The organism is Paraburkholderia sediminicola, assembly GCF_902859805.1.
Taxonomy (GTDB): domain Bacteria; phylum Pseudomonadota; class Gammaproteobacteria; order Burkholderiales; family Burkholderiaceae; genus Paraburkholderia; species Paraburkholderia sediminicola.
On the sequence record NZ_CADIKC010000011.1, the window covers coordinates 57,672 to 173,014 of the forward strand.

96 protein-coding genes and 1 tRNA gene (2 of these 97 cut by a window edge) are annotated in these 115,343 nt (G+C 58.6%); 38 read left to right on the top strand and 59 right to left on the bottom strand.

The window, feature by feature from the left end; all coding sequences use genetic code 11:
- The 7 genes from R8871_RS30390 to def all read right to left on the bottom strand — a co-directional run.
- On the bottom strand, positions 1-922 hold the 5' end (the start) of the coding sequence (locus R8871_RS30390) for a sensor histidine kinase (RefSeq protein ID WP_175053778.1). Its footprint begins 1,493 nt before the window's first position; the window shows 922 of its 2,415 coding nt (coding positions 1-922); its start codon is at positions 920-922; the stop codon falls past the left edge of the window.
- Positions 912-1,511 (bottom strand): DUF4390 domain-containing protein, encoded by a 600-nt coding sequence (locus tag R8871_RS30395; protein WP_054037187.1) that lies wholly within the window; start codon positions 1,509-1,511, stop codon positions 912-914. Before R8871_RS30395 ends, R8871_RS30390 begins: the two co-directional genes overlap by 11 nt.
- Entirely contained in the window at positions 1,508-2,947 is a 1,440-nt protein-coding gene (rsmB, locus tag R8871_RS30400) for a 16S rRNA (cytosine(967)-C(5))-methyltransferase RsmB (RefSeq protein ID WP_175053779.1), read from the bottom strand. Before rsmB ends, R8871_RS30395 begins: the two co-directional genes overlap by 4 nt.
- 166 nt (positions 2,948-3,113) lie before the next feature.
- On the bottom strand, positions 3,114-3,971 hold the full coding sequence (gene htpX / locus R8871_RS30405; protein ID WP_054037107.1) for a zinc metalloprotease HtpX: 858 nt from the start codon (positions 3,969-3,971) through the stop codon (positions 3,114-3,116).
- Positions 3,972-4,074: 103 nt separating this feature from the next.
- Positions 4,075-4,716 (bottom strand): LysE family translocator, encoded by a 642-nt coding sequence (locus tag R8871_RS30410; RefSeq protein WP_175053780.1) that lies wholly within the window; start codon positions 4,714-4,716, stop codon positions 4,075-4,077.
- Between the two features lie 113 nt (positions 4,717-4,829).
- Positions 4,830-5,816 carry a methionyl-tRNA formyltransferase gene (gene fmt, locus R8871_RS30415; RefSeq protein ID WP_175053781.1) on the bottom strand — a complete coding sequence of 329 codons (987 nt, stop codon included), beginning with the start codon at positions 5,814-5,816 and terminating at the stop codon, positions 4,830-4,832.
- 30 nt (positions 5,817-5,846) lie between these two features.
- Entirely contained in the window at positions 5,847-6,350 is a 504-nt protein-coding gene (gene def, locus R8871_RS30420) for a peptide deformylase (protein WP_054037103.1), read from the bottom strand.
- A 243-nt stretch (positions 6,351-6,593) separates the two neighbouring features.
- Here def and dprA point away from each other — a divergent pair, with 243 nt between their 5' ends.
- The 3 genes from dprA (at position 6,594) to R8871_RS30435 (ending at position 11,255) form a co-directional block, all read left to right on the top strand.
- Positions 6,594-7,862, top strand: coding sequence for a DNA-processing protein DprA (dprA, locus tag R8871_RS30425; protein WP_175053782.1), 1,269 nt, complete (start codon positions 6,594-6,596; stop codon positions 7,860-7,862).
- A 90-nt stretch (positions 7,863-7,952) separates the two neighbouring features.
- Entirely contained in the window at positions 7,953-8,330 is a 378-nt protein-coding gene (locus tag R8871_RS30430; protein WP_097390883.1) for a thioredoxin family protein, read from the top strand.
- Between the two features lie 249 nt (positions 8,331-8,579).
- A complete protein-coding gene (locus R8871_RS30435; protein ID WP_175053783.1) occupies positions 8,580-11,255 on the top strand; it encodes a DNA topoisomerase III in 2,676 nt (891 codons plus the stop codon).
- Positions 11,256-11,402: 147 nt separating this feature from the next.
- On the opposite strand, the gene R8871_RS30440 is transcribed toward R8871_RS30435, so the two are convergent.
- Positions 11,403-12,503, bottom strand: coding sequence for a LysR family transcriptional regulator (locus R8871_RS30440; RefSeq protein WP_097390881.1), 1,101 nt, complete (start codon positions 12,501-12,503; stop codon positions 11,403-11,405).
- Positions 12,504-12,541: 38 nt separating this feature from the next.
- On the opposite strand from R8871_RS30440, the gene R8871_RS30445 reads away from it, so the two are divergent.
- Positions 12,542-12,832 (top strand): hypothetical protein, encoded by a 291-nt coding sequence (locus R8871_RS30445; protein WP_175053784.1) that lies wholly within the window; start codon positions 12,542-12,544, stop codon positions 12,830-12,832.
- 12 nt (positions 12,833-12,844) lie between these two features.
- On the opposite strand, the gene R8871_RS30450 is transcribed toward R8871_RS30445, so the two are convergent.
- Positions 12,845-14,713, bottom strand: a complete 1,869-nt coding sequence (locus R8871_RS30450) for a phosphoenolpyruvate carboxykinase (GTP) (RefSeq protein ID WP_175053785.1) — start codon at positions 14,711-14,713, stop codon at positions 12,845-12,847.
- A gap of 376 nt (positions 14,714-15,089) precedes the next feature.
- On the opposite strand from R8871_RS30450, the gene R8871_RS30455 reads away from it, so the two are divergent.
- Positions 15,090-16,103 (top strand): D-2-hydroxyacid dehydrogenase family protein, encoded by a 1,014-nt coding sequence (locus R8871_RS30455; protein WP_175053786.1) that lies wholly within the window; start codon positions 15,090-15,092, stop codon positions 16,101-16,103.
- A gap of 32 nt (positions 16,104-16,135) precedes the next feature.
- Here the strand turns inward: R8871_RS30455 and R8871_RS30460 are convergent, their stop codons facing one another.
- Together R8871_RS30460 and R8871_RS30465 are read right to left on the bottom strand one after the other, a co-directional pair.
- Positions 16,136-17,011 carry a patatin-like phospholipase family protein gene (locus R8871_RS30460; protein ID WP_175053787.1) on the bottom strand — a complete coding sequence of 292 codons (876 nt, stop codon included), beginning with the start codon at positions 17,009-17,011 and terminating at the stop codon, positions 16,136-16,138.
- A 44-nt stretch (positions 17,012-17,055) separates the two neighbouring features.
- Entirely contained in the window at positions 17,056-17,460 is a 405-nt protein-coding gene (locus R8871_RS30465; protein ID WP_028197697.1) for a PaaI family thioesterase, read from the bottom strand.
- Between the two features lie 201 nt (positions 17,461-17,661).
- Between R8871_RS30465 and R8871_RS30470 the strand changes: the two genes are divergently transcribed.
- The 3 genes from R8871_RS30470 (at position 17,662) to R8871_RS30480 (ending at position 19,298) form a co-directional block, all read left to right on the top strand.
- Positions 17,662-17,737, top strand: a tRNA-Lys gene (locus tag R8871_RS30470).
- Positions 17,738-17,877: 140 nt separating this feature from the next.
- Complete coding sequence (locus R8871_RS30475) at positions 17,878-18,624, top strand: UPF0149 family protein (RefSeq protein WP_175053788.1); 747 nt, start codon at positions 17,878-17,880, stop codon at positions 18,622-18,624.
- Between the two features lie 86 nt (positions 18,625-18,710).
- On the top strand, positions 18,711-19,298 hold the full coding sequence (locus tag R8871_RS30480) for a LysE family translocator (protein ID WP_175053789.1): 588 nt from the start codon (positions 18,711-18,713) through the stop codon (positions 19,296-19,298).
- 21 nt (positions 19,299-19,319) lie between these two features.
- On the opposite strand, the gene R8871_RS30485 is transcribed toward R8871_RS30480, so the two are convergent.
- Complete coding sequence (locus R8871_RS30485) at positions 19,320-20,165, bottom strand: helix-turn-helix transcriptional regulator (RefSeq protein WP_175053790.1); 846 nt, start codon at positions 20,163-20,165, stop codon at positions 19,320-19,322.
- A 213-nt stretch (positions 20,166-20,378) separates the two neighbouring features.
- On the opposite strand from R8871_RS30485, the gene R8871_RS30490 reads away from it, so the two are divergent.
- Positions 20,379-21,038: a PadR family transcriptional regulator gene (locus tag R8871_RS30490; protein ID WP_175053791.1), complete on the top strand. Its 660-nt coding sequence runs from the start codon at positions 20,379-20,381 to the stop codon at positions 21,036-21,038.
- Positions 21,035-22,414 (top strand): FAD-dependent oxidoreductase, encoded by a 1,380-nt coding sequence (locus R8871_RS30495; protein ID WP_175053792.1) that lies wholly within the window; start codon positions 21,035-21,037, stop codon positions 22,412-22,414. The genes R8871_RS30490 and R8871_RS30495 overlap by 4 nt, the downstream gene beginning before the upstream one ends.
- Before the next feature lies 1 nt (position 22,415).
- Here the strand turns inward: R8871_RS30495 and R8871_RS30500 are convergent, their stop codons facing one another.
- From R8871_RS30500 to cadR, 5 genes are all read right to left on the bottom strand, one after another.
- Positions 22,416-23,210: an ABC transporter substrate-binding protein gene (locus R8871_RS30500; protein ID WP_175053793.1), complete on the bottom strand. Its 795-nt coding sequence runs from the start codon at positions 23,208-23,210 to the stop codon at positions 22,416-22,418.
- A gap of 149 nt (positions 23,211-23,359) precedes the next feature.
- On the bottom strand, positions 23,360-24,514 hold the full coding sequence (locus R8871_RS30505) for a pyridoxal phosphate-dependent aminotransferase (RefSeq protein WP_175053794.1): 1,155 nt from the start codon (positions 24,512-24,514) through the stop codon (positions 23,360-23,362).
- Positions 24,515-24,842: 328 nt separating this feature from the next.
- Positions 24,843-26,246 (bottom strand): ATP-dependent RNA helicase DbpA, encoded by a 1,404-nt coding sequence (gene dbpA / locus R8871_RS30510; RefSeq protein WP_093634610.1) that lies wholly within the window; start codon positions 26,244-26,246, stop codon positions 24,843-24,845.
- Positions 26,247-26,299: 53 nt separating this feature from the next.
- A complete protein-coding gene (locus R8871_RS30515; RefSeq protein WP_028197690.1) occupies positions 26,300-26,500 on the bottom strand; it encodes a hypothetical protein in 201 nt (66 codons plus the stop codon).
- A 111-nt stretch (positions 26,501-26,611) separates the two neighbouring features.
- Complete coding sequence (gene cadR / locus R8871_RS30520) at positions 26,612-27,043, bottom strand: Cd(II)/Pb(II)-responsive transcriptional regulator (protein ID WP_054037094.1); 432 nt, start codon at positions 27,041-27,043, stop codon at positions 26,612-26,614.
- An 80-nt stretch (positions 27,044-27,123) separates the two neighbouring features.
- On the opposite strand from cadR, the gene R8871_RS30525 reads away from it, so the two are divergent.
- Positions 27,124-29,565, top strand: coding sequence for a heavy metal translocating P-type ATPase (locus R8871_RS30525; RefSeq protein WP_246287864.1), 2,442 nt, complete (start codon positions 27,124-27,126; stop codon positions 29,563-29,565).
- Positions 29,566-29,655: 90 nt separating this feature from the next.
- Here R8871_RS30525 and R8871_RS30530 read toward each other — a convergent pair whose 3' ends face one another.
- The 5 genes from R8871_RS30530 to R8871_RS30550 all read right to left on the bottom strand — a co-directional run bounded on the left by R8871_RS30530 (position 29,656) and on the right by R8871_RS30550 (position 33,341).
- A complete protein-coding gene (locus R8871_RS30530) occupies positions 29,656-30,339 on the bottom strand; it encodes a DUF799 domain-containing protein (RefSeq protein WP_175053795.1) in 684 nt (227 codons plus the stop codon).
- Positions 30,336-30,707, bottom strand: a complete 372-nt coding sequence (locus R8871_RS30535) for a DUF4810 domain-containing protein (protein WP_175053796.1) — start codon at positions 30,705-30,707, stop codon at positions 30,336-30,338. Before R8871_RS30535 ends, R8871_RS30530 begins: the two co-directional genes overlap by 4 nt.
- Complete coding sequence (locus tag R8871_RS30540; RefSeq protein ID WP_175053797.1) at positions 30,704-31,063, bottom strand: hypothetical protein; 360 nt, start codon at positions 31,061-31,063, stop codon at positions 30,704-30,706. Before R8871_RS30540 ends, R8871_RS30535 begins: the two co-directional genes overlap by 4 nt.
- A 3-nt stretch (positions 31,064-31,066) precedes the next feature.
- Positions 31,067-32,020, bottom strand: coding sequence for a CsgG/HfaB family protein (locus R8871_RS30545; protein WP_175053798.1), 954 nt, complete (start codon positions 32,018-32,020; stop codon positions 31,067-31,069).
- A gap of 283 nt (positions 32,021-32,303) precedes the next feature.
- Positions 32,304-33,341 (bottom strand): helix-turn-helix domain-containing protein, encoded by a 1,038-nt coding sequence (locus R8871_RS30550; RefSeq protein ID WP_175053799.1) that lies wholly within the window; start codon positions 33,339-33,341, stop codon positions 32,304-32,306.
- A 324-nt stretch (positions 33,342-33,665) separates the two neighbouring features.
- Between R8871_RS30550 and adh the strand changes: the two genes are divergently transcribed.
- The gene (adh, locus tag R8871_RS30555; RefSeq protein ID WP_175053800.1) at positions 33,666-35,186 is read left to right on the top strand and encodes an aldehyde dehydrogenase; all 1,521 of its coding nucleotides are present in this window, start codon (positions 33,666-33,668) and stop codon (positions 35,184-35,186) included.
- Between the two features lie 64 nt (positions 35,187-35,250).
- Positions 35,251-35,646: a DUF779 domain-containing protein gene (locus R8871_RS30560; RefSeq protein ID WP_171925241.1), complete on the top strand. Its 396-nt coding sequence runs from the start codon at positions 35,251-35,253 to the stop codon at positions 35,644-35,646.
- Positions 35,647-35,662: 16 nt separating this feature from the next.
- Here R8871_RS30560 and eutC read toward each other — a convergent pair whose 3' ends face one another.
- Genes eutC through eat form a run of 3 tightly spaced genes read right to left on the bottom strand, consistent with a single transcriptional unit; the run spans position 35,663 to position 39,286 of the window.
- Positions 35,663-36,448, bottom strand: a complete 786-nt coding sequence (gene eutC, locus R8871_RS30565) for an ethanolamine ammonia-lyase subunit EutC (RefSeq protein ID WP_175053801.1) — start codon at positions 36,446-36,448, stop codon at positions 35,663-35,665.
- Complete coding sequence (locus tag R8871_RS30570) at positions 36,445-37,839, bottom strand: ethanolamine ammonia-lyase subunit EutB (RefSeq protein WP_175053802.1); 1,395 nt, start codon at positions 37,837-37,839, stop codon at positions 36,445-36,447. The genes eutC and R8871_RS30570 overlap by 4 nt, the downstream gene beginning before the upstream one ends.
- Positions 37,840-37,882: 43 nt before the next feature.
- Complete coding sequence (gene eat / locus R8871_RS30575; RefSeq protein WP_171925244.1) at positions 37,883-39,286, bottom strand: ethanolamine permease; 1,404 nt, start codon at positions 39,284-39,286, stop codon at positions 37,883-37,885.
- 255 nt (positions 39,287-39,541) lie between these two features.
- On the opposite strand from eat, the gene R8871_RS38945 reads away from it, so the two are divergent.
- The 4 genes from R8871_RS38945 to R8871_RS30595 all read left to right on the top strand — a co-directional run bounded on the left by R8871_RS38945 (position 39,542) and on the right by R8871_RS30595 (position 44,725).
- Positions 39,542-40,216, top strand: a complete 675-nt coding sequence (locus R8871_RS38945) for a helix-turn-helix domain-containing protein (RefSeq protein WP_456095319.1) — start codon at positions 39,542-39,544, stop codon at positions 40,214-40,216.
- A gap of 1,145 nt (positions 40,217-41,361) precedes the next feature.
- Entirely contained in the window at positions 41,362-42,927 is a 1,566-nt protein-coding gene (locus R8871_RS30585) for a recombinase family protein (RefSeq protein ID WP_246287868.1), read from the top strand.
- On the top strand, positions 42,924-43,826 hold the full coding sequence (locus tag R8871_RS30590) for a ParB/RepB/Spo0J family partition protein (protein WP_175053803.1): 903 nt from the start codon (positions 42,924-42,926) through the stop codon (positions 43,824-43,826). The genes R8871_RS30585 and R8871_RS30590 overlap by 4 nt, the downstream gene beginning before the upstream one ends.
- Positions 43,823-44,725, top strand: a complete 903-nt coding sequence (locus tag R8871_RS30595; protein ID WP_175053804.1) for a plasmid partitioning protein RepB C-terminal domain-containing protein — start codon at positions 43,823-43,825, stop codon at positions 44,723-44,725. Before R8871_RS30590 ends, R8871_RS30595 begins: the two co-directional genes overlap by 4 nt.
- 24 nt (positions 44,726-44,749) lie before the next feature.
- On the opposite strand, the gene R8871_RS30600 is transcribed toward R8871_RS30595, so the two are convergent.
- Together R8871_RS30600 and R8871_RS30605 are read right to left on the bottom strand one after the other, a co-directional pair.
- Positions 44,750-45,430: a hypothetical protein gene (locus R8871_RS30600; RefSeq protein ID WP_175053805.1), complete on the bottom strand. Its 681-nt coding sequence runs from the start codon at positions 45,428-45,430 to the stop codon at positions 44,750-44,752.
- Positions 45,431-45,526: 96 nt separating this feature from the next.
- Positions 45,527-46,021, bottom strand: a complete 495-nt coding sequence (locus tag R8871_RS30605; protein ID WP_175053806.1) for a hypothetical protein — start codon at positions 46,019-46,021, stop codon at positions 45,527-45,529.
- A gap of 264 nt (positions 46,022-46,285) precedes the next feature.
- Between R8871_RS30605 and R8871_RS30610 the strand changes: the two genes are divergently transcribed.
- Positions 46,286-47,203 carry a hypothetical protein gene (locus tag R8871_RS30610; RefSeq protein ID WP_175053807.1) on the top strand — a complete coding sequence of 306 codons (918 nt, stop codon included), beginning with the start codon at positions 46,286-46,288 and terminating at the stop codon, positions 47,201-47,203.
- Positions 47,204-47,285: 82 nt separating this feature from the next.
- On the opposite strand, the gene R8871_RS30615 is transcribed toward R8871_RS30610, so the two are convergent.
- From R8871_RS30615 to R8871_RS30635, 5 genes are all read right to left on the bottom strand, one after another.
- Positions 47,286-47,912: a glutathione S-transferase family protein gene (locus R8871_RS30615; protein ID WP_175053808.1), complete on the bottom strand. Its 627-nt coding sequence runs from the start codon at positions 47,910-47,912 to the stop codon at positions 47,286-47,288.
- A gap of 80 nt (positions 47,913-47,992) precedes the next feature.
- Positions 47,993-48,424: a hypothetical protein gene (locus tag R8871_RS30620; protein ID WP_246287870.1), complete on the bottom strand. Its 432-nt coding sequence runs from the start codon at positions 48,422-48,424 to the stop codon at positions 47,993-47,995.
- 107 nt (positions 48,425-48,531) lie between these two features.
- Positions 48,532-49,326 (bottom strand): hypothetical protein, encoded by a 795-nt coding sequence (locus R8871_RS30625; protein WP_175053810.1) that lies wholly within the window; start codon positions 49,324-49,326, stop codon positions 48,532-48,534.
- Between the two features lie 244 nt (positions 49,327-49,570).
- On the bottom strand, positions 49,571-50,311 hold the full coding sequence (locus R8871_RS30630) for an Imm52 family immunity protein (RefSeq protein ID WP_175053811.1): 741 nt from the start codon (positions 50,309-50,311) through the stop codon (positions 49,571-49,573).
- 15 nt (positions 50,312-50,326) lie between these two features.
- Entirely contained in the window at positions 50,327-51,406 is a 1,080-nt protein-coding gene (locus R8871_RS30635; protein ID WP_175053812.1) for a formylglycine-generating enzyme family protein, read from the bottom strand.
- 324 nt (positions 51,407-51,730) lie between these two features.
- On the opposite strand from R8871_RS30635, the gene R8871_RS30640 reads away from it, so the two are divergent.
- The 4 genes from R8871_RS30640 (at position 51,731) to R8871_RS30655 (ending at position 54,215) form a co-directional block, all read left to right on the top strand.
- Positions 51,731-52,360 (top strand): hypothetical protein, encoded by a 630-nt coding sequence (locus R8871_RS30640; protein WP_175053813.1) that lies wholly within the window; start codon positions 51,731-51,733, stop codon positions 52,358-52,360.
- Positions 52,350-52,967, top strand: a complete 618-nt coding sequence (locus tag R8871_RS30645) for a hypothetical protein (RefSeq protein WP_175053814.1) — start codon at positions 52,350-52,352, stop codon at positions 52,965-52,967. The genes R8871_RS30640 and R8871_RS30645 overlap by 11 nt, the downstream gene beginning before the upstream one ends.
- Positions 52,968-53,498: 531 nt before the next feature.
- The gene (locus R8871_RS30650) at positions 53,499-53,789 is read left to right on the top strand and encodes a DUF2471 family protein (RefSeq protein WP_175053815.1); all 291 of its coding nucleotides are present in this window, start codon (positions 53,499-53,501) and stop codon (positions 53,787-53,789) included.
- A gap of 6 nt (positions 53,790-53,795) precedes the next feature.
- Positions 53,796-54,215 (top strand): hypothetical protein, encoded by a 420-nt coding sequence (locus tag R8871_RS30655; protein ID WP_175053816.1) that lies wholly within the window; start codon positions 53,796-53,798, stop codon positions 54,213-54,215.
- 42 nt (positions 54,216-54,257) lie between these two features.
- Here R8871_RS30655 and R8871_RS30660 read toward each other — a convergent pair whose 3' ends face one another.
- The gene (locus tag R8871_RS30660) at positions 54,258-54,665 is read right to left on the bottom strand and encodes a hypothetical protein (RefSeq protein WP_246287873.1); all 408 of its coding nucleotides are present in this window, start codon (positions 54,663-54,665) and stop codon (positions 54,258-54,260) included.
- A 320-nt stretch (positions 54,666-54,985) separates the two neighbouring features.
- Between R8871_RS30660 and R8871_RS30665 the strand changes: the two genes are divergently transcribed.
- From R8871_RS30665 to R8871_RS30685, 5 genes are all read left to right on the top strand, one after another.
- A complete protein-coding gene (locus R8871_RS30665; protein WP_175053817.1) occupies positions 54,986-55,939 on the top strand; it encodes an SEL1-like repeat protein in 954 nt (317 codons plus the stop codon).
- Between the two features lie 652 nt (positions 55,940-56,591).
- On the top strand, positions 56,592-57,560 hold the full coding sequence (locus R8871_RS30670) for a hypothetical protein (protein ID WP_175053818.1): 969 nt from the start codon (positions 56,592-56,594) through the stop codon (positions 57,558-57,560).
- 21 nt (positions 57,561-57,581) lie between these two features.
- Entirely contained in the window at positions 57,582-59,756 is a 2,175-nt protein-coding gene (locus R8871_RS30675) for a hypothetical protein (protein WP_175053819.1), read from the top strand.
- Between the two features lie 7 nt (positions 59,757-59,763).
- Complete coding sequence (locus R8871_RS30680) at positions 59,764-60,471, top strand: DUF3142 domain-containing protein (protein WP_175053820.1); 708 nt, start codon at positions 59,764-59,766, stop codon at positions 60,469-60,471.
- A 137-nt stretch (positions 60,472-60,608) separates the two neighbouring features.
- Positions 60,609-61,325, top strand: coding sequence for a hypothetical protein (locus tag R8871_RS30685; protein ID WP_175053821.1), 717 nt, complete (start codon positions 60,609-60,611; stop codon positions 61,323-61,325).
- 46 nt (positions 61,326-61,371) lie between these two features.
- Here R8871_RS30685 and R8871_RS30690 read toward each other — a convergent pair whose 3' ends face one another.
- The 4 genes from R8871_RS30690 to R8871_RS30705 all read right to left on the bottom strand — a co-directional run bounded on the left by R8871_RS30690 (position 61,372) and on the right by R8871_RS30705 (position 65,340).
- Positions 61,372-62,211: a DUF3304 domain-containing protein gene (locus R8871_RS30690; RefSeq protein WP_246287875.1), complete on the bottom strand. Its 840-nt coding sequence runs from the start codon at positions 62,209-62,211 to the stop codon at positions 61,372-61,374.
- A gap of 158 nt (positions 62,212-62,369) precedes the next feature.
- The gene (locus R8871_RS30695; protein ID WP_246287877.1) at positions 62,370-63,332 is read right to left on the bottom strand and encodes a hypothetical protein; all 963 of its coding nucleotides are present in this window, start codon (positions 63,330-63,332) and stop codon (positions 62,370-62,372) included.
- Between the two features lie 33 nt (positions 63,333-63,365).
- Positions 63,366-64,295 carry a T6SS immunity protein Tli4 family protein gene (locus R8871_RS30700; RefSeq protein WP_175053822.1) on the bottom strand — a complete coding sequence of 310 codons (930 nt, stop codon included), beginning with the start codon at positions 64,293-64,295 and terminating at the stop codon, positions 63,366-63,368.
- 283 nt (positions 64,296-64,578) lie between these two features.
- Positions 64,579-65,340 carry a hypothetical protein gene (locus R8871_RS30705; protein WP_246287879.1) on the bottom strand — a complete coding sequence of 254 codons (762 nt, stop codon included), beginning with the start codon at positions 65,338-65,340 and terminating at the stop codon, positions 64,579-64,581.
- Between the two features lie 297 nt (positions 65,341-65,637).
- On the opposite strand from R8871_RS30705, the gene R8871_RS30710 reads away from it, so the two are divergent.
- Positions 65,638-66,567, top strand: a complete 930-nt coding sequence (locus R8871_RS30710) for a formylglycine-generating enzyme family protein (RefSeq protein ID WP_175053824.1) — start codon at positions 65,638-65,640, stop codon at positions 66,565-66,567.
- A 13-nt stretch (positions 66,568-66,580) separates the two neighbouring features.
- Here the strand turns inward: R8871_RS30710 and R8871_RS30715 are convergent, their stop codons facing one another.
- The 7 genes from R8871_RS30715 to R8871_RS30745 form a co-directional block, all read right to left on the bottom strand.
- Positions 66,581-68,833, bottom strand: coding sequence for a hypothetical protein (locus R8871_RS30715; protein ID WP_175053825.1), 2,253 nt, complete (start codon positions 68,831-68,833; stop codon positions 66,581-66,583).
- Positions 68,834-68,905: 72 nt separating this feature from the next.
- Positions 68,906-71,587, bottom strand: a complete 2,682-nt coding sequence (locus R8871_RS30720; RefSeq protein ID WP_175053826.1) for a type VI secretion system Vgr family protein — start codon at positions 71,585-71,587, stop codon at positions 68,906-68,908.
- Positions 71,588-71,840: 253 nt separating this feature from the next.
- On the bottom strand, positions 71,841-72,128 hold the full coding sequence (locus R8871_RS30725) for a PAAR domain-containing protein (protein WP_175053827.1): 288 nt from the start codon (positions 72,126-72,128) through the stop codon (positions 71,841-71,843).
- A gap of 65 nt (positions 72,129-72,193) precedes the next feature.
- Positions 72,194-72,649, bottom strand: coding sequence for a hypothetical protein (locus tag R8871_RS30730; RefSeq protein WP_175053828.1), 456 nt, complete (start codon positions 72,647-72,649; stop codon positions 72,194-72,196).
- Positions 72,650-72,921: 272 nt separating this feature from the next.
- A complete protein-coding gene (locus R8871_RS30735) occupies positions 72,922-74,001 on the bottom strand; it encodes an Imm72 family immunity protein (protein WP_175053829.1) in 1,080 nt (359 codons plus the stop codon).
- 55 nt (positions 74,002-74,056) lie between these two features.
- Positions 74,057-75,556: a hypothetical protein gene (locus R8871_RS30740; protein WP_175053830.1), complete on the bottom strand. Its 1,500-nt coding sequence runs from the start codon at positions 75,554-75,556 to the stop codon at positions 74,057-74,059.
- 2 nt (positions 75,557-75,558) lie between these two features.
- The gene (locus tag R8871_RS30745) at positions 75,559-78,339 is read right to left on the bottom strand and encodes a type VI secretion system Vgr family protein (protein WP_175053831.1); all 2,781 of its coding nucleotides are present in this window, start codon (positions 78,337-78,339) and stop codon (positions 75,559-75,561) included.
- A gap of 356 nt (positions 78,340-78,695) precedes the next feature.
- Here R8871_RS30745 and R8871_RS30750 point away from each other — a divergent pair, with 356 nt between their 5' ends.
- From R8871_RS30750 to R8871_RS30760, 3 genes are all read left to right on the top strand, one after another.
- Entirely contained in the window at positions 78,696-81,398 is a 2,703-nt protein-coding gene (locus R8871_RS30750; RefSeq protein ID WP_175053832.1) for a type VI secretion system Vgr family protein, read from the top strand.
- Between the two features lie 18 nt (positions 81,399-81,416).
- Complete coding sequence (locus R8871_RS30755) at positions 81,417-82,586, top strand: DUF2515 family protein (protein ID WP_175053833.1); 1,170 nt, start codon at positions 81,417-81,419, stop codon at positions 82,584-82,586.
- 106 nt (positions 82,587-82,692) lie between these two features.
- Entirely contained in the window at positions 82,693-83,532 is an 840-nt protein-coding gene (locus R8871_RS30760; RefSeq protein WP_246287881.1) for a hypothetical protein, read from the top strand.
- Positions 83,533-83,790: 258 nt separating this feature from the next.
- On the opposite strand, the gene R8871_RS30765 is transcribed toward R8871_RS30760, so the two are convergent.
- The 6 genes from R8871_RS30765 to R8871_RS30790 all read right to left on the bottom strand — a co-directional run bounded on the left by R8871_RS30765 (position 83,791) and on the right by R8871_RS30790 (position 90,766).
- Positions 83,791-85,638: a TniQ family protein gene (locus R8871_RS30765; RefSeq protein WP_175053835.1), complete on the bottom strand. Its 1,848-nt coding sequence runs from the start codon at positions 85,636-85,638 to the stop codon at positions 83,791-83,793.
- Positions 85,635-86,564, bottom strand: a complete 930-nt coding sequence (locus R8871_RS30770) for a TniB family NTP-binding protein (protein ID WP_175053836.1) — start codon at positions 86,562-86,564, stop codon at positions 85,635-85,637. Before R8871_RS30770 ends, R8871_RS30765 begins: the two co-directional genes overlap by 4 nt.
- A 53-nt stretch (positions 86,565-86,617) precedes the next feature.
- A complete protein-coding gene (locus tag R8871_RS30775; RefSeq protein ID WP_175053837.1) occupies positions 86,618-88,651 on the bottom strand; it encodes an integrase catalytic domain-containing protein in 2,034 nt (677 codons plus the stop codon).
- A complete protein-coding gene (locus R8871_RS30780) occupies positions 88,648-89,421 on the bottom strand; it encodes a hypothetical protein (RefSeq protein ID WP_175053838.1) in 774 nt (257 codons plus the stop codon). Before R8871_RS30780 ends, R8871_RS30775 begins: the two co-directional genes overlap by 4 nt.
- A 481-nt stretch (positions 89,422-89,902) precedes the next feature.
- Entirely contained in the window at positions 89,903-90,181 is a 279-nt protein-coding gene (locus tag R8871_RS30785) for a DNA-binding protein (RefSeq protein ID WP_175053839.1), read from the bottom strand.
- Positions 90,182-90,565: 384 nt separating this feature from the next.
- Positions 90,566-90,766: a hypothetical protein gene (locus R8871_RS30790; protein WP_175053840.1), complete on the bottom strand. Its 201-nt coding sequence runs from the start codon at positions 90,764-90,766 to the stop codon at positions 90,566-90,568.
- A 14-nt stretch (positions 90,767-90,780) separates the two neighbouring features.
- Between R8871_RS30790 and R8871_RS30795 the strand changes: the two genes are divergently transcribed.
- Together R8871_RS30795 and R8871_RS30800 are read left to right on the top strand one after the other, a co-directional pair.
- The gene (locus R8871_RS30795) at positions 90,781-91,377 is read left to right on the top strand and encodes a hypothetical protein (protein ID WP_175053841.1); all 597 of its coding nucleotides are present in this window, start codon (positions 90,781-90,783) and stop codon (positions 91,375-91,377) included.
- On the top strand, positions 91,374-92,504 hold the full coding sequence (locus tag R8871_RS30800) for a helix-turn-helix domain-containing protein (RefSeq protein WP_175053842.1): 1,131 nt from the start codon (positions 91,374-91,376) through the stop codon (positions 92,502-92,504). Before R8871_RS30795 ends, R8871_RS30800 begins: the two co-directional genes overlap by 4 nt.
- A gap of 188 nt (positions 92,505-92,692) precedes the next feature.
- Here the strand turns inward: R8871_RS30800 and R8871_RS30805 are convergent, their stop codons facing one another.
- Both R8871_RS30805 and R8871_RS30810 read right to left on the bottom strand, forming a co-directional pair.
- Positions 92,693-93,124, bottom strand: a complete 432-nt coding sequence (locus R8871_RS30805) for a hypothetical protein (protein ID WP_175053843.1) — start codon at positions 93,122-93,124, stop codon at positions 92,693-92,695.
- A 549-nt stretch (positions 93,125-93,673) separates the two neighbouring features.
- Complete coding sequence (locus R8871_RS30810; protein WP_175053844.1) at positions 93,674-94,402, bottom strand: type IV toxin-antitoxin system AbiEi family antitoxin domain-containing protein; 729 nt, start codon at positions 94,400-94,402, stop codon at positions 93,674-93,676.
- Positions 94,403-94,681: 279 nt separating this feature from the next.
- Between R8871_RS30810 and R8871_RS38880 the strand changes: the two genes are divergently transcribed.
- The 5 genes from R8871_RS38880 to R8871_RS30830 all read left to right on the top strand — a co-directional run bounded on the left by R8871_RS38880 (position 94,682) and on the right by R8871_RS30830 (position 100,969).
- Positions 94,682-94,882, top strand: coding sequence for a phage integrase central domain-containing protein (locus R8871_RS38880; RefSeq protein WP_407673238.1), 201 nt, complete (start codon positions 94,682-94,684; stop codon positions 94,880-94,882).
- Positions 94,883-94,962: 80 nt separating this feature from the next.
- Positions 94,963-95,532 carry a tyrosine-type recombinase/integrase gene (locus tag R8871_RS30815; protein ID WP_175053845.1) on the top strand — a complete coding sequence of 190 codons (570 nt, stop codon included), beginning with the start codon at positions 94,963-94,965 and terminating at the stop codon, positions 95,530-95,532.
- 356 nt (positions 95,533-95,888) lie between these two features.
- Positions 95,889-96,806 carry a DUF4007 family protein gene (locus R8871_RS30820; protein ID WP_175053913.1) on the top strand — a complete coding sequence of 306 codons (918 nt, stop codon included), beginning with the start codon at positions 95,889-95,891 and terminating at the stop codon, positions 96,804-96,806.
- Entirely contained in the window at positions 96,799-100,134 is a 3,336-nt protein-coding gene (locus R8871_RS30825) for an ATP-binding protein (protein ID WP_175053846.1), read from the top strand. The genes R8871_RS30820 and R8871_RS30825 overlap by 8 nt, the downstream gene beginning before the upstream one ends.
- The gene (locus tag R8871_RS30830; protein ID WP_175053847.1) at positions 100,127-100,969 is read left to right on the top strand and encodes a phosphoadenosine phosphosulfate reductase family protein; all 843 of its coding nucleotides are present in this window, start codon (positions 100,127-100,129) and stop codon (positions 100,967-100,969) included. Before R8871_RS30825 ends, R8871_RS30830 begins: the two co-directional genes overlap by 8 nt.
- A 311-nt stretch (positions 100,970-101,280) precedes the next feature.
- Here the strand turns inward: R8871_RS30830 and R8871_RS30835 are convergent, their stop codons facing one another.
- The 7 genes from R8871_RS30835 to R8871_RS30865 all read right to left on the bottom strand — a co-directional run.
- A complete protein-coding gene (locus R8871_RS30835; RefSeq protein WP_175053848.1) occupies positions 101,281-102,363 on the bottom strand; it encodes a hypothetical protein in 1,083 nt (360 codons plus the stop codon).
- A gap of 2 nt (positions 102,364-102,365) precedes the next feature.
- Positions 102,366-104,129 carry an ATP-binding protein gene (locus tag R8871_RS30840; RefSeq protein ID WP_175053849.1) on the bottom strand — a complete coding sequence of 588 codons (1,764 nt, stop codon included), beginning with the start codon at positions 104,127-104,129 and terminating at the stop codon, positions 102,366-102,368.
- An 8-nt stretch (positions 104,130-104,137) separates the two neighbouring features.
- Positions 104,138-105,787, bottom strand: a complete 1,650-nt coding sequence (locus tag R8871_RS30845; RefSeq protein ID WP_175053850.1) for a DEAD/DEAH box helicase — start codon at positions 105,785-105,787, stop codon at positions 104,138-104,140.
- The gene (locus R8871_RS30850) at positions 105,774-111,206 is read right to left on the bottom strand and encodes an FtsK/SpoIIIE domain-containing protein (RefSeq protein WP_175053851.1); all 5,433 of its coding nucleotides are present in this window, start codon (positions 111,204-111,206) and stop codon (positions 105,774-105,776) included. The genes R8871_RS30845 and R8871_RS30850 overlap by 14 nt, the downstream gene beginning before the upstream one ends.
- Positions 111,200-112,753, bottom strand: coding sequence for a hypothetical protein (locus R8871_RS30855; protein WP_175053852.1), 1,554 nt, complete (start codon positions 112,751-112,753; stop codon positions 111,200-111,202). Before R8871_RS30855 ends, R8871_RS30850 begins: the two co-directional genes overlap by 7 nt.
- Positions 112,750-114,657 carry a DEAD/DEAH box helicase family protein gene (locus R8871_RS30860; protein ID WP_175053853.1) on the bottom strand — a complete coding sequence of 636 codons (1,908 nt, stop codon included), beginning with the start codon at positions 114,655-114,657 and terminating at the stop codon, positions 112,750-112,752. Before R8871_RS30860 ends, R8871_RS30855 begins: the two co-directional genes overlap by 4 nt.
- 425 nt (positions 114,658-115,082) lie before the next feature.
- A protein-coding gene (locus R8871_RS30865; protein WP_175053854.1) for a DNA phosphorothioation-associated putative methyltransferase crosses the window boundary here: on the bottom strand, positions 115,083-115,343 show its final stretch. Its footprint extends 2,343 nt past the window's final position; 261 of the gene's 2,604 nt are visible here — the last part of the coding sequence; the start codon falls outside the window, past its right edge — the gene reads right to left on this strand; the stop codon is at positions 115,083-115,085.

The window sequence follows — 115,343 nt, forward strand, 5'->3', positions numbered from 1 at the left end:
GCAAACCGGTGCGGCCCAGCGCCTTCTCCTGATATTCGCGATAGGCCCGCTGCACTGCGTCGGCGTTCCGCGCGAGCGACGGCGACACCGGCTGCGTGAGCTGCAAAAAGCGTTCGGTCGGCTGCAGCAGCGACGCGTTCGAATCGGGAATACGCTGCACGACGCGCAGCCGCAGCGCGCCCTTGCTGCCGTGCGCGCGCGGATCGCCGTCGACTTCCCCTTCGATCGCCGCATAGCCTCGGCCACGCGCCTGATCGATCATCAACGGCGTGGGCAAATCATTCGACACGAGCGTCGCGTAGTTGCCGGACGCCTGCGCGACCACGTGCATGTCCGGCGTTGCGCCCGACATGCTGCGCGTGGGTTCGACAATCGTCGCGTCCTGCACACCGAACTGATCGCGCAAGCGCAGCAGCGTGAGCGTGGTGCCGGCGGCATCCGCGCTCGCCAGCTGCTCGGACATCAGGCGGCCCTTGGTCTGCAGATCGGACAGCGAGGCGTCGAGCATGCCGCGGCCGAGATTCAGGCCCGAGGTCAACGCGGTTTCGACGTTCACGTCGAACCACGACTCGATACTGCGCGATACGAACTGATACGAGACCACGTAAATGATGCCGCCCGGCACCACGCCGACCAGCGCCATGAAGAACGCGAGTTTCGCTAACAGCCGGGTGCCGAACTTCCCTTTTTTAAGCCGCGCAATGATGATGATGACAAGCGTCGCCACCACCAGCAAAAAGATCATCGCGACCACGAGGTTGGCCGCGTACAGCCACTGGTAATAGCGGTCGAAAAATTCGGTATTCGCGCTCGCCGCTGCAAGCAGGACGAGCAGCAACACGGCCGTCACGGCGACCGTGGACACCAGCACGCGCACGACGATGCTGCTGACGCTGGTGGCTCGGCGCACTCTATTTAGCACGTTCGGTCACCGTGAAGGTAAAGCGTTTCCACTCCGACGATAGGCTCCAGTCGCGGTTGTTCACCGCATCGATCTGGAACGGCTTGGGCATCAGCGCGATGTCGAGTTGCATGCGCACTGACGCGTTGTATGTCTCCCCGACATGCACCTGATTGCGGTCGATCACGTGCCACGACGTGATGTGCTTGATCACCGCGAGCGCATCTTTCAGCGTCGTGAAGCCGAGCTGCAACCCGCCCGACGACACGCTCGACACGCGATACTCACGCGTGAGCGGCTGGAACGACAGGCGAATGCTCTGCGACACGCTGACCGGCTGTTCGTCGAACCAGTACCAGCGCGGCCGGCTCAGTTCGAAGTCTGTCGTGAAGTACAGCGGAATGCCTTTGTTGACGGCGTCCTCGAGATTGCTGTTCAGGTCGAAGTCGAAACGCGCGTCGATGCTCCAGCCGGTGTTGTCCGATTGCAGCGACGCGCGCTGCACCGCGATCGAATCGGCATACGCCGCGCCCGGTACGGCGAGCCACACGGCCAGCACGATCCAGAGCACGGCAGCGAGCCGAAGCGGGAAGAAGCGTTTGATGGTCACCGTTTCTGAAAGCGCGCGTAGAAAAATCCGTCGTGGTCTGAGTTCGAGCCGGCGCTATCTTCAGCGGCATGTCCGGCATGGGACCCGGCCGATGTGCCGGCGGGCGCGCGGGCAACTGAGGGTAAAAGTTGCCCCGGCGCGTCCAATCGTACCGCATCCTGGTACTTGTTTCCAAACCACTGCGCCTGCAACTCGCCTTCTTCGGGGAAGATCGAACACGTAACGTAGAGCAACTCGCCGCCTGGCTTCACAAGCGGCCATAGCGCGTCAAGAATGCGGCGCTGTTCGGCGACCAGTGCGGGAATATCCGACGCGCGACGCAGCCAGCGAATATCCGGATGACGCCGCACGATGCCGGAGGCCGAACACGGCACGTCGGCCAGAATGCGGTCGAACGGTTGGTCGATGTCGTCGTGCCATTTTGCGGGCGCACCCGCGTCGCCGATACGCACTTCCGCTTCGAGCTTGAGCCGCTGCAAGTTTTCGCCGATGCGACGCGCGCGCGATGCGTCGCTTTCGAGCGCCACGAGTTGCAGGTTGGCAAGTTCGAGCAGATGGCCGGTTTTGCCGCCAGGCGCCGCGCACGCGTCGAGCACACGCATGCCGTCACGCACGCCGAGCAGTTGCGCGGCGAGTTGCGCGCCGGCGTCCTGCACCGACACAATGCCGTCGTTAAAGCCGGGGATCCGGTCGACGGACATCGCCGTGGCGAGCTTGACGGCGTATTCGCCGGCCCGGCTCGCGGGAATGTGATGGTCCTGCAGCACCTGCAGATAGGCGTCGACTGTCGAGCGGCGCGCGTTGACGCGCAATGTCAGCGGACCTTGCGTGTTGCCGGAGGCGAGCACGGCTTGCCATGCGTCGGGCCACGCGCGCTTCACCGCATCGATCCACCACGCCGGGTAGTTCCAGCGCGCGACTTCGTCCGCTTGCGCCGCGCTCAGCAGCGCCTCACGCTCGCGCAGGAAATTACGCAGCACGGCGTTGACGAGACCCTTGGCGAACGCGAATTCACGACGCGCGGCGATGGCGCTCACCGCCTGATCGACAACCGTGAACGGCGTGTAGGCGGCGTTCGCTTCATCGTCGACGAGCAAAGCGAGCGCGCAGGCGAGCACATGACCGACGTGCGGCGGCGGGGCCTTCTTCACCAGCTTCGCGATCAGCCACTCGGCGGTCGCCAGACGCCGCATGGTGCGGTACGCGATGTCCTGCACCGCGCCGCGCGCAGCGGCGACGCTGCCTTCAGGCGCGGAGACGAATACGGCTTGCAACGCGGCCGGCAAGGCCGCGCCGAGGCGCACGGCGCCGACGGCCTGGCCTGCGCAGTCGAGCGCGAAACCGAGCGATTCGGGCGCAAGGTGCAGCATCGTCAAACGGGATTCGCGCGGACGCGTCGATGGCGAAGCAGAACGCGAGGAAGGCTTTGGAGTCATGAAAAAGGCAAAGGCAGGCCGTGCGGTACGCGCGGCGCAAACAGCAGACATTGTAGCGTGGCGTGGGGCGGAGGCCGCCGAAGGCGGACTGGCGGTGGCGCTTGAACAAAAAAGGCGAGCCCGCAGACTCGCCTTTCGTCACGCCGGATCGCCGGTCAACGCACCGTTACTCGAAGCGCCCCGTACGCGCCATTTCCATCAAACGCGCGATGCGTTCCTCGGTGGCCGGATGCGTCGAGAACAGATTCGCGATGCCCCCGCCCGACAGCGGATTCATGATCATCATCTGCGCAGTGGCCGGATGCTGCTCGGCCGTGGGGAACGGAATGCCGCTCGCGTAGCGATGGATCTTGTCGAGCGCCGAGGCGAGCGCCTGCGGATCGCCGGAAATCTGCGCGCCGCCGCGGTCCGCTTCGAATTCGCGCGCACGCGAGATCGCCATCTGAATCAGCGCGCCGGCGATCGGCGCGAGCAACGCGACAGCAATGCCCGCGATCGGGTTCGTCGGACGGCCGTTTTCGTCACGGCTGCCGAAGAACATCGCGAAGTTTGCCAGTGCGGAAATAGCGCCGGCCATGGTCGCCGAAACCGTGGAGATCAGGATGTCGCGGTGCTTCACGTGCGCCAGTTCGTGCGCCATCACGCCACGCATTTCGCGCTCGGAAAGCACACGCAAGATGCCCGTAGTGGCGGCGACCGCCGCATGCTCCGGATTGCGGCCGGTGGCGAACGCGTTCGGCGCGTCTTCGTTGATCAGGTAGACGCGCGGCATGGGCAGGCCGGCACGCGTGGAAAGCTCGCGCACCATGCGATAGAACTGCGGCGCACTGTTTTCGTCGACTTCTTGCGCGTTGTACATGCGCAGAACCATCTTGTCCGAGAACCAGTACGAAAAGAAATTCATCCCAAGGGCGATCACGAGCGCGATCGTCATGCCGCGCGACCCGCCGATCATCCCGCCGATCACGATGAAAAGGGCCGTGATCGCGGCCATCAACATCGCGGTTTTGACCCAATTGAACATGTCTGCTACTCCTTGCCCTAACGCGGGTTCATATCTGCGCCGCGTGATCGCGGCGGCTGATTGTAAGCGAAATGTTAGATATGGACGCGTGAGGAAAATTCAATCATCTTGATGCGGTGGCGAGCTTGATGCCCAAGCCGACGAATGCGCTACCGACGCCGCGATCCAGCCACCGCTTCACCAGGGGCTGGCCGGAGAAGCGCTGAGTCACGCTGCCGGCAACCCACGCGACAAAACTGTTCCAGATCATGCTCATCACAACGAACACCCCACCGAGCGTGAGGAACGCCAGCGCCTTATGGTCGCTGCCCGTTGTGACGAATTGCGGAAAGAACGAAACGAAGAACAACACGACCTTAGGATTCAGCACATTGGTCCAGAAGCCTTGCAGGAACAACTGACGCAACGATTTGGGTGCGCCGGCCGCGCGCGCTTCGCCCACCGCCTGATCCGCCGCCGGTTTGGCGAAAATCAGGCGCACGCCGAGATACATCAGATAAATAGCGCCGACGAACTTGATGACGGTGAACGCAGTGGCCGAAGCGGCCAGTAGCGCCGTCAAGCCGAACGCGCAAGCAAGCGAATGAACGCAGCAACCGGCGGAGATGCCGAGCGCGGACATCAGCCCTGCGCCACGCCCCTGCGCGACGCTGCGCCCGACGATGTAAGCCGTATCGGGACCGGGCGTCACATTCAGCAGAAAGACCGCGACAACGAAAAACTCGAAATGGGTGATGCCAAACATGGGGATCCTCTAAACGCGGGCTGTTGCATAGAGGATTCTAACGCGCTGCAGACTTGCAGCGGGGCTCCTGAACATCGGCCGAATGGACGATGTTCAAGCTATGCGCAAGGCGGTTATTTTGCTTCGGGAAGCTGAAAACGCTGACCCGCGGCGAGCGTGGCGCCGGCCAGGAATTCGCGCACCGGCAAGCGCTTGCCGCCGGGTTTTTGCAATTGCGTGAGACGCAGGGCGCCGTCGCCACAGGCGATCACGACGCCCTCCGGAGAGACGTCGGCGATCGTGCCAGGCGCTGTGTTGCCTTGCGCCTCGACCGGGACTGCTGCCCAGATCTTGATCGACGTGCCGTCTTCCAGCGTGCCCACGCCACCGGGGAACGGGTCGAACGCGCGCACCTGACGCGCGAGGACCGCGGCCGGCTTGCGCCAGTCGAGCGCAGCCTCGTGCTTGCCGATCTTTTCCGCGTAAGTCACGCCGTCGGCGGGCTGCGGCGTCGCCGCCAGCTTGCCGCTGCGCTCGAGTTCGATTAGCGCTTCGACGATCAGCTTCGCGCCGTCTTGTGCGAGGCGGTCGTGCAATGTAGCCGTCGTATCGTCGGCAGAGATCGGCGTGCGCGCTTCGGAAATCATCGCGCCGGTGTCGAGGCCGACGTCCATCTGCATCAGCGTGATGCCGGTTTCCGCGTCGCCCGCCTCGATCGCGCGGTGGATCGGGGCGGCGCCGCGCCAGCGGGGCAACAACGACGCGTGAATGTTGATGCAGCCCAGCGCCGGAATATCGAGCACTTCCTGCGGCAGGATCAGACCATAGGCAGCCACCACCATCACGTCATGCGGCGTGGCGCGCAGTTGATCGATCGCGGCGGCGGCTTCGGTCGGATATTTGCCGGCGCAGCGCAGCGAAGGGGGCTGCGCCACGGCAAGCCCGTGTTCCTGCGCGTAACGCTTGACCGGACTCGCCTGCAATTTCATCCCGCGTCCCGCGGGCCGGTCGGGCTGAGTCAGCACAAGCGGCACCGGAAAACCGGCGCTGTGAATCGCGGCCAGCGCGGCCGCGGCGAACTCCGGCGTACCGGCAAAGATGACGCGCAACGAATGACTCATGAAGGGGGTAGTAGGCGGGGTGGACGCGCGTTACATCGCGTGGGCGAGCTTCTTCATCTTGCTCTTGATGCGCGTCTGCTTGAGCGACGACAGGTACTCGACGAACACGCGGCCCATCAGGTGATCCATTTCGTGTTGAATGCAAACGGCCAGCAAGCCTTCGCAATCCAGCTCGAAGGTCTCGCCCTTCTCGTTTAACGCCCGCACACGCACTTTCTCGGCGCGCTCGACGTTGTCGTAAATGCCCGGTACCGAGAGGCAGCCCTCTTCCGACAACTTCTTCTCATCGCTCGACCAGATGATTTCCGGATTGATGAAGGCGAGCAGTTCGTCGTGCGTTTCCGACACGTCGATCACGATCACGCGTTCATGCACGTCCACCTGGGTCGCCGCGAGACCGACGCCGGGCGCGGCGTACATCGTTTCGGACATGTCGGCGACGAGCCGGCGGATGCGGTCGTTGACTACTTCGACCGGCTTCGCAATCTTGTGCAGCCGCTTGTCCGGGTAATTGAGAATGTTCAGTAAAGCCATGATCTTGAGTGTGTTTTTTCGGCGCCGCTGCCGGTGGAAGGCTAGCGTTGGCCATTCGGCCAGGTTGTGGGCACATCGCGTTACGCAGAGGATAGAGGCTGTCGAACCGGTTCGATTCAACGCGCCACGTGCGCCAGGCGACGAGCCCGCGCGGGTGGGCGCGGCGCTGCAGTTATTTCGGATGATGAAAATTTTAGCATGGCGCCCGCCTGCCCGCTGGCCCCGTAAGAGGATCGACCGTCAATGCATACCTTGCCCGCAACCGATATTGAACTCGCCGCCTGGCTGCGGCTTTCGCGCGCGCCGGGGCTGAAGCCCGCTGCCCTCCGCCTGCTGCTGGGCGCTTTCGGACTGCCGGAAGCGATCTTCAATCAATCGCCCGAAGCACTTGCCGAGTTTGCGGGAGAGGCCGCGGCGCGCGCCGTGCTAGCGCCGTCCAGTCCAGATTTCGATGCACAACTCGACGCGGTGATCGCATGGCGCGAGTTGCCCGGCAATCACGTGGTGACACTCGACGATCCCGCCTACCCGCCCGCGCTACTGACCATGCCCGATCCGCCGCCACTACTATATATAAAGGGCCGGCTGGATCTGCTGCATACAAGGGCGGTCGCTCTGGTTGGCAGCCGCAGCGCGACACCGCAAGGCGCTGAAGACGCGGAGCGCTTCGCACGTGAACTTTCGCAGGCCGGTGTCACGATTGTGTCGGGGCTCGCGCTGGGCATCGACGGTGCCGCACATCGGGGTGGCCTGGAAGGCGTCGGTGGTACGGTGGCCGTGATCGGCACCGGCGCGGACCTCGTGTATCCGGCCGCGCATCATGCGCTGGCGCGGCAAATCGCGACGCAAGGCGCGATCCTTTCGGAGTGGCCGCTCGGCACTCCGGCGCGCGCCGCCAATTTTCCGCAACGTAACCGCCTGATCGCCGGCCTCGTCAGCGGGGTTGTGATCATCGAGGCCGCCATGCGCTCGGGCTCGCTAATCACGGCTCGGCTTGCCAACGAAATGGGGCGCGATATCTTCGCATTGCCCGGCTCGATCCATGCGCCGTTGTCGCGCGGTTGTCATCGCATCATCAAGCAGGGCGCCAAGCTCGTGGAAACGCCCGATGAGGTGCTGGAGGAACTAGGCGTCGCGAGGCCCGTGGCAACGAAGGCCGCCAGCGGGCAGGCCGTTCTTTGGGACGGCGCGGTTGGCGGGCGGCGCTCCTCAAAGGGGCGGGCGTCGGTGACAGATCAAACGGATTCGATCGCCGCGTCACCGTCAGTCTCAGCTGCGACCCAGCGAGAATTGTCGGCGGCGCCGGCAGCATCCACAGCCCCGCAGGCCATGAGCGCAGAGGCGTTGCAGCTCCTCGACGCACTCGGCCACGCCCCCGCCACGCTTGAAATTCTTGCCACCCGTACCGAGATGGGGGACGCGGCATTGCAAAACACGCTGCTGCAGCTCGAACTCGCCGGCCAGGTAACCGCGCTGCCCGGCGGCCGCTTCACGCGAGCCACCCGCGGCTGACCCCGCATGGACCATGGGTTGACCACCATTCGGGATCGGCCATGCTACATTCGCGCCAAAGCACCTGACAAAAGTACGCAAGGAACGACCATGCCCGCGCTGAATCTCGACACCGACCAAGACCGGATCGCCGAGCGCGTCAACGAACCCGACACGCTGTTCGTGGCCTGCCTGTGCGCGGAGTGGTGCGGAACCTGTCGTGAGTATCGGGACGCCTTCGACCGGCTGGCGGACAAGCATCCAGAGATCTGTTTCGCATGGATCGACATCGAAACCCATGCGGACCGCTTCGACGATCTGGATGTCGAAAATTTCCCAACCATCCTGATCGAAGACTCAGTAACGACACGTTTTTTTGGCACGGTTTTGCCGCAGGCGGCGATTGTGGAGCGGATGTTGTCCGATCTGACGGCCGTGCCCGGCGTCAGCGGCGCGCCCAAACTGCGGCCCGCGCTCGCCGTCGCGTGAGTGTGGCCACTAGCCGCTGAACCTTGCGGCACGGGCGTTGCGAGCGACACACAGCGCGTTTTCCGCAGCTTGCCCAGTTACTGAGCGCGCAATTATCATGGCGCGCTTTTTATGGCACTTGACACGCCGCGTTGGCGCCGTGTGCTATAAAGCGGTCGTTATTGGGTCGCAAAGGTCGCAAACGAGGGTCGCGCTAATAAATGCGCACTCAAGGCCATCAACCCGGATCTACCAACCTCACATCGAGTCATGTCCAAAGCACTGATCATCGCCGAAAAGCCTTCCGTCGCGAACGACATCGCGCGCGCTTTGGGCGGCTTTACCAAGCATGACGAATACTACGAAAGCGACGATTACGTCCTTTCCTCGGCAGTCGGCCACTTGCTGGAAATCGCCGCGCCCGAAGACTATGAAGTAAAACGCGGTAAGTGGAGTTTCGCCAACCTGCCCGTCATTCCGCCGCATTTCGATCTGAATCCGATCGCCAAGAGCGAGTCGCGCCTGAAGGTGCTGACCAAGCTGCTCAAGCGTAAAGACGTCGATCGTCTCATCAACGCATGCGACGCGGGGCGCGAGGGCGAGCTGATTTTCCGCCTGATCGCGCAGCACGCGAAAGCCAAGCAACCGGTACAACGCCTGTGGCTTCAGTCGATGACAGCCGGCTCGATCCGCGACGGCTTTGCCCGCTTGCGCAGCGACGAAGAAATGCAGCCGCTCGCCGATGCGGCGCGCTGCCGCTCGGAAGCGGACTGGCTGGTCGGCATCAACGGCACGCGCGCCATGACCGCGTTCAACAGCAAGGGCGGCGGCTTCTTCCTGACCACGGTTGGACGGGTTCAAACGCCCACGCTGTCGATCGTTGTCGAGCGCGAAGAAAAGATTCGCCGCTTCGTGCCGCGCGATTATTGGGAAGTGAAGGCGGAGTTCGTCTGCGCAGCCGGTTTCTACGAAGGCCGCTGGTTCGATCCGCAATTCAAGCGCGACGAGTTCGATCCTGAAAAACGCGATTCGCGCCTATGGGCACTGCCCGCGGCCGAAACGATCGTCGCGGCCTGCCGCGGCCAGATTGGCAAGGTTACCGAAGAATCGAAGCCCTCCACGCAACTGTCGCCGGCGCTGTTCGACCTGACCAGCTTGCAGCGTGAGGCCAACGGCCGCTTCGGCTTCTCGGCGAAGAACACTCTGGGCCTCGCACAGGCGCTGTACGAAAAGCACAAGGTGCTGACCTATCCCCGGACCGACGCGCGCGCATTGCCGGAAGACTATATGGATACGGTCAAGGAAACGCTTGGCATGCTCAAGGAGAGCAACAACTATCTCCCGTACGCCAAGCAGGTGCTCGACAAGGGCTGGGTGAAGCCGAACAAGCGCATTTTCGATAACTCGAAGATCAGCGACCACTTCGCAATCATCCCGACGGCGCAGGCGCCCAAGAATCTGTCCGAGCCGGAACAGAAGCTCTACGACCTGGTCGTGAAGCGCTTCCTGTCGGTGTTCTTCCCGGCCGCGGAATATCGAGTGACGACGCGGATCACGGAAGTGGTCGGCCATCACTTCAAGACTGAAGGCAAGGTGCTGGTCGAACCGGGCTGGTTGCAGGTCTATGGCCGCGAAATCAGCGGTGAAGACGCGAACCTAGTGCCGGTGCAAAAGGACGAGAAGGTCAAGACGGACAAGATCGCCGCCCAGCAACTGGTGACGAAGCCGCCCGCACGCTACAACGAAGCGACCTTGCTCTCGGCCATGGAAGGCGCGGGCAAACTGGTCGAAGACGACGAATTGCGCGAAGCCATGGCGGCCAAGGGGCTCGGTACGCCAGCCACGCGCGCCGCCATCATCGAAGGGCTGCTCGGCGAAAAATATCTGATCCGCGAAGGCCGCGATCTGATTCCGACCGCCAAGGCATTCCAGTTGATGACGCTGCTGCGCGGTCTCGGCGTGAAGGAACTGACCGCACCGGAATTGACCGGCGAGTGGGAATACAAGCTCTCGCAAATGGAGCGTGGCAACCTGCCGCGCGACGCGTTCATGCAGGAAATCGCCCGCATGACGCAAACCATCGTCAAGCGCGCGAAAGAGTACGATTCCGACACGATCCCGGGCGATTACGCGACGTTGCAGACGCCGTGTCCGAATTGCGGCGGTCAGGTGAAGGAAAACTACCGGCGCTTTGCGTGCTCGAAATGCGAGTTTTCGATCTCGAAGATTCCGGGCGGCCGTCAGTTCGAAATCCCGGAAGTTGAAGAGTTGTTGCAGAACAAGACGATCGGACCCCTGTCGGGTTTCCGCAGCAAGATGGGCCGTCCGTTCTCAGCGATCCTCAAGCTCTCGCTCGATGACGAGATCAAGAACTACAAGCTCGAGTTCGACTTCGGTCAGGATTCGGGCAGCGAAGACGGCGAACCGCCTGATTTCTCCGATCAGGAGGCGGTTGGCGCGTGCCCGAAGTGCAAGGGTCGCGTGTTCGAACACGGTATGAGCTACGTCTGCGAGAACTCGGTTGCCAATCCGAAGACTTGCGACTTCCGCTCGGGCAAGGTGATTCTGCAGCAGGAAATCGCGCGTGAGCAGATGGCGAAGTTGCTCGAGGAAGGACGCACCGACCTGCTGACGAACTTCAAGTCGTCGCGCACCGGCCGCAACTTCAAGGCGTTCCTCGTCAAGCAGAACGACGGCAAGATCGGCTTCGAATTCGAGAAGAAAGAGCCGTCGGCCAAGACCGCAGCGAAAACCGCGGCGGCGAAGACTGCAGCGAAGGCAGCGCCGGAGTCGGATGACGAAGACGCACCGGTCGCAGTGAAGGCGGCGCCCGCGAAGAAGGCCGCGGCGAAGAAAGCACCTGCCACGAAGACTACGGCAGCGAAGACCGCCGCAGCCAAGAAGGCGCCGGCCAAGAAAGCAGTAGCGCGCAAGACGGGCTCGTAATTCGGGCGGAAGCTGGAGGGTATTCAGCCTCCGGCCAGCTTCGAACCTGCCGATAAAAAAGGCGCAGTCACTTACGTGACTGCGCCTTTTTATTTGTCGGCCCGACTGCGCTTACCTCAAGCACTGCCGGCGCCACTGCCCGAATCGTTACAGAGGCGACAGAGCGGTAGGCCGCGGACGGTTCGTCGTCTTTGCCAACGTCTTGGGCAGCGGCGATAACTCGCTATCCAGCAACCGTGACAGCGGCTCAGCGCCGTCGAACGCTTCCGGCGGCATGGGATCCGCGGAATCGAGCGCAGCGGACGTGGCGGGCCTGCCAAGCCCGTCCTTGATCCACTGCTCGCCGAGCAGACTGTTCGGCGTCTGGCTGAAATGCTCGACCAGATGATCGATGAACGTACGCACCTTCGCCGGCAAGTGACGGCGGCTCGGATAAGCGATGTTGATCTCGACCTGCGGCAAACGGAAATCACCGAGCAAACGCACGAGCCTGCCGCGTGTCATATCGCGGCCAATCAAGTAGCTCGGCAAAATCGCGATGCCCATGCCGAGCAGCGCGAACTGCCGCAGCATTTCCGTGTTGTTCGCCACGATCACGTTGACCGGTCGCACGCGCACTTCACCTTCCGAACCCGTGAACACCCGCTCGTCGCCCCAATACTCGGACGGCAAGCTCAGGCACGGGTGCTCGAGCAGATGTTCAGGGCGCGTGGGCGTGCCGTGCTTTTCCAGATACGCGGGTGTCGCGCACACCGTCATGCAGCCCGTGGTCAAACGCCGCGTGACAATGCTCGCGCTGCGCATTTGCCGCGTGACCACCACGCCGACGTCGAAACCTTCTTCGACCAGATCAACCTGACGGTCGACCAGCGTGACATCGGGAATGACTTTCGGATAGCGCTCCGCGTACGTCTGCAGCACGGGAGCAAGGTTATGCAACCCGAACACGACCGGTGCGACTATTCGCAACGTGCCAACGGGTTCGTGATTGCGCGCGACCACCATCTGCTCGACGTCTTCCAGTTCGTCGAGAATCTGGCGCGCGCGCTCTAGATAAACCTGACCGGATTCGGTCAGAGACAAGCTGCGGGTTGTGCGATTGAGCAGCCGCGTACCAAGACGGCCTTCGAGATCGGCAACGTGACGGGTGGCAACTGCGTTGGAAATATCCATCGCGCTCGCAGCGCGGGCAAAACTGCCGAGATCCGCCACTTTGACGAAAACTCGCATCGACTGCAAATGATCCATAAGACAACTCCTGCCGTGTTACAGCTTCCTGACAATTAGTGAAAACCAGTGAAGCGAACTTGGAATTCTCCTACGACTCGCGAAATCGTGCAGAAGTTGCCCGCGAAAGACGAAATATTGTCGATATTTGTGCGACTGTGTTCCCCAGCGTGGGGCGCGACCCTCGATTGTTCCGACAAGAGCAACAATCTGCTGCACCGCAGCTTGCACTGTCTTTTTTGTTCGAACAGATGCAACGGTCGTCCGGCATTGTGAAAACCGAAAAAGTCGCAATGCGGGGTCGGACCGGCAAAGAAAAACCGCCCGAAGGCGGCTTCTGTGCGAAGTGACCACTCACCTAGTCAGGCAGCGAGCTTTCCTTCGAGGGCGAGCTTGGTCTCGGTCAAGGCCGGCGGCAGACCTTGCTGCAATGTGTCAAACAGCTCGGTATGAAGCGCGAGTTCGGCGCGCCAGGCTGCGTCGTCGACCGAGATCACCTGCTGGAATTGCTCGCGGCTGAAATCCAGGCCGCGCCAGTCGATGTCCTCATAGTGCGGCGACACGCCGAATGCGTGTTCCTCACCTTGCGCCTGACCTTCGATGCGCCCGACCATCCAGCTCAACACGCGCATGTTCTCGCCGAAGCCCGGCCAGACGAACTTGCCGTCCGCGCCCTTGCGGAACCAGTTGACGCAGAAAATCTTCGGCAGCTTCGCGTTCAGTTTCTCGAGACGCTCGCCGGTTTTCAGCCAGTGCCCGAAGTAGTCGCTCATGTTGTAGCCGCAGAACGGCAGCATCGCGAACGGGTCGCGGCGCACTACGCCCTGCTGCCCCGCCGCGGCTGCGGTCGTTTCCGAGCCCATGGTGGCTGCCATGTAGACGCCTTCGACCCAGTTGCGCGCTTCGGTGACGAGCGGCACGGTGGTCGAACGGCGGCCGCCGAAAATGAACGCGTCAATCGCGACGCCCGCAGGGTTCTCCCAGTCGGCATCGATCGACGGACATTGCGAAGCCGGCGCCGTGAAGCGAGCGTTCGGGTGCGCAGCCTTGCGCCCGCTCTCCTTCGCGCTCGCCGGCGTCCAGTCCTTGCCCTGCCAGTCAATCAGGTGCGCGGGCGGCTCTTCGGTCATGCCTTCCCACCAGACGTCGCCGTCGTCGGTCAGCGCGACATTCGTGAAGATGACGTTTTCCCTCAGCGTGGCCATTGCGTTGAAGTTGGTCTTTTCGCTCGTGCCGGGCGCGACGCCGAAATAGCCCGCCTCCGGATTGATCGCGTAGAGACGCCCGTCCTTACCCGGCTTGATCCATGCAATATCGTCGCCGATCGTGGAGATTTTCCAGCCGTTCAGACCTTCCGGCGGAATCAGCATCGCGAAATTGGTCTTGCCGCAAGCCGACGGAAACGCCGCCGCGACGTGATGCTTCTGCCCTTGCGGCGACGTCACGCCGAGAATCAGCATGTGTTCGGCGAGCCAGCCTTCGGCACGGCCCATCGTGGACGCGATACGCAGCGCAAAACACTTTTTGCCGAGCAACGCGTTGCCGCCGTAGCCCGAGCCGTAGCTCCAGATTTCGCGCGATTCGGGGAAATGAACGATGTATTTGGTGTCGTTGCACGGCCACGGAACGTCTTTCTCGCCCGCCGCGAGCGGTGCGCCGACCGAGTGCACACACGGCACGAACTCGCCGTCTTCGCCCAGCACCTCGTACACCTTGCGACCCATGCGCGTCATGATGCGCATGTTGGTGACCACGTACGGGCTGTCGCTCAACTCGACACCGATGTGCGCGATCGGTGAACCGAGCGGCCCCATCGAAAACGGCACCACATACATGGTGCGGCCGCGCATGGCGCCGTCGAAGAGGCCGTTGAGCGTTGCGCGCATCTCAGCCGGTTCGATCCAGTTATTGGTCGGCCCGGCATCCTCACGACGCTGCGAGCAGATGTAGGTGCGGTCTTCGACACGCGCCACGTCCGACGGATCGGACCACGCGAGATAGGAATTGGGACGTTTGGCGGGATTGAGCTTCTTGAGGGTGCCGGCTTCGACCATCTGGGCACACAGGCGGTCGTACTCTTCCTGTGAACCGTCGCACCAGACGATTCGATCGGGTTGGGTCACGGCGGCAACGCGCTGGACCCACTCGATCAGTTTTCGGTGTTTGACCCACTCGGGCGCCCCTGCGGACGCCTCGATGGTGGGCTGTCCTTCGAATGAGGGATGATTCATCGACCTGTCTCCGTTTTGAAAGCAATAGAAAAACGGTACAAGCCCAGAGACGCTGCATGCGAGAGGCGTTCAATTCATTGCGTCGACATTTTTTCAAGCCGACGCGCAATTGTGCAGGTCATCGTGGGCCACACAGCCCGTTGCGCGGAGGTTCCAGCCGACGGCCGTCTGCAACCGTCTGTAAAGCGACTTGCCTCAACACGCAACAAACTGTTAAAAACGATGTCAATCGGCCTTGCCGTGGCGCTGCCGTTCTACGCGGCAGCTTCTACAGTAAGGCATTCAGCCAGACCGGCATGTGACCTGGGTCACATGGTGGGACAGTCAGCATAACACTCGGTTCCGCACCGCTATGGTGCACCGCAAGACACATACCATGAAGATTGCCATCCTCGACGATTACCAGGACGCCGTCCGCAAGCTCGACTGCTTTCAACTGCTGGCCGACCATGAGGTCAAGGTTTTCAACAACACCGTCCGCGGTCTCGGCCAGCTGGCGAGCCGTCTTTCCGAAGTCGACGCACTCGTCCTGATTCGCGAACGCACCCGCATCAGCTCGCAACTACTCGATAAGTTGCCACGTTTGCGCATGATCAGCCAAACCGGCAAAGTCTCCAGCCATATCGATCTGGCAGCCTGTACCGAGCGCGGCATTGCCGTGCTGGAAGGCAGCGGCTCACCGATCGCGCCGGCCGAACTGACGTGGGCTCTCATCATGGCCGCTCAACGACGGATTCCGCAATACGTAGCAAACCTTAAGCAAGGAGCCTGGCAGCAGTCCGGTTTGAAGACATCGGCGTTGCCGCCGAACTTCGGTTTGGGCCAGGTGCTGCGCGGTCAAACACTGGGGATTTGGGGTTACGGCAAGATCGGCCGCTTGCTTGCCGGATACGGCAAGGCATTCGGCATGAACGTGTTGATCTGGGGCCGCGAGCATTCGCGCGAAGCGGCGCGCGCGGACGGCTATGGCGTGGCCGAGAGCCGCGAAGCGTTGTTCGAGCAGAGCGATGTGCTGTCGTTGCACCTGCGACTACACGACGACACGCGCGGCATCGTCAAGCAGGAAGACCTGATGCGGATGAAGCCGACCGCGTTGCTCGTGAACACGAGCCGGGCCGAATTGCTCGACGACAACGCACTCGTCAATGCCTTGTCGCACAACCGCCCGGGAATGGTCGCGATCGACGTCTACGAAAGCGAGCCGATTCTGCAGGGCTACAGCCTGCTGCGCATGGAGAATGTGATCTGCACGCCGCACATCGGCTACGTGGAGCGCGAGAGCTACGAGTTGTACTTCACCGCTGCATTTCAGAACATTCTCGCGTTCGACGCCGGCGATACGTCGAGCGTGGCGAATCCGGAAGCGTTGCAAGGCGGGCGCCGGCGTTAATTTTCGGCGTTAGTCCCGCGCCACCGCTCACCTCAGCGCGCTTCGTGCGCGCCGGCTTCCAGCAGATCGGGCATGCGTTCCAGAAAGGTCTCGCCGTCAGTGCGGCCGAGGTTGTACGCGTGCACCATCTGCGAGGGGCTCGTGTAGTCCCAACTCGAAATGGGCACCTTGCGCGACGGTTGCACGTAGAGCCGTTGCTGCACGCCGTGCGGCACGACGAACATCTGCGGCCGCGGATAAAGGCGCGTGACCATCACCAGCACGTTGCCGGGCGCATCGGCGTCGAGCGCGCCGACCGGCACGTTGTCGACCATCCCGCCATCGAGCACCGGCCGGCCGTTGCGCCGTAAAACGGGCGTGAACGGCGGCGTACTCGACGATTGCAGGATCAGATCGGCGAGATCCTCAACGCTCGCGCAATCCTGCGCGCGCACGAATTCCGGATGAAAGCCGAGCGTCTGACCCAAGGTTGGATGCAGCGTTTTGCGCACGTATTTCTCGATGTTGTACGCGATCAGACCGGCGGCAACGGCGCTGCGCGCGCCAAGCCAGCGCGGTAGATGCGACACGCCGATGCGGATTTCGGGCGCGTCGGCGAGCGTGGAAAATTTGTCGCGGTAGATATCGAGCAGCGCCTGCCGGTAGATCCGGTAGTGCGGGAAAACCGATTCGCCACGCAGCAGATTGCCCCAGTAGGCGTTGCGGGTGTTGTGGCGCAGCGCGTCTTCGTAATAGCGCATGACCCAGTCGGAATCGCGCGTGTAGAGCATGCACGCGGTAGCGGCGCCGGCCGAAATGCCGGCGATGACGCGCGGACGGATATCCAGCTCCGGCTGCACCACGTCCCAGAATCCCGCCTGCCACCAGCAGCGATTGCCGCCGCCGGCGAATACGACCTGATCGAACATCTTGGCTTTTTCCTCTAATACAGCTTGCTGGCCCGTTTCAGGTGTCAGTCGAGCAGCGCGTAGGTGGTTGTAGCGTGGACGGCCATGTTGCCGGCCTCGTCGAATAACTCGACTTCGCCGAATACGAGATTGCGGCCCATGCGCAGCACGCGCGCGGTGATCAGCACGTCGCCGTTGCGGACCGCACGCATGAAACTGATGTTCAGCGAGACGGTGCTCATCGGCTTGAAGCCGCCGAGCGCGGCCGAAATCGCGACGATCATTGCCGTGTCGGCGGCCGCCATGAAGACTTGCCCGCAGATCACGCCGCCGGAATGGCGCAGTCCGCCGGAAAACGGCAGACGCAACGTCGCACTTTCTTCGTCGACCTTGACCGGGGTCAGCGTGAGCGCGCGGACCCAGGGTGCGAGGATGCGGTCGAGCAGCTCGTTAATCTCTTTATCATCCATGGCGGTCCCCGGTCGAAAGCCGCGCGACGCTTCGCGCGGCAGGTATCCGCGACATGATACCGGCACGGCGAACCGCGCGCCTTCCTGGTGCGTACGGCCGGCAGCGCAGGTGCCTGCTCACGGCTCTTCCAGATTTTTTAAGAAATCTGCTAAAGGGGCTTGGCAATCTCGGAAAGTTTCGGCATAATTTCGCTTCTGTTGGGGGCGTTAGCTCAGTTGGTAGAGCAGCGGACTCTTAATCCGTAGGTCGAGTGTTCGAGTCACTCACGCCCCACCAAAGCATTCAACAAAAAGCCCGGTCCTTGCGACTGGGCTTTTTGCTTTGCGCTCTGCGGCACGGCCGCCGTGCGGGCAAGCCGACTCCGCATTCCCCGACATGCCATCGTGACCCAAGATTCGAAGCGCCGGAGCCCCACCATGTCCAAATCAAAACTCAACCCCGCCGATCTGGCTACGCCGCTCTCCGAAGAAGAGTTCGACGAACTCGATGAGTTTCTGGTTTCCGACGTAACGTCGGAAGACACGCTGACGATCGAGGGGCTCGACGGGTATCTGACCGCGATGGCCATCGGACCGACTACCGTGCCGCCCAGTTACTGGCTGCCGGGCGTGTGGGGCCCGAGTGAGAATGACGCTCCCGCATTCGAAACAACGGATCAGGCGCAGCACATTCTCGGGCTGATCTTGCGGAACATGAACGGCATCGTCATCAGCCTGGAAGATGACCCCGATGAGTTCGAACCGGTGTTCGGCTTCAGCCGCGTTGACGACAGTGAACGCGAATACATCGACGGCGAAGCGTGGGCTTTCGGCTTTATGCAGGGTCTCTCAGTGGTTCGAGCGGACTGGCAGGCGCTGTTCGATAGCGAGAAGGGTCGGGAATGGTTGAGTCCGCTACATCTGATGGGCTCAGAGGAGCTTACGCCGGAAGAGCAGCAGTTGATCGACACGCCAGAACAGCGTGAAGCTCTCACCAAACAGATTCCCGCCAGCGTCGCCGCGATTTATCGTTTCTGGCTGCCGCACCGTCAGGCAGTCCATGAGCGAAAGCTCGCTGCCGCGAAGCTGCGCACCGAACCCAAGGTCGGCCGCAACGATCCCTGTCCGTGCGGCAGCGGCAAGAAATTCAAGAAATGCTGCGGCGCTGCGGATACGCTTCACTGAAAGCAATTTCCTTCAATACACCCCGCCCCATCGCCCGATACCGTTGAGCGTCGCAAATCCTGCGCACTCACGTATCGAGGCATCAGATGACTGTCCTACTCTCCATGGCCGCCTTCGCGTTGGCCTCGTCGATTTCTCCCGGGCCGGTCAATGTCGTCGCGCTGAGTGCCGGCGCACAGCATGGGTTCGCCGCAAGCATGCGGCATGTGACCGGCGCGACCGTCGGGTTCACGCTGTTGTTGTTGCTCATCGGTCTGGGGCTGCACGAGTTGCTCGCGCATTTCCCCAATCTGATCGACATCGTCAAATGGGCCGGCGTGGGGTTCCTGCTTTACATGGCCTACAAACTCGCCGTCGACGACGGCAAGCTCGGCGCGGACAAGCCCACTCGCGGACCATCCTTCGCCTACGGCGCAGCGATGCAATGGCTCAATCCGAAGGCGTGGCTCGCGTCGCTGGCCGGCATGGGCGCCTACGCGGCGGATGGCGATGGCCGGCTCGTCTGGCAATTCACCGTCGTGTACTTCGTGGTCTGCTATCTGTCGATTGCCAGTTGGGCGTATGCCGGCACGTTCCTGCGTCGGTACTTGCAGGAGCCGAAGCGCGTGAGGTTTTTCAATCGCGTGATGGCGGCTTTGCTCGCGGCTAGCGCGTTGTATTTACTGATCGCGTGACGCGAAACACGCGTCCGCAATTCAACTGCGGTACTGCCCCGGCGTTGCCGCGACCAGCCGCTTGAACGTCCGCTGTAAATGCGCCTGATCGGCGAAGCCCGCATCGAGCGCGACGTCCGCGATCGGATGGCCGCGCCGGAGTTGCGCGCGGCTGTACTGGATGCGTCGGTTGATCAGATACGCGTGCGGCGTCATGCCGTAACGCCGTTTGAACGCGCGGATCAAGTGCGAAGCAGATAGCTCAGCCGCCTCGCAGACATCCTCCAGCTTCAGCGGACGGGTGCAATTTTCGGCGATGAATTCCGCGGCTCGCGCGAGTTGGCCGCTCGCATCGTCGGACGGCAAGGGCGCCGGATTCAACTTTTGCTGCACTTCCGAGAAGAACGTGAGCGTAGCGCTTTCCTTGCGCATGGGCTCGCTGTCGCCGTCGACCAGGATCGCGTAGAGACGGTTCAAGCCGTCGAACAACGCCGGGTCCGTCGTCATGGTCTGCGAGAAAGCGCGAAACGCGTGGTTGTCGCTGAAACCCAGGTCGTGTTGCAGACCCGTGAACCAATCAACGTCCACATGCAGCATCCGATACGACCAGCGTTCGTCTGCAACCGGGTTGCATGCGTGCACGTCGTCCGGATTCATCATCACGACCGCACCGGCGCCGATCCATTCACTCGCGTGACGATTCACGTACACGCTACGGCCGCCGGTGACCGCGCCGATCGAGAACGTCTCGTGCGAGTGTTTGGCATAGCAGACCTCGCGGCCGTCTTCGATGGAACGCGCTTCGATAAACGGCAACGCGTCGTCGCGCCAGAATTTCGGCGACGCAGCCGTCACCGCTGAATTACTCCAGTCATTCGTCCCGCTCATCTCGCGCTCCTCGGTCAGGCGCTTTATTCCGTCGCAACTTTGTCGCCGCAGCACAGCCGGCGCGAACCACATCGTAACGGTCCAAACCGCCACGGACTAGCGTCGAACGCATCGCGCCCACAGGAAATCCCGAAAGTCCACGCTTGCTAATCTCAAAACACATAGTTATATTATGACTAGATCAACAAAGACTAGCCTGCAACCCCTTTAACTATGGTCCGCCACTCTCCGCTCGCCCTCGCCGTTCTCGCCATGCTGACTGAAGCGCCGATGCATCCGTACCGGATGCAGCAGCTCATCAAGGCACGCGGCAAGGACGAGGTCATCAACGTCGGCCAGCGCAACAGCCTGTACCAAACCATCGATCGCCTGGTGCGCGGCGACCTGATCGCCATCCGCGAGACTGAGCGCGACGGCGCGTTCCCCGAACGCACGGTCTACGAAATCACCGAAGCCGGCCGCGACACCGGCCGTCTGTGGCTACGCGAGCAGCTTGCGCAACCCGCGCGCGATTTTCCGGCCTTTCCGGCCGCGCTCTCGTTCCTGCCGTTGCTCTCGCCTGACGACGTGTGCCGTCAGCTCGATACCCGCGTCGGCGCACTCGAACGGGAATTGGCCCGGCTCGATGAAACCACCGCACAAGCCACCGAGGTGCAGGTGCCGCGGTTGTTCCTGCTGGAAGGTGAACTGGTGCGCGCGCAACTGGTTGTCGAACTGGAGTGGGTCCGCAGCGTGGTGGCCGATCTGAAGGCCGGCACGCTGACCTGGAGCCAGGAATGGCTCGACGAAATTGCTCAACGTTTCATACTGCCGGCCGGTGAATACAAGTACCGGCTTGCCCAACCTGCCGCAAAGAAGGAGCCGAAGTCATGAGTCGTGAACCCATGGAGGTGATCGTGATCGGGGCCGGCACGGGCGGCCTCTGTCTGGCGCACGGCTTGAAGCGCGCCGGCATCACCGTGAAAGTCTATGAACGCGACCGCACGCGCGCGGACGGTTTGCAGGGCTATCGCGTCGGGATCAATCCGCACGGACTCGCGTCGCTGGAAGCATGTCTTCCGCCCGAACTCTATGCGACCTTTCTCGCGACCTGTGCGCGTACACCCGGCCACTTCAACATCCTGACCGAGCGCATGGCCGAATTGCTCACGGTACCGCTTGAAGACGAATCGATGAGCGGCGGTAAATCGGTCAGTCGGATGACGCTCAGGCAAGTCCTGCTGACAGGTCTCGAAGCGCAAGTGCACTTCGACAAGACCTTCACGTCGTACGAGCAGAACGACGACGGCAGCGTCACCGCGCATTTCGCGGATGGCACGCACGTGAGCGCCGATCTGCTGGTCGGTGCGGACGGCGCGCGTTCGAAAGTGCGCCGCCAACTTCTGCCGCATGCAAAGCTTGAAAACACCGGCATCGTCAGCATCGGCGCGAAGGTGCCGATGGACGAAACATCGCGCGCGCTGCTGCCGCCCAAAGTGCTTGACGGCATTACGCTAATCAACGCGCCGAAAGGCTACGGCGGCATCATCCATGTGATGGAATTTCCGTGGCGCGCGGACGGCGGCGGAATGAAGGAAGGCATCGGCAGCAACGACGCCGAGTTGCTCTCGGGCTGGCCCGGATTGCTCTACGACAACACGCGCGACTATCTGATGTGGGGTGTCTGGGGCGCACTGCACAACCTGCCGGCCGATCCCAAATCGCTCGGACCAGCGGCGTTACTCGCGCTCGCAACGCAGATCACCGATGGCTGGCATCCCAATCTGCGCGCCCTGATTCGCGCATCGGATCCTTCCACCACTTTCAGCGTCGACGTGCGCACGTCGGTGCCTGTCGACGCATGGCCGACTACCAACGTCACGGTCCTGGGTGACGCAGTGCATCTGATGACGCCGGGCCGCGGCGTCGGTGCGAACACCGCGCTGCGCGATGCAGCGCTACTCACCGCGCGTCTCGCCGACGCGCAGCAGGGCAAGCTGTCGGGTCATGACGCCGTAGCAGGTTACGAAGAGGAGATGCGCCGCTACGGTTTTCACGCGGTCGCGGAATCGCGCAAGCAGTTCGATGCGCGCGGCGCGCTGCATCGGCCGGTAGTTGGAAGAATGGCGTTGAGCGCCATGCGCACCAGCTTGCGCGTAGTGAACAACGTGCCGATGCTCAAGCGTCGCATGATCGACGCCGAAAACGAATTTCGCGGCGTCGATCACAATGCGGCACCCGCCGCGCACGGTCAGCAATACGGCCAATAAGTTACTTCGGCGTGATGTCGATATTGCCGAGATACTTCGCCGCCAGTGTCTTCACCGTGCCGTCGGCCTGAACCTTCGCGATCGCCGCGTTCAGCTGGTCACGCAACGCGGTGTCGCCCTTGCGAATCCCGTAGGCGATGCCGCTGCCGAGAATCTTGTCATCGCGCACCGGCTGCCCGACGAACGCGTAGTCCTTGCCGGTAGGCTTCGACAGAAATCCCGTCTGGCCAGCCGGCGCTAGAACGAGCGTCGCATCGAGTCGGCCCGCCAGAAGATCCGTATAGACCTGGTTCTGATCCTGATACGGCACGACGGTGACACCCTGCGGTTCCCAATGCGCCTTCGCGAAGGTTTCCTGAATCGACGCCTGCAACACGCCGACGCGTTTGCCCTTCAACGATTCCGGCGTCGGCAGTAAACCGCTGTCACGCTTTGCGATCAGTTGCGTCGGCACGCGATACACGACCGTCGTGAAATCGATCGCCTGACGGCGCTGTTCGGTGGCGTTCATCGCTGAATTGATCGCGTCGAACTTGCGCCCTTGCAGCGCGGGAATCAAGCCGTCGAACGAGGTTTCGACCCATTTGCATGTCATATGCGCCGCGACGCACACGGCATTGCCGACGTCGATATCGAGACCTTGCAAGTCACCGTTCGGCCCTTTCGATTCGAACGGCGGATACTGCGCCTCGAGTCCGAAACGCAGCGTCGAGGTGTCAGCGGCGATCGCGGCGGACGATGCAGCAATCGACGCGAATGCGCAGGCCAGCGCCAATAGAGGCTTGAGCAATTTCATAACGGGTCCCTTTTCCTCCGATATTGTTGTAACGCAGCATGCTGCGCGCTGATGCGTAACGACGTGATCGCGCGACGATCATACTGTGGTCAAAAATGCTGCCGGTTCATGCGCCCGCTTCGACAACCTCACACAAGCGGTAAATCAGATCAGATTTCGCACAAACGTCGCGCGCCTTCGATCAAGGTCGCGTCGTCCTTCGAGAAGCTCAGGCGGATCAAGCCGGAATCCGTGCCGTCGGTATAAAACGCCGACAGCGGAATCGTCGCGACACGCGCATCGCGAATCAGGCGCAGCACGAAGTCACTATCGCTTTCCTCGGAAAAACCACGGAAACGCGCGAGCATAAAGAAGCTGCCTTCGCTCGGCAACAACTCGAAGCGCGACTCGCGCAGCGCATGGGCGAGCAGATCGCGCTTCTTCTGATAGAACGCGGACAGACCGAGATAGCTCTCGCGATTGGCCAGCGCATCGACAAACGCGTACTGCATCGGTGTATCCGCGGAAAACACCATGAACTGATGGACTTTGCGAATCTCGTCCATCAGCGCGGCGGGCGCGAGGCAGTAGCCGACGCGCCAACCGGTCACGTGATACGACTTGCCGAACGACGACACGATCACGCTGCGTTCAGCGAGTTCAGAATCGCAGGCCATGCTTTGATGTTTGGCGCCGTCGAACACCACGTGTTCGTAGACTTCGTCGGCAAGAATCACGATGTCGGTGTTGCGCGTCACGGCCTTCAGACGCGCAATGTCGGCCTCGCTGAACACGGTCGCGGTCGGGTTGTGCGGCGTGTTGATGATGATCATGCGCGTCTTCGGCGTGATCGCGGCGGCGACCTCGTCCCAGTCCACACGGAAATCGGTCAGCGACAGTTTGATCGCGATCGGCGTTGCGCCTTGCAGGCGAACGATCGGGCCGTAGCTATCGAATGACGGCTCGAAGTAAATCACTTCATCGCCCGGATGCACCAACGCGCTGATCGTCGAATACAGCCCTTCGCTGGCGCTGGCGATCACGGTGACTTCGCTCGACGGGTCGTAGCGCACGCCGTACAGCGTCTCGACCTTGTCGGCGAGCGCTTCGCGCAGGGCGGCGATGCCGGCCATCGGCGCGTACTGGTTATGACCGGCGCGCATGGCTTGCGCGACACCGTCGATCAGTTTCGCGTCGGGCGCAAAATTCGGCGCACCTTGCGACAGGTTCAGCGCGTCGTGTTGCGCGGCCAGTTGACCGATCACGGTAAAAATCGTCGTGCCTACATCAGGCAATTTCGAGCGGGCTTGCATGGCGCTCTGCATAAGGCTTTCTCCCTTTCTCCATCCGGCAGCGGATTCGCGGACTGCCCACTGCGCGGCGGTCCCATCCGGTTCGATGATTAGGCATCAGCCAAAGAACCGTCACAATCGAAACTTTGTCATGCGCGGCATGCGTTTACGTCATGGCTTGCGCAATGCCGCGCTGGAGCAGGCTAAGGCAATGAAATCGGGGGTTTAGCGGGAGAAAAGCAGTCGCGCGGGGCGCACGGAAAACAGCAGAGGTATGACGTAATGTGATGCGGGGCGGTGTTGCAGACCAATCCGGCTGCGACCAGGCGGTCGCAGCCGTCAAAAGCAAACTAATCGACGATCAGGCGTCGTCCATCATGCGGACTTTGACCTTCTTGCCCTTCACCTTGCCCCCGCTGAGCTTGCGCAATGCCTCACGGGCGACGCTGCGCTCCACGGCCACGTAGGTGGACATTTCGGTCACGTTGATCTTGCCGATCTGCGAACCGGCGAAACCTGCTTCGCCAGTGAGCGCGCCGAGCACGTCGCCCGGACGGATCTTTTCCTTGCGGCCGCCGAGAATCTGCAGCGTTTCCATCGGCGGCAGCAGACGCTCGTTGCTCGCCGGCTTGAGATCGGCCAGCTTGTGCCACTCAACCTCACGCTTTTGCGCCTGTTCGAGACTGCCCACGCGACCCATCTCGTTCATGCTGGCGAGACTGAGCGCCCAGCCTTCCTGATCCGCGCGACCCGTGCGGCCGATGCGGTGCACATGCACTTCCGGGTCCGGTGTCACGTCGACGTTGATCACCGCTTCCAACTCTGCGATGTCGAGACCGCGGGAGGCAACGTCCGTCGCAACCAGCACCGAGCAACTGCGGTTTGCGAACTGGATCAGCACCTGATCGCGCTCACGCTGATCGAGTTCGCCGTGCAACGCGAGCGCATGAAAACCCTGCGCGCGCAGCACGTCGAGCAGATCGCGGCACTGCTGCTTGGTGTTGCAGAACGCCAGCGTGCTCACCGGACGATAGTGGTTCAGCAGCAGACCGACGGCATGCAGACGCTGATCTTCGGTCACTTCATAGAAGCGCTGACGAATCTTGGTGTTGTCGTGGCGCTCGGCGAGCTTCACTTCCTTCGGATTACGCAGGAATTGCTGGCTGAGTTTGACGATACCTTCGGGGTACGTCGCGGAGAACAGCAGCGTTTGCCGCTCTTTCGGACATTGCTTCACAACGGTCGCGATATCGTCGAAGAAACCCATGTCGAGCATGCGGTCCGCTTCGTCGAGCACCAGCGTGTTGAGCGACTGCAACGGCAGGCTGCCACGCTCGAGGTGATCCATGATCCGGCCGGGCGTGCCGACCACGATATGCGCACCGTGTTCGAGGCTGGCCGTTTGCGGACGCATCGGCGTGCCGCCGCACAGCGTCAGCACCTTGATGTTTTCTTCGGCGCGCGCGAGACGGCGAATTTCCTGCGTGACCTGGTCAGCGAGTTCGCGCGTCGGGCACAGTACCATCGCCTGCACGGCGAAGTTGCGCACGTCGAGGCGATTGAGCAGCGCCAGCGAAAACGCCGCGGTCTTGCCGCTGCCGGTTTTCGCCTGGGCGATCAGATCGTTACCCGCCAACGCGATCGGCAGGCTCGCAGCCTGAATCGGCGTCATCTCGACATAGCCGAGTTGCGTCAGATTGGCGAGTGTGGCGGGCGGTAGCGGTAGCTGGCTAAACGGCGCGCCGGCTTGAGTGGGAGTGTTCATAGGGTGAGGGCTCGCTATCGACTGAAGAGGCGGATGAGACTGAAGGCTCAGGACTACTCGGCCATGGGGCCGGTGGCGGGACGGCCTTCGATCTGCTCGTACAGCACCGAGCCATCTTCCCCGTCGAAACGCTCGACGTAATTGCGCGCGCCGCACATCGGGCAACGGAACAGGAGCCCCTGCCCTTCATTTTTGATGACGACGTCCGACATTTCCCACTGCTCGCCGCAGGGCTGGTTTCTACAGGTAAACACGTTGATTCTCCAACTGGATTCGATTGTTTATTGGGTGGACCGGATAAGTGGCCCAGCCGGGAATGCGGTCACTGCCGTGGTCGGTGGCGCAGGCCGCATGGGCAGAGCGCTTCAACCCAGATGCGTATGCCGCGCGCGCGTGGCGCTCACGTCCATTTCGGTGAGACCCTGGACGATGCCGCAGTCTTCAACGGCCTGCTCGCCGTGGCATTGCTCGCGCAGCGTGGTCAGTTGCGCTTTCAGTTGCTTCAGTTCGTCGATACGCGTGTCGACGTGTGCAATGTGCTCGTCGATCAGCGTATTGATGCCGCCGCAGCCATCCGCCGGTGCGTCTGTCAGGCGCAGCAACGCACGGATTTCGTCGTGGGTCATGTCGAGCGCGCGGCAGTTGCGGATGAAGCGCAGTCGTTCGACGTGTCGGGCCGAATAGCTGCGGTAATTGGCCTCGGTACGCTCCGCTTCGGGCAACAGGCCCTCTTTTTCGTAGAAACGGATGGTTTCGGTCGTGCAGTGGGCGATTTTCGCCAGTTCGCCAATTTTCATGGTCCCTCCGGAATGCGGCCTTGACCTTGTAGTGGCTTCAAGGTGTTTACTAGACCACAAATCGAACCAGGAAGCCACCCATGCCTCACGCCAACCTCGCCGAAACGGACCGCCCAGAACGGGCCAAAGCCTGTGCCCACGGGCATGACGGGCATGTCCACGGGCATGCGGATGAAAATGTCGATGGGCATGGCCGTAGCGAATCATGTGGTCATAACCACGAAGCGCATGACCATGACCACGCAGCGCACCCTCACGTTCACGGTGAAAGCTGCAGCCACGGCGACGCAGCGAACGACCACGCTCACGACCACGACCACGATCACGCCCACAGCCATGCCGATGCAGCCTGCTGCGGAACGGCGCACGCCGCAGCCGCGCCGGTCAAGCTCCCGCAATCGGAAGCCGTCGGCAGCGATCTGCGCACCGCCATCCGCATCATGCAGATGGACTGCCCGACCGAAGAAGCGCTGATCCGCAAGAAATTCAGCCGCATGCCGTCCGTGCGCAGCATGGACTTCAACCTGATGCAGCGCGTATTGACCGTCGTGCACGCGCCGGACGCCCTCGAAACGATCCTCGCCGCGATCCGTTCGCTCGACTTCACGCCTGAACTGGCAGACGCGAACCCGGACACGGCAGCCGCCGCCCCTCACGCGCCGTCCAAGCCGTGGTGGCCGCTGGCGCTCGCAGGCATCGCTGCGGTGGGCTCAGAGGCCGCCAGCTGGCTTGGCGCTCCCGTCTGGCTGGCAGCGGGTCTGGCGCTCCTCGCCATCGCCTCCTGCGGCCTCACAACGTACAAGAAGGGCTGGGTCGCGATCCGCAACGGCAACCTCAACATCAACGCGCTGATGAGCATTGCCGTAACCGGCGCGCTGATCCTGCAGCAGTGGCCGGAAGCTGCGATGGTGATGGTGCTCTTCACGATCGCCGAACTGATCGAAGCGAAGTCGCTCGACCGCGCCCGCAATGCTATCCAGGGCCTGATGCAGCTCACGCCCGAACAGGCGAGCGTGCAGCAGGCGGACGGCAACTGGCGTCTGATGGACCTCAAGGCGATCGCGCTCGGCGCCGTGGTACGTGTGAAGCCAGGTGAGCGAATCGCGCTCGATGGCGAAATCGTCGCGGGCCGCTCGAGCGTCGATCAGGCGCCGATCACCGGTGAAAGTCTGCCGGTCGACAAAACCGTGGGCGACGCGGTGTTCGCCGGCACGATCAACCAGGCCGGCTCGTTCGACTATCGCGTCACGGCCGCGGCCAGCAATACGACGCTCGCGCGCATCATCCACGCAGTCGAAGAAGCACAAGGCACCAAAGCACCGACGCAGCGTTTCGTCGATCAGTTCGCGCGCGTCTACACGCCGATCGTGTTCGCCGCCGCACTCGCCGTGGCGGTGCTGCCACCGCTGCTGTTCGGCGGACAGTGGCACGAATGGGTCTACAAGGCGCTGGTGATGCTGGTGATCGCCTGTCCGTGCGCACTGGTGATCTCAACGCCCGTGACGATCGTCAGCGGCCTTGCTGCTGCCGCGCGCAAAGGCATCCTGATCAAAGGCGGCGCCTATCTCGAACAGGGCCGCAAGCTGAGCCGGCTCGCGCTCGACAAAACCGGCACGATCACGCACGGCAAGCCGGTCCAAACCGAGTTCGAAATGTTGGCCGACGTCGACGTCGTTCGTTGCAGGACGCTCGCGGCGAGCCTTGCCGGCCGATCGGATCATCCGGTGTCCATGGCGATCGCAACAGCGGCGAAAAACGACGGCATCGTTAGCGCCAGCGCCACGGTCGAGGCGTTCGAGGCATTGGCCGGACGCGGTGTACGCGGCGACATCGACGGCTTGCCGTATTGGCTCGGCAATCATAGGCTGGTCGAAGAGCTCGGCCGCTGCTCGGCGTCGCTCGAAGCGCGGCTGGATGCGCTCGAAGGACAAGGCAAAACCGTCGTGATGCTGGTGGATGCCGAACGCGTGCTCGCGCTGTTCGCGGTCGCCGATACGGTGAAGGACACGAGCCGCGCCGCCATTGCCGAGTTGCAGCGCCTCGGCGTGCGAGCCGCCATGCTCACCGGCGACAACCCGCACACGGCCGCTGCGATCGCACAGCAGGTCGGTATCGACGAAGCACGCGGCAATCAGTTGCCGGAAGACAAGCTGAACGCAGTGGCGCAGTGGTCGCAGGAAGGCGCGACGGTGGGCATGGTCGGCGACGGCATCAACGACGCCCCGGCACTAGCGCGCGCCGACATCGGCTTTGCGATGGGCGCGATGGGCACCGACACCGCGATCGAAACCGCCGACGTCGCCTTGATGGACGACGATCTGCGCAAGATTCCGCAATTCATCCGTTTGTCGAAGGCGACGCACGCGGTGCTGGTGCAGAACATCACGCTGGCGCTCGGCATCAAGAGCGTCTTCCTCGTGCTGACGATGATCGGCCTGGGCACAATGTGGATGGCCGTGTTCGCCGATGTGGGCGCGAGCCTGCTGGTCGTGGCGAATGGTTTGCGGCTGTTGCGCAAGTAACACACATTCAACACGCATTCGCAAACCAACGACGAGTGAAAAAAAGGGCGACCCGTGGGTCGCCCTTTTCTATCACCTCACGTCAGCGCATCAGAATGCCGCTGTATCCGTGCCATAGGCCTTGTCGTAGGGGCCCGCCGGCAAACCCGTGCCGTACACGCCCACCGCGCTGAAATTCGCCTGACGGGCGAGCGGAATGTAGTCCGGCTTCGCCTTTTCGATGGCCGCCGCAACCGCCGCCGAAATCAATACGCCGATCAAGCCGCCGTTCGAATTCACCTGCGGCGAATAGTTCAGCACCTCATGGTTCTTCCACAACTCTTCGCCCGTGGTGCCGCTCTTCAGCGAATAGTCGAGCTCGACTGTCGTGGTGGTTTTCAGCACCACGTATTTCGACTCCCAATGCTTGATGCGGATGTACATGATCGCATCGGCGCCGAACATCTTGCCGAGTACGGTCGGATCGTTCGAGTGAACCATGTTCGCGTCGGACAGACCGTCGTCAGCCATGACCTTCTTGGTCAGATTGACCGGGAACACGTAGTAGCCACGCTCGGCGATCGGACGCGAAATGGTCGACAGGAAGAAGTCCGGCGCGTTCACGTCGACGCTTTCGTTCACCACCGGCACCACCAGGATCGAATGCGGCGCCTGAGCGCGGAACGCGGTGTAGTCGGCGTGTCTTTGCGCGGTCTTGACCGGCGCGCAGGCGGCCAGTGCGGCCACAATCACGGCGGCAAAGGCCGTGCGAAACAAGGAATGAATGCGCATCATGGTTTTTTGGTCGGGTTAGTGGACGCGAGGCGGATCATGTTCGTCATCAACACCGACGACTCCGGCCAGGTCGCTTTTTCTTTTTCGAAGTACGTGGCTGCGTTGGCGTTGTCGCCGGCTTCGAACAGCAGTTCGCCATATTCGGCGTACATCCCCGGCGGCACTTTCTTGTTCGCCGATTCGGAAGCCTGAATTGCGGCCAGCAGCTTCTCCGCAAACGCGTGGCTGTCAGCCGGCGTCTGGTAGTAGCTGTACATCGCCGACTCGTAGTCACCCCAGTTGTACTTCGCCACCGGCTGTTGCACGCAGCCGCTCGCCAACGCCACCAATGCGGCCGCGCAGCCGCCCTTTACCCAAGCTTTCATCATGGTTGTTTTTCCCCGTTCATACCATTTGCCACATCGACCTTGATCGTCTCTCCGGACGACGCGAAGACCTTCTTGCTCAGCACAACACCTTCATTGCTTTTCACTTCGACCGTGTGGGCGCCTTCTTCGACGGTCAACACACGGTGCACGCCGTCGTACAGTGACGCCTGGCCGATCACCGTACCGTCGATCACGAGCGTTGCGTCAGCGGGCGCACCGATCAGCGCGAGCGTAGGCCGCGTGCCGCCGGTTTCCACTTTCGATGCCGGCATCGCGCAGCCGCCCAACAGCGTCGCGGCGAGCGCGCACGACATTCCCAGCGCGCCGAAACGGCGCTTCATTTGGCTTGTGAGCATGGCTTACTCCGCGACGTAGTAGGTGGCCGCGCTCTTCGCAGCGAGCGTGCCGCTCGTGACCTGCGCGACCGAGCCTTCATTGGTTTCGTTGTCGCCGAACGAGCTGAGCACGCGCAAGGTCGCCACCGGCGTGGCCGGCAACGCGATCTGGAAGCCGGTCTGTCCGCTTTGCACCGATTCGCCCGGCTTGTACACGCGCAACGTGGCGCCCGGCTGGATGCCCTGGCGCGGGCCGCCGGTAATGAACACCGTGCTGCCGTCGACCTTGAGAATGTCGGTGCGCCATTGGCGCTCGTTGAGTTTGGTCATCATCGCGCCGATCACATCGGAGATCGCAGCGGAGATGGCTTTGTCGTTGAGCGTGCCGTCGTAGTCGGCGCGGCTGCCGAAGCCGGCAATCTCACCCGACTCCGTGCTCGCGTCGCCGCTGCCCTGCGCGGAGAAGAACACGTAACCCGTCTTCACGTCGACGAGACGCAATTCGACTTTCGCGTGCGCCGTCTGCACCTTGGTCGAGCTGAGGAAACCCGCCTTGCCGGTCGTACCGCGGCCGAACTCGGTGATCGATCCGAGGATCAGCGTGTCGACGCCGATCATCTTGCCGTCCTTGTTCAAACCCTGCTCGGCGGCGATCTTGGTCAGGTCCGGACGCTCGAACACCATGAACTGCTTCGACTCGACCAGACGCGCCGCCAGGATATCGCTCGCCTGTTTGCCGAGCGGGTCGAGACTCGAATCGGTGACGAAGGTGCGGCCATAGCGCGTCTCGTTGGAGAAGCGGCCGATCGCGATCTTGCGCTTGAAGGTTTTCAGCGCGGGCGCGGCTTGCGCCTGTTGCGCGGCGGCCTGCTGGACACGCGGTTGCGGCGCTTCAACCTTGGCCGGTTGATCGGATACCGTCGCGCAACCGGTCATCGCCATGACGAGCGTCATGGCGCTTAAGGTACGTTTCTTCATGTTCCCCGATTTGCTTTGTTATGTTGGCCCCGGCGGACTTCGATGCGCGCGCTCCAGGCGGCCGCATTCGAGTCTGCTCGTCTTTATGCATGGCGGATTAATCGAATTTCATCAGAGGCGAATTGTCTTTATTAATCAAAGACTTTTCTTTTTTTATCTGATTCAGAACCCGCTCGATACCACTTCGCACACCGTTAATATCGGCATGTGAATGGGAAACTTAAGGTTTTGTTAATCGCGCGTACGGAAAGCGACTGGCTATTGCGTCAATGCCGTCGCGTACTTAATGCGCAAATGAATAGCCATTTGTGTGTGCGCTACTATTGATCCCGGCCTTCAACGTATCGGAAGGCCGCATGCCGAACAGCCTCCGGTAGTCGGTTGCAAACTGGCTCAAATGCCAGAAGCCCCATGCCGCGGCAACATCCTGGACTGAACGCGATGCGTGCGACGCTGTGCACAGATCGCGCCGCGCGCCATTCAGGCGGATCGTGCGCAGATACGTAGCGGGCGCCATACCCAGCACATCCTGAAAGCAGTATTGCAGCGTGCGTCGGCTCACATGCAGGCGCTCGCACAACTCCGGCACGTTGATCGCGCGCTCGCGATTGGCCAGAACATACTCGCGCGCTTCAGCCACGATCGACTGACGGCGCCCACGTGCGGGCATTGCAACCTGCTCCTCGGCAGGCAACGCACCCACATCGAATAGCGACGCCAGCACCGAGGCCTGCAAATTGTTGCGTGCGAACGAAGATAACGGTGCGCCGTTCGCCGCGCCGTCGTCGAGAAGCTGGCGCAGCGATGCGCACAAGCGCTCCTTGCGCGCCATGCCGATCGACACGACTTCCGTGTTCGGCAGATGATCGGCCAGACCGACGCGCTCCACTTCGGCCGCGTAGCGGCGCAGCACTTCACCCTTCACCACCACGCCGAAAATCTCGTAGCCCGCCGAGGTCAGCAATTCGAATTCGATGCCGCCCGGACGAAATGCGAGCGCATCGCCCGCGATCACCTGCGCGTCGATACGACCGGATCCCGCGGGGCAAGTCGGAATGCCGAACCAGTAGGCGTCCTCCTGCACCTCGCAGGTCTGCCGCAGCGTGTGGCTGGTGGTTTCGACGAACACCTGCATATGCTCGAGGCACAACTCCGTCAAACCGCCGACGAAGCGGCCCGCGGTCAGCTGGTCGTAGGTCTGGCTCCAGCCATGGAGGTTGCGCGCCTGCTCGTCGGCATCGTAGGCGACGCAGGTCTGCACGCAAAAATTTGGCTGCTGCCTCGGTGCTGTCAGGCTGTCGGTTCGGAGTTCAATCGTCATACCGGATCTACGGAATCGAAGTATTGAGGAAATCTGGAAGGCAATTCCCATGCCGAACGGATTCGCTCCTTACAGTGCTTTGACCGCGGCCGCACATGCTCACGGCCTGTTCAATTCATGAACAGGGCTGCGCACACTGATCAGAAACGAGACGCTCATCGTTTGACAAGATGAACACGTCTGCGCGCCATGCCTGCGGGCGTGCCTGCTGCGCGTGCACAGCTCACCAGCGCGGTGCATTGGCACAGTTCTGGCTCTAGTCTGTCGCGGCTAGCGAAATATCGCGCCGAATATAGCCCATTCAAACATGTGAGGAGCACACAGATGAATCACGCAGAGATGCAGTTTCTGACCACCGAATTCCCGTACAAAAAGCAGTATGGAAATTTTATCGGCGGCGAATGGGTGAAACCAGTGGGTGGCGAGTACTTCGACAACGTATCGCCGATCACCGGTGAGCCGTTCACGTCGATCCCGCGTTCACGCGAAGCCGATATCGAACTCGCGCTCGACGCCGCACATCGTGCGAAGGCAGCGTGGGGCAAGACGTCGACCACCGAACGCGCGAACATCCTGAACCGTATCGCCGATCGGATGGAAGCAAATCTGCAGCGCATCGCCGTGGCTGAAACGATCGACAACGGCAAGCCGCTACGCGAAACGATGGCCGCGGATATCCCGCTAGCCATCGATCATTTCCGCTATTTCGCCGGCGCTGTGCGTGCGCAGGAAGGCTCGCTCTCCCAGATCGACGACGACACTGTCGCGTATCACTTCCATGAACCGCTCGGCGTGGTCGGCCAGATCATTCCGTGGAATTTCCCGATCCTGATGGCGGTGTGGAAGCTCGCGCCTGCCTTGGCTGCCGGCAATTGCATCGTGCTGAAACCGGCCGAGCAAACGCCTGCGTCGATTCTCGTGCTGCTCGAACTGATCCACGATCTGTTGCCGCCGGGCGTGCTGAACGTGGTGAACGGGTTCGGCCTCGAAGCCGGCAAGCCGCTCGCATCGAGCAAGCGCATCGCGAAGATCGCATTCACGGGCGAGACGACGACCGGCCGCCTGATCATGCAGTACGCGAGCCAGAACATCATTCCGGTGACGCTCGAACTCGGCGGCAAGAGCCCGAACATTTTCTTCGCCGACGTGATGAACGCGGACGACAGCTATTTCGACAAGGCGCTCGAAGGCTTCACGATGTTCGCGTTGAATCAGGGCGAAGTGTGTACGTGTCCGTCGCGTGTGCTGATCGATGAAAAGATTTACGACCGCTTTATGGAGCGCGCGTTGAAGCGTGTGGCTGCGATCACGCAAGGCCATCCGCTCGACACGAAAACGATGATCGGCGCGCAAGCCTCGCAGGAACAGCTGGAAAAAATCCTTTCGTATGTCGATCTCGGCAAACAGGAAGGTGCGGAATGTCTCATCGGCGGTGAGCGCAATTCGCTCGACGGCGAACTGAGCAAGGGCTACTACGTGAAGCCGACGGTATTCCGCGGCCACAATAAGATGCGCATCTTCCAGGAAGAAATCTTCGGGCCGGTCGTTTCCGTGACGACGTTCAAGAACGAAGATGAAGCGCTCGAGATCGCCAATGATACGCTCTACGGTCTGGGCGCCGGTGTATGGACACGTGACGGTACGCGCGCCTATCGCTTCGGCCGGCAGATCCAGGCGGGCCGCGTGTGGACCAATTGCTATCACGCGTATCCGGCACATGCTGCGTTTGGTGGCTACAAGCAATCGGGCATCGGCCGCGAAAATCACAAGATGATGCTCGATCACTATCAGCAGACCAAGAACCTGCTCGTCAGTTATAGCGATAAGCCGCTCGGTTTCTTCTGAGCGTAACAACCCTGTACGAGCGGGCCGCATTGCGCGGCTCGCTCTTTTTCAACGAGGGCATGTGATGGCTGATGAGAAGGAAGTAGCCCGCGTGATCGCCACGCCTGCTGCGGTCGATCTGATCGATAAGCTATGCGCGGAACACGGGGCTGTGCTGTTTCACCAATCCGGTGGATGCTGCGACGGCAGCGCGCCGATGATGTTCCCTCAGAGCGAGTTCATGGTCGGTTCGTCCGACGTGAAACTCGGCACGATTGCCGGCGTGCCGTTCTATATGAGCGAATCGCAGTTCGAGTACTGGCAGCACACGCAGTTGATCATCGATGTGGTGCCGGGGAATGGCGGTATGTTTTCTTTAGAACGGCCGAGCGGATTGCGGTTCTTGACGCGCTCACGCCTCTTCGAAGATGAAGAGAACGCGTGGTTGGAAACGCATCCGGTGGAACGGGCGGATGCTTAGCGTTTCTGTGTCGTGTCTAGTTTGAGTCGTCGCCAACTGCCGGTGTTGTCGGCGTACTCGCTAGCAGCGCGTCGCTGTCGTCTTTCAAACCAACGCCCGTGAGACCCAGACGTCTTGCGTGCATCAGCAAGTAATGCAACTTGTGCGCCGCTGACTCGTAGGTCAGACCTTCGGGGCGCACGTTCGAAATGCAGTTGCGTTGCGCATCGCTGCAGCCCACTTTCGGCGCGTAAGTCAAATAGATGCCGAGACTATCGGGCGAACTCAAACCTGGCCGTTCGCCAATCAGCATCACAATCAGTTTGGCACCGAGCAGTTCGCCGATTTCGTCACCGAGCGCGACGCGGGCCTGACGTGCAACTACTACTGGACCGACTTTCCAGTCCGTGAGTTTTGCACAAACGGCTTGCAGCAGCGGAATCGATTGCTTCGATGCAGCGAATGCGGAGAGACCGTCGGCAATGACGAAGACTACTTCGGGTGATTCGACCTTGAGTTGTCCCAGCGCTGCGCGGCTCTCATCGCTCAGGCGCCTGCCAAGATCCGGACGCCGCAAATAATGCTCGCGATCGGGCGCGGCGCTGTGCACATCCAGTGTGCTGAAACTTTGTGCGCGCAGCTGTTCATGCAGCACGTCCGTATCGAGCGGATGATGCACCGCGTCGCGCGCCTGCGCATGCGACAGGTTGAACGCCAGCAACGGTGCAGTCGGCAAACTGTTGCCGGCGCGGCCCAACGCGATGCGCGCGTTGGTAAACTGCCGCAACGTATTCCACGGATTCTTTTCAAGAAAGTCGCTCATGCGATGCCCATCCAGTCATTCGCGCCTTCCAGCAGCGGTTGCTGCAGGGATGCGCTGAGCAGTGCACCGCGTGCATCAGTAATCTGCATCGATTCCAGCCACTCTTCGAATTCCGGTGCGCGGCGCAGGCCGAGCACATCGCGCACATAGAGGGCGTCGTGGAAGGACGTGCTTTGATAGTTGAGCATCACGTCGTCCGCGCCCGGAATGCCCATGATGAAATTGATGCCCGCCACGCCGAGTAGCGTGAGCAGATTATCCATGTCGTCCTGATCGGCTTCGGCGTGATTCGTATAGCAGATGTCGCAACCCATCGGCACGCCGAGCAGCTTGCCGCAGAAGTGATCTTCAAGCCCAGCGCGTGTGATCTGCTTACCGTCGTACAGATACTCCGGTCCGATGAAGCCGACCACCGTGTTGACCAGAAACGGATTGAATTTGCGAGCGACGGCATAAGCGCGCACTTCGCACGTCTGTTGATCGACGCCGAAATGCGCATCGGCCGACAACGCGCTGCCCTGCCCGGTTTCGAAATACATCAGGTTATTGCCGACGGTGCCGCGATTCAGCGACAGTCCCGCCTCATACGCCTCCTGCAACAACGCGAGCGAAATACCGAAGCCCGCGTTCGCTTTCTCAGTTCCAGCAATCGACTGGAACACCAGATCGACCGGCGCGCCTTTTTCGATCGCCGCAATCGTGTTCGTCACGTGAGTCAGCACGCACGATTGCGTGGGCACCTGATAGCGTTGACGGAAGTCGTCGATCATCAGCAATAGCTTGGTGATCGCGGCAAGATTGTCGCTGGCCGGATTGATGCCGATCATCGCGTCGCCGCACCCATACATCAGGCCGTCGAGCATTGACGCGGCGATACCTTTGACGTCGTCGGTCGGATGATTTGGTTGCAGACGCACCGACATGTGGCCGGGCAAGCCGATCGTATTGCGAAAGCGCGTAATCACGGGACGCTTGCGCGCCGCCGCGATCAGATCCTGATTGCGCATCAGCTTCGAGACAGCGGCAACCATCTCCGGCGTGAGACCGTTGGTGATACGCGTGAGCGCATCGGCATCGGTCGTATTGCTCAACAGCCAGTTGCGGAAATCGCCGACCGTCAGATGCGAGATCTCGGCGAACGCTTGCGGCGAGTGATCGTCGATCACCAGACGCGTGACCTCATCGCTTTCGTATGGGATCAACGCTTCGTTGAGAAACGTGCGCAACGGCACCTGCGCGAGCGCCATCTTGGCCGCGACGCGCTCTTCTTCGCTCGCCGCCGCAACGCCCGCGAGTTGGTCGCCGGAACGCTGCGGACTGGCCTTCGCCATCAAGGTTTTCAGATCGGCAAAGCGATAAGTGCGACTGCCGATTGTCTCGGTGTAGCTCATCTTTACGACTCCATCGCCGCTGCTTGCGCAGCGGCTCGATCCGTCACTCTTCGAGCAAAGCGTCCGACGGCGCTGCTTCGCGTTGATGACGTGTCAACAGGAAGTAGACGTAGCCGAGCGCGAGAAAGATCGCGAACACGATGGCCACCAGGAAATTGAAGTAGACCATCGTAGCCAGACAAATCACCGCGGCCACCAGCGCGAACGCCGGGAAGAACGGAAACAGCGGCGCGCGGAACGGGCGTTCCATGTTCGGCTCCGAGCGGCGCAGCTTGAACAGCGACAACATGCTGATGATATACATCACGATAGCGCCAAATACTGACATCGTCACGATGTTCGCCGTTAGCGTCTGGCCGCCGAACTGGATCAGCTCGTCGCTATAGATCGCGGCGATGCCGACCACGCCACCCGCGATGATCGCGCGATGCGGCGTCTTGAAGCGCGGATGCACCTTGGAAAGCCACTCCGGCAGATAACCGGCGCGAGCCAGCGCGAAGATCTGCCGTGAGTATCCGAGGATGATGCCGTGAAACGACGCGACAAGCCCGAAGAGGCCAAGCCACACCAGCATATGCATCCAGCCGCTATGTTCACCGACGATGAACTTCATGGCTTGCGGCAGCGGATCGTTAATATTCGACAGCTTGGTCCAATCGCCGGCGGCGCCTGCGAACACCATCACGCCGATGGCGAGCACCACCAAGGTCAGAATACCGGCAACGTAGGCGATCGGAATCGAACGCTTCGGATTCTTGGCTTCTTCAGCAGCCATCGCGACGCCTTCGATCGCGAGGAAAAACCAGATCGCGAAGGGAATCGCAGCGAACATGCCGTGGAACGAGCCCATGCTGAAGGTGTCCGCGCCAGACCAGCCGCCCTTCGTGAAATTCGACCACTGGAATCCGGGCGACACGACGCCCATGAACACCAGCAATTCGAAGATCGCGAGTAGCGTCACACACAACTCGAAGGCTGCTGCGATCTGCACACCGACGATATTCAGCGCCATGAAGACGAGATATGCGCCCATTGCCGCATGTTTCGGTTCGAGACCCGGAAACTGCACATGCAGATAGGCGCCGATCGCGAGCGCAATCGCCGGTGGTGCGAACACGAATTCGACGAGCGTTGCCGCGCCCGCCAGATAACCGCCGGTCGGGCCGAAAGCGTGGCGCGCGTAGGCAAACGGGCCGCCCGCATGCGGAATCGACGTGGTGAGCTCGGTGAAACTGAAAATGAAGGTGGTGTACATCGCGGCAATGAAAACCGCCGTGATGACAAAGCCGAGCGTGCCGGCGCTTGCCCAGCCGTAGCTCCAGCCGAAATACTCGCCGGAAATGACCAGACCGACCGCGATCCCCCACAGTTGCCACGTGCCGAGCGTCTGCTTCAACTCGTGATGCGTGACTTTACCGACGTGCTGACTTTTGGATTCTGATTTCATCGGGCGCTCCTGATGTTGCCGCTTGCTCGACGCCGCAAGGCTTTGCGGTGTATGGGCGGACAGGCTTCAGCCGATGGTAGTGAGCCATTATTCGAGGTGTTATCGAAATTCGGCAAAGTTCGCGGGCGATTGTGTCAGTGGACACTTAATTCCGTTCACGGACGCTTTGGCGAAGTTCGCAGGATTTGGTAAATGGGGACGTGGTACTTTGATTCGCATCCATTCGGCAATCTTCTCTTTGTTGGCCACTTAGTTATGAACCAATCGGACAATCGGGCGCGTTACGAAACGCGGCTGGGCCGCGTCCTGGACCATATTTACGATCATCTCGACGAACCGCTGGATATCGATCGTCTCGCCCAAATCGCGTGCATGTCGCCGTATCACTGGCATCGCATCTTCCAGGCGATGTATGGCGAGACGGTGGCGACGACCGTGCGGCGTTTGCGCTTGCATCGCGCGGCGGGATATCTGGCGAATGGTTCGATGCCCATCGCTGAAATTGCCGAGCGCTCGGGCTATAGCAGTTTGCAGTCTTTCTCTCGCACCTTCCGCGCGGTTTTTGGCATGCCGAAGATGAATTCCTTGAATTCGCTGGCGTCCATCTTGCCGCGCAGAATGTCGGCGGCTTTGAAGAGGAAGCTTTCGAGTTGGGACAGAGTGATTTTTTCCTGCTGCATTTTGCTCTTTACGTTTGTGTCTTATAGACGGCGATTTTATAGGATAACGCGGCAGCGTCCATCCAAGATCCGGTACGTTTCCGTCAACGGATTTTTTGACCACCGAATGGATGCAAAAAAACCCCGCGAGCCTTTCTGGCTGCGGGGTTTCGGGAATACTGCGGAACTGCCTAGAACATCTGATGATGGAGCTGAGGAGGATCGAACTGTCGCCCCCCTCCGTTCCTACTGCTCTAAGATTCCGTCTTGAATCAAGTTAATTATTTGTGAATCTTCTCAATAGACCCTACAAGAATGTAGCGACACTCAAAACGTGAGATTTTTGGGCCCGTCAGACAAGGCTCTGCGGACTGTGCGACGCATCGGATGAGATTTGGGGAAGCATCGTGTGAGATTTTTTTGCACGCAGTTGAACCGGCATTCAACGGGGTACCTTCCTGGCGAAGCTCTCCCATCGCCATCGCCCATAGGGCCGTCTTGAGCGACCCATCTCGATGCACGCCGGCGGTCAAGAAATGTCCAGGTTTTTGAGACTGGCCTACTCACGCGCCAAAGTAGTAGCGTTTAGGTGCGACCCTAATTAATGGCGGCTTCATCACCGGCCCCGGCCGGTCGGAATGCGCCTCGGGCCACGAAAACAAAAACTAGCGGCCGTAGAAAGCGGGAAGATCTTCTCGGGTGGGTCGCCGCCGCCCGGAGGCTCCGAACCTGATTCGCCCCGGGCATGACGGACCCGCCTGTGATATCAGCGTGGAGCGCCATCATGAAATCGGCCCGACTTTGCCTTGCCTGCGGCAATCCATTTCATCCCCTTTTGCGGGTCCCTGATCAACGGTACTGCTCGGCGGCGGCGTGTCAGCGGGAACGCCGCCGCCGTTGGCAACGGCGGCGACTTCGCGTCGACGCCGACTACCGCGATAACCAGGCGCGGGCGCAATCGAACTGGCGTGCTCGTCACCCGGACTACTGGCGTCAATACCGCGCGACGCACCCGGCCTATCGGGAGCGCAATTGCGCGATGCAACGAGACCGGAATGCGCGACGAAGTTCCAGTCCAGTTGCAAACATGGACGCGTCACCGCCTTTACACCCGCTCGCATCAGGCTTCTACATACTGCGTCGTGCCGTCGAAACGGGCATTGCAAAGATGAACGCGTGCACCGTTCATATCGCCGTGCTGTCGGCACCAAACGGGCCACCCATACGTGATTGCAAAGAGATGACGTGATCGACTTCCGCGCCAGGCCTGCTACCTTTGCCTTGTACCCGCTCTGAATCAGACACCACCGCAGTTGCGACGCGGTTGCGTTTCGAATGTGACGATCTGCGTGTCCGACGCGATGCCGGACACGCAAGCTCAGGGGAGCGAGGATTCGAAGCAGCGGGAGCAGGACCGTGTCACTCAATCACATAGGCGATACCGCCGTCGCGCAGGCCCCCTCGGTACGGGCGGCCGAATACGTTCGCATGTCAACTGAGCACCAGCAGTACTCGACCGAGAACCAGCGCGACAGAATCCGGGAGTACGCCGTGCGACGCGGTCTCGAGATCGTACGCACCTATGCTGACGAGGGTAAAAGCGGTCTGCGTATCGACGGGCGGCAGGCGCTGCAGCAGTTGATCAAGGACGTCGAAAGCGGTCGCGCGGATTTTCAGGTGATCCTCGTCTACGACGTGAGCCGCTGGGGGAGATTCCAGGACGCGGATGAAAGCGCGTATTACGAGTATGTCTGTAGGCGTGCCGGCATCCAGGTTGCCTACTGCGCCGAGCAGTTCGAGAACGACGGTTCACCGGTATCCACCATCGTGAAAGGAGTCAAGCGGGCAATGGCCGGTGAATACAGCCGGGAATTGTCGGCCAAGGTGTTTGCCGGTCAGTGCCGGCTGATCGAGCTCGGCTTCCGGCAAGGAGGACCGGCCGGTTATGGTCTGCGCCGCGTGCTCATCGATCAGCACGGGATCATGAAAGGCGAACTCCAGCGAGGCGAACACAAGAGCCTGCAGACCGATCGGGTGATCCTTATGCCAGGGCCCGAGAGCGAAATCCGGATTATCAATCTCATCTACAACTGGTTTATCGACGGGTCGTTAAATGAATACGAGATTGCGGCCCGGCTAAATGGTATGCGTGTTCGCACAAACCTCGACCGGGAATGGACACGAGCGACTGTACGGGAGGTATTGACCAACGAGAAATACATCGGCAACAACGTCTATAACCGAGTGTCGTTCAAACTTAAGAAAATGCGCGTCGTGAATACACCGGACATGTGGATCCGGAAGGAAGGTGCATTCCAGTCTATCGTACCGAGTGAGACGTTTTACACAGCACAGGGCATCATGCGGGCGCGTGCCCGGCGCTATTCGAATGAGGAACTCATCGAGCGTCTGCGTAACCTGTACCGCAACCGTGGTTTCCTGTCCGGCCTGGTTATCGACGAGACTGATGGCATGCCATCAAGCTCCGTTTACATGTACAGATTCGGCAGCCTGATCCGCGCCTACCAGACCGTGGGTTTCACGCCCGGTCGCGACTACCGCTATCTCGAAACGAATCGCTTCCTCCGGCAGCTTCACCCGGAAATCGTTGCGCAGACGGAGAAGAAGATCGCCGATCTCGGTGGCACGGTGCTGCGCGATCCAGCCACAGATATGCTCACCGTCAACCATGAGTTCACTACCTGCCTCGTTCTCGCGCGTTGCCAGACACACGAAAATGGGCGGCATCGCTGGAAGGTCCGGTTCGACACGAGCCTGTTGCCGGACATTACCGTAGCCGTTAGGCTCGACCACGCGAATTCCGCGGCGCTCGATTATTACCTCCTGCCGCGTCTGGATTTCGGCCAGCCGCGCATCAGCCTCGCCGACCAGAACAGGGTCGAATTCGAGAGCTACCGTTTTGATACGCTTGATTATCTCTATGGCATGGCTGAGCGGGCCCGCCTCCGGAGGGTGGCATGAACCAGCAGCAACAGGCGGGCGACGTGCGGATGATTCCGATCGACCAGATCGAGGTTATCAATCCTCGTGAGCGTAACAATCGCGTCTTCAACGAAATCGTCGGCAACATCAGCGCGATCGGCCTGAAAAAGCCGATCAAGGTCACGCCGCGTGCAACAGCAGATGGCGTCGAGAAGTATCTGCTTGTGTGCGGCGAAGGTCGCTTGAAGGCTTTCCGATCACTCGGCGAGACAACCATTCCGGCGATGGTTGTGAATGTCAGCGACGAAGACGCATTCATCATGAGTCTCGCGGAGAACATTGCGCGTCGTCAGTGCAGGCCGCTCGAACTCCTCGCCGGTATCCGGCAATTGCAGGAGCAAGGATATACGTCGAAGGTGATCGCGGAAAAAACGGGGCTCACGCAATCATATATCCAAGGTATCCTGATGCTACTGCATCGTGGCGAGGAACGACTGGTCATAGCAGTGGAAAAGGGACGAATTCCGCTTAACGCCGCACTGTCTATTGTCGGCGCCGGTGACGACGACACGGCAATACAGGCTGCTCTGCAGGAAGCTTACGAGTCAGGCAAGTTACGCGGCAAGCAATTGATAGACGCCCGACGGATTATCGAACGACGGAAAACGCTTGGGCGCTCCGCCGCACACAACATGTCGGGCAAGCTCACGGATGTAACGACATCGAGCCTGGTGCGGACCTACCAGCATGAAGTCGAACGCCAGAAGTCGATGGTGCGTAAGGCCGAATTTGCGCAGCAGCGGCTCATGTTCGTCGTGGGTGCACTCCGTCAAATGTTCGCCGATGAAAACTTCGTCAATCTGCTACGTGCAGAGGGACTGGCAACGTTGCCGAAATATCTTGCCGAGCGTGTCTGGTCGGGCGGGAGCGTCGCATGACAGGCGTGACGCTCGGTTTCATTCCTGAGCCGCTATCCGTTCCATTAGTGTGCATCCTGCCGTCGCGCAAAACGCCGGCGACAATCATCGATTCCCGCAAATTCAAGCAGATCAAGGCCTCGATCGAGGAGATCGGCCTGATCGAGCCGTTGTCCGTCACGGCAGCGCATCAGAGTACGGGTCAACATGTGCTGCTTGATGGTCACCTGCGCCTCATTGCGATGCAGAAGCTCGGATTTGTCGAGGTATCGTGCCTGGTTGCAACCGATGACGAAAGCTACACGTACAACAATCGCGTCAATCGGCTGTCCACAATCCAGGAGCATTATATGATCCGGCGCGTCGTCGAACGGGGTGTGTCGCCGGAGAGGCTGGCAAAGGCCCTCGCCATGGACGTATCCATGATCCTCAAGAAGCTTTCGCTGCTAGACGGCATATGTCCTGAAGCCGCCGAACTTCTGGGAGATCGCCAGTTCTCGGTAGACCTCGCTCGCGCAATTCGAAAAATGAAGCCGACGCGGCAGGTCGAATGCGTCGAGCTGATGATAGCGGCGAACAACGTGACCGTGCCTTATGCCGAAGCGCTGCTAGTCGCAACACCCGCAGCACGCCTGGTTGATGGAAAGAAGCCGCCAAAGCTGACCGGCGTCACCCCTGAACAGATGGCGAAGATGGAGCGGGAGATGAGCAATCTGCAGGGGCAATACAAGCTTGTCGAGCAGACCTACGGACAGGATGTGCTGAACCTGGTGCTCGCAAAAGGATATCTCGCCAGGCTCGTGGAGAATCAACTGGTAGCTCAATACCTGCGGCAACGTCAGCCAGACCTGCTGGCTGAGTTCGAAACGATCGTTGAGACGGTGTCGCTCGAACAGCAGCAATTCAGCGTTCTGACCTAGTCGGATGAGCGCGCGCGAGCGGGATCAAGGCAATCCATACTGCACAGCCTTCTTTCCATCCTTGAACGCACTAACCGCTTGAGCACCCAACCGGATTGGCGCAAAACACGCAGCCTCCACATAGGCCGTATCGAAGTAAAACTGCAAGCTCCCGTCTGTCCGTACGGCCAACGTAAACGCCTTCGACATCAGATACTCGTCATTAAATGTCGACGCATCGAGACAATCAGGTTTCCCAGCATTGATCCGCCTGAACTCAGCCATGACGGGGACAACCGATTCCTTAGTCAAAAACAGGCTACCGCTATCGCGATGTCCTACTGCATACACCTCGTTCAGATCGAATCGCTTGCCATCCTTGATGCGATATGAAATACCGTACTGGTACGCATTAGGATGCGCGTCGTCACACTGCGAACTTCCGGTCACTTCGAATCCAACGATGCTCTGCGTCTCAACCGTCTTCTTTATATCGGCATGATATTGCGCCGTTGCGCCCATGCCACTCGCGTTGTCTGCACACTCCTTCGCGTCCTTAAGAATGCCGGTGCGCAACGATCGTAACGAAGCGTCCAGCGGCGCAGTGTGCTGCTTCAGCGACGGTATCGCCGATACTGACGCATTCATACCGTCGGCGTGGGCGACAGGAGCAATCAAAGCGAGCACAACAGTCAGAGACGTGGCTGTAAGCTTTCGATAATTCATGAGATGTCCGGATTTCTGGCTGGGGATCAAGAACGAATGGGCATCTTCGTCGGGTGGCACCCTATGAATTGCTGAAAAGGTGCCTATGAACATCATTCAGTGCATATCGACCTTCGTCACAGGCGCCTCGTTGACTTCGTCGAAAATTTTGTTCGAAAAGTTCTTGTATCTTGAAACCTGGCATTCTTTATCGAAAATTATCTTCCCATTTTTCGATACATAGAGTTCACCCGGCGAGACCGAGGACACGACATACGTGTACTGCTCCTTCGAGAACTTCAAATGCAGGCCACGAATACTTCCTTCGGATACGTCGGTGATCTCGACCGTCTTGGCAGGCTGAACATTCTCGGGCGGAAATACGAAGACATCGTCCTTGCTACCGTATCGGTATTGCACGTAGCCCCGGTCAGGGTCGGTGTTGTTCTTTGCGCAGACGGAAACGGTCTTGCCGTTCTCCAGCGGACAACTGAAATAAATCTCCTCGCCTTCGTTGCAAAGCGTCTGTTCATCCTGCGACAACGGAGTTTGCGCATTCGCCAAGTCATATCTAACGAGGGACAACAAAACAACCGTGAACAATCCTGCCATACGTATCACTTCAATCCCTCCCAGTTATGAATCGAGGCGAAGTTATTTCGCCGGTCAACGATTTCGTTTATGTTCTCCCGGCTGATCGGGTGGTCAGGATGATGCGCGAAAAGCTCAGGATTGATCTCTCGGATGCCATCCGGTGCGGTCATCACTTGGCGGGGGCCGTCTCACTGGATTCTGCCTGCCGTATTGCAGGCTGGGCAAAACATGCTATCGCCTTCGTGTGCAACATCCCGCCCGCTCGGTTGAATCGTGGTCGCCGTGGCTTGGACCGTGCCGTTATTTGACAAGCATAATCCGGTCGGCATAGGTCAATACGCGTTGGGCCAAACCGACCACGATGTTCGTAGTTGCCTCGGCCCATTAGACCGTGGCATTCTTCGTCAATCGTACTTTTCCCCTGAGCGAATGGCGCACCGACTCAAATCACGAAGTCATCCTTCCTCAACCGGTACGCCGAACGATGTCGAAGAAAATCTCTCGAATGACGTTAAGGATCGGTTGCGGCACGCGCAGATCGTCCGGCTAGAAGGCGAAGTAGCCGAGTTAGAGTGCACGCAGTTTACGGTGACAACCGATTGGAACGGGAATAGTTTTAACCACGGAACAATGCGGTCGTTTCGATTTCAGGTGAATGGCGTCTTCGTCGTCCTGTATACGCCAAAAGATTGCATCCCCTACTACGGTAAGGTGGAGTTACCGCTTGCGGAGGGCGATAGCATATGCCTCGCGATTGCATCAGAGGCGTTGTCTGGTCGACATCTTGTTTATGGTTTTCGCAATCCTGCCGACCCGCGTGTCTTCGTAGCGTTCGCGGCCGGCTCTCTCGAGGGGAGCATGCCGGACAGTCAGATTTACTACCTACCGCGGCTCCCTCGGTTTTGGGGAAAAAGCAGATGGAAACAGGCCTCTGTGTTCGGCGCGTTCGCCGTATTGGCCTTCACTCTGTTCGCATATCTAGGACACGGTGAGCCGAGCGGAAACGGATTGTCAGCGACCGTGGTGTTCAATTCGATCTTCGGAATTGCGTGCGCGAGCTATTTACTGACTATCACGTACGGAGCAATGCGCTGGCGATTAAGTTTGCCGACACGTCGCCAGCGTAATCTTCTTGCAGTATTGAGTGCCCTTGAAGTGCCCGCTCAAGGTCCAAACAAGGGCACAATATGCGCGGTCTAGTCCGTTTCCGTCAGGTGATTGCTGACGAGCTATGAGGCTGCACCGAACAGCCGCTCCTGCCCGTTGCGTGCCGCACGCGGTCTCATGGCGTTGTTCGGGACATGCTATGGCGAGCGGCGAATCGCTGCCACCAGTAGGTCAATTTTTCGCACCCTTCCATTAATGGAACGGCTTCAGGTGCCTGCATGAAGCATGCGAACATTGGAGCGGCGTAAAGATCGGCAATTGTCACGTCGCCGCCAATCAGAAACTCTCGGTCGTCGGACAGCCGGGTCAATTCAGACAGACATACAGCGGCACACGGTAGCGCGGCGGTAATTTTCCGCTCATCTGCCAACCGGCCTTCGCGAGCTGAAACCACGCGTTCAACGTATATGTCCCAAACGAGCGTTCGGTAAGCATAGGAGTCCAGTATCCCAACGATCTGGTTTGCCTTGGCGCGGGCTCTCGGATCTGTCGGTTGCAGTTTGCATCCGGGAAAAACGTCGTCGATATAGCGAACAATCGCGCCGGTCTCGTAAAGATGGAAATCGCCATGCTCGAAGGCTGGAATACGGCCGAACGGGTGACGCGCCAAATGCTCCCGCGGAACACCCGTCTCTGCGAATACATCCACTTCGATCAGGTCATATTTGACCTGTTTCTCTTCCAGTGCAAGCCGGACGATCCGCACATAGACACTCCATGCGGCTCCGTATAGTTTCACCATGTCAGTAGTCGGCACAGCCCCCCCAGTCGGCCCGCGAAAATGACGGCGGCGACAACCCGCACGACTATCAAGATCCCCATTCATGGAGCCGTCCCTTTTGGCGGCTTCGAACGGAACAATCGATCGTGGGCAAACGTGTACCATTCCCCGCTCGCACTCAAGAACACGTTGTCATTGGTCCAACGAACCTCGTCGAGATCAAGTGCGTTACCGATGGACAAAACTACCGGCTGCGGCTTCCGGAAGTCATACATGGATACTGATGGAGGTTCGGAGAAGCCGCCGACGAAGTCCTCGATGATGATGCGGTCGGCCGGTTTGTGCGCCGTATCGCCATCTGTGAAATAAGCGTAACGCGACCCGTAGAGCTGGTCGAAGTGTGTCCCCCTCAATGTCACATTAAAGGTCACGCCATCCGCCTGCGCTTTCCCAATCTTCGAAATCGACACTACGCCCGCCGTTGTCTGGATAGCATCGTGATCCGTTCCAGAAACCTGTGCGTAGCTATTCATACAGCACGCGACGAGAAGTGTTACGACGATTGGTGACTTCAACAAAATGCTCCATACGACTATCGACTCGTGGTCGGAGACCGGTTCATCAAAGCACTACGGGACGCCTATTCGGGTGCTATGTTCCGTTGCATCAGAAACTCCCAAGTGTCGTTCATGAGCAACGGAAAGCCGTACCACGGTGCTGACGGTACGCGGGCGTGCAATGGCGGATGGAGGGCTTCGCAGGACGCAGCACGGCCGTACCCGACGAGTTCAGTGACGAGCGAGCTAGCGTTGCTGAGGAGGTCGTCCGGAGATAGATTCCAGATGAAGTCGGAATCTCCGCTCTGCGAATACGCCCGCAGGACTGCGCGACCGACCGACGGCGCATACCAATACACTTCCTTGCTGTAGCCGGTGACGGTGCAGTCGGCATCGCCGCATTTCTGGGCTTGCAACAGCTTGCTTGAAGAGTGCGGATTGCTTTTCGTCCAGGCAGTATTGCGCTCGATCACAAACGTATCGAAGGTCCCAGCGCCAACATGTCGTTTCTCAGTGCCAATGACATGACTTTGTGAAATGGCGTGATAGGTGAACTGCCACTCGGCATCGCCACCAAGATGCGAGGTGAGGTCTTCTGTGAACTCGTCGGACCACTTCCTGTCCTTCGCGAGCGGGAACACAAGCAGTTTTCGCTGCCCATGCCGGGTCGCGTTGACCGACGCATACGTGTCGGTCTGTTCTTCGATGTGTGTGATTGCACCGGGGCCGCCGATGGCATAGCTTGCAATACCTGCGGACACACCTTTAAGCGTCATGGAGGAAGACTGGGGTGATCCAATGCTGTAGCACCACGTCGTACCAGAGGCCGGTAGTGTTCTCGAAGGTGCTGTCAACACTTCGGCGGCGGTGGCGTTCAATTGCGAACTGCACAGGGCCAGGCATACCGCAGAGCAGCGCAGGAGCAGCTTGACGTGTTGCGATGGAATAGGAGACATACTCGGGCGCACGTATTAAGCAGGAGTGCATCATGCCAGCAAAACGTCAGAACCGAAAACGTCTGCAGCGGAATATGCGAAACGCATGAGTGAAACGACCGAATAAAGCCAGCGTCGTCTGTGCCGGCGCCCCCCTACAGCGAACAGCCCCGATGTTTATGCCTAGCTACAAGTCAGTGAACAATGGCAATAAGCCCCGATCAACCATGGATGTCTCTACTGCATTGGCGATTTTTACGTGCCCAGGATTGGTGGCCGAAAAAGGTTCGTCGACGACGCTCGCGATGATGGTGCCTCTCTGGTGTTCACCATCGATTACGGGAATCAGAGCGGGCGCTTCAGGGAGCTGAGGTGCCGTAAGAACGAGTGGCAAGTAAAGCATCCAGCCGACTCCAGGCCGCGTCTCGAACGCCTTGTGGTCGAAGAAGTATCCGGATGGTCCGACCTGGACGCTGGAAGCGGACCAGATACGGGCCGCCTCCGAAACAAGATCAACTACCGTGGCGAAGTGCCGGAAGGCAGCGATGTCGAAGACCTTGAGATCCAGACAACACAGTTGACGATTAATTACATGCGCATCGCAGAGAATCGCCCCGCCGTCTTCATAAACACCGTTCCAGACCGATAACGATCGTGCGATGTGACGGCCAGCTCGGCGAGAGCGATTCGCTACGGCGATCGCGGCACTTGTCGGTCCGTTTGCGTCGAACGCGATGTTGCGAAGGGTAGCTTTCTTATTGGATGCAACCGGATGCCACTTCTCGATTGGCAGCCCGGCTCGCGTAAGGACGCTCGCGAATCGCCAGAGGCGGCCATACGCGTCCTCGATTGCAGGCAGTTGCGGCTCAGCCAGGCGGTAGGTCAGTTCGATGTTGAGACTATGCTCTTCCGACACCTGAGTTTGCATCTACGCGGCCTCCTTTCACTGCCTGACTGGCTCGGCCTGGTTGAGCGCGCAGCGAAAGCCGAGACCGGCCTTCGCGGTGTCAGGTGCGAAGCCGATACGGTCGATGACGAGATGAATCCGGCTGTCAGTCCCATAGCGCACGCTTCGAAGCGTGCCCGCTGACGGTCCGCGCGGGTTGCGTTTCGGGCTGTGGCTATAGTAGTTCGGGTCGAACCAGTCGTAAGTCCACTCCCTGCCGTAACCGAACACGTCCGACATGCCCAGTCGGTTCTCGCCGTATGTGCCCACGGGTCGACTGATTATCGGCTCCGGACTGGTTCCCTCTCCCTTTGCCGTAATCAGATCGTCCATCTGTGTGAGGTTGTATTTGCCGTCTACGACAGGCACTTCTGTGCTTGGAATCACCCACATTTCGCCGCGCGAGCGCGCTGCGTATTCCCATTGTGCCTCGGTGGGCAGATCCAACGGCATCCCGGTGACCTCGCCAGCCCACTTGCAGAAGTCCCTTGACTGCTGCCAAGTCACGAACGAAGCAGGAAAGTCGGGAAATCGGAACTGCAGCTCGTAGGCGTTCGGGATACCGATCGGTGGCAAATGGCTCGCCCTCGTGTACAGGTCGAAATCCGCAAACGTGATGCGGTGTCTCAGCACCGAGTAGCTATCCAAATCCACGCTATGCGCCGGCGCCGCGCCGTTATTGGCGGAGTAAGGCAACTTCTCCCGCGAAAACTGCGGGCCAAAGTCACCCATCAGAAACTGGCCGCCCTTCACGGACACGAGTTCGCCGCGCACCTTATCCTTGAACTTTGCCAGTTCTTCATCCGATGGAGGCGGCAAGCCTTTCAGGTAATCCTCGAGAATGCGAACCGTATCGTCGTAGGGCTTGCCGTAGCCCCAGTTGAGCATCAGGCTCAGAGGTTCCCAAGTATCTCGCTTTGGCGACGGAGTGGTAATTGCACTGATCAGCCGGTCTTTGTCAGCTGGAGCTTTCCAGTCGATTTTCTGTGCAACAGCGTAGCCTGAGACCATCATAAATGCGCCCACGATGCATATCGCGCCCGTCATTTTTTGCGTGCGATGATAAGAATAACCCACGCATTACCCCTTTGTTCTTTGTTAAACCGCTGTTGTCGACCTAAGCGTTGCGCTTCGTGCTATAGGACCTTGTCGGCCTAGCCAGCTTTCTGACCATTATTTGGGCACGACTGCCTAATGCTCGGGCCGCTCGCCTGCTCAAGAATGTTTCGGTACCGTCGCATACCCCCAAATTTGCCTTGCAGAATATCACTGCACATCGTTATCACTGCTCGATCCACACTTTTAATGCGCTTGGCATATTCGCCTCGGGTGTCGCTCGCGAAGTCGTTCTGCCGAGCCATTTGCCGCTACTATTCGAGCGATACATTCAAGCAAACGATAATGGCAGAGACAATCCCACTTCAACGTGACGGCCGCGCATTGGCGATCAAAGTACTCGAAGGAACAATCGAATACTACCGGGTGGCCGTCACCATTCCGGCAAACCAGGGCCGTGTGCGTTTCCTTCTGGACGGAACGAGAATCGACGGCGAACTGCGGTGGCTCCAAGCTGACTCGCAAGCGCTGCGGACGATGGCCGACGAACGCCTGCGGGTGACGGCCGGTATCTATCAGAAGGCCGATGGCACGCACGAGCTAGACTGGTTGATCTGCAAAGGATTTCCGACCGTCGCGCGCGAATCGCGCGAGGCCCTTATACGGCAAACATGGCGAGAGATACCAACAACGTTGAAGTTTTTGGGCTTCGGCTCGGCCGTCGCAGGCCTTATGTTTCTTCTGATGCTCAAAGTCCCATCCGGTTGGGCGCCTCTCTTTGGAATCGCAGGAGTATTGGCCGTCTGCGTCGCCGCATTCGCGTTGGTGATGGGAATTGGCGAAATCGCAACGCTATGGAATTGCTTCCGGCGTCGCCGTGTACTCGAGCTCATGGAGTCGGTGAGGGGTAGGTATCTCACTCAATCGGCAGTGCCAGCGCACGAGCACTCAACTGGAGAGTTTCATGTCAGCTGAATTACCCGCAATCAGGCGGATTGAGGGTCGTCTGAAAGATGTCACGCTGGATACGTTTAACGCTTTTTCGAGCACGTCTTTCATGGAGTTCGCGACCTACAGGTTTGAGCTAGCAGGGGAAAAGCTGGCGTTTTTTACCGGCCACTGGCAATGGCAGCCGGAACCTTTTCTTGCAGAAGGCGACCGCGTAGTGGTTGCCGTGCTGGACGAGGTGCTAGGTGGCGAAAAACGCGTGTACGCGCTGCAGAATGTCGAAGACGAATGCAATTACGTGGCTCACTATCGGTGGCAAGGCATGGACGCGCGCACTGCCGCAACACGCATTCCACCGAAGAGCGAGCATCGCTACATGTTCGCCGTCACTGCGTTGCTACTGACGATGTTCCTGCTTTTTGCCGTGGCGCAGCGGAAGGACCCATCGATGGTCGCCGTCTTCTCATTTGGCTTACTCGCTGTCTGGTTCGCCGTCGGTATCCCCTTCTTTACGTTGCGCTGGCGCTGGCATGCCGGCTTTCCGACGCGGCGGCAACGGATCGTCGCCGCCGTCTACACGCTCCTTAATCTCGGCTCGCCGCTCTCGCCCAGCCGGGACATTCAGTCAGTGTAGTCACGAGGTGCGCCAAACGATCGCTGGCTGGAGCGTGCTATCGATACAGTCAAGACCGCTATCCGCAGCGATGGATCGCTGCGACTGTCTGCGTCATGCGCTCGCGCTTCTTAGCCTCGCATGCTGCGATCGACATCGGGACGATGGATCCACCTGCGTATCGGGATTCGACGGACCGCCTGTAGCTGGCATCGCGGCGCGCTTCCCCAGCGGCAATCCTTTTCTTCGGACGTTCCCTGCAGTCCGGCAGTTGTGCAATCTTGCTGCTGACCTGGTCATCCAATTTCTGCTAGGCAATCACCCTGTCTCGCCAGACACAAAAATTCAGGCTCAGTTGGCCGCGTGCTGATAGCCGTGACCGTGCCAATCGGGCTCGTAGTTCTGCTGCTGGTGCTTGTAGGCGGTGGCTTCAGCACCCTGGCAAGCTGAAAGGCGCCACGATTTACTGTATCGCGCGATCGGCTCCGATGCGGCTGCATGCTATTCTGCCTCGGAGCAGACGCATGCCAATGCGGGGAAACCGGAGAACGAATGGAAGTTTTGTTTGCCGCAGACGTGGCTGTCAAAGAAGCAGTGCCTGCTGTGGTGTCACGCCATCGGTCGGCCGGAGTCCTGACCTGGGGGCTCTTACAACTGATTGAGGCCGAGGTGTTCGCAGAAATCGCTGCGACCGGCAAGCACAGCAGCGGGATCCTCGCGATGCTAAGCGCGCCGGTGACACTTGAGTATCTGAAAGTCGGCCGAGCGGTATCGTTCGACGGTCACGATTTTGTACCTCCTATGTTTGGCGCGATCGAGCAGGCGTGGCGCCACGTCAACTGAAGCACAATGATCACCAGCACGATACAGTTCACGGTTGGCGCACCCTGCCATTGGGCAGGTATGGGCGACTATGTCCTCTTATCACCCGACCAAAGCTACAAGGTGTCCCTGCGTTACGTAGGAGAGCCGCCGCAGGGCGACTCGTATCACCTCATCGATATCGCCGGCCGACGTTTTCCGGGGTACGCGTGGGGCTCCATGTTCACAATCTCTGCCTGCTCGCGTTTCGTAGCGTTCAGCTGGATGCCGGAGATGTTTGAGCGTCTGACGGTGGTTGCTGATGTCAGACGAAGGAGATACTGCGTGCTACCGCAATACATCTATGAGCCGCATTTCGTCGGCGAGACGGTTTTCGGCCGGACCACTCGCGACGGTGTCGGTGAAGGGTCCCGTCTCGACGATCTTCAGGCATGGCACAGCTTCTGATCGACACACCCGGTCTGTCACCTCATCCGGGATGTCTCTCTGCTACCAGTTGGCGGCCGTCAGCAGATCTTTGAGAAACCTGTTTTGAACTTTGCGGAGATCGAATACGCACTGCTCGTATAAGGCGGGATACATTGTGCCGTCCGGACTCTTCTCCCAGTTCGCACCGGCGTCGCGCTGCAATTCACAGAATCTCACCGCCGCGTCTTGGGCCGACATGTAGTCATCAAGCATTCTCGCGTGTGGGTTGCCGGGCGGAATTCTCATCCGTATTTTCTTGTATAGCGCCCTGTTTTGAGCGCCCATATCCGCTCGCAGTCCCCCAAAGCAAACGGCGTCGGAATAGCCACCGCCCAGATGTTTAAGGCATTCAGCGTCGGTCTTCGCTGACCCACTGTTGGCAAAGACCGCGATGGCAATGAAAAAAAATTTTGTGATGGGTTTCAACATGGACCCCACTGCATGTGTTTCGGCGAATCGGATAGACTGATTTGGGCGAGCATTTGAATATATATCCACAACGCATTATCCGGTTGCGCTAGAGGGATCATAGCGTCCGTGAGCCGTCGATAACTATTAACATCACGCACTGAGGAGCAACCGGAACTTTCCAATGGAGCAAAGGAGCACCTCGTCGCATATAAATACCTGTCATCCTGCAACCCATGACCCGCATAATCTCGCTGCTTCTCGCCGTCAGCCTACTCGCTGCGTGCTCACGATCACAAACCGCCCCTGCAGCCGATCACGCGCATTCGCCGTACACGTGCGTGCATGAAACTGATCACCTGCCTGCTATCGAGTCGCAAGCTGACCAGCTCTATCGCTATGGCAAGTATCTCGAGAATAAACTTTCTTCGCGCCCCGGCGACTTAACTCTCGATCGCTTCACGGAGATCGCCCGCTACTACCGGCTTGCCGCCGCCTATGGCGACTATCGCGCGAATCTGGCGCTCATAGATCTTCTGTATCAAGTAAAAGATGACGGATACGATAACGTCTCAACACCCTCGCGTAAGCAGCGCGAGGATGAGTCCGCACGGTTACTGCGCCAGCTCGTCGCGGAAAATATCCCGGCGGGATTTGATCGCCAAGGCGGCTTCGCCAGTCAAGAGTGGAACCTGCCGGCCGCGCTGTCCTACTACCGCAAGGCGGCCGACCTCGGCAACCCGCATGCTCAATTCGAGGCCGCAGAAATGCTGAACCCGTCCACGATCATCGGCACGACGGTCAAGGCGACCCGCGAAGACGCGGAGGTGGCGGATTCCCTATATCGCTGCGCCGCAGAACAAGGATATGGCGATGCGATCTCGACCATTGGGCGAGCGCTCCTGCAAGACGGCAAACGGAACGAAGCGATTCAGGTCTTCCACAGAGGCATTGCGAAGGGCGATGTGGGTTCCGCTTCCGCGCTCGAAGATCTATTCGCCGAACAGCAGAAGTCAAGCAAGGGTACGAGTGCGGACGCGGAACGCGTGAGCCGTTATGAAGCAATCCGCATATTTCTGATCGACCACCGGAACGCAGGCGCCACTCTTCCGGACGTCGAAAAGATCGTGCCGCTGCCGCCCGCACCATTACCTGCATGGAACGGGACGTTTCAGTGGGCCCTCGACAATGCGACGGCGAACGCAAACCCGCCGGACAAGCCGTCGGAGCAACTAGTGCAGCAATTAAGCCGGGACAAGCATCTCGATCCTCATACGGGCCTGCTACCGGTGTAATGACCTGCAACTTCCGCGGTTGGCCAACGCCCAAATCAACGGACGAAGCGTGCCAATGTTGATCATTGACATGCAATGGTGTCGGAGAGTGGCTTTGCGCTTGGGGTAAAGCAATTCACATGTCGCCAGAGATACGCTGCGCTCGGCCCCGTTGATGCTGGCATCTCAATGGTTTATACGGTGCTCGCCCGATCGCTCAATAGATCAATATTTCCAGTTACCGCGAGGTTATCAATAAAATAAGAAAAATTTTCCGAAATGCGAAAAGCATCAATTCTCATTGATTAAATGACTCGATTTAACGTTCTCAAGCTAATCTTCATTTGCTTCTCTCCTGAGATGTTTTGTAGAATCGCCGCGACAATGCGAAGCGTATTGAATAAAAACTTGGATCGGGGTTTTGGAGCGCGAAATCAACAAGTTGGCAAACTACGCTACTGATGCAAAGAACCCAGCCTGGATTAAGTAGGTAGACGCTAATTGCAAAAAAGGGCGCGTAACAGGCACTAGGAAGAGGAAAACGGTTGCGTTGCCAGATTGAATTTCTACAAAAACTGACAGGTACTCAGCCAGCCCCGTTCGAGCCTCGCCTCTATTGGCGATTTCGTCCGGTGGTTCCTAGTCTCCACACAGCTTTGAGCTCGACACACCAATGACTTCACAACCCTCGTCAGCCGATTCCGGACTGCTCGCGTGGCGCGCGGCTTCGAAACGTTCGTTGCTCCGCTGGCCGGCGATTCTCGGCTTCGCTGGATTGATCGTTGCGGCGATCAATCGCTCGATCGACCTCGCCTGTATATTCGGCTGCCTGTTCGTCGCCACTTTTCCCGTCTGGTACTTCGTCATAGGACGAATCGTCCGTGGCCAGCCGCGGCCGTCGGTCGCCAGACAGGCGCTCGCGTGCCTCTCACTACTGATCGTGGCGCTGGTCCTGAGCCCCACGTTCAGTGTCGATCATCGGGTATTGGACGCGAATGACGATACCACGATCACGTGGACCAAACGCTCGTTGCTGGACACGATCCGGCAACCGTCCTACAGCCAGGACGAACTGGTCTGGGGGCAGAGCAACTATGACGTGCGCTATGTGCCGTCAACGGTCTTCTGCCCGAAGTACAGCACAAGACTCTATCCACTTTTCGCTGTCGAGCGCGACAGCGACTTACTGAACGTGTTGGCGCACTCGGTCGACGACTGGAACGGTGCGAACGCCGCGCCGTCTCCGGACATTCTCCAGCGCTTTCTTTCCCGCTGCGCGACGGAAGGCAAGATCATGCTTGACGCGGGACTGACGAAGGAATCGGCGCTCGCGCAGGGAAACATCGATCTTTTCTTCGCGCGCGCCGAGAAGGAGCACACCGACGCGAGCGGCCAAGTGGTGCTGGAAGATGCGCATATTCCGCCGGACATCATGAAGAAGGTCGAGACGTTGTTTGCGAATGATCCAGACCATGGTTTCCATTACGTCGATTTCAACCTGCCTGGCGAAGAGGCCGTAGCACGCGGTGCGAAGCCGACGGTACCGGGTCAGCCAGATGCCGTGCGGCGATTGAGGACAAGCGCCATTGCGGCGGCGCTGGGGCGCAGCGAAGAACTGGCGCGACTGGAAGCAAAGCAATAATGCAACGACCATACAGGAACAATGCGGAGAATCACGTTGCTACACCGACCTCTGATCGCCATGCTGATGGCGAACCTGCTTTCCATTTCCACTGTCTACGCGAGCTCGGACATGTCCTGCGATGGGACGGCCACGCTCAGGCAGCCCAGTTATTCTTGCGGGGCCGTGCCGATTCTGAGTCCCGGCAACGACACGCGAATCAACGCGATGCTGCTGATGGCCGGTGCCGGCAAACTCGCACGGGTTCTTGCGGACCCGAAGACCGTCGTGCAATCCACGGACAGGACGAGCCAGCTCGTCGTGCCGTTCTCGTATGACTTCTCCGGATGGATCGATACCAGTCAGAAGCAGTCGGACACGACGAACGGCAATTCGACCGACGGCGCCCAGTCAGATAGCTACGCTGACGGCGAGGGCAACATCTGCCGCAGCGTAACCTCCGGCACCAAAGCATTTAACGACGCGATGGCCGCTGCGCACGATCTCCCGAACGACGACGTCGTGCGACTGCGAGCGGCGCGCGCGGACATGGCGAAGGCCTGCTCGGCGGGAAGCAGCGGTCCCGTATGGACGAAGCCGGCGGGGCTCAAGTCGACGCTCGCGCTTCAATACGCGACGTACCTCGACGGCGCGTACGCGTTCTACCGGCACGATTTCGTCTCAGCGACAAAGGCTTTTGCGAGCGTGTCGCATAGCGCGGACCCTTGGCTCAAGGAAACTGGACTCTACATGGCCGGCCGGGCACAACTGAACGCCGCACAGGCCGACGCATTCACCTCGGACACTTCCACGCTGGATCCTGACAGGATCGTCAAAGTTTCACTCGGCGCTGCCGATACCGTCTTTGGCGCCTATTTACGGGTCTATCCGCAGGGCCGCTACGCAGTATCAGCAGCAGGTCTGAAGCGGCGTGTGGCCTGGCTCGGCGGCAACAGCGTGCAACAGGGCAATCTCTACGACAAGGCATTCGTGCAATGGTCACCGGCGACGTCGAATGTGCCGCTCGGCCAACTGGCGAATGAGCTCGACAGCAAGCTGCTATTGCCGTCGAGCCGCGACACGAACCAGTTGCAGTCGCCGTCGGTGCTGGCGATCGTCGATCTGATGCAAATGCGCGCGACGGGCACCGACGATCCGACCGCACAAAAGCCACTGACACTGAAACAGTTGGAGGCACAGAAACCGCGTTTCGCCGGCACACCGGCACTGCACGACTACCTTCTCGCGACCTATCACGTATATGTCGATCGCAAGCCCGACCAGGCGCTTGCGTTGCTGCCGCAGACGCCCGGCGCATCGCTCGACTACATGGGCCTGAGCCAGCAGACCTTGCGCGGTTTTGCGCTCGAGGACAGTGGCCAGCAGGAGCAGGCGAGGCAACTCTGGGCGCAGTTGATCCCGCTCGCGAAGTACACGTTGCAGCGCGAGGCGCTTGAGCTTGCGCTCGCGATCAACGTCGAACAGGCCGGCCTCGTCGACCGCGCGTTTGCGGACGATTCACTGATTCAGAATGAAGCCATCCGCGCGACGCTGCTTCAACGGGCTGCCAATGCGGATCTACTGCGCGCGCAGGCGAAGAACCAGTCGACCAGCCGCGCGCTGCGCGATATTGCGCTGTACACACTCTTGTACAAGGAGCTCACGCGTGCGCACTACCCTGACTTCATTGCGGACCTTGCGGTAGTCCCAGACCAGCCAGCGGACCCACTCAAGCCATTCGCGTTGACCGGCACCACAGGCGATGCCAGCTACGCCTGCCCGTCGGTACGCGACGTCGCGTCGGTGTTACAGCAGAACCCCAACGATCCGCGCGGGCTGAATTGCCTGGCGGAGTTCGTGAGGCACAATCCGCCCGCTTACAGCCTGGCCGAAGATCCGCTCATGTTCCGGCAGGTGCCACAAACCGCTTCCAACTCCGTCGTCCCACCGCCGACTCTCGGCAGCGCGCCATCACAATTCACCGGCAAGGTCTATCAGCGGATCGGCAGCTACCTGACTGTAATCGGCAATGCGCAGGCGCCTGCCGACGACCGGTCCTACGCGCTGTATCGCGCGATCCAGTGCTTCGCACCAGCCGGCGTCAGCGAATGCGGTGGCAACGACATTCCGGGCGAGACACGCAAGAAGTGGTTCAACACGCTCAAGGCAAGCTATCCACGCAGCAAGTGGGCGCAGTCGCTGAAGTACTACTGGTGAACGCGGGATGACCCGGATTTTTTGCGCGGGCCTCCTGCTATGCGCACGGATCGCGCTGGCTGGTACAGTCGATGCCGCTCATTACGATGCATTCTGGTTATGGGCGGGCGTGAAGCCGCAACCGGTGCTACGCGACGCGCGCACCGTGTACGTGCTGCAAGGGCAAATCGAGGCGTCGCCGCAAGACGACACGCAGGTGCGCTTCATCGCGCAGGACGTGTCGCTGCCACCATTACCGGGCGCGCAAGTCTGGCTCGTCTATCGCGCCCACACGCTACGCTGGACGCCGCGCGTCGAGCGCGTCATGTTGGCTCAACTCGCGCGTTGGCGCGCATCCGGCCGGACGATCTCTGGGATCCAGATCGACTTCGACGCGCGCACCTATCATCTGCAGGACTACCTCAGTTTCCTGCAGGAGTTGCGTGAGCGGTTGCCGGCAGATTGCCGGCTGAGTATCACAGGGCTGCTCGACTGGAGCAGCCGCATCGATGCCGATCAGGTCAACCAGCTTAAACGGATAGTCGACGAAGTCGTGGTGCAGACCTATCAGGGGCGTCACACGATCGTGGCTTACGATGCGTATCTGCCGCGCGTCGGGCGGTTGCAACTGCCGTTCCGGATCGGCCTGATTCAGGGCGGGGAATGGGATGCGCCAAAGTATCTCGCCGGGAGTCCATGGTTTCGCGGCTACGTGGTATTTCTGCGCAACGAGTAGGGTGCTGGCGGTGAGAACGTGGAAGAACGCTAAAGCTGTTGACCCTCTGAATGCCTACTTCGGGAGTTGGAGGTATTACTTATGCGGAACGGTCGCGTGGGGTCTGTAACTCAACCAATCGCCGAGAACATTAACCGATGAGCGCCAATCAAATCGCGTCGCAAGGTCGACCGCCCGCCCGAACCACCGATAAACGTATGCCGGCCGAAGATCTGCCTTATCCGCTCGGCAAGCGCCATGCCGGCGACCCCGTCGACGACAATCGCCTTTATGGATTGCTGGGTAACGAGGCCGTGTTCGAGCATATTGGGCTGCGCCCCCGCATCAACGCGGCCACGGAGGATGAAGAGCGAGCCCTCGGTGGACGTCTCAATGGCGAAATGTTCGCGGGATTGAAGAAGGTGTTTGGCTCAATAACCGATATCGAAGCCGGGCGCTCGGGTTCGCTGGCATCGATGACGAACGATGCCGAGTTTGCCACTTTCGGCTCAGTGCAATGGGTGGCCCCGGCCGACTACGATGCACACTTCTTCGCGTTTCGCTCGCGTGATGCCGAGTGGGTCGGCTTCCGGTGGCATGGCGAAAGTTTTCGCTTTCGCAGGGCGTCTCTTCTGGGTTTCGCCCTCGAAACAGCCATGCCTGCACGCTCATCTGGATATTTCCAGTTGTGGGCCGTTTGCGTGTTGCGCGACGAGCAGGCATCCAAGGCGTGGCTTCACAACGTCGAAGCTGAAAGCTTTGTATTCGACGGGCAGTGGAAGGCCGAAGTCGCGTTTGAACTACTCAGCGTCATGACGAACGTGGCCAACTTTTTCGGCACGACGTTGACGGCGCGTCAGTTTAGTGATGTTTGAACCTGGCGAGTGTCGTCGTTTCCAGCCGGTTTTGCTGTTCCATTTTTCACTCCTTCGCCCGTAGCGCCGGCAGCAGTCCATCAGGAAGGTTTGGAACCACCACCGGCTGGAATTTGTTTTGCTTCAATGCGGACACAGTCTTTGTTGGCAAACCAATCATTGCGTCCGAAAATTTTCCGGGTAACGATCGGGTCGACTGGAGTATTTTCTGTACCTCGGGATGTGAGTCAAAACGTTCGTTAATGAGCAAACTGTAGTATGCGTATTGCTCAAGATCGTTCGTATCGGTCAGTTGATACTTAAGCCACCCGATGGCGACTTCGCGCGCTATTCGTCGAAATTGTTGATCATCCCGATCCGGGTACAGTAAATCCAGTTGCTTGTGATAGTGATCGAACATCCATCGCGTCACGTCCGATGCCGAAATCCGAGTGCTACCAAGCAGCGCGCCCGGGAAGACTAGTTCAACGTGACGATCAGGGTAAAAGTGCACTTCGAGAATACGATCGCCCATCGGCTCGGGAATCTGCGAAGGTGGCATCGATACTTTTGTCTCGGCATGGAGTAGTTCCTTGTTGCCAGCCTGCCACTGATCTGCGTCGTAATAGTCCCACCTAACGATAAATTCGGTGCCCTTGAGCGCGTAACAGCAACTCAAGCTTCCCTCTCCACTGCCTGGCATGTTGTCCGCCCCTCCGCGGGCACTATTTCCAAATGCATCGCTGACAGTAAAGCGAGACAGGTTGTAGGGAAGGTAGTTGAATCCTTCGACGGAAATGCCACTGTAAGTCGGTTCAGATTTTCCACACGCACAGACGGACAACAGCATCAAGCAAGCCGCAGTAACACGTAGGTAGGCATGCCGCCAATTCAACGGATTATTCATTTATGTGACTGTCTCCAATGGCACCCAACACGCCATCGTCGAAAGTCGATAACGTGTCTGCTGAATGCCAACGCCAGATATGCCCCGACAGTTCTCCACGATTGTCGCAGCCCGAACTGGAATGGCTCGTGCTTCCGAACCGAGCGAAGCGGGATCAGTCAATTGATGTTCTCGACCTTCTTTCTGACCACGCGAGCGTTGGCCTCGTCGACTAACTGTTGAATCGACGTATAAGCAGGATTGCTGATGCCAAGCTTTTCCTGCTTGCCTTTACCGCGCAGGAACATCCACTCGGGCCACTGCCGTATATGATTGACGATGCCCACGACAAATTCGCCGCAGGGTGGAAGGTGCAGTTCATCGGCAGACTTCTCGCCTGACGTAAATGCCTTCCAGTCAGGACGAAACACGCGATCCTGGCAGGACTCGTGCCAAAAAATCATGGGCCGGTTTTTATCGGTGTCAGGGAAATCGTCAAACACAAAGCCTCCAACCTGATCGGCAACGGGAATGGTGCGTAGATTTCCTTGCGCATCCCGTATACCGACCTTCCAGTGCGGATTGTCGTTCTGGTCGTAGTCCTGCCACGGATTGACCGCCTCGGAAAGAATCGTGCGCTTGCGATCACGCTTCTCCCGTTCGAACACGATCGTGCTCTTGGGGAAGGCCGATGAATACCCCAGTGTCGGATTGCTCCTGATCTTGACAATGCCGTTCTCAGGAACGCGCACTTCGAGTCCGTCCTGGGTGTGAGTCGGTTCGACACCATCCGGTTGATCGAACAACGACACGACCGGACCAATGTAGTTTTCCGGAATCACATAAATGAGTGGTGCGCGTCGATTCCTATCCAGTCCGAATCCTATTGCGACAAACACCACCAGGGCAGCCAAAATGAAGTAGCGCCGTTCGATGCGGCGCTTCGGAGTATCCAGCGGTGTCATTTCTTCCATAGATAGAGGGCAGGTTTTCTCTACGGCGGGGGGGCGCTTCTCGTTGAGTCGGTGCAGGTAGATGGCCGGCGTGCCGATCCGCACATTGGCGTCGAGAGAAAACCTGTCTCCCATAGCACTCTCGATGAACGACTCGCCGCCCGGGAGGTTGTCGCCATAGACTAGCATGCAGATGTCCGTCAGCGATGGGCGTCGCCTCATCTATTGACTCGATGGACGGCGCCTGATCGAAGCAGAGATTGTTTTCCCAATCTCATCAATATCCTCGGCTGACACGGGAGGGTCGCCCTTGGCATTTGCTGCCGTGCGTTCGACCAGAAGAAGCAGATCGGGGGTGTCGGCAGACGCGTTCGGATTTCCCTGCACCGTCGCCAGATAACCAAAATCTGTTGAATCGTCGTCGCGCGTGATGGTGGCTAACGTCGCAACACCCTCCCGACTGTCCAACGTCACAGGGTGATAAGGCGTTACGCCGTGCAGCTTGATCTGCTTACCTATGCCGTAGTCGTAGCCCCAAACGAATTCGTTCTTTTGCCGTGCAGTGAGCTTCGGATCAGTTGACTGCGCTTTGGCATCAAGGAAAAAAACCGTGACGTCAGGGTGATCGACCAGGCGGAACGTGACGCCAACCTGCCTGTTCGAATCCCTGTCGTCGTCTGCGACAAAAGCGTATGGCAGGCAAACACCGACGCCGGTTGGAATTTCATATAGCGCGCGACTTGAGAAATTTGCACTGATTCTGTCGAAATGCCGCTTCGCGTCGGTGAGGTCGGTGTTTCCCGTATCGGTATAGGAATAGATGCGCCTCGCCTTGTAGACGACGAAACCGAGCGACTTCCTGCCTATCCATGCCGTCGCCCCCACAAGCACAATTGGATATGGATCGAAACCGTTCGCATCGTGGGAATCCGTACCGGGCGCTAATTTTTTGAACGGCGCGGCGTACTCCTCGTAAAAGTCGCGCGTTACGTCGTCGGTGATGACGAAACCGCCGTCGTAGATAAAGCGCGAATGCTGAGCACGTTGACCATCGCTGAATCGAATCGGATCCTTGACACCACCATGCAAACTCTCGCGTGTCGATAGGGCAACGTCAATCGCGCCAGGGAACACCAGCTCGTAACGGCCCACACATTCAGTCTTGGAAGGAGAGATCGAACTTTGGGCGACAGCCCCCGACGATAAGCCCAATAGGCATGCTAGAACAGCACCGCGTTCACACCAATCACGTAAATTCACTAAACCTCACCTTTCGGCCACCGAGGTTGGTCGCCCCCGTAATCAAACTGCTGACTAAGTCTAGCTCTGAAAATTCGTAGATCGTTTTCCAGCTTCACTTTGCATGACGCTTGCCAAAAGCCTTCAGCCGCCAAAGATGCGTGCTGCATTCGCTAGCGCAGAATTCCTCATCCTGCTAATCGGCCACCAACACTGGCTTTCGACGTTCTTTCTCCAATTTCCTGGGCAAGCCGATCATCACTATGTTGATGCGGATAAGCACGCCCAAAAACCACAGCGACACAGGCATACCCAGCACGGCCAAAACGACCAACACGCCGTTCGCCCCAAAGCCGGATGACAGCATCCGACTCAATATCAGATAGAACGGCGCGAGCCCAAACACAATGTACATATACACTTTGGGAAACGGCGAACGCTCTTTATGGAGTCGCTCGAACAACGCTGTTCCAGTTTGAATCTTATAGGAGAGGTCAGATTCATTCTCGTCAAACGCCCGGTTGACGAACGAGGTGGTCGTGATCGTCCGCATCACCGCTTGCTTCGACATGACGGCCCAGTAAAGCGTCAACGCAATGCCGCCCAGAAGACCCGGCCAACGCGCGATCGACGACATCGGCGCGAAGAGGAAGTAGAAAAAATAGGCAAATATGCCGAAGTAAAAATAGACAGCAAATATCGCGATCGACATCACGAGCCCGTATACCCACAGCAGATTCGTGCGGCGGTACGTCCATGAGACGACAAATGGCAGCAGAAAACAAGCCAGTGTAACCAGTAGCCCGATCCTCCAAGGCCATTCAGATATGGAGAGATCGTCGGCATAAGCCGCGTACGAAATGCCGGTGCCGAGCAAAGGAAACAGGAGGCTCATCAGGGTAGCTTTTTTTGCTGTCGCCCAAACCAGGTCCTTTGGCCCAAGCTTCGACTTCGTCATTGGTTTTAACTTTGGCATCCAGATTCACTTTCTAATAGGTGTACGGGTGCAGCATTTGTGTCTCCACCACAGGCATCACCGTATCCAACTATCCGCTGTTCCGGGTGTTTGACGACGTGTTCTGTGTACTTGTTTCGAACGGTCACATCCGGGTCCTTCGTTGCCAATGCATCTTGTATCGAAGCCCGACGAAAGAGGCACGCGCCCGTTCGCGCTACGACTCGTTGCAATTGCGAACGTCGAAAAAACCCAGATCGAACTTATAATCTGTTTGCCACCAGTCCGGAGATTTATCGCATGCGTTTGTCTTTCACGAAATGCTCCATCCTCGGAGCGATCCCGCTGGCCACACTAGCTTTTTGCCTTCCTGCATGCAGCCAAACCGGGCAATCGCCCGAAGTCAAAGCGCTTGTTAAAAAATCGCTCGCCGATATGGTCTTCGTGAAGGGCGGAACCTTCAAGATGGGCGATTTCGGTTCCGAGGCATCACCAGAGAAGCGACCCTACACATCGCAGGATGAAAACAAGCCGGCCCACCTGGTAACGCTTGATGGTTTCTCCATCGGCAAGTACAAGGTCACCTACGCCGACTTCGACATTTACACAGCTGCTACAGGGAAGCCTTCGTGGCCGCAGGACAAAATACCGCGCTCGTACCGAGTTCCGACCCATCCCGTCGGTGTGCCGTGGCAAATGGCGAAGGATTACTGTCAATGGCTGGGTAAAGAAAGCAACTTACCCATTGATCTGCCCACCGAAGCGCAGTGGGAATATGCTGCCCGCTCAGGTGGCAAGCCCGTTGTCTTTGCAACTGACAACGGCAAATACGAGCCCGATCATAACTTCCCCAGCGGTGACACGATCGCAGACAAACTTGCTCCGAACGTTGGACTAGTCCAGATGTTTCTCTATCCGGTCGGCAAATATCCGGCAAATCCGCTCGGGCTGTTCGATATGGGATTTGACGGACGTGACTGGGTGAACGACTGGTTCAGTGCCGATTACTACGCGAACTCACCGGCGAAAAATCCCCAGGGGCCGGCGTCGGGTACGAAGAAGGTGATCCGCGGAGCCGAAGGCGGCAACGATGAAACCGCAATGACGATGTATCGCTACGGTACGGAGCCAGCGGGACATCTGATTTCCGAAAACGGAGGAAAGACCATACCGTCATTCTTCATGATCTATACGTTCCGTTGCGCGCTGGAAAGCTCACGGCCGCAATAGCGCCCTCGCAAGATCATGCCACCCGCACATCCGGCATGTTTTGATAAAACGGGTGGGTGCCTGCCGCCATCTGGAACCCGTACTCATGGGAGCCAACGGGCGTAACCGCGTAGCCAGGAGTCGGTTCGGTCTTGAGCATCGCGGTCAGGTTGTCGTAATAGTTGTCTATCTCCTGGGCGTCTGGGGCCGGCGCGCCCGTCAGCGACATCTGGAGAAATTCCCTGAGGTGCTGTCGGCGTGTGATTAGGTCGCCTTTCTGTCCATTGGCGTCTATGTGCTGCACAACGTTGGCAAGATCGTGCTTGGTGTGGGACCACTGCAGGATCTGTTTGACGGCATCTTTGCGACGACCGTAATAGCGACCAAACGTGTGATTTGCCGGGTCGAGCCCGTCGGTGACAGCCCAGTGACGCGTCAGCTGATAGATCATAATGCCCTTGGCCTCCGGCGTTGCATATTGAAGCATCCAGGGATTGCCTAGCACGCGGTTCATTAACTGGACGCGTGCGGCTTCCTGCTCGTATGCGACAACCAGTTGCGCATACATGGTCTGAATATCGACCAACTCCTGGTCGACCGTTGAGCTCAGATCCTTTAGTCCCTGGATGACCATCACCTGGATATGCGTGAACGCGTCGAACGCTTCTCTGCTCACAAACTTCAGCCGCTGGAAGTTAGCGTGATAAAGCTGATAGAAGAACCATTTGACAAATTCGGCGATGCGCAACGCGTCGACCGAAACCTCAATATCGCCTTTCGCTCCCACGCCGAGGCACAATCCTGCCTTCGCCTTGATCCGGAAACGTCCCGCGGCGTAGCTGATATCGAGCATGCACGTCAATCCGGCGCCCGCCATCGCAGTGACCGTATCGCCCACCTTGGCGAAAGGCTTGTATTTGCCACTGGGGCCCTTCTCTGCGGGCTCCATCCACTCGAGCGCGCCTTCAAGCGACAAGTCCGCGCGTGCGCCGGCAAACACGTCGAGGTCCGCATTTGCGCTCGGATCGACCGGCTTTCCGCCTACCTTGATCTCGCGTTGCTTGGTGGTCGGGTTATCGACTGCGGCGCCGTACAGGCCGAGGTCCTTCCGCTTTTCGTCGCGATAGTCGACCACGACACCCAGTTGCGCGACCACGCTTGCACCGACCATCCCCGACAGCCCGAGTTCGCCTTTGAATCGGACTGCGCCGAGTGAGTGCGGCTTACCATCATCGCCATCCAGACTCCACATCCAGCCGGCGATGTCCGGATAGTAGAAGGCACCTGAAACCTTGCCCTCGGCAATGGCAAATTCGGCCTGCGCAGACGCCTTGATAGCCACACGGCCCTTTTGCGGCGCCCATTCGGTGTCCAGTCCCGCGCCGGCCAGATAGCGCATCAATTGCGCTTTGGCCTCGATGCTGACGTTGTTGCCGAAGGCGGTCTGCTTAGGTTTCTCCGCTTCTTTCTTCTCGCCCTCGCCGCGTTCAACCGGTTCTTCAGCGCCGGCGCTATAAGTGAGATCCTTGTTCCACTCTTCCGCCCATGCGAAAAGCGTCCCGGTCACGTGTTTCTCGACGATCTCGGATGACACCTTGGTCTTTTCGTACAACTGCGATTTGATGCTGCTCTCGCGGCTGATCAACACCCCTTCCTTCAGCTTGTCGACGTCGATCTTGTATTTGCCGTTCGCGTTCTTCTTGATGAAGCTTTTCGCGCCGGTTTCTTTTTCTTCCTTGCGCCCCTTCATGTCTTCGAAGGCGGCCGGGCCGAATTTATGCCAACCGGGTTTGATCTTGTTCGAGCGTACGTAGTGCAGCTTGTACTTCGCGAATTTGACGGATTTCTTTCCATCGCCATCGATATGAATAGGGATCAGCTCGACCATGGTGAGGTCTTTGCTATCCAGCTTGCTGAGCGGCTCCAGCTCCTTCTTGAGCGCCTTGTGCGCGGTTTCACGTTCTTTGAGCGCTTCGTCAACGGCGGCCTTGTGCGACTCCCCGGCACGCGGATCGGACATGTGGTTCTGCACGTCCTCAGCGTATGCCTTCAGCACCACATCGAGCTTTTCATTGGCCTTGTGAAATTTGTCGACCCGGTCATGCAGCAGATTGCATTCGCTTTGCAGACCGCTGACGTCTTCCGCCGGCACGAGAATGAACTCGCCGGTCTCGGGCCGGAAGTAAAGCATGGGCGCCGGATCGTGTGGCACGTGCACGAGACTGTTGGGTGTCGTGTTAGTGGTGCCGTTGCCATCGGGTGCGTGGCTTGTGCTCGGAGTGCTCATGGATGTCGGTCTGCTTGAATGGGCAAATGAATAGGCGCATCCATAGGACGCGCGAGTGCTCTTCGGCCAGAGTCAGGTGTCAAGGAAAACTTTCAGCGCGCTTGGCGCGCTTGTCATGATGCGCGAGGTCAGGCCCTGTTCATCGGTCATGCCCTCGAACACTTTGCCCTCCGCAGTCTCGACGCGGTAGCGCACATAGGGTGCGGGGTCGCCAGTGTGTTTGTCGTGAATCTTGAACTGCTCGTTGTAAGGGCCTTCTCCGGAGGGGAGTGCCGAAGGTTTGCTCGAAAGACTGGTCGGGCCGGCAAAAGAGTGGCTGCTGCCCTTGATATCGATTTTTCCCGGCGCGTGGATTTCGATGTTTCCGTCTTTAATCCGGATGTAGGCGCCGCCACTCGTCAAGAGAATGTCCTGTTTCGCGACCACCTCGATTTTCTCCGTCGCCGACAGCAGCTTCAGGCTTTTTTGAGCGGTGACTTCAATGTTGTCAGACTGGGCCTGAATTTCTACCTTGCCCTTTGCGGCAAACAGTTTCATGCCCGCGTTCTGCACGAACAGACTGATTTTTTCGCTGACGCTTGCCAGTAGTGATTTGCCTGTCGCGATGTGCGTGCTCTGGCCGCTCACGAGGTTGACGTGCTGGCCCGCTGCGATCTGCGCAGACTTCTGCGTCGACATTGCGATGCCTGCAGGGGTCGCGAATAGCAAGATCGGCTCCTTGAACGCGTTCGCGCTGCCCGTGCCGCCGCCGGCTGTGTTGCCGCCGCTTGCGGTGCCTGTGACGCTGTTCTGGGTTGCGTCGGTGAAGGACTTGAGCGAGTCGTGACCGTCTTTCAGGCTTTCTGCCTGATGGGTTTCGCTTGCCTGCGAGAGCGCCTCAATCACGCTTTCGGAATTGACCAACTGACTGGTCGCGTCGCGGACGTCCAGAGGTTGGCTCGACGTGCCCGTGGTCGGATGCGTCGACACGTACATGCCTTGTGCTGCCCGGATCGCCCCGTATGCGTCCGACTTCAGATCGAAGCCACTGCCCAGGTACGCACCGCGCGAATTGCCCGTCTGCGCGATGAGATACCCCAGATGAAGCTGCGAGTTCGCGCTGCTGCTGTACATCTGCACGCGGTTCTGGCCGGTGGCATCGTCCATCACCATCTGGTTATAGCCGCTGCCCTGATACTCCTTCGACTTGTAGCCGGACAGGATACCGTTTGAATGCCAGTCCGGTGTCTTCGCGCCGTTATAGACGCGCCCGGTAATTATCGGTTTGTCGCAGTCGCCATCAAGGAACGAGACGATCACCTCTTCACCGATGCGTGGTACGTGGACGCCGCCATGTCCGCCACCGGCATTCGATTGGGATACGCGCATCCAGCATGAGGCGTTCTCGTCGCCAGGATTCAGGCGGTCCCAGTGCATCTGGACTTTGACCCGGTTCAACGAATCCGTGAAGACCTCTTCGCTCTGCGGCCCGACCACGGTCGCGGTCTGCATGCTCATTTCGGGCTTGTGGTGCTCGAACGGGCTGTGGAAAGGAATGGCCTTGCGCTGCGCTTCGACGGTCGCGATGAAAAAGCCTTCGCTGCCGTCCGCTGCCTTTATGAGCGGCGTTGGATCGTTCGCGTGCTGTGCACGAACTACGGCAATCGTCTGCTTCAGACTATGCGGGAAGTCCGTCGTGCCGGCTGAGACCGGCAGATTGTTCTCGATAACCCAGTCCACGGCGATCACAGCAAACTGCCGGTCCTGCTGGCTGCCCGTGCTGTGGTCGGGATGGTTGTCCAGTTCGAACCAGCGGCCGACATCGATCCTGCGTACCGCGCCGACGCCGTGGAAGCGCTTCGCTTGCGATTCCCATTCCTCCATCCGCACCTTCGCGAGCTGGTCGCCGCGATCCTGCTGTCCGTACGTATAGGCGCCCGTGTATTCGTACACCTCGGCCTGCTGCGGCAGATTGCCCTGGGTGCTCAGCGTCGGAATCGTCGTGCCTTTCGGATTCGCACCTGTCGACGGCGACTTGTAGTCGAACGTGCGGGTGGTGAGCGTCGTGCTCTGCAGCGTGCGCGTACCGCTCCACTGGACGAAGGCATCGGTCTCGCTGTTCGTGCCTGAGCGATAGAAGTCGACGGTTTGTGGCGAAAACGGTTGCAGGCTGGCGATATCGTCGGTGATTAGCAGCGTATGGGATTTACCATCGCTGGCCTGTTCGAAGTAGCCGAACAGGCCTTCGGTTTCCATTAACCGATGACAGAAATTCCAGTCGTCCTCGTACTGGACGCAGAACGAGCGCTGCGGCAACGTATTGCGCAAGGCAAAACGGAACGCACCCTGCGCCTGCGGATGCATATTAAATACGTCGGTGAGAATTTCATCAGCCGGTTTATCCTGCCAGATGCGTGCATCTTTTCTGAAACGCAGAAAATGCATCCAGGAGACAAAACCGATCTGATAGCTGGTGATGGCGCTGTCGGAGCCCAGGCGGCGGGCGGTATGGACATAACCATGGTGCGGGGCGTAGGACTGATCGGTCTGCTGGATCCACAACGTCACGGGCTGGGCGATCAGCGTTTTGAGCTCGATATTGTCGTTAGTTGAAACGGCGTCCAGCGTGAATTCATAATCGCGGCCGAGCCGGGAATGCCCCACCAGCCTTTGCGGCATAAGGACATTAGCCCCCAGTGGCGTGTCCAGTTTAAGCAGGCGGTCGTTTTGCAACAAGCCGCCTTTTATTGCCGCGATAATGTCCTGCGCGCCCATGCCGCCTCTTATTTATGCAATTTGCGCCCCCGCGCTATCGCGCGATAATACAAAAGATCAGACGTTTACAGCAATCACATATTCAAAAACAAATGTTAAATCGGAATTTGTTTCGTCTTGATTTGACGCGCATATGGATTCGGTAAAAACAACATGCATGCCCATAAATGTTGCAGCAAAGAAAGATACCTGGCTTTTTTGGAGTATCTCGCCCGTCGCGGGTTAAGCCAGCGACAGAGGTATGAGTCTCTGGTTAGGCATCGACAGACATCATCTGCTGCGAGGACACCAGCCGCGGCGGCGGATGGCAGCCGCAAATGCATAGATCGTCACTTAACGCGGCATGCCTTCCGTCTGGCGCGGTCATAACCTGGCGTGGCCCGTCACACTGGATTTTCCCGGTTGTATTGCAAGCCGGGCACGCGACTGGATCTCCTTCATGGGCAACGTCCTTATCGCTCAGTTGAATGGTGGTTGGCACGGCCTGAACGATGCCGTTAGCTGTCGTTTTGTCGCCGCTTAGAATCAAATATCGTTTCATAGTGTCTCTGAGGCTTAAAGTTTTCACGCATTCAACCCGGCTTGACGAACTATTATGTCAGCCGCCTAGGATTTCTCCTCTGTGTATGCGACGCTCGTCATGACAATCATTGAGCGCAGGTCGACACGCACCGTAAGCATTCCCCAATTGAAGACAAATGTATCCGCGCCGATCGTCGAGGACACGCAAGGCGATTGCGCCTCCGACGCGATAATCTTTGATAGCGCCTTCTTTTCCTTCACGAGGTCATCCTCAGTCGTCGACCAGTCGATTTTTTTAGCAACTCCATCGGCCCACACGAAGTCGATCATTGCGAGTTTTTTGGCGTAATAGCGAGCTGTCACGCCAAAGATCTTGCCCCAGACCTTCACGTTCTTGACGCCATAGTTTTCCCACTCGCCGTACCTCGCCAGTTCCGTTGCGCCGGTCAAAGGCGACTCGTCAGGCGATGGTTTGCCACAAAATAGGCTCGTTGACGCGTCGATAGCCAGCGTGCCAGTGGCAAAATCAAACGTAGCCATTCAGTTAACTTCCAGACATTCAGAATGTTGCCGCCGACGAGATTGCCCTTGTCGGCGCTCGATACGAAATACTGCCGGTGAAGTTATCGGTCAGATCTGAATCGAGGGACATTACTTCACGGACTTTCGCGCTTTGTCACCCAACACTAACTACCCGGGGACACGATCGATCTCAGTACTGTTTTGCAACGAACGGTGACCGACGCGCACTCAGCACACCAAGGCCGGATCATCGCCCCGAAGTGTTGTCGCAACACGCGCAGATTAACTGACTACGTGTGCCTTATTAGGTGCCACGTAACCCAATGCACCTTCCGCTCACCGAGATTGTCCTTCACCAACAGGTCTGGCATGGATGCGCCTTGTTCGACGTGCACAGTTTTGCCTCCGTATTCCTCCGTACTCCACTCGCCGGAGACCGGGCAGATATCGCCAGTGCGGACTGGCTTGACGGGCACGCGATTCACCGGCTCCGCTGGATTGCTCGCATCGAGGAAATACTGCGATTCGTCTGGAATGACCCCGCTCGAATACCGCGTGTCTTCCCACAGCAGACGCCAGTGCGTAGGTACGATCGTCGAACTGAACGTAGCGCTATCGTATCCTTCGAAATTGGGCGCTACCGTATCTGCTACGAAGTAATTGAAACATCCGTTGTTCCCGAAAAGTTTTGCACCGAGCGGAATGACACCGAAGACGCGGCTTTGCTCGATGGTGACAGGTTCCCAGATGCCATCGCACGGAACCGTCTGGCCAGACTGAATCACTGGGCCAGGCGGGTTGGGAACTTTGGGTAGAACCTCGGGGAAAGTCGGGTAAGCGAGTTCGTAGAACGTATGGTTGTACGCGTTGCGGTCCAGCAGTCCGTTTGGTACCTGAAGATACGCGAAGTTGTAATCCGTACCCCACACCTCCAGCGGCGCGTACTCCTTCTGGACTTGAGATGCGTGCATCAGCCGAGCGAGCGAATCTACCTTCGGCGGATACGGCTGGATTTGACTGCCGCGCTCCCAGTACTTTGGGTCCCGATAGAAATAACCAACCAGATAGTTGAATCGATTGATTACCCGTTCAAGTGCCTCGCCCTTGCGCCATACAAAGCGATGGCCGTGTGCAAGTTCGTTAAGTCCTTTGTCGTAGTGGCTCAGGATCTCATAGATCGTCGTTAGGTGATCCGCATCCATCGCTTCCGGATCAGTCGATGGCCATGTCTTGACTGCCGTTTCGTATGCGGTGGCAAATACCTTGAAGGCGCTATGTTTTGCTTTCCAGAGGGATAAGCTGGTCAGACGCTGGAGCAGCCAAAAAATTTTGCGGCGTGTGACGTCGTCTTGCATGTCGTACTGATTCATTACTTCGATCCCTCTCGCATTTGTCACTAACGCTACCTACAGTGGCCTTAGACCGTCATTTATCACGGACTTCGTCTTTGGCAAGCTTGCGGGTCGCCGCAGCGCTTGTATCCTCCGCAGATTTTCCGTAGCCATACACCCGCTCGACGTCTTCCCAGTTCGTCTTGAAGAAGTCGAAGCGTACTCCATTGATGATTTCAGTATGAACACCGCTATGACCCGCACCCTTCACCGTCTCGCCAACGGTCGTAATTCTGTCGGTTATCGCCTTGCCGAAGTTGGCAAGTAATTGCTCGCCACCACCCTCGAGATATTGAAAGGGTTCTTTTTCGCTGTACTGCTCTGAAATCTTGCCTATCCACGCCTTAGCCTCAGGCCAGAGGTCTGCGAGATTGTCCGGCAGATGGGCGACCACGAGGAAACCGTTTGCATTCCAGTCGTCTAAAACCGCAGACCGCGTGCGCCATTCTTCGGCGTTCTTGGGGGCATCGCCCACACCCCAATAGGAGCCCCCAAAGAAACCACCGGCGTCCGACTTGCCTGCCGCCGTCACTTCACTCTTCTTGCCAAATGCCCGATAAAGCTTTTTCCCAGCCAGTTGCCGTGCCTCCAGCGCGGTAATCTCGCCGTGAAAGGAGGCAATGCTCCGATAGACCTCTTCTTCACCAAACACAGGCATTTTGCCCTTGTTATAGAAAAGATCTGGCCAGCCTTTCTTGATCTTTGGCCCAAACTCCGCTTGCAACTGCGCCTCCAATGGCCCATCCACGCGTGCCGACCTTGCTGGATAAGGCCCCTGCGGAAATTTGCGAGGACGAACCCCCTCGTCCAGTACCGCCTCCGACTCACGCTCCACCTTCGGCTTTCCACCCGTCGCGATCGACCTCGATTCGCCTTCATACGCAGCGTTCTGCAACACCTTGATCTTGTTATCCAGTTCCGCCAGCGCCTTCGGTACCATCTTGTCAGCAACGTCCGGCAACGCCTCGAATCCGTCCGAGACGGTCTGCAACTGCATGTGCCATTGCGTCGGCAACATTTTGCCGACACTCGCATCGAGGGTCTTCTCGATGGTGCGATGCACGGTCGCGCAGAAGCTCTTGAATTTGGCGAGAATCTCTGCCTGATACTTCGTCACATCCAGTGAACGCAGCCATTTGGGCGCGTCGCCATGCCCCATCCGGTTGAGGAACTCCACCACCTCGCCCAGCAGCTTTTCGTCTTTCGCCACATCACCCACGACCCGCAGTGACAGTCGGCCTACGCCTTTGATCACACCACCCACCACTGGGATCAGTGCAAACACGAGCACGACGAGCAGGACCCACTCCATGACTTGCTGTCGTTTCCTTGGATCTGTGCTCATGCCGATACTGACCGCGAGTAGATCGCGCACGGCTGTCACATCACCGAGGATCGGAATCATCCCAATGACCGCATCGGTGATGATCTGGGAGATGGTCTGTTTCTCGTTGAACGCGCCCTGCATCGTTCCCCAACACCATTGCCCGACTTCCATCGAGGTCTTTTTGAAATCTTCAATACTCCAACCCACGATCACGCTCCCCCGTGTTTCTGGATCAGCGACTCGATGTCGCCGTCAGATAACGACTCGCCCTTGAAGTCCGGATTTTTGGTCACATTCTTGCGCGCGTAGGAACGCACGTCAGGCCCGAGCTTGACTTGGACGGGGCCAGCCGGCACATTTTCCAGATGCATTTTTCCTTGCGCGTCCAATACGCCTTCTCGCGTAGTGTTGTCCGATAGCGTTGCGATGTACTTGGCGCCCTGAACCGGCTCATTGTCGTGATACAAATACTGCATCGCGGCCTCGTATTGGGACGTTGGAAGTAACGGCAGTGGGTAGTTAGTCTGAGCGGGACCGTCGAATGTATGCGGACTGCCTTTGATATCGACTGTGCCAGGTGCATGAATCTCGATGTTGCCGTCCTTGAGGCGGATATACGCGCCGCCCGACGTAAGGAGAATTTCCTGGTCGGCCGCAGCTTCGATTTTTTCCGTTGCAGACAGCACTCTCAAGGTCTTCTGAGCCGTGAATTCGACGCCGTCGGAGTGTGCCTGAATCTCAACCTTGCCCTTCGCCGCGAAGAGTTTCATGCCCGCGTTCTGCACGAACAGACTGATCTTCTCCGACACACTCGCAATTAGCGATTTGCCGGTCGCGATGTGCGTGCTCTGACCACTAACCAGATTGACGTGCTGATCCGTCGCGACGTGTGCGGACTTTTGCGTTGACACCGCGATACCCGCAGGGGTCGCGAACAGCATGATCGGTTCCTTGAACACGTTCGCGTTGCCTGTCCCACCACCGGCTGTGTTACCACCACTGCTTGCGGCGCCTGAGACACTGTTCTGCGTAGCGTCAGCGAAGGTTTTTAGCGAGTCGTGGCCGTCCTTCAAGCTTTCCGCCTGGTGCGTTTCGCTGGCTTGCGAAAGCGCTTCGATGACGCTTTCCGAATTCACCAACTGGCTTCTGGCCTCACGGACTTCGAGCGGTTGGCTCGACGCGCCGGTTGCTGGATGCGTCGATACGTACAGGCCTTGCGCAGCCCGGACCGCGCCATACGCATCCGACTTCAGATCGAAGCCACTCCCCAGATACTCGCCGCGCGAGTTACCCGTCTGCGCAATCAGATAGCCGAGATGCAGCTGCGCATTCGTGCTCGTGCTGTAAAGCTGCACGCGGTTCTGCCCCGTCGCATCGTCCATCACCATCTGGTTGTAGCCGCTGCCTTGATACTCCTTCGACTTGTAACCCGACAGAATTCCGTTCGAATTCCAGTCCGGCGTCTTCGCGCCGTTATAGGCACGTCCGGTGACGATCGGTTTGTCGCAGTCGCCATCGAGGAAAGATACGATCACCTCCTCGCCGATACGAGGCACATGCACTGCGCCATAACTACCACCGGTATCTGACTGGGCCACGCGCATCCAGCACGACGCGTTCTCATCTCCGTCATTGAGACGATCCCAATGCATGTGGACCTTGATGCGATTCAGCTCGTCCGTAAAGACTTCTGCATTCGCCGGGCCGACCACGATGGCCGTCTGCATGTGCATCTTCGGCTTGCTGTGCTCGAGCGGGCTGCGGAACGGGATGGCTTTGCGCTGTGCTTCAACGGTTGCCATGAAGAAGCCTTCACTACCGTCGGCTGCCTTGACGACCAGTGTCTGGTCCGAGCCGTGTGCGGCGCGAGCTGCGGCGATAGGTCCGTTCAGGCTATGCGGGAAGTCCGTCGTGCCGCTTGAAACCGGCAGGTTATTCTCGATCACCCACTCAACGCTGATAACGGCAAACTGCCGCTCCTGCTCGCTACCGGTGCTGTGACCTGGGTGGTCTACAAGTTCGAACCAGCGGCCCGTATCGATCCTGCGTACCGCGCCCACACCGTGGAAGCGCTTCGCGCGCGACTCCCACTCCTCCATCCGAATCTTTGACAGCTGATCGCCACGGTCCTGCTGACCGTACGTATAGGCGCCCGTGTATTCGTACACCTCGGCCTGCTGCGGCAGGTTGCCCTGGGTGCCCAGCGTGGGGACCGTCGTGCCCTTCGGGTTCGCCCCCGAAGACGCCGACTTGTAGTCGAACGTTCGCGTGGTGAGCGTCGTGCTCTGCAGCGTGCGCGTACCGCTCCACTGGACGAAGGCATCGGTCTCGCTGTTCGTGCCTGAGCGGTAGAAATCCACCGTCTGCGGCGACAGCGGCTGCAGGCTGCCGATGTCATCGGTGATCACTAGTGTGTGCGATTTGCCGTCAGTGGCCTGCTCGAAATAGCCGAACAGCCCTTCAGTTTCCATCAAGCGCTGACAGAAATTCCAGTCGTCTTCGTACTGGACGCAGAACGAGCGCTGCGGCAACGTATTGCGCAAGGCGAAGCGGAATGCGCCCTGCGCCTGCGGATGCATATTGAATACATCGGTGAGAATTTCATCAGCCGGTTTATCCTGCCAGATACGTGCATCTTTTCTGAAGTGCAGAAAATGCATCCACGACACAAAGCCGATCTGATAACTGGTTATCGCGCTGTCCGAGCCCAACCGGCGCGCGGTGTGGACATAACCGTGGTGCGGGGCGTAGGACTGGTCGGTTTGCTGCATCCACAGCGTCACCGGCCGGGCAATCAGCGTTTTGAGTTCGATACCGTCGTTGGTTGAAACGGTGTCGAGCGTGAATTCGTAATCTCGCCCGAGCCGCGACTGGCCCACCAGTCTTTGCGGCAGAAGGACATTAGCGCCCAATGGCGTGTCCAGTTTAAGCAGACGGTCGCTTTGTGCCAGCCCCCCCTTGATTGCCGCGATAATGTCCTGCGCACCCATACCGCCTCTTATTTATTCAATTTGCGCCCCCGCGCTATCGCGCGATAATACAAAAGATCAGACGTTTGCAGCAATCGCATATTCAAAAACAAATGTTAAATCGGAATAAATTTCTGGATCCATGGGAAATGGTTTGATATCGGTACAAATGACATATTGGCCGAAAATAATTTGCTTGTGGCTATGCGAGGTGCCTGCAACGATGCTGCAACGTTGTCATGCTCGACGCATATTCAGAATGTGCTAGCAAAATCGTTCCCATCCTTACTCGATATAAGTTAGCTGGTTGATTTTTCTGAAGCTTTGTAGAATCCCGCAGAGCGCGGCGGCACAATTGACAACAGAGACGAGGCGGTATGGGAGCTCAGGACATAATTGGGGCAATGACTGGCGGACTCGTTCAGAGCGACCGTCTGCTGAAGCTTGATAGCCCGCTGGGCAACAATGTCCTGCTTCCGCAACGCGTTGTCGGTTATTCACGAATTGGCCGCCATTACGAATTCACAGCCGATGTTGTTTCCACTTCGGACACGATCGAGCTCAAAACTCTGATTGCCCAACCCGTTACGTTATGGATCCAGCAAAGCGATAAGTCTTATCTGCCTCACCAAGGCTATGTCCACACCGCGCGGCGTCTGGGATCAGATAGCGGACTTACGAGTTATCAGATTGCCTTTGCGTCGTGGCTGCATTTCCTGCGCTTTCGAAAAGATGCACGCATCTGGCAAGATAAATCTGCCGACGAAATACTGACCGATGTTTTCAACATGCACCCGCAGGCACAAGGGGCATTTCGCTTCGCATTGAGCAAACCACTCCCCTCGCGATCGTTCTGCGTTCAATACGAAGATGACTGGAATTTTGCCCATCGGCTGATGGAAAACGAAGGGCTCTTTGGCTACTTCGAGCAGGCCAGCGACGGCAAGTCGCACACGCTTGTTGTGACAGACACTCTCGATACGCTCCAGCCACTTTCACCGCAAACTGTCGAGTTCTATCGAGCAGGTACCAACAGTGAAACCAATGCGCTGCTGCAGTGGTCAAGCACGCGCACATTGCAAAGTACGACGCTCACCACCCGCACCTTCGATTACAAAGCCCCAGCTTCATCGGCCAATCCGAAGGGTACGAACATACCGACGTTGACTACGCAAGGGAACCTGCCGCAGCAAGCAGAAGTATATGAATACACCGGCGCCTACACCTACGGCGACCAGGACCGAGGCGATCAACTGTCGAAGATCCGCATGGAAGAATGGGAATCGCGAGCAAAGCGCTTTTCCGGTTCCGGCGGTGTGAGGCAGGCGGACGCCGGCCGCTGGTTCGAACTAGATAATCATCCTGCCCATGCTTCGGATAGCACCCAGAACCGGCAATTCGTTATTATCGAGGTCGCATGGTCTATTGAAAACAACCTGCCGGTGTCCAGCCAGGCCGCCGATTTCCCGCACAGCCTGAAAAGCGAACTGGCTAAGGTCCGCGCAAATCATGCACCGCCAACACATGCACTGACGGTCACACACGTCGATGGCAGCGAAGGTTTCTTTCTCGTTGAAATCGAAGCGCAACGCAAGGTCGTGCCGTTTCGCAGCCCGCTTGAGCATCACAAACCAACGATGTACCTGCAGTCGGCCATTGTCGTTGGTCCGGCCAACGAAGAGGTGTACACCGACCAGCTCAACCGCATCAAAGTGCACTTTCATTGGGACCGTCTTAATGACGGCGACGAAAAAGCGTCGTGCTGGGTGCGGGTCGCCATGTCCGATACGGGGGGCGGATATGGCGGTGTCCACGTGCCACGAGTCGGTGAAGAGGTTCTGATCGATTGGGCAGGTGGCGATTGCGACAAGCCACTGGTAACAGGTCGCATCTATAACGGTGCGACGCAACCGAATTGGCATTCCAACGGCATCCTATCGGGATACAAGTCGAAGGAATATCAAGGCAGCGGCTACAACCAGATGGTAATGGATGATGCGACGGGCCAGAGCCGTATGCAGTTGTACAGCAGCAGCACGAATGCGCATCTGCACCTGGGCTACCTCATCGCACAGACTGACAACACGCGCGGGGAATATCTGGGTAGCGGCTTCGACCTGAAGTCCGATGCGTATGGCGCAGTGCGTGCAGGCCAGGGTCTGTACGTCACGACCCACCCAGCAAGCAACCAGCCACTGGATGCGCGCGAGGCGAGTGGACAACTTGTCAATTCTGAAAGCGTGATGGAAGCGCTCTCTAGTACCAGCACCACGCACCAAGCGGAAAGCCTCAAGGACGGCTACGACTCACTGAAGTCATTCACCGATGCAACGAAGAACAGCGTTGCAGGTTCAGCGTCGGGCGGCAACACTGCGGGCGGCGGCACGGGCAATGCCAACGCATTCAAGGAGCCCGTCATGGTGTTTGCGAGTCCGTCCGGCGTTGCTCTGTCTACGCAGAAATCCGTTCACATCTCGAGTGACGCACAGACGAATTTCGTGAGCGGCCAGAGCACGCATATTGCGACGGGCAAATCGCTGATCGCCGGCGTCGCGGAGAAACTCAGTCTATTCGCTCAGAACGCGGGGATGAAACTCTTTGCGGCCAAGGGCAAGGTCGAGATGCAAGCGCACGCGGATAATATTGAACTAACAGCGCAGAAGACGATAAAGCTGCTGTCTGCAACGGAAAGAATTGAAGCGGCTGCGAAGCAGGAGCTTCTTCTAACATCGGCCGGTGCCTATATCCGCTTGAAAGGCGGCAACGTCGAGATTCATGCGCCCGGCAAGGTCGATATCAAAGGCGGTCAGCATAGTTTCAGCGGGCCCGCGGAAATTCGGACAAATCTGGGTGCTTTCAAACAAACGGATGGACTGTATGACGAAGCATTGTCATTCAAAGATGAGCTCGGAAAGACTATGCCCAGCATGGATCACTTGCTGGAAATGCACACCGATCAACTGAAAACCGCCTCGAACCTGCAAGGCATGACCTCACGAGCGTTCAGCAACACGCCAGATTCGATCAAGGCATTTTTGCACATACCCAACATCAAGAGCGGTTCCGATCAATTCGATTGACGTGTGTAGGAGAGGGATGTGGCAGGCGATTCGTTAATCAATAGTGACGAAGGCACGGTTTATCTGAAGGGCCGCATGTTAGGCGAAGGCGTGCTTAACCAGACGCCTGATTCCTGCAAGGATTGCACGGTGTCGTGCGAGGATCAGTGGTCGTCCACGCAGATGGAGAACATCGCACTGGAATCGAAAGACCAGATGTTCTTACAGGATCCGATACGGCGCGCCAAACGCACTGCTGGAAATTATGCGCAGCTGTTTTTGGGTGATGAGAGCACAGACAAAGCTGGGAGATTTTACTGGCCCGGGCTGGCTGCATTTGCAGCGAAAGAGGTAGTCGCCGGAATGGAACTGGCTTTGCAGTTCCTGTCCTGGGACAAGCCACAGGCGGCAATCGCTCAAGCACGTGCGTCGGCCGTGGTCACGTTCTACTATCTCGCGAAAGGCAATCTTTGGGTGTTTCTGGAAGTGACAACGTGGCACTTGTTCTATAAGAAATACGGCAAGGAATTGTTTGAGCACTGCAAAGCTCGACGCAATGTGGACACCTACGACGAGAAGGTAAAGCCTATCGTCAAGGCGCTACCGTGGGCGACCGGTCAGAATGATGGCCTCATTCACGCCTTGCGCAAGAAGGCCAACCCGATGATTGTGATCGGAGATGATCTGATCAAGGATGGCTCAGCGTTAGCGGAGATGAAGAACTGTCAGATTACTGGTCATCTTTCTACGGGATTTGCCCAGTTAGAGCTCTATGAAGCATCATCCAGTAGCGATGAGAGAAAATCCTACGCCTATCGCGCAGCGTGGGCATTCTTGAACCACGAGCAAACGCTGCATCTGCAAGCGATGGTCTACGACCATCCCGAGTTTCGGTCGGCTATCGATATGAACGACTTCGGACGGCTACCAGTACTTCGTGCATTCTCTGGCGCGAAGGATCCCACGGTGTTTTTTAATGCTTCTGCAGAGATCACTCCGGAAATTTCTCATCAACAACTTAAGCCATATGGTCTGTCAGAGGATGACATCAAAGTAAAAATGGATGAGGGCAAGCTTTATCTAACGCAAGATCGCATGCTTTATGTCCAGAAGATACTTGATAAATACCATTTCTTAATGACACGTGACCGATACCGCGAGTATATGATTGGACAGATTTCCACAATCGCAGGTTGGAAAGATGCGTAGGCGATCCATCGTCGCAGTCGTGAGCATAGTTATTGCCGCTTTCGTGGCGGCCGGTTTGGGTTGGAGCGCAGTCAGCGCTCCACAGGTACAACAGGGAAAAGAGCAAATGCAACCGAATTTGGTGTTTGGTCTTGGCGATGATAGCGATCAAATAATGCGCGAGGCCAAGGTGCCGATCAAGAAATCGCATATCGCGACGGCCTTGATGTACGACGCGAGTAGGATCGCGACGGGTGTGGAACCCGTGTTCCAACTCAGAGACCCAAAGCACGGTGTCGTCTTCCCGCAAACCACCGACGTCGAGTTCATGTCGGATACCGAGGAAGGCGGGAAAATACGAACCATCCATTTGAGATTCAAGGTGCCGACTTCGCCGAAGGACGTGCATGATACAGCGGCGTTCGATACCTATGACGAAGCAACGTACCGCTACGTGATGGATGTCATCGCGCGCGTCAATGCCGCCGGATGGAAACGGTACATTCCACTTTCAACGCCAAGATTGGAGGGTTTGGATACGTACGTCTTCGAACCCGCAGGATATGGCGGTCGGACGTTCGTATCGCCATCGTCCATAGTGTATGGAGATCCGAATTACAAATTGACATTGGATCAATGGAAGCATTTATCTCGAGGAAATAGCGTTACCTGGCGGTGGTATTCGGATGGGGCGTTTATCGACTTAACGTACGCCAAGGACCATCGCTCGCCTGAGCTACCAATCGTGTTGGGTGATCAACTTGATGCGGAGATTCAATCCGAGGCGTCGTGGCTGGATCTGTATGGCGCTACCTACGAGGCTGGACGCGCCAAGTATCAAAGCCTGGTTCCTAAGTTTATGCGGGAGCGCACGGAAGCAGAGGCGAAGGCACGGGCGCAGGGCGCGCGCGTCTTAACTGATTGGAAAGACCCCAGCATCGCTGGAGTAACGCCGCCGAATGATTGAAGGTGAATGATATAGCAATGCTATGTATCTTCGGGTAGACGACGTGCCGCTATGCGCCATTGCGATAACCGAATCGTCGGCGATTCGGAAGAGGGACGTAGTTTCCAGATGGGCATTGCAGTCTCCTGGACGTGGAACGTCAGACCCTTCAGTTCTTCGTGTAGACCCGGAAATACCATATGCAAACCGACCGCGTATTGACCGGCGCATGCATCACAGGTCAATACACGGAGGTGGTTCGACGCAACGCTCTCCCTTTCATGGCGTCAACGATGCGGGGATAAAGAGGTCGTGCCCGGCTCTCGCACCGATAACCGCCAACCGGCCGAGCTCGGCAATGCGTATCAGCGCGCCCCGCGTGGCACCATCAGGAAGCTTTTTCGCGCCGACCAGTTCGACGCCGTGCAACAAACGTGACAGTGCAGACGACCTCGTACCCATGGCATGCGCCAGGTCTGCCAGCGGAACATATGTTTGCCGGAACTCCAGCAACTGCTGCGGCAGCACGACGCGACAAGGCTGCCCACGTCGTTGAATCAGTTCCGATGCCAGCAGTCCTTCGTCCAACCAGTTCTGGATGGACTCCCATTTCCATCCAGTGGCTTTGGCCAACTGCTGAACCGACATGCCGGCCTCCAGCAGCGGCGTGCCAAAATACTGCGACACGTCCGTCCTCAGGAAGGACATTTCGCCCAGTGTCCGACCACATGCGACGGCGTTCACCTTGCCATTTGTGATGGCCTGCATCAGCGCCTCGATGGCCCGTCGGTCACCCATACGTCTGCTGGTCAGCTCCGCCCATGTGAGCGTCGAATCATCCGCCACCACAGCGCGCTGAACTGATCGCCGCACATGCTCATGTAGATCAAGGATGGATTGGCGCTCGACCGCACCACCCTTCATCAGGTCTTCGCGCCAGTGGACATCCGACTGGATTACACCAGCCGCTTTCATGCGTTCGAGCACAACGGGTGGAACGCCTGCGAGTTCGCAGGCAACGATGTCGGAAATCCATCCGGCGCGTTGTCGCTGAATGCGCTCAACCTCAGCGCACGGAATTTCGAATAGGTGACCACGTGTTCCAGTGCGTCGGGCACGGTGCTCACACTCGCCGGCCATAATGGAGTCGTGCAGACGTGACACGCTGACGCCGATGGCCCTTGCCGCATCCGGCGCGCGCATGTATCCGGTTGCATCCTCGGCCATTTCTTTGGCCGAATCCAGGCCCAGCACACAATCCGATTTCCGAGCTGCGACGTCGATGATGATCTGGAGCAAAGGGTCGAGCGTCGTGCCTTGGCAGAGCTTGCGCAGGCCGATGTACCAGTCGCCAAGCAACGTGTTCAGCGTGCGGGCATCCTTGCGACCTGCGGTAATGCGCTGCTCGACGTGGCTCCTGAAGCCCATTGGCCAGTCGGCCAGCAACGCTTCGAGCGGCGAGAGAAATTCGACCGCTTCGACGACTGATTTCGGCAATGCCGCGCTCCGCGGTAACCCGGGGCGCGTCGGGTCTACATACTGGCAGAGTGTGCGGATGACCTTCATCAGCACATTCATGTCCACGCCCTGTACAAGCGGCTTCACGTTGCCGGACTGATACCCGTTACCTGCAATCAGCGTAGACAGCCACAGCTGTGCCCGTGTCGCGGTCACGCGCGGCAGGCTCGTCAGGTCATGACCACACGAGCACAATCCAATATAGAGCCGTTCCGGCGACAGGTGTTTCCCGCAGGCGTCGCACTGATCGACCAGCAGGATTCGATGCTGCGGGCATGTCGTGACATAGGCGTGTTCCCAGCAATGTCGCAGGTAAGGCGAATCAGTCAGGCACGCAGGACAAACGGCGTCAGTTTGCGCACGGTGCAGGCGTCCCCAATCCCGACATTGGGTTTCCTGCTGTCGGGCAAATTCGGTCCACGCCGGTTCCAGGCCCAGGTTACGGGCTACATCGTCCGTGCGTGTGAGCAGGGCTCGGCGGTTACGCTCGACACCCGCGATACTCGCGAGGTCGCGCCAGCTGAAAAGCGCATTGCCTGCGGCAAGGCGTCGGTAGTACCCCATCCCGGACTCGTCGTCCTTGGGCGCGTGAGTGAGAACGAGGCTCATTGTTTAACTCCTGATTTTTTGCGAACAGGTACCGACGCTGCGTTACTCTGCAGGACATGCACATATGCCTGGCGCAGTGCCGCGGGCTCCACGCTCGTGCCGTCGATGCCAGAATCCTCGAAAGCGAGTCTGTTCGGTGACCCAGCGTGGCTGACGGATTCAGTCGCCCGCTGGCAGTCAGTGTATGTAATGGCGCGCGGCGCTTCGTTCGCCATCAAACTGGCCAGTTCACGCATAAAGTCAGCGAGCACGCCTATCAGGCCACCAGTGAGCAGATAACTTTGCTGTATGAGCACCTGAGCGGGTACGTCGATCGGATAACCCGCTGCAGAGAACAGGCGAGCGTAGCTGACGACGCACGAGCCGTAGGCGGTCATCTGGTCGGGGTCAGTCGCGTCGTACGGCAAAAGGTTGCGGCCGGGACAAGCGCGGCTGCGCAGTTGTTCGTTAGACGAGAAAAGCCGTTCGAGTCGCGGAATGCCGAAGAGAATCAGCGTCATGTCGAGTGTGTCCGAAAGCGTCTTGAGCCAATCGCTTGCTGCGCGCGGAGGCACCCGTGAGCCCTCTTCAACGAGATGCGAAATCTCGTCGAAGATGACCACGCGTGTACCAGCCAGGCGAAGCTGCTCGAGCATCAGGTCGACCATCGCGTCGGCCGTCATGCTGCGAGGAGCCTTGATGCCTAACGCAGCCAGCACACTCTTCGGAAGCACCTTTGCCGTTGCGGAAGGAGGCACCTTAACAACCAGTACGGGCACATGTCGCCGCCCGTCGATGCGGTTGGCCGGGTACTCACGCGACAGCCTGGCGATCAGCGAGGATTTACCCACACGGCTCGGACCAGGAACGCGAATAATTTTAGGTGCGAACCCAGCGAGAGCGTCATCGATGCGCCGTTTGAGCGCAATGAGATGCTCAACGAACATGGGATGCTCTAGTTCGCATCCCTCAATTTTTTTTCGCAATTGTTGGGCTGGCGTCACAGCAGTTTTTCTCCAGTGTTTCGGTCCAGGATGGCCATTGATGGCGCATCGTCGTATGAGATGACGCCGTGCTTAGGCTCTTCTACCGGCAACGACGGATTGGTCAAAGGTGCCGGTCCAAACGGCGCTCCCGCTGAAAGCGGCCGGTCGATGGCACGCTGGGCGGCTGAATTATCTTTGGCGAGGCGCACGGTTTCCCTGTTTTCCTCCCGCTTGCCGCGAGTCTTCGACTTATTAACTTTCCTCCCTCCGATGGCCGCCTCGTCCATTTCTCGCTCGAACTGGACCTTTTCCTCTGGGACCGTCCAGTTAGCCATGCCTGAATCAAATCGCTCCTTGGCTTCGGCAAAGGTCCATGCGGGCGTGTCCGGGCGAACATGGCGGTGTGTCAGCGTGACAAGCGGAAGATCATCTGCTTCGAATACATACACCTGACGGAAGTCGTCGGGGTTGTAGAGCACATGAAGTTGCGTACTGTCGCCATACTTGCCCAGCAGGTATGACATGGCATCGCCGTTGTATCTGAAACCACGCTCAACCGTGATGCCCGTCTTCGCACTCAATGTGCACATCTTGTGCTCGAAGAGTGCGGCCATCCATTCCTGACGCGGTGGCGGCAAGGTGATCGGTAATCCCAACTCCTCAAGCTGGTGAGTGAGGCGTTCGCACGGTGTCTTTCCCTTGACCGAATCGACCAGAAGTTCGTCCCAGCGCAGCCGGTCGAGCGGGGTGTTGACCCAATCCTTATAGAGCCAGCCGACGATCCACTTTTCCAAAGCTTCGACGCTCATCAACTCGTCGCCCTGCGCGACGGGGTCGCGCACGCCATCCTTTCCCTCGAAGCGCGTGCAACCAGGGAGAAGCTGCAAGGCTTCCTTAAGCGACCTGTTCAGTCGCTCGACGAAAGGCTTTCCCTGTGCCTCTTTTGCTTTGCAGTGCTTCACATCCATTCCTAACCGCTCGAGGCGGATGATTCGCCCACCTTTTGTCTCCGGGCCATTGTCAAAAATGACCTGTCCTGGTGTACCGTAAACGTTCGGCGCATGAGTGATTCCAAGTTCTTCAAACCGGGCTGCCTTGGCGGGAGTCAGATACATCTCGATGCACAACAGCGAGTCCATCTCGCGTGGCGAACCGATGACCAGGTGCCATCCCACGGGATATCCGGTACAGACATCAACTGCGAGAACCAGATAGACGGTCCGGGCAATGCGGTCGGCTGTCGTTACAACGAATGGCAAGTGCAGAGCGTCCTGCTCAATTCGGGCGAATGCGAACGCTGCCCGTATCCGCTTTTTCGCGAACGATTTGCCGGCAACCCGATTGAGCGGGTCCATCCGGTCGTATTCGGCATCAACGGTCAGATCATTAATCCTTGCGCACACGAACTTGCGGCTGATGGCGTTCTTCGCAACGTGGAGGCCACGGCGACGAGCCTCACGGTTGACATACCCCGTCAGGTCGAGGACCGTCCACCTGGATTCCGGAATCAGGAATTTGTCCTGGATGACCTCGTTGACGAATTCAACAAGATCGAGCGAATACCTGGCCGTTGCATTGCCTTTATTTTTACCACCCCTGATCACCGGCAGGCCGAGCAGTTGATTGCTGTGTGCCCGGTACAGGGTTGCGCGCGACGGAAACAGGCAGACGAGGGTGGCGTCTGCGTTTTCCACCAGATAGGTCTCGCGGGCGAGAGGTATCGCTTTGCTAAACGACAGGCCTCGTTGCTCCCGGATGGCATCGATACGCCGTAGTGCGTCGTTCAACAGGCTGAATTTACTGTGCAGTTCCGGATCGTCGTACTGCGCCGCGATGCTGACGCGCGGCATCCCCCTTCGATGCAGGACCATACTGCCCGCCGAAATCCGGGCGCGGATGATGTCGTAGTCGACATACTGGTTCGCACGTTTTTCGGCGTCGAAGAGATGGATGGAGCCTGCATGCAGGCGGCTGTCTAGCACCTCGAGGTAGCTGTCCGGTTTACCGGGGAGCGCCAGTTTGTCTCCGACGCGCAAGTCGGACATCATGGCTGCAGCTCCTCAATCAGGTACAGGTGGCTCAGATCGCCATACCCGGCCGACAATTCCAGTGCGCCGGAAATATGGTGATGTGCTAGATCGGCTTGCAGGACGCCCACGGCGAGCAGCGGCGGAATGAACCCGGGCGCGATCTGGAGGTCGGCGCACAGCCCACGCTGCAGCACCGGGCCCGATTTGCAATAGCCCTCGACGCGGTCGATGACGTCCGGCGTTAGATATTCGCGGGCACGCGCTATTGCGGGCTTCAACAGTTGAGCGTTGACTAGAACCGGGTGCCGCTCATCAGCAGGTACGACCACCGTTAATAGCGGGTAGCAGTATGCCTCCATGATTTCCCGGGCCAGCTCTACCTTTGCCCAGTACCGGCCATCCCCCTCAAAGCCTTCGAGCTTCACCTCGTATGCGAGCTGCAGTCCGTCCGCCTGAACAGTAGCGAAGTCCGGCGTGTACTCCACCTCCCCGGCACGTCCACCACGCGCTTGGCGCGCCTCGGACAATTCCTCACGGGTGAAAAGCAGCCGTTCACCGACCAAGTCAACAGTGAACGGTTGTTGCCTGAAAGAGCGCACGCGCGGGTCGATGCACAGCATGTGCGCCACAAGGCGTTCAGCGTCGGATTCGACGGTGATGTGGCCAGCGGCCTTTTCGGCATAGGTGCCGATGCGGGCCTTGCCGTACGTCCGTGCCGTGAGCCGGACGCCAGCGTTAGTCGTGGAGGTGCGGCGGCTGCGGGTGCCATAGGACGGGGATCGGCTCATTTCCCCCCTCCTGCCATGACCCACTGTAGAGTCAACGGCGGTGCGAATTCCGCGGCAGGCGTGAAAATAGCGACCAATCCGGGCTGGCCCAGCAATACTTTGAGGGAATGTAGGTAGCACACTATGCGGGTCAACTCAGTGATTAGCCGCGGTACGTGTGACCGGATTTTGGGCGGAATGAAAACGACAACGATTTGTCGACACGAGTTTGCTCCATTGCGCCCGTCACCAGACGCTTACGTTTAGGGGCCAACAGGCACGGATGGAACCATCCGGCGAGGTGGCCGACTGAAAACAAAGGGAGCAGATACGCGCGATGGCCGATAGGCGTGCGAGCAGGCACGTCCACGCTACTTGACAGCAGCGTCGAGCCGGAGCAGGATATAGGCGTTAGGTGAGCAACCGACGCGCGAATCCTTGAGGCCAGTTATCTTTTGCAGAGATAACTGGCCTTTGCGCTTTTAAGTCCCCAAATCTTCGATTAGGTTTTGGACATGCATATCTCCTTGTCTGACGATGGGGTCTCGGTATAGGTGTCCACTGGCGGCACCTTGCTAACCAGTACCACCTCTGTTGATTTCAGTCCCAGCGCGACCGCGATACAGTGAGCTTGTCCCCGACGGCCTTTCGTTCTGCCGTTAAGGACCGCGTATACGTCCTCACGCTTGAATCCGTGGGCCTCAGCCCAGTCCGTGACAGCCACGCCTTGAGCTTCGAAATTTGCCCGCGCCTCTTCGAGGCTAAGAGTGTGTCGGCTCATATTGGAAAAGATTTGAAAATTTCCGTGATGCTTTGGTCAATCACATGATGCATCAGAAATTTGGCGCGGTAAATATGTAACTCATTGATTTTTATGGGTAAATTATTGATACGTGTTACCTCAAAAAACCCTATCACCGCGTTTAAGTCGCTGATTTTCATGGGATTCCATGGGTGGGCGCGCGTCAGAGGCGACCACCACGGCAGGAAAAATTTTTAGTCGAATTGTCAGCTTTCCGCACGGCAACAGTTGCGGGGCTGGTGAAATGCCGTTTTGAGGCGCGCGGAGGCCGTTTGGGGACGCCCTCCCTCACCAGACCCGCGCGAGCGGCTCTCTATGCGGTCAGCTTTTTTGCGCGCCTTTTCTCTGAAGCTCAACGCTCTGCTACACCGATGCCAGCAGCTTTTGCCCGGCATAGCTGTAAGTGCCGTGACCAAGCAAACCGTTCTCGACCTGATCAGTCGATACGACGCACTCGTTGCTACATTGACCTGAAGTCGCAGGGTGGCGCCCCAAATTTTCGTTGACGTTTTCAGGAATTTGCACAAAAATCCGGTTGACGTTCTTCCCGATATGCACATTCAAAACCCGGCGCCTAAATGTCCTTTCCCCTTCCCGAAGCGTTTCATCCGGCGCTGAGCGCCGATCGTTTGTCTGTCATTGCGTCCATTCTCATCGCGGAGCACTTCTCGACCGCCACGGCGCTGCAAAGCGACTTCGACGACGGCTACACGCGTGGCTGCACGCGCTTCGGTCGCCAACGCAACCGGCTTAAATCGGTGGCGCTGTCGGGCGAATACGACTGGCTGGAGTTGCGCCACGGTGGGAACGACCTCGTCTTCATGATCGGCGGCATTCCTTGCCGCTTCGCCGCTGACGATCCGGCCAACCCGACCAAGCCGGCGGTTCTCGACGCCACGCCGTTCCAGCAGGATTTCTTCGGAGCGGTTGAAAGCGGCGTTCCATGCAAGTTCTGCTTTGTGCTCGATGGCGGCTACGCCGACGCGGACGATCCGCGCGTCGTGTTCTTGGGCGAAGACTCCTCTCGCGTCGTCAAATGCAAGTGGGTGTCTGATACCGCTCGCGCGCTGCATGCTGTCGCCGCCGAGACGCCGGCGCCGAAGGAGATGGGCAAGCCGCGCGTCGCACCCAAGCGCCCCGACGCGGGCGACGAAGACGCCGCCGTCACATCATGATGTTCATTGGGTCCAATCTGCGCACGGCGCGGCTGTTCCATGGGTTGTCCCTGCAGGAGCTGGGCGAGCGAATTGATCGCTCGAAGCAATTTCTCAGCCGGATCGAGGCGGGCGTCGATGTGCCGACCACTGCGCTCGTCGACGCCGTCTGTGCCGAGCTGAAAGTCCTGCCCGAATTCTTCACGGTGCCGGACCCGATGCCCATTGCGGACGAGCAATGCCATTTTCGCAAGCAGCTCACGACGAAGGTTGCGATGCGGCAAGTGGCTCGAGCGAAGGGAGAGCTGTTGAAGCGGATGGTCAACGCGCTTGAAGAGCATCTTGATCTGCCGCAATACGATTTCGACGAAGGCGACGGTTCGTCGGCCGAGACAATTGAGCGCGCGGCCGAACGGGCCCGCGCTCATTGGGATCTCGGGCTGGGTCCAATTCAGAACATGACCCGTGTAGCGGAAAACGCAGGAGCGGTCGTGGTGCCGCTCGGCGGATTGGCTGCGGAGATCGATGCGATTTCGTTCGCCACTCGCAGGCCGGTCATTGGAGTGAATCCAGAGGGCCGGTCGGCTTGCCGGACGCGCTTCGGCATCGCGCACGAAGTGGGGCACTTCTTCCTTCATATCGGCGTGCAGACGGGTGACAAACTGACAGAGTCTCAGGCAAACCGCTTCGCCAGCGCGTTTCTCATGCCAGGGCGGTATTTCGCACCGGAATGTCGTGCAGCACTGCGAGGAAGCCGGTTGAATTGGGCAGCTTTGTCGGAAATCAAAATGAGGTGGGGAATTTCGAAGGCTGCCGCACTTTATCGAGGAAGGCAGCTGGGAATCTTCTCCGACGAACAATACAGGAGCGGTGTGATTGGGTTGACTCGCCATGGAGAAGCAAGAGTCGAAGCGGAAGACGCTCAGATGCAGCCAGAGCAGCCCGAACTGGTTGTAGATAGCGTTCAGGTTTTGCGCGAATCTTTCGGCATTTCACAGACGGACATCGCGCATCAGATGCATGTCCAACCGGCCCTTCTCAGCGAGCTTCTTTCGAACCAAGTGGATGCAGTTGAGATTCCGGTCACAAATGTTGTGCGGTTTCCGCGAAGCAACAACGAACGTCCAACGCGGCCTGCCGATCGTTGAGTGTTCACCGGCTCGGAGCAGGGACGCGATGATCGCAAGCATCTTGCACCATCACCCGAATGCGTATTCGTCTCAGCCCCGAGCGACAATGAAGTGCCCAACGGCAGCTAAGATTTTTCTCGATTGTGGAGACTGGCGGGGCTGAATGATCTACGCCTTTGCATTAACCTGGAACTGTTATACGTCGCTCACCATGACGAATCACAATCGCCTGAAAATTCTCGCGCGGCCGCTTTGAGTACGCGACCCGGGTCACTAACAAAGACCTCCGCCGGTGGCAGTCCATCTAGGAGCGCATGCGGCGAATACAACCAGAATGCTCGACGCCATCCCCCGCGGTCATCGTCATCGGGCAGCACCATCAGCAGTTTAGAGACCTCCGGACGAAGCTTTCCGGACAGGTCAAACTGAAAATCCGGATATACGAACCCGCGTTGAGCTTCAGACCAAACCCCCAATAGCAAGCGTGCGGCGCGAACATCCGCCAAAAATGCCCTTGCATCCGCTAAGGGGGGAGCTTCGACAGATCCGGCGACACGGCTGTCGTCCGGCCAGCGATTTCTCAACAGTGCGTCGCGAAAGTTAATTGCCTCTCGGCGTGCCGCTGCGAAAGTGGCCATTGACTAGCTCCCGGTTGCTCGCTGCCTAACTCGGCTCACATCCGCCGAACAGTTCCAATACCGCTACGGGCGGAAGGCATCTCTTGATGCCATATTCTAGAACTTGCGGCATCTGGGTGTGCTTATCCCTACCACAGGCGCGCGTAATTCTAGAGGCTTGTATAGCGGGTTTGCCGTGGCACGGATAGGCGTCGCTCGGCTGGCAGCACGAGCGCCTGTCGACTAGGCCAAGGCTTAGGCTTAGGCTTAGGCCGCTTCGCGCGTCCGGCACTGAGTACTGGCCGCGTTACTAGGCGACTTAGCCGGAATTACGTTTGCCTGCAGAGCAGTGCAGAGCAGTGCACGCGTAGCGGCAATCCCGGCGCCGTAGCATTGCGGGCGACGGCTTTTCTGCTTCTTGATCTTTGGTGACACCGCCATGGTCCCGGTTGGGTTCGTATTTGCTCAAATCGCCCCGCATCAAGAGTAGGACGCCGCGACGATTGGGCGCCGATCTCGGCGCACTGCTATTGCGAGGAGCTGAGTGCACTGACCAATGCTGGCTCTCGTCTATGGTTTAAGTGTCAACCGGCCATTCTTTGTCTTGTTCGACCATCGTTTCCCGGCGCCAAGACGGTCTACGTGCTTCTGGATATCCTCCGCCCACGAAAAATCGGCTTCACGCCCGAGGTCGCGCACGAGCCTGACAACCTTCACCCGTTTGCAATGCCTCAAAAATTCATCCAGCACGTCGGAGCGGAGGTTACGCGAGCCGATTATAAGGTTGCTCGCTTCCTCCATGGACTGGCCTTTTCCAATGTCGCTGGCCAGTTCAAGGATGGCTCGCTCAGGCACAGAGACCAACACTTCTGGAGAACCTGACGGGAGGGGTTTAAGGCCCATCTCGTAAGGTAGATCGCCGTCGAACAGATCGGTGGTCTGGTACGAATAGCGCGTTACGTCATCCACCCAAGCGGGAATGCGATACGAGCGCCGCCCCCATAACACGATCTTTTCGCGGAATGCGATGTTGTGGCGAACACCCTGCCAGGAAAGAGCCGTCTTACCTCCCACATGAAGGCCCGGTATGCATCGAGTCAGATAAGTGATCGTACCGTCCCGGGAGGGAGTGTCACCGGTCAAAAGATAGACTCCCTGCGAAAGGCGCCGTAGCCAGCCGGCCTTGGCCATGTAAGCAGCAAGCGCGTTACTTATCCCCATTTCCCGGAGCATGGCGGAGTCGATAGGGTGGCCGCGCCGACATCCCCGGAGCATCTGCTGCACGGTTTTGTTGCTCATCTACCTCTATCCGTTGCGTTATTTACTTGCAGTATATCGGCGATAATTTTGATTATTTGCGATTTTTCAACGTACGAGGCAACTCCCTAGCCAAAGCGTATCCGCCTTTAACGGGTCGCATGGTCACCGGGCCTGACCGTCGTCATGACCGAGAGCCGCACTGGAAATCGCGCAGCGTCTACGAACCCTAGCTTGTGACCGGCGAAACGCTACGTCTCAAGGACCTTCTTGCGCCCGTGCTGTGGGCGCAACGATGCGACGTTACCGAACGATCAACAGATGCGGAGCGATCGGATTGCGAAGGATGCGTTTCCCTTGATTGGGCCGCGCCCAAAAGCGGAGATAACTGTGCCGGAAGTTCTCGAAGTGTTGAGCCGTGCCGAATTGCGTGGCGCAAATGACACTGCACATCGACTCCATCAGACCTGCGGGCAGATCTTCCGATACGCGATTGCAACCGGAAGTGCGATGCGTGCGTGAGCGTTGATCTACGCGGCGCGTTGCGGCCCAATTAGCACACGCACTTCGCGGCTCTTACTGATCCGGACAAGTTAGGTGAAATGTTGCGGGCAATAAACGGACTCGCCGGCACGTTTGTTGTAGGCTCAGCATTGCGACTAGCGCCTCTGCTGTTCGTCCGCCCCGGAGAGGTGCGTCAGGCGGAATGGTCGCAGTTTGATCCGGATCATCGCGAATGGCGTTACATCGTATCGAGAACGATTCTTCATGACTGTCTTCGCTTTCCAGCGGAAGTCATAGAGCACCAACTCGCGCATCAAGTATCCGATATCCTCGGCACTGCTTACAACCGGACGAAGTTCCTTGATGACAGAATCGAAATGATGCAGGCTTGCGCGCACTATCTCGACTTGTTGAAAATGGGACATGGGATGACCCGTAAGGTGGTCGGAGACATGAAGGTCGAGACGATCCACATCGCGGAAGGCATCCACAACCATCGTTTGCTTGAAGTGTTCGTATCAGGCGGCGATCTCGGTAGCGGCGGTTCCGATAATAGCGGGCCCCCACTCTCCTATTTAGCTGTTGCGAAGCTTCTCAGCTATTTCGTGCACGCATTTGCCGTTGCGCACTACGCCGATAGACTCAACCGTAAATCCAAAGCGCATTAGCGCAGTCTGTGGGTCGAAGGAGCCGCTCCGGATTTCCATGCAATGGCCTTTTGCCAGTCTTTGCCTCAGCTCCCGCCATATACCCGCTGAACTGCACATCCATTAGTTGCGCACGGCGGCATTACCACAACAAACAGCAGATTCGCCAGAGCGTCAGCGCTGAAGATCGCAAGCTCCGTGACCTCATCTCCAGTTGCGGCACTTCACTCGCCCGAGTTTTTTTGTCAGCATGACGCTTAAGAGCCGACATCTTGCGAAGAAAATAACTACCGAATTTCAGCGGCAATTTAAAAACTCTATCTTTCTGCGACTTGACCGAACTGGTGGATTCCACCAGTTCAGCTAAAATGGCAAGCATGATGCCCAACCACAGCGCTCCCAAAACCACCCCCGCCCACTTCTCTGGCCACGAGACGTTTCCTTTACGTCAGATGTGGCTCAAGAAAGTTTGCCATGAAGCGATCAACGGCCAAATTAGCAAGACCATCTTCACCAATGTCGACGCTATTGCGACCTTCGGGGTTGGCAAAAACATGGTGGCCTCGATTCGGCATTGGGCCTTAGCTTGCGGTGTCATGTACGAAGCAGGCGATCACTTCAGATTGAACAGTCTTGCCTATGAAATTCTTAAGGACAGTGGACTTGACCCCTATGCCGAAAACCCGTCAACAGCATGGCTTGCGCATTGGCAGCTTGCCGGTCGATGCCTTCGCTCGACGACTTGGTATTGGCTGTTCAATCACGTAACAGCTCCGTCGTTCACACGCCAAGAGCTCGAAGAGCCTTTGGCGCGCTACGCGCGTCAACTAGACCCTAAACATCGCCTTTCCGGGTCGACGCTGTCTAGAGACTTGGAGACATGTTTGCGTAGCTATGCGCCACGTGCAGCTGGAGGATCGCCAGAGGATTTCGCCGAACCATTGCTAGGCGAGCTAGGTCTTCTGCAGGAGGTCCACAAGGGCCAATATGCATTTCGACGTGGCCCTAAAGCTTCGTTGCACGATGGCATTTTTGCCTATGCACTAGTCGATTTCTGGAACCGCGAGGCGGATGGGCAAAGTTCGCTAGCCTTTGAGACCATTGCCTACGCTGATGGCTCCCCTGGTCGCGTTTTCAAACTTGACGAGGAGTCGATCGCTCAACGGCTGATCGCGCTCTCAGACTTCAGCGATCGCAAACTCGAGTGGACAGACTCTGCCGGTCTTCGCCAAGTCCACCGAAAGGACTTATCGAAGGACGACCTCAAAAACATGATCAGACGCGCCTATGACTGACAAAAAGCAAGACGCTCTGTCGGACATCGTCCAGATTTCGCGCCAATACCAGCGCTCTATCCGCGTCGACGCCGACATTGGCCGCACAGACGCCCTCTCAGGCTATATCTGCCACGCCACAGCCGGATCCGTGGTAGATGGCATGTGCGTGCAACTCTCGGAAACCAACCAACGCTGCTTTACCTGGACAGGCCCCTTCGGCGGGGGCAAGAGTTCGTTGGCCGTCGCGCTGGCGAGCGCGCTGCATCCCGATAAGAGCCTTCGAGCGAAAGCACGCGAAGCCTTGCACTTGAATTCCAAGGCCGCCTTCGACAAGGCATTCCCGGTCCGAAGGGGATGGTTGATCGTACCTGCGGTGGGACGACGTGGCAGCGTCGTCGCCGCACTTAATGCAGCCCTTCGAAAGGCGCAGGGCAAAACGGTAGATGGGCGCAACAAGCCCAACGGTCAAACGCTTGTCGCCGAATTACTCGAGGAGGCACAGAGCCGCCCGCATGACGGTGTGCTGGTCATCATCGACGAGATGGGTAAGTTCCTGGAAGCCTCAGCGCTGGGTTCCGGGGACGATGTCTACTTTTTCCAAGAACTCGCCGAAGCAGCCGCACGCTCAGACGGTCGTTTGGTGGTTGTCGGCGTACTGCATCAATCCTTCGCGCAGTATTCCGCTCGTCTTGGCATCGACACGCGTGAAGATTGGACTAAAGTACAGGGCCGCTACGTTGACTTGCCTTTCGTAACAGCTAGTGACGAAGTTGTCGAACTTATTGGCCGTGCAATCGAAGTCAATCGACAGCCAGACTGGATTCCCGAGACATCGAAGGCGATCGCCGACGCTATCCGCTCGCGCCGCCCCTCTGCAGGGCAAGGCCTAGCTCACGCCTTGGCCGGCTGTTGGCCGCTCCATCCGGCCATGGCTGCACTGCTTGGGCCAATCTCCAAACGTCAGTTCGGGCAGAACGAGCGAAGTACATTCGGCTTTCTGTCATCAGTTGAACCGTATGGCTTTCGCTCGTATCTGGATTCGACCGCGGTCAGCGAAGCAACCTGGTATCGCCCCAGCGACTACTGGGACTACCTGCGCTCCAATCTTGAGCCTGCCATCCTCGCGTCCCCTGACGGCCATCGCTGGTCTCAAGCGGTCGAAGCGGTCGAGCGAGCCGAGGCTAAGACGGGTGATCCACTACTGGTGTGTCTGATCAAGAACATCGCGATCATCGACCTCTTCCGTAACGGTTCTGGCCTGGCGGCCGACACCGTCGTCATCAAGGCACTCTTTTACAACACGGCACAAGAGGAACTTGACGTCGCGCTGCAAAGGCTCGCCGCCCTCAAGGTCGCCCTTTACAAGAGCTATACCGGCGCTTGGTCAGTCTTCGAAGGCAGCGACTTCGACATTGACTCCGCCATCGCGCAAGCACTCGTCACCTCGTCGGGCGTCGATTACGCTCGCCTCGCGCAGCTCATGGGATTGCATCCGGTGGTCGCCAAGCGCCACTACCACGAGACGGGTTCCATGCGCTGGATGGAACTGTCTCTGTGCAGCATCGAACAGGCCGAGAAAATCGCCGCCGACTTCCGCCCGCGCAAGGGCGAGTTCGGAACCTTTATTCTGGCTCTGCCCGCCAAAGGCATGAGTGCGCGGGCTGCACGTTTGCGTGCGCAAGCGTGTTCGAAGCTCCGCCCTTGGCCGGTACTTGTGGGTATCCCGGACAATCACGCCCGTATCGCAGAGCTATCTGCCGAACTAGTAGCATTGGAGCAGGTAAAGGAGCGGCATGAGTTGTCCGGCGACGCTGTGGCTCGCCGCGAGGTCTATGCGCGGTTGGCCGCAACTCGGGCAAATCTGGAAGACCAGCTCCAAGCCGCGGTATCGTTGGCGAAATGGCACGACGGGACGGATGACGTCGTCCAACCCGGGTCGAAGCTATCGCCAGTGGCATCTCAGCTCGCTGACGAACTTTTCAGCGCGTCGCCGCCTGTATGGAGTGAGCTGGTCAATCGCGATAGCGTTTCGAGTAACAGCGTAAAGGCTCGCCGCGATCTCCTGCATGCGATGATCGAAGCCGAAAGCCAAGAGGCTCTCGGCTTCGAGGGCTTCCCGGCCGAGCGCGGGCTCTACGAGACGCTTCTCAAGAGCACAGAACTGCATCGCCAAGACGCGTCCGGCGTCTGGCGGTTCATTGCGCCATGCGATGGATCGGCGACTGGCCTCAAGCCACTGTGGGAGGCTGCCCGGGCGCTCTTCTTGGACGGCAACACGCGAGTGGGTGCCCACGAGATCTATGCACTGTGGAGTGCACCTCCTTTCGGAACGAAGCAAGGCATCCAACCGGTCATCCTTACGGCATTCATGCTTGCTCACAAGGCCAACATTGCCGTCTACAAGGACGGGATGTTTGTGCCCCGGCTCACCGATTTCGACATCGACGAATGCCTGCAGGACCCAGATCGTTTCTCGCTGCGTTGGGTGGCTATCGACGAGGACAAAAGTCGGATCCTCAATGGCATTTCAAAGCTGTTAGCAGAGGTTGGCGAAAGTGCGGACGCGGCCGATCCACTCGAAGCCGCACGCGGCTTGGTGGCCATGGTATTCAATCTGCCGGAGTGGGCTCGAAGGACGCAGCGCTTGGGCGACACGGCCAAGGCCATGCGCGACATGCTGTTGAAGGCCAACGATCCTCACAAGGTATTGTTTGTCGACCTTGCGTCGCTGCTCAACGCCGCCGACGGCAAGTCCTACGTAAAGGCTCTTCGAGCACCACTGCAAGAGATCGCGGGCTCATATGGAAAAATGCTCACCGAGGTCGAGAGCAAGATGCTCGAGGCACTCGACGCCCGGTTGGATGATCTGGAAGCGTTACGCCAGCGCGCTCACTCCGTCTCCGGAATTTCTGGCGACCTGAGATTGGATGCGTTTGCGACGCGTCTCGCCAACTTCGACGGCACCAGAGTGTCGCTTGAGGGCATCCTGAGCTTAGCTGCGGAGAAACCGCCTCGAGACTGGGTCGACCGTCACATCGATGCAGCGATCCTAGAGCTAGCAAAGTTCGCCCGGCGTTTCCGCGAAGCCGAGGCTTTCGTGGCGGTTCAAGGCCGCGAGGCACACAGTGAAGCCATCGCTGTAGTCATCGGTGCTGGGTCGAATACCAAGACGATCTCACGCTCGTTTGCGATTTCGGATCGTCATCGCCAGATCGTGGACTCCAAGGCCGACGAGGTCGTCTCGATGCTGGAGCGCCAAGGGTTAGGAACTGAAGTATTGCTAGCCATACTGGCCAAAGCCGGAATGACGCTGGCGTCTATTGACCAAGAGGTTGCCAATGATTGAGCGTCATGTTCTAGGGATTTCTGGTGGGAAAGACAGCGCCGCGCTCGCGGTTTACATGCGCGACCGACATCCTGAGCTCGATATCGATTATTTCTTCACCGACACCGGCGAGGAGTTGCCTGAGGTTCATGAGTTCCTCGGCAAGCTCGAGGGTTACCTAGGCAAGCCGATCGTCCGGCTCAACCCAGGCCGGGACTTTCGCTTCTGGCTGCGTCAATTCAATCACTTCCTACCCAATCCGCAAAGCCGCTGGTGTACGCGAAAGTTGAAGCTGGCGCCATTCGAGGATTGGGTGAAGCCTTGGCTGGCAGCCGGCGACAAGGTCACTTCGTACGTGGCGATTCGCGCGGACGAAGAATATCGCGAAGGCTACGCGTCTAAAGCTGACAATCTGTTTGTGAAGCTGCCCTTCCGCGAAGCCGGCATCGACAAAGCAGCCGTGATTGACATCTTGGAGAATTCCGGTGTCGGTTACCCCAAGTACTACGAGTGGCGCTCGCGCAGCGGCTGCACGTTCTGCTTCTTTCAGCAGAAAATCGAGTGGGTCCGCCTGAGGGACAAGCACCCTAAAGCGTATGAAGAAGCGAAAGCCCTCGAGAAGGACGCCTTGGAACACGGGGCACCCTTCACCTGGTCGAAGGGCGAATCGCTCGGAGACATGGAGCAGCCGGAACGCGTAGCGGAGATCGAGGCGGAATACGAGATCCGCCGCGCTCGCATGCGCAAGAGTATCCCCATTAATCCCCTGCGGCCTGTGAAGGCCTCCCCCGAGGACATTGACGATGTCTACGGCGTGGATGAAGGCAACGGCTCTTGCAACGTTTGTCACAAGTGAATCAATGGTCGGAGCGGCGACGACCCGGAACTCCCCCCGAAGCTCTGCCCCATTTGCTCGGAAACTCGTTGGCTCGCTGAACACTTGATGGAAGTGGGTTTGGCTGCGGACTACCTTGGGAACACATCGTCCTACGTGAGCGAGCACGGTACAGCGACGATTCGGACCGAGACGATCGGCGACTGGCTTAGGTTACCGTCGCGCCGTCGCTGTCGGTGCTACCGCACATGGGGGGATGTTGCTGGGAGTCTTCCTCTGGTTGGACCACCATTACGAAGGCAACGGCCCCTGCGCGATGTCCCATATGTAGGTCATAACAGGCTCAGATACTTGTCCAGATTGGAGATGGAGATGAACTGTGTCTGACCGGACGTCAAGACGGAAAACTCGTCCATCCTGATCTTGATTGTCGCCCTCTTGACCGAACACAGGGCTGCCTGAGCTGCGTACTTGACGAACAATTCGAGTTGGTAGTCGCCGTGAGGCCACTCATTCGCCTCGTACCCCAGCCTTTGAACTGGGACGAACAGAACGGACTGTTGTACCGAAGACTGGGGGGCGATCGCGAAATCTCCGAATGGACGCCCAAGCCGTCGTCGCGTGGCGTATTGCTCCTCTGGTTTCTCGGTAACGACACGCTCGGGCCGGTAGCGCATCTCCCGCGTGCTTGACCACACGCGCAGAAGAAACATCTCCACGACGGCTGTGGAGGCTCCACCATTGACGACGGTAAGCGGGAGTATCAGCTCGAAAGCCCGATCAGAAACCACCACTGGTCCGGCAATTTCTAGCACGCTCCACAATACGTTGCAGTTCGTAGTCAGGCGTTGACTGACCGCGTGCGGATAGGAGGCCGTGATTCCGCTTAGCAACCATCCGTCGAACTCCTCACGCGGCATACGCTTTCCGTATATCGCCGCCTGCAGCAAGCGAGCGACGAGCTCATAGATCAACGACTCCCGCAAGGGCAGTGGAAGCGGCTCGATGGACTTCGCGGTCAGGTAGCGATCTACCTTCGTGATGGCCTGGTCGAGCAGGGCCAGCGTGTCCATCGAAGTCGGAGTGGGCACCTCGACGTCATCGAAGGGGGCGTCATCCAAAACGGCAGCTGCGATCGGTCCAGCCAATATCAGCTGGTACTTACTTGCAGCGTTGGAGCCTTTGAGCTCTTTGCACCATACGACCACATCGCCTTTGCCGATCTGATTTTTGGAGGACTTGACCTGCTGAGCAAGAGTTGAATCATCTGCGTACTCCCAGTAGATGTCTACCTTATCGTTGTCGGAGTCCGGCTCTAGCGTAACGGCCGTCCATTGTCCGTTCGCCCAGAGCGAGTCGAGCAGGCAGATGAGGGTTTGAACCGCAAACCCGCGGATCGCTTCGCGCCCGCCCACGGCTAATTCTCGATCTCAAAGAAGTCCATGGCCATTCGCCCCCACTGAAAGCGAGTATCCTCGATCGACACTCGCATCTTTTCGCTCGGCGCTTCGTCTTCCATACGAGCCCAAGCGGCGATAAGCGATAGAACCTCCCTAGCGTACTGAGCCTCCGGTCCGTCTTCCCCTTGAAGTGCCTCGAACAGCCGGGCGTGCACCGGATGACGACTGTTCAGTGTGACCAGAATCACGCCCCCGGACGTGGAAACGTCAAAGATGTGCGAGCCAGACATGTCGGCGTGCCTGAAGCGGAATTTAATCTTCTTGCTGACATAGTCTACGGCGAGTTCCAGAGCCTTCGCCTCCTCCACGCCATCTTGGACGATATCGGCAGTCAGCGCGGATGCGCGTTCGTCGGCGGAGGCGTGTTCATCTTTGTCACTCCGGCCGGTGTCCCCAACCCGCTCTCTGCGTCTCATCACAGACTCGGTGGCCGCTTTCTCGGCCTTTTTCTCAGCTCGCTCTTTGGTGGACTGCATTCGTTCACCTTCGCGCATCTTGGCCACCTGCCCGCGCATCGAGTTCAACAGCTTCTCAATCTCCCGGCTGATGCGGTACATGGCAAGCCGTGGGTCCCGATCCTGCTCGAGCGTCTCCTGATATTCTTTCACGCTGAGCCCCTCTTCCAGCGCGTCTTCCTCGATGCTCAGGCGCGTGAAACCCGTCGCGGCCTGCTTGTTGTTCGTGACGCCAAAGACATCATCCAAACCCGGGTCGAACTGCACTTCGATCCCCCACCATCTCTCGCGTGTGTCATACGAGTTCGTGAAGCTGTGATTGAGCTCCAGCTCCCGCCTCGATCTCACGACCGAGATGCCCTGATTTTTTTGCGCGTGCTGACCGATGGGTTTGGTACCTCCTTCACGCCGCGCCTCCGGCTTACATATCGACGCCATGATGGTCACAGGGTGCTCTGTGCCACCATGCCCTATATGGAGGACCAGCGGTTGTCCGAACGGCACAAAGGCCGGTTTCTGATCGAAGGGCGCAGGGGCATTGGTGCCAGACATCAAGTAAAGCGGGTCATTGGGTCGCACAAAGCTCTGATAGACCGTCGTCTTGGTCTTGCTCTCATAGGCGGCAAGGCGAATTCGAACGGACTTGTCGTTGATAAAGTGCCGATACACACGCCCGCTAATGAATTCTGTGTGTCGCAACAGAGTAGTACTTTGCTTCCAAGAGATGCGGTCCAACTTGCTCCAGGCGACCAAGGTGCCGTGCTCTTCGCGATTGCCTGCAATCAATGACCGCCATTCAGAAGGGAGCTCAGAGGGCTGAGGCTCTGGAACCTCTGTCATTTGTCCGTCCTGAATCTCCTGTACGTCCAAGTACGCGTGATAAACCGACCCATTTTGCCATGTCCAGACATCCACCCTCTTGCATTGAGAGATTGAAGAGTTCGGCAATCCCATCCCGAACTTGCCGATACCCTTTTGCTTAGCCTTGTCAAGGCGCGAACCGTTGCCAAATTGAAGGGCCTTCCTGAGCATGCTGGGGCTCATGCCGCTGGCGTTGTCGTAAACCGCGAGGCGGGATATCTGACGTCGCCCTCCGGCCGCGACCTCGTCGATACAGATTACCTCGACTTCGGTGCGGGATTGGGTACCTTCTCCTGCTTGGATCGCGTTGTCAATGAGCTCGGCCAACGCGTGCGCGGTGTCGCGATAGCCCGAGCTTCGCATGGCGGAGATTGACAGGTTCTGGGGAATAATTGGAAAAGACATGCGGCCTCCTAGGTATGCAGCGTGGACCAAGTGCTCAACGACTCCAACCAACCGGCATCGGCTTGCGAGTCGGCTGCCACAATGAGTCTAAAGCGAGGCAGATCGGCCACTCGGGCTTGGACGAGCCGCCCGATTGTGGATAGGAACGCTGCTCGGGATTTGCCAGGCGACGCCATCACACATACGGAAATTTCAGGAACGGAGTTCCTAGGAAGCAAGAACCCGTGGACGCACAAGACTTTCTCATCTCTAGCGACGAATTTCTGCAGGGCAAGGTCGCGTGCCGCTGGAGATTCGTCCGCAGTTACGGCTCTGGCCTTCACGCCCTCGACCAGCAGAAGACCGGCGAAAAGCCGTGCGTTCTCGGCTGTTGTTGCATAGAAAACAACGCGTCCCCGACTCTTGGACTCCTTCTTCAGAATTTTCAAAAGGTGTTCGTTGCGTTCAACGTTGTTGCCCAGCTCGTTGACGTAGGTGTGATCAAAATCGAGTGTATCGTCGTTGGTCGGTGGGGATGAGGCATCCGCCGACGCGTTTGTGGACGACGTGCTCGTGAGATTCACAACCGTACCGTCGATGTCCGTGAAATCGCCAACCTGACGAAGCGACTGCAATCCGTCGTTCGCCGCGATCGTGATGCAAGCGTCCGGAAAGGCATCCATCAAAGCACTCTGATTGGCTCCCGGGGGAAAGGCGGTGCCAGATGTCGCTAGTATTCCCACCGCTCTGAATTCCCCACCCGCGGACATCCTTCGAACGATCTCGGCCCCGACAGGATGAACACGATTCTCTGCATCTGCGAAGACGGCAACCGACGTAATGGAACCCAGCTTTTCAAGAGCCGAGTTCTCCGCGCTGAGTTGGAGAATGTCGATGACCGCTATTGCCCCTCCGAGCTGATCTAGGTCGCGCACGGGGTGGTCACCGTAGAGCTGGAGAATGGTCGTGTCGCGCGAACCCAGTTGTCGCCACACCTCTTGTAATTCAAGGAAGGCCTCGTCACACATGGCTTCGCCTGGCGCCAGCCAGATGATCGAACGGTCATCGGCTTCCGAACGATAGAGATCGAGCGCTGCAGTGACGACTAACCGAAGTTTTCCTGCTCCGAATGGCATGTGGACCAAGACGGATACGGGCGGGTTGGCGATGGCTCGACGAAGCTCGCGAAATGCATTCAGTTGATGCGCGTGAAGCTTGTGCGAGGCAACGGTTTTCTGAGACCCCTCGGATGGCTCAAGAGGCTCCTCGAGCTCGTCAATCTCCACACCATACCACCTGTCGAGAATCTCCAGGTTGCTTGGCTCTGCGTCGAAGTCGATGGCACTCAACGTTCGGAGGGGCGAGATCGCCGGCATCTGGAGCAAGTCGCACAGCTCCGATGCCTCCGAGTTGTTCAGTTTGGACAGCAAGAGACTTCGAATGTGCTGCTTTCGTAACGCACCGCGTTCGCCGTGCAAGCTAACGATGAAATAGGCGAGACCGTTTGGACTGGTCACATCTGTACCCATCTTGCCGAGCAAGGCCATGATCGAGGGGCCTAACAAGGCAGTGAGGGCGCTCGCGTGGTTTCTCGCAAGGTGTGCCATAAGCCGCGTCATCGTGGTCACACGAGACGATCCCGGGGTTGAAGAGGCATCTGGAATGTCAAGTGGTGCCATGCGCTGATTTCGGGGAGTTGTCGAGGGAAATCGCCGTCACTGCTGCGGCGATATCATCGTCAGACAGAAAGGGGGCCTGCGCGAACACCAACCCCTGCTCGCCATTGAGCTTCGCAGCAAGGTGCCCACGGCCAAGCAAGAGCTCAGCGCCCGGTCTGTCGAGCGCGATTTTGGAGGTGGCCTCGCTTGAAACTTTGAGGATGAGGCGGTTGCCAAGATTTTCGCGCAATTGCATCGGCATGACGTCCTTGTCGGGGCGCTGCGCTGCGAAGATCAGATGGATGCCAGCAGCGCGAGCCTTTACGCCCAATCGCTGTACCGCGGCGCCCACGGCAGACTTGTATCCGTCGTCGAACATCCAGTCCGCGAATTCGTCATGCACAAGGAAGACCATGGGCAAACGCTCGTCGGCCGCAACTTTGGCGTTGTAGGTCGGCAGGTCGCGCGCGCGGGCCTTAGCGAAGGCGCGATAGCGTTCCTCCATTTCCTGAACCAAAGCCTCGAGGACTTCTGCTGCCTTCTCCTTTGTCGTCACAATTTCGCTGCGCATGTGCGGCAGTTCGGCAAGCGGCGCGTAGTCCACGCCCATCTTCGGATCGATTAAGATGATCTGCGCAAGATCCTTCGAGTTGGTCGCGGCGATGTCCAAAAGCAGGGCCTGGATCAGTACCGACTTGCCGCTACCGGTGGCACCCGCCACCAGGGAGTGCGGCTCGTGGGAGGAGAGGCCACCGAACTCTGCGCCGAGGTTCAGATACAACAACGCACCGTTGATTTCTTGGAGCCCCAAGAGGAATGACGTGTTGATGCCGGCGACGTTGCGATTGATCTCACGACGCGACCACAGCTCCCAAAGCGATACCGCTTGACGCTTGGAGCCGGCGACCGTCACCACAATCTCGCCAGGCTTGGGCTGAACCGTCACTAAGTTGATCGCGTGAGTGGTCAGCAATTGGGTGCGCTTGTTCTCGATATCCTCGACGCGCAGCCTGTCTGAGCCGGCCAATCGCACCAAGCAGCCGTTCGGCGTCAAACGCACGCCTAGAATCGAAGCCTGCAGACCGTAGCTGTTCAGCGCGGACTTAAGCTTCTTTTTCACCTCCTCGGCCCATTCCTCCCGCTCAGCGTCCGCTTGCCCTCCGCCGGCAAATTTAGCGGCTACCAGAGCAGAAAGCGAAGAGCCAAGATCGGTGGACAATGCTGGGGTTGAGACCGGCACCGACGCTACAGCGTTGGTTGAGGCTTCGACCTGTTCTTGCGCCGGTGCGTCGTGCTCAGTAGCGAGGCCGTTTGATTGAGGCAAGGCGTTTGCATCTGCCACAATGGTTAGAGCTTGGTCGTCGGAAGACACTGAGGCACCATTGGCGAGCTGGCCTATGGCCGCGAGCCACGGCACCCGCGCGGCTGGCTTCTTGAAACAGTGTCCAGCCCACGGTTGGTGAGGGCCAAGCCCGGCCCGGCTTTCGAAACCGCTATTCCCCTTCGCATAGGCCTCGCCAAGCTTGCGCAGATCATGCCTGTCAAAAACTTCCTGCCAAGCTTGAACGCCTTCAGCGTCGTCGAGCAGCTCTTGGTCGGAGGCAGACGCGGAGCCTGCATCCGAGGTATGAACATAGACCTGTGAATAGCCGCGGAGCGAAATCTCCACGTCGCCTTCGCGCAGCTTCGCCCTCGCCCGCTCCATGAGACCCGTCATGCCTGGCGGGATCTCGGCGTCGATAAGCATATCCGCCAAGCGAGCGAGCCACACGTCGCGATCGAGGCGCCCCGGGTCGCCAAAGAGAGCCTCCCGGAACATGCCCAACGTTGCCAGGAGCTGATCCTTAGAATCTCGGCGGGCCTTAGCCAGTCCATCTGCCCCAACATACTTTGACTCGACGATCGAAATAACGACACGGATTCCATCGTCTCGCTCCTCGACATTAAGCGCGAGGATGTCGGCGATGCGGCTTTCAGGTTGCGACAGCCAGCTCGCGTAGTCGTCGAGCAAAAAGTACGCAGTCACTACTTGACCACCAGCGGCGGAAGCCTTGAACTCCTCTGCGAGCAAGTAGCGGCTGAGGACCAAGCCGATCATTTCCCCTGCAGAGACGCCGCGCTTAGCCGCACGAAGCACAATGTCGCCGGAGACAGACAGCGCGTCACGTTTTGCCTTGGCGGCAGCAGCCTCAAGCTGATCGGGATCAAGCTGCAGATTCAGCTCTTCCAAGCGACGACGTACTAGCACGCCGAGTAGCCGCAGCTCGGAGGTCGAGCTGACGATCATGTTGCGGCCGTTGGTCGAGCCACGACGGTAGCGCACCACCGTGATGTCGTTGTGTTGAAGCTGTCGCTTGTCCAGCAGCTCATCGTAGGTCGCTACCCATTCCGCCAAATCATGCGCGTCCTTGATCATGCCGGCCAAGGCGGGGCTTTGAAGCGAGATACGACGGGCGGGCAGGTATCGCTCGTCGGGCAAGGCGTCGGTCTGGCGGCAGACCGCGGCAACGGCGGACACATAAGCCCAGCCCGACGCGGTCTGCCAAGGGCATGTCAAAAATGTCGTCGATTTGAGTTCGTTCTCGCCCGAGACACTACGATACGACAATCGCGAAGGGGCGTGGTCCAGATTGGGACGATCGTTGGTCCATGGAACCGGCAGCCATTCCGACTGTGCTGCACGGGCAACCACATCATGCAAAAAAGCCACGTCGAAGGCCTTAAAGCCTTGCTCGCTTTCGCCGGGTGTAGCCGAGATCGGAGTTACGGAGATGCGCAATTTCGAGATGAAGTTGTCACTAGTCTCGCTAACCACCGGCAGGTCAGGATCATCGCCAGCCTTGTTCACCAGCTCCCCATATACGCTGCGAAGCTTCGCCGGATCCGAGTGGCGCACAGACACGCTGCATTGAAGCTTTCCATCGGCTTGAATCGACGAAAGCTCCCTCACAGTCGCTAGCGGTAACTCCGCCGCATCTGCGTTGTAAAGCACTACACTCAGATTGGAGGCCTCATGCGGCTGCAATCCGATGTAGCGTTCCAAAAGCTCGCGCGCTTGCTTTGCAGCGGCGGCCGGTTCGACATCGGTCATTGCGTCTGCGGTTCCGCGTGTAGGCGACTCCAAAAGACTGTAGCCGTTGACTGTGCTGCTTTCCGAGACGAGCGTTGAAGCACCCGCGCGTTTGAGAATTGCAATTTCGGGATAGAACGGATGCGCAATCTCGTCGGAGAGCTCCCGCATAAAGATTTCGCGGTCGCCATAAAGAATGCTATCGCTTGACAACAAGTGAGTGGCGAAGCCCGCCACGCGCCGAGACTTCACGGCCAGCGCCTTCATCCTCTCAGGATGCCACGGAGGGATGATCAACGCCGGATTGTCTCCCGCCACGCGGACCGTGCCAACGGAGAGGACCTCGGAGACCAAGCGTGAACGGCAAACGTCACCGCGTGCATGAGCCATCAAGAACGTCAGGAGCAAGCCAAAGGACTCCGCCTGGCGCATGACGGCCTCGCCATGGACGCCCGTGGACACGAAGTCCTCCATCGCTTTGATGTACTGCTCCTCGAACTTGTCCCAAGTGTCTCGAATCTCGTCACGTTGCTGCGGCGTGATTCGGCCATCCTCCGAAAGCTCTTTGATTCGCCCTTTAACATCCTGACGAAGGCTGCGCAGCTTGTTGGCCGCAGGGACTAAAGAACCGGCATCCGTCGAATAAGTAGCCTCCAAGGTCCCGGTGTCGAGCAGCGAGACGTTCTGGACGCCGCCCTTCTTACTCACGAGCCTGCGGGAAACCTCCGTGCAACCAACGCCGCCCTTCTCAAGGAGGCGGCGCATGTCGGCAACCATTGATAAGCCGATCGATGTTGACTTGTAGCTCCAAAGGAGTTGCGTCTTGGCCAAGATCGTTTCTTTGCCATTGGCAACCTGCACCAACGCGACGTCGAATTTGATCTGCAACGCTGCTCGCGAAAGCGAAGCGTTCGGTCGGATCTTGTTCTTCTTGTCGTTGCGCAGCTCTTTTTCCTTGGCGAAAAAGGCTTCGTAGTCGAAGAGTGGATCTGGCAAGTTCGCGTTGCCAAGCCGCTCAACCTTCCAATCCGCTCTGGAGCCCATCAGCTCCTTCAAACCGCGGTACATCGCGGAGAAATACGTTCCAGCGTCATAGTTGAAGCGCTCGCGCCACTCCTTCCGCCCCTTGGTAACGGTAAAGCGCAAGATGCGCTCACCCTCTGGTTCACGCAGGCCCGCATGTAGGCTATTGACCACACGTGCGAAGCCGTCAAAAAAGTCATTGCACTCGATGGGTTTACCATACAAGGCCTTTTCCCAACGGGCACAAAGCTTCGCATCTTGCTCGAGCAATCGGCGATGCTTAACGAAGAATTCCTCGTCTTCCTCATTAAAGTCCGAACGGCGTTCGCGCGATTTTAAGTCATCAAGGAGTGTGCGGCTCTCGGCATCGAGGGAATTCTCCTGATCGCAGTCTTGGTCGAAAAAACGGATCGTAGAGTCGGCCAAACCAAGCTGCTTTTCCTTGGGCTTATCGAAGGCCAAGTAAACGCCGTCACTTTCCCATTCGAATTGCGCCAGTGTCGCTGCCGCCTCTTGATCGCCAGCGGCAGCTGCAACGAATTCCTCCAACGCCTGTCGCGCACCATCGGTAATATCCGACTCATTAGCTTTGATGCGCTCTAAAAGCTCTTCAGCGTCGAGCAACTGGCCGTTCTGCCGAAGCTTCTTGAGCAGTGGCGCACGCTGAGTGAAAAGCTTGACGAAGGCCTTCTGCCACGGCTTGCGTGTCGCCCCGAACGTCTTAGCGTTCGAAAAAAAAGAGCTATCCCTAGGAAGCCCTGCTCGAGGCAGGGCGAAACCGACTGCGTCGCGGATAGCCAAGCCACGGGTAGACATGGCTTCGACAATGTCGGCACAAAACTCGCCAAGCTGGACAAGCGAAAGTTCGGAGGAAGAAAGCAGTCCGCCAATCGCTGCGTGAAATACTGCGCGGTCTTCGGGGACCGGCGAGACGCCGCCCGCGTACAACGAAGCCTCGACCCAAAGCTCGGGGTTGGCGCGCATTTCTTTGGCGCCAATGGCCATTACATGGCCCAGTGTATCTGCGAGGTTGTGTTCGTTCCCGTTGGCGGTGAGAATCGCCGCCTTGGAAGTCACGGCGTTGTTGCGCACATACCCTGCGTTGTGAGAGATCAGGATCTCCGCTGGGAGGCCCTGGCTTTCGACCAACGCCTCAGGGATCATAAGCTCCACGTGCGCGAACAGTTCGGGATTTGCCAAGACCGCCCGCGCCACTGCAGCGATTTGGCCGGCGGAGAGTTTGTCGAGCCGAAAGAGCGCTGCCGAATCGCCCGGCTGGTCAGGATTCGAAATGCGCTTGGCGAGGATGTCTGCGCCGACGCGTCCAATAATGCGATCGGTCAGCATTCCGCCACTCCCTTGAACGCGAACGGATTTTCAACAAACGAGCATGAATCAGAGAGCCTGCGGACCAAACCCAATCCAACAAGTCTGGCTTCGAGGTTATCCCGGTTCTCGCTGAGCTCCTCCTGGTCAACTAGCTTGGCATCGACCAAGCGCACACCTTCCGCGTCACCCAACACCAGACCATAGCGTCGCTTGGCTTCAGCAAGAAACTCATCAAATTGCATGCGATCTTCCACAATGGCGACCACAATCGATTTAAGCAATCTGTCATTGGGTGCGTACCGTGTTCGGCGAGATAGCCGTCGCGAACTGAGTCCGATCGCACGCGACCAAGACGCATGAATCTTCCCGACGTGCTGCTGGTGGCGTGCGAGTGCGAGCTCCACGAGATCTCCGACGAGGGCGTCTGGACTTTTTCCGGTATAGTCCTCGTCGTCGCCGCCATCTAGTGACGGCCACTGGAAGCGTTCACGCATAAGCTTCACTCGCTCAGCCTCCGGGAATTCACTCGAGGCAGCGTCGTTCCAGAGAGGGTCCTGCCGAATTGACTCGACATATGTGCGCACTGCCTTAGCGGGCAACCCCTGATTGAACTGATAGCTATCGCCCGAGAGTGCTCTGACCTTCGTGCGCTCCTTGGAGACGATTTCGCAGACAATCTCAACAGGATCGTCGTCGCCCGCGATCCGCTTGGCCCGTTCGAGCAAGTAAAGCAGCATATTCAGGCCAGAGATGGCAATTAGGTGCTCCAAGGCATCGTAGATCGGCATGTCCCTGCCGAGAATGGATAGCCAGTCTTCACAAATTCGGTCAAACCGCGCGTTGGCAACCTCGGGCAAATAGCCGGAAGACCGCGGGTCGTCGGCTAGCTGAGGTGCACCTTGCAGTGCACGCGCCAGTCGATTCATCGGAGCCTCGCGGTCGAATAGGCGCCTCGCCAAGGTGTCGCCGAGCTCCGCTCCCTGTTTCGCTCGGGTGAGCATTAGATAGAGCAGCTCGCCAGTGCGCGCGAAAAAGCGGCGGTCGTTACTCATCTTGCCGCGCGAGTCAATTTCCAAGTCCTCGTAGAGGGCATCGGGACCGAAAGGGAAGACGAATTTCGAACTCCAACGCTTGTTGCTACGGGACTCGAATGAGGAGGAGCGCAACAGCTCGATGGCCTTGGCAAAATCGTCGAAGTTTGAGAACGAGTGACGCAGGTAGACCATGTCGTCGTCGCCGTTACCCGTCTTGCCCTGGTCAAACTTCTCAAACCACTGCTTCCATTTCTCCGCGTCTGGCAGGGCGCTTTCGGCAATGGATTCGACGTAAGGGTTATTAAAGAGTAGGCCGCGCAGCCGGATTTGACGTTGCGGTTGAAATTTGACCGCGCCACCCAAACCTTCTTGAGGGCGAAGAGGCTTGCCCAAGTTCGAACCGAGCACGCCCAAAAACTCAAGTACAGTCAAATGCGGAAGCTGCTCGTCGTAGAGGCGGTGGCCCCAGATGTTCTCGTCGACGCAAAAGTCGACGCTCTTGATCTCTGGACGCTTGATGATCTCGCTCATACTGGGGCTCTCACAGTTACGGGACGAGCGAAGCCACGACCTCCCGGTTCGATGTCAATGAAATTCAGCGTGAGCGCGGACGCTTCTCCACCGACTTCGTCGTCGTCGCCAGCGAGCCTTGCGTTGCGAACAATCTCCGCCTTTCGGAGCAATTTGGCCTTAAAGGCCAACAGATCTTCGAGGCACTCACTGGAGAAGCTCGCGGGCAACGCCCCGGCTGCTACAAGCGACAGGAACTCGTGACGGATAGGAGTGAGGTCAAATGCAACGGAATTGCCTGGACCGGGCGAGAGCGAAACATCGAGCTGCGGGCGGCCAGTCCCTTCGTCGAGCTTGACTGCCATGCCGACCCCGCCCTGCCGGCGGGATGGCGTCTCATGGTCGCAGAGCACGCTAACGCGGCTTTGCGTGAAGCCTCCGGAGCTGGCAATGAAGATACGGTCGACATTTTCCAACAGCAAGCCGGTCATGACGCGATTGAGCCCCTTGGCAATGCGCCCACGAACCGTTTCGCTGACTGGCTTCTTAGACTTCAACGATTCGATCATGTCCAAGTAGTCGCCAGCGAAGTGAAAAGCGGTCAAGGACCAGCGGGGGTAGCCGGCCTCCGTGTCCGGCACGGTGAAATAGAGCCGGCGGCGCTGGGCCTCAAGCATTTCCAAAAACTCGGATGAGCCGCCTTCAAGACGAGCACCTTCGTACCCCTCCAAATATGCGTTTTGGGCAGAACGAAAGTTTGGAGTTGCTCCGTAGACTTGGTCGCCACCAACTAGCCGATCAAAGTCGGCTTGAAGCCGAGAATCGTCCTTTCCGTAGACTAGGAGGCCGTCAGCCGCGTTGGTCGTTTCCTCGCCTACGCCGAAGCTGGCCATTGCCTTGAAGACGGGACGATCAGAGGCTCTCCGCTTCGGCAGATTTGCCCCGAATGCGTTGGCGTAGATACTCGCTTTGCCGATGTTGCCGCCATCTAAGATTTTGGCCACGTCCGCGCAGGTCATCAGGTTCTCCTTGGCATCTTTAGCATCGGAGTAGCCCAAAACCATGTTCGAGCACAGAGCAAGCAGGTCGCGAACGGGAAGATGAAGTCCGTTGAGCCGCGCGATCTCGATCAAATCACCTAAACGGCGTGCAAGCTGCCCATCATCGGATTCACCGAGGAGCCTGCGACGGTTTTCATCGATGGGGCAGACCTTACCTGCCGCCTTGAGCGAGCAACGCTTGCAATTTTCCCACTCGGGGTGACTCGCTACCGCTTTGGCGACTTCTTCGAGCGTCTTTCGACTAGTTGTGCGGCTAAGGTCGAATACAGCGAGCCGATGGGGTGACGGACCCGCTTGCAAAAATCGCTCTTGCAGGGGCTTGCGAAGCGGATGTATCCGATCTTGCCGCTTTCCTAAATCACGCAAGCGGTCGAGCAATTGGCCGTGGTTTGCAGCCAGGATAACCACCTCGGAGTCGTCGCTTCCTAATACAGACTTTTCAAGCCGCTGCAACGGCAGATCGCTCTCCTCGCCGTTAAACTCGGAGAGGTCCTTTATAAAAACAGCTAAACGACCGTCGGCAAGTCTGAGCTCCTTGATGTTGCCCTTGCTCGACCACTCTTTCGGATCGCCTCCCAATCTCGTCCACAACGCGCGACAGTGATAGGTTTTGCCGTCGCCTGCAGTGCCGGCGATCAAGATAGAACCCGGAATCTTGGAAGCGACATGCTCCACCATCGCGTCCAGCAACGGTGTCGATAAGCCAATGGGTTGTACTTTGGCCCTTGCGAGGGCACCTGCCACGTACTCGTCGAACATCGTTAAGTTGTTCGGTGTCGGGCCATAGCTTCGAAGAAACCGAACCCAGGCTGCTGAAGGCAGTGCGTACGAGCTCGCATCCCCCTGCTGTTCAGAATTAATCATTTTGGTCTCCCTCGGGTTACCTGACGCAACGCCGGATATAGACGCGCCTGTGCGGCCGCGGAGCCATGAGCGCGACGGGGTATAAGTTGTAAATATCGACCGATGGAGATGGATGCAAAAAGGGCCGCCAATTGGACGTTCACTAACAGGAATTCAGGGGCCACGAAGCATCTTGCCGCCGCCGAAAAGGCGGCGGCGCAAACAAGATCTCCTTATGCATTTTGAATCCCCCGCAGTCGTGTCTTATTATCGGCCGGAAATGGCAATTCTTTCATAGGTTGCCATCCTTGCACAGCGCCGAACGCGCAAATGCTACTCGCTCGGAAGCTTTTTCCCGCGACGAGGCTTGAGGCTCCAGCGGCACGCAACGGCACGACACCGTCATCGTTCTGATTCAGTCCTGCTCCGCCTCGACGGCGGCCACGTCAAATGCCGATGCGGCGGCGCTTCGGGACCAACCTGCCCCCCGAAGTCTCGATCATATCGATCACCTGTCGAGCGGGCGTCGGACTATAGCTAATGTGGATGGGTCGCTCGCTACCGTAAAAATACAGACGGTCGAACCTCACGTTACCTATGATCCATTCGACAACGTCGGCCATATCCTCATCCTCGACAAGAAAATCACACGCCGCGCCGAGACGGTCGCAAATATGTCCGCCACGACGCGTTCTCTCGTGAGCAGC

Coding starts and splice junctions, on each gene's coding strand:
- R8871_RS30495 (WP_175053792.1), top strand. CDS start 21,035: ATGAGTCGTGAACCCATGGAGGTGATCGTGATCGGGGCCGGCACGGGC.
- dprA (WP_175053782.1), top strand. CDS start 6,594: ATGCATACCTTGCCCGCAACCGATATTGAACTCGCCGCCTGGCTGCGG.
- R8871_RS30450 (WP_175053785.1), bottom strand. CDS start 14,713: ATGAATCATCCCTCATTCGAAGGACAGCCCACCATCGAGGCGTCCGCA.
- R8871_RS30720 (WP_175053826.1), bottom strand. CDS start 71,587: ATGGGCGCGCAGGACATTATCGCGGCAATAAAAGGCGGCTTGTTGCAA.
- R8871_RS30475 (WP_175053788.1), top strand. CDS start 17,878: ATGTCCAAATCAAAACTCAACCCCGCCGATCTGGCTACGCCGCTCTCC.
- R8871_RS30650 (WP_175053815.1), top strand. CDS start 53,499: ATGGAAGTTTTGTTTGCCGCAGACGTGGCTGTCAAAGAAGCAGTGCCT.
- R8871_RS30435 (WP_175053783.1), top strand. CDS start 8,580: ATGTCCAAAGCACTGATCATCGCCGAAAAGCCTTCCGTCGCGAACGAC.
- eutC (WP_175053801.1), bottom strand. CDS start 36,448: ATGAGCGACTTTCTTGAAAAGAATCCGTGGAATACGTTGCGGCAGTTT.
- R8871_RS30440 (WP_097390881.1), bottom strand. CDS start 12,503: ATGGATCATTTGCAGTCGATGCGAGTTTTCGTCAAAGTGGCGGATCTC.
- eat (WP_171925244.1), bottom strand. CDS start 39,286: ATGAAATCAGAATCCAAAAGTCAGCACGTCGGTAAAGTCACGCATCAC.
- R8871_RS30505 (WP_175053794.1), bottom strand. CDS start 24,514: ATGCAGAGCGCCATGCAAGCCCGCTCGAAATTGCCTGATGTAGGCACG.
- R8871_RS30410 (WP_175053780.1), bottom strand. CDS start 4,716: ATGTTTGGCATCACCCATTTCGAGTTTTTCGTTGTCGCGGTCTTTCTG.
- R8871_RS30765 (WP_175053835.1), bottom strand. CDS start 85,638: ATGAGCCTCGTTCTCACTCACGCGCCCAAGGACGACGAGTCCGGGATG.
- rsmB (WP_175053779.1), bottom strand. CDS start 2,947: ATGACTCCAAAGCCTTCCTCGCGTTCTGCTTCGCCATCGACGCGTCCG.
- R8871_RS30680 (WP_175053820.1), top strand. CDS start 59,764: ATGACCCGGATTTTTTGCGCGGGCCTCCTGCTATGCGCACGGATCGCG.
- R8871_RS30660 (WP_246287873.1), bottom strand. CDS start 54,665: ATGTTGAAACCCATCACAAAATTTTTTTTCATTGCCATCGCGGTCTTT.
- R8871_RS30715 (WP_175053825.1), bottom strand. CDS start 68,833: ATGAGCACTCCGAGCACAAGCCACGCACCCGATGGCAACGGCACCACT.
- R8871_RS30840 (WP_175053849.1), bottom strand. CDS start 104,129: ATGTCTTTTCCAATTATTCCCCAGAACCTGTCAATCTCCGCCATGCGA.
- R8871_RS30690 (WP_246287875.1), bottom strand. CDS start 62,211: ATGAATAATCCGTTGAATTGGCGGCATGCCTACCTACGTGTTACTGCG.
- cadR (WP_054037094.1), bottom strand. CDS start 27,043: ATGAAAATTGGCGAACTGGCGAAAATCGCCCACTGCACGACCGAAACC.
- R8871_RS30560 (WP_171925241.1), top strand. CDS start 35,251: ATGGCTGATGAGAAGGAAGTAGCCCGCGTGATCGCCACGCCTGCTGCG.
- R8871_RS30710 (WP_175053824.1), top strand. CDS start 65,638: ATGCGTTTGTCTTTCACGAAATGCTCCATCCTCGGAGCGATCCCGCTG.
- R8871_RS30465 (WP_028197697.1), bottom strand. CDS start 17,460: ATGGATGATAAAGAGATTAACGAGCTGCTCGACCGCATCCTCGCACCC.
- R8871_RS30785 (WP_175053839.1), bottom strand. CDS start 90,181: ATGAGCCGACACACTCTTAGCCTCGAAGAGGCGCGGGCAAATTTCGAA.
- R8871_RS30860 (WP_175053853.1), bottom strand. CDS start 114,657: ATGATTAATTCTGAACAGCAGGGGGATGCGAGCTCGTACGCACTGCCT.
- R8871_RS30775 (WP_175053837.1), bottom strand. CDS start 88,651: ATGATGTCCGACTTGCGCGTCGGAGACAAACTGGCGCTCCCCGGTAAA.
- R8871_RS30770 (WP_175053836.1), bottom strand. CDS start 86,564: ATGTTCGTTGAGCATCTCATTGCGCTCAAACGGCGCATCGATGACGCT.
- R8871_RS30615 (WP_175053808.1), bottom strand. CDS start 47,912: ATGGTGAAACTATACGGAGCCGCATGGAGTGTCTATGTGCGGATCGTC.
- R8871_RS30480 (WP_175053789.1), top strand. CDS start 18,711: ATGACTGTCCTACTCTCCATGGCCGCCTTCGCGTTGGCCTCGTCGATT.
- adh (WP_175053800.1), top strand. CDS start 33,666: ATGAATCACGCAGAGATGCAGTTTCTGACCACCGAATTCCCGTACAAA.
- R8871_RS30745 (WP_175053831.1), bottom strand. CDS start 78,339: ATGGGTGCGCAGGACATTATCGCGGCAATCAAGGGGGGGCTGGCACAA.
- R8871_RS30620 (WP_246287870.1), bottom strand. CDS start 48,424: ATGAATAGCTACGCACAGGTTTCTGGAACGGATCACGATGCTATCCAG.
- R8871_RS30850 (WP_175053851.1), bottom strand. CDS start 111,206: ATGCTGACCGATCGCATTATTGGACGCGTCGGCGCAGACATCCTCGCC.
- R8871_RS30530 (WP_175053795.1), bottom strand. CDS start 30,339: ATGATGCGCATTCATTCCTTGTTTCGCACGGCCTTTGCCGCCGTGATT.
- fmt (WP_175053781.1), bottom strand. CDS start 5,816: ATGAGTCATTCGTTGCGCGTCATCTTTGCCGGTACGCCGGAGTTCGCC.
- R8871_RS30570 (WP_175053802.1), bottom strand. CDS start 37,839: ATGAGCTACACCGAGACAATCGGCAGTCGCACTTATCGCTTTGCCGAT.
- R8871_RS30795 (WP_175053841.1), top strand. CDS start 90,781: ATGTCCTTTCCCCTTCCCGAAGCGTTTCATCCGGCGCTGAGCGCCGAT.
- R8871_RS30760 (WP_246287881.1), top strand. CDS start 82,693: ATGCAACCGAATTTGGTGTTTGGTCTTGGCGATGATAGCGATCAAATA.
- R8871_RS30685 (WP_175053821.1), top strand. CDS start 60,609: ATGAGCGCCAATCAAATCGCGTCGCAAGGTCGACCGCCCGCCCGAACC.
- R8871_RS30600 (WP_175053805.1), bottom strand. CDS start 45,430: ATGAATTATCGAAAGCTTACAGCCACGTCTCTGACTGTTGTGCTCGCT.
- R8871_RS30750 (WP_175053832.1), top strand. CDS start 78,696: ATGGGAGCTCAGGACATAATTGGGGCAATGACTGGCGGACTCGTTCAG.
- R8871_RS30485 (WP_175053790.1), bottom strand. CDS start 20,165: ATGAGCGGGACGAATGACTGGAGTAATTCAGCGGTGACGGCTGCGTCG.
- R8871_RS38880 (WP_407673238.1), top strand. CDS start 94,682: ATGCGGAGCGATCGGATTGCGAAGGATGCGTTTCCCTTGATTGGGCCG.
- R8871_RS30655 (WP_175053816.1), top strand. CDS start 53,796: ATGATCACCAGCACGATACAGTTCACGGTTGGCGCACCCTGCCATTGG.
- R8871_RS30535 (WP_175053796.1), bottom strand. CDS start 30,707: ATGATGAAAGCTTGGGTAAAGGGCGGCTGCGCGGCCGCATTGGTGGCG.
- R8871_RS30800 (WP_175053842.1), top strand. CDS start 91,374: ATGATGTTCATTGGGTCCAATCTGCGCACGGCGCGGCTGTTCCATGGG.
- R8871_RS30695 (WP_246287877.1), bottom strand. CDS start 63,332: ATGCTAGTCTATGGCGACAACCTCCCGGGCGGCGAGTCGTTCATCGAG.
- R8871_RS30825 (WP_175053846.1), top strand. CDS start 96,799: ATGACTGACAAAAAGCAAGACGCTCTGTCGGACATCGTCCAGATTTCG.
- R8871_RS38945 (WP_456095319.1), top strand. CDS start 39,542: ATGAACCAATCGGACAATCGGGCGCGTTACGAAACGCGGCTGGGCCGC.
- R8871_RS30820 (WP_175053913.1), top strand. CDS start 95,889: ATGATGCCCAACCACAGCGCTCCCAAAACCACCCCCGCCCACTTCTCT.
- R8871_RS30830 (WP_175053847.1), top strand. CDS start 100,127: ATGATTGAGCGTCATGTTCTAGGGATTTCTGGTGGGAAAGACAGCGCC.
- R8871_RS30645 (WP_175053814.1), top strand. CDS start 52,350: ATGTCAGCTGAATTACCCGCAATCAGGCGGATTGAGGGTCGTCTGAAA.
- R8871_RS30675 (WP_175053819.1), top strand. CDS start 57,582: ATGCGGAGAATCACGTTGCTACACCGACCTCTGATCGCCATGCTGATG.
- R8871_RS30490 (WP_175053791.1), top strand. CDS start 20,379: ATGGTCCGCCACTCTCCGCTCGCCCTCGCCGTTCTCGCCATGCTGACT.
- R8871_RS30460 (WP_175053787.1), bottom strand. CDS start 17,011: ATGTTCGATCAGGTCGTATTCGCCGGCGGCGGCAATCGCTGCTGGTGG.
- R8871_RS30780 (WP_175053838.1), bottom strand. CDS start 89,421: ATGAGCCGATCCCCGTCCTATGGCACCCGCAGCCGCCGCACCTCCACG.
- R8871_RS30455 (WP_175053786.1), top strand. CDS start 15,090: ATGAAGATTGCCATCCTCGACGATTACCAGGACGCCGTCCGCAAGCTC.
- R8871_RS30525 (WP_246287864.1), top strand. CDS start 27,124: ATGCCTCACGCCAACCTCGCCGAAACGGACCGCCCAGAACGGGCCAAA.
- R8871_RS30545 (WP_175053798.1), bottom strand. CDS start 32,020: ATGAAGAAACGTACCTTAAGCGCCATGACGCTCGTCATGGCGATGACC.
- R8871_RS30595 (WP_175053804.1), top strand. CDS start 43,823: ATGACAGGCGTGACGCTCGGTTTCATTCCTGAGCCGCTATCCGTTCCA.
- R8871_RS30815 (WP_175053845.1), top strand. CDS start 94,963: ATGTTGCGGGCAATAAACGGACTCGCCGGCACGTTTGTTGTAGGCTCA.
- R8871_RS30605 (WP_175053806.1), bottom strand. CDS start 46,021: ATGGCAGGATTGTTCACGGTTGTTTTGTTGTCCCTCGTTAGATATGAC.
- R8871_RS30550 (WP_175053799.1), bottom strand. CDS start 33,341: ATGACGATTGAACTCCGAACCGACAGCCTGACAGCACCGAGGCAGCAG.
- R8871_RS30670 (WP_175053818.1), top strand. CDS start 56,592: ATGACTTCACAACCCTCGTCAGCCGATTCCGGACTGCTCGCGTGGCGC.
- R8871_RS30705 (WP_246287879.1), bottom strand. CDS start 65,340: ATGACGAAGTCGAAGCTTGGGCCAAAGGACCTGGTTTGGGCGACAGCA.
- R8871_RS30640 (WP_175053813.1), top strand. CDS start 51,731: ATGGCAGAGACAATCCCACTTCAACGTGACGGCCGCGCATTGGCGATC.
- R8871_RS30810 (WP_175053844.1), bottom strand. CDS start 94,402: ATGAGCAACAAAACCGTGCAGCAGATGCTCCGGGGATGTCGGCGCGGC.
- R8871_RS30730 (WP_175053828.1), bottom strand. CDS start 72,649: ATGGCTACGTTTGATTTTGCCACTGGCACGCTGGCTATCGACGCGTCA.
- R8871_RS30540 (WP_175053797.1), bottom strand. CDS start 31,063: ATGCTCACAAGCCAAATGAAGCGCCGTTTCGGCGCGCTGGGAATGTCG.
- R8871_RS30845 (WP_175053850.1), bottom strand. CDS start 105,787: ATGGCACCACTTGACATTCCAGATGCCTCTTCAACCCCGGGATCGTCT.
- R8871_RS30805 (WP_175053843.1), bottom strand. CDS start 93,124: ATGGCCACTTTCGCAGCGGCACGCCGAGAGGCAATTAACTTTCGCGAC.
- R8871_RS30500 (WP_175053793.1), bottom strand. CDS start 23,210: ATGAAATTGCTCAAGCCTCTATTGGCGCTGGCCTGCGCATTCGCGTCG.
- R8871_RS30735 (WP_175053829.1), bottom strand. CDS start 74,001: ATGAATCAGTACGACATGCAAGACGACGTCACACGCCGCAAAATTTTT.
- htpX (WP_054037107.1), bottom strand. CDS start 3,971: ATGTTCAATTGGGTCAAAACCGCGATGTTGATGGCCGCGATCACGGCC.
- R8871_RS30855 (WP_175053852.1), bottom strand. CDS start 112,753: ATGAGCGAGATCATCAAGCGTCCAGAGATCAAGAGCGTCGACTTTTGC.
- R8871_RS30590 (WP_175053803.1), top strand. CDS start 42,924: ATGAACCAGCAGCAACAGGCGGGCGACGTGCGGATGATTCCGATCGAC.
- R8871_RS30430 (WP_097390883.1), top strand. CDS start 7,953: ATGCCCGCGCTGAATCTCGACACCGACCAAGACCGGATCGCCGAGCGC.
- dbpA (WP_093634610.1), bottom strand. CDS start 26,246: ATGAACACTCCCACTCAAGCCGGCGCGCCGTTTAGCCAGCTACCGCTA.
- R8871_RS30630 (WP_175053811.1), bottom strand. CDS start 50,311: ATGCAAACTCAGGTGTCGGAAGAGCATAGTCTCAACATCGAACTGACC.
- R8871_RS30725 (WP_175053827.1), bottom strand. CDS start 72,128: ATGAAACGATATTTGATTCTAAGCGGCGACAAAACGACAGCTAACGGC.
- def (WP_054037103.1), bottom strand. CDS start 6,350: ATGGCTTTACTGAACATTCTCAATTACCCGGACAAGCGGCTGCACAAG.